Source organism: Dyadobacter sp. (assembly GCF_039919315.1).
Taxonomy (GTDB): domain Bacteria; phylum Bacteroidota; class Bacteroidia; order Cytophagales; family Spirosomataceae; genus Dyadobacter.
Window position 1 is genome coordinate 1 of the sequence record NZ_JBDSFX010000101.1, and the last position, 115,343, is coordinate 115,343.

At 45.5% G+C, this 115,343-nt stretch carries 89 protein-coding genes (1 of these 89 running past the window's edge); 22 read left to right on the top strand and 67 right to left on the bottom strand.

What is annotated here, in order from left to right; all coding sequences use genetic code 11:
* Window positions 1–165: 165 nt before the first annotated feature.
* The 4 genes from ABIO93_RS29095 to ABIO93_RS29110 form a co-directional block, all read right to left on the bottom strand.
* A complete protein-coding gene (locus tag ABIO93_RS29095; RefSeq protein WP_348073536.1) occupies window positions 166–849 on the bottom strand; it encodes a porin family protein in 684 nt (227 codons plus the stop codon).
* Between the two features lie 27 nt (window positions 850–876).
* Window positions 877–3,312 (bottom strand): TonB-dependent receptor, encoded by a 2,436-nt coding sequence (locus tag ABIO93_RS29100; protein ID WP_348073538.1) that lies wholly within the window; start codon window positions 3,310–3,312, stop codon window positions 877–879.
* Window positions 3,313–3,369: 57 nt separating this feature from the next.
* The gene (locus ABIO93_RS29105; RefSeq protein ID WP_348073539.1) at window positions 3,370–3,576 is read right to left on the bottom strand and encodes a hypothetical protein; all 207 of its coding nucleotides are present in this window, start codon (window positions 3,574–3,576) and stop codon (window positions 3,370–3,372) included.
* Between the two features lie 109 nt (window positions 3,577–3,685).
* On the bottom strand, window positions 3,686–6,925 hold the full coding sequence (locus tag ABIO93_RS29110) for a LuxR C-terminal-related transcriptional regulator (protein WP_348073540.1): 3,240 nt from the start codon (window positions 6,923–6,925) through the stop codon (window positions 3,686–3,688).
* A gap of 644 nt (window positions 6,926–7,569) precedes the next feature.
* On the opposite strand from ABIO93_RS29110, the gene ABIO93_RS29115 reads away from it, so the two are divergent.
* The gene (locus ABIO93_RS29115) at window positions 7,570–10,611 is read left to right on the top strand and encodes a PAS domain S-box protein (RefSeq protein WP_348073541.1); all 3,042 of its coding nucleotides are present in this window, start codon (window positions 7,570–7,572) and stop codon (window positions 10,609–10,611) included.
* Between the two features lie 271 nt (window positions 10,612–10,882).
* Here ABIO93_RS29115 and ABIO93_RS29120 read toward each other — a convergent pair whose 3' ends face one another.
* Window positions 10,883–11,077, bottom strand: coding sequence for a hypothetical protein (locus tag ABIO93_RS29120; protein ID WP_348073542.1), 195 nt, complete (start codon window positions 11,075–11,077; stop codon window positions 10,883–10,885).
* A gap of 834 nt (window positions 11,078–11,911) precedes the next feature.
* Between ABIO93_RS29120 and ABIO93_RS29125 the strand changes: the two genes are divergently transcribed.
* Window positions 11,912–15,604: a T9SS type A sorting domain-containing protein gene (locus ABIO93_RS29125; RefSeq protein WP_348073543.1), complete on the top strand. Its 3,693-nt coding sequence runs from the start codon at window positions 11,912–11,914 to the stop codon at window positions 15,602–15,604.
* Window positions 15,605–16,006: 402 nt separating this feature from the next.
* Here the strand turns inward: ABIO93_RS29125 and ABIO93_RS29130 are convergent, their stop codons facing one another.
* The 34 genes from ABIO93_RS29130 to ABIO93_RS29295 all read right to left on the bottom strand — a co-directional run bounded on the left by ABIO93_RS29130 (window position 16,007) and on the right by ABIO93_RS29295 (window position 67,643).
* Complete coding sequence (locus ABIO93_RS29130) at window positions 16,007–16,567, bottom strand: sigma-70 family RNA polymerase sigma factor (protein ID WP_348073544.1); 561 nt, start codon at window positions 16,565–16,567, stop codon at window positions 16,007–16,009.
* Between the two features lie 149 nt (window positions 16,568–16,716).
* Window positions 16,717–19,689: an amidohydrolase family protein gene (locus tag ABIO93_RS29135; RefSeq protein WP_348073545.1), complete on the bottom strand. Its 2,973-nt coding sequence runs from the start codon at window positions 19,687–19,689 to the stop codon at window positions 16,717–16,719.
* A gap of 17 nt (window positions 19,690–19,706) precedes the next feature.
* A complete protein-coding gene (locus tag ABIO93_RS29140; RefSeq protein WP_348073546.1) occupies window positions 19,707–21,263 on the bottom strand; it encodes a M20/M25/M40 family metallo-hydrolase in 1,557 nt (518 codons plus the stop codon).
* 10 nt (window positions 21,264–21,273) lie between these two features.
* Window positions 21,274–24,324: a DPP IV N-terminal domain-containing protein gene (locus ABIO93_RS29145; protein ID WP_348073547.1), complete on the bottom strand. Its 3,051-nt coding sequence runs from the start codon at window positions 24,322–24,324 to the stop codon at window positions 21,274–21,276.
* 32 nt (window positions 24,325–24,356) lie between these two features.
* The gene (locus ABIO93_RS29150) at window positions 24,357–27,371 is read right to left on the bottom strand and encodes an amidohydrolase family protein (RefSeq protein ID WP_348073548.1); all 3,015 of its coding nucleotides are present in this window, start codon (window positions 27,369–27,371) and stop codon (window positions 24,357–24,359) included.
* 42 nt (window positions 27,372–27,413) lie between these two features.
* Complete coding sequence (locus tag ABIO93_RS29155; protein WP_348073549.1) at window positions 27,414–28,871, bottom strand: SusD/RagB family nutrient-binding outer membrane lipoprotein; 1,458 nt, start codon at window positions 28,869–28,871, stop codon at window positions 27,414–27,416.
* A 34-nt stretch (window positions 28,872–28,905) separates the two neighbouring features.
* Window positions 28,906–32,649 (bottom strand): SusC/RagA family TonB-linked outer membrane protein, encoded by a 3,744-nt coding sequence (locus ABIO93_RS29160; RefSeq protein ID WP_348073550.1) that lies wholly within the window; start codon window positions 32,647–32,649, stop codon window positions 28,906–28,908.
* 88 nt (window positions 32,650–32,737) lie between these two features.
* The gene (locus tag ABIO93_RS29165; RefSeq protein ID WP_348073551.1) at window positions 32,738–33,748 is read right to left on the bottom strand and encodes a FecR family protein; all 1,011 of its coding nucleotides are present in this window, start codon (window positions 33,746–33,748) and stop codon (window positions 32,738–32,740) included.
* 302 nt (window positions 33,749–34,050) lie between these two features.
* Entirely contained in the window at window positions 34,051–34,743 is a 693-nt protein-coding gene (locus ABIO93_RS29170) for a MarR family winged helix-turn-helix transcriptional regulator (RefSeq protein WP_348073553.1), read from the bottom strand.
* A 48-nt stretch (window positions 34,744–34,791) separates the two neighbouring features.
* Window positions 34,792–36,033 carry an FAD-dependent oxidoreductase gene (locus ABIO93_RS29175; RefSeq protein WP_348073554.1) on the bottom strand — a complete coding sequence of 414 codons (1,242 nt, stop codon included), beginning with the start codon at window positions 36,031–36,033 and terminating at the stop codon, window positions 34,792–34,794.
* Between the two features lie 7 nt (window positions 36,034–36,040).
* Window positions 36,041–36,685 carry a flavin reductase gene (locus ABIO93_RS29180; protein WP_348073555.1) on the bottom strand — a complete coding sequence of 215 codons (645 nt, stop codon included), beginning with the start codon at window positions 36,683–36,685 and terminating at the stop codon, window positions 36,041–36,043.
* 1 nt (window position 36,686) lies between these two features.
* A complete protein-coding gene (locus ABIO93_RS29185; RefSeq protein ID WP_348073556.1) occupies window positions 36,687–37,403 on the bottom strand; it encodes an SDR family oxidoreductase in 717 nt (238 codons plus the stop codon).
* Window positions 37,403–38,077: a GTP cyclohydrolase I FolE gene (folE, locus tag ABIO93_RS29190; protein ID WP_348073557.1), complete on the bottom strand. Its 675-nt coding sequence runs from the start codon at window positions 38,075–38,077 to the stop codon at window positions 37,403–37,405. The genes ABIO93_RS29185 and folE overlap by 1 nt, the downstream gene beginning before the upstream one ends.
* An 81-nt stretch (window positions 38,078–38,158) precedes the next feature.
* Window positions 38,159–38,623 (bottom strand): hypothetical protein, encoded by a 465-nt coding sequence (locus ABIO93_RS29195; RefSeq protein WP_348073558.1) that lies wholly within the window; start codon window positions 38,621–38,623, stop codon window positions 38,159–38,161.
* A 251-nt stretch (window positions 38,624–38,874) separates the two neighbouring features.
* Window positions 38,875–39,147 (bottom strand): hypothetical protein, encoded by a 273-nt coding sequence (locus ABIO93_RS29200; RefSeq protein ID WP_348073559.1) that lies wholly within the window; start codon window positions 39,145–39,147, stop codon window positions 38,875–38,877.
* 342 nt (window positions 39,148–39,489) lie between these two features.
* A complete protein-coding gene (locus ABIO93_RS29205; RefSeq protein WP_348073560.1) occupies window positions 39,490–39,894 on the bottom strand; it encodes a GreA/GreB family elongation factor in 405 nt (134 codons plus the stop codon).
* A 417-nt stretch (window positions 39,895–40,311) separates the two neighbouring features.
* The gene (locus tag ABIO93_RS29210) at window positions 40,312–40,680 is read right to left on the bottom strand and encodes a hypothetical protein (protein WP_348073561.1); all 369 of its coding nucleotides are present in this window, start codon (window positions 40,678–40,680) and stop codon (window positions 40,312–40,314) included.
* Window positions 40,681–40,742: 62 nt separating this feature from the next.
* Window positions 40,743–41,714 (bottom strand): hypothetical protein, encoded by a 972-nt coding sequence (locus ABIO93_RS29215; RefSeq protein WP_348073562.1) that lies wholly within the window; start codon window positions 41,712–41,714, stop codon window positions 40,743–40,745.
* 261 nt (window positions 41,715–41,975) lie between these two features.
* Window positions 41,976–42,686, bottom strand: coding sequence for a type II toxin-antitoxin system HicA family toxin (locus tag ABIO93_RS29220; RefSeq protein WP_348073563.1), 711 nt, complete (start codon window positions 42,684–42,686; stop codon window positions 41,976–41,978).
* A 13-nt stretch (window positions 42,687–42,699) separates the two neighbouring features.
* Window positions 42,700–43,659 carry a CHAT domain-containing protein gene (locus ABIO93_RS29225; RefSeq protein WP_348073564.1) on the bottom strand — a complete coding sequence of 320 codons (960 nt, stop codon included), beginning with the start codon at window positions 43,657–43,659 and terminating at the stop codon, window positions 42,700–42,702.
* A gap of 26 nt (window positions 43,660–43,685) precedes the next feature.
* On the bottom strand, window positions 43,686–44,441 hold the full coding sequence (locus ABIO93_RS29230) for a hypothetical protein (RefSeq protein ID WP_348073565.1): 756 nt from the start codon (window positions 44,439–44,441) through the stop codon (window positions 43,686–43,688).
* A gap of 94 nt (window positions 44,442–44,535) precedes the next feature.
* A complete protein-coding gene (locus ABIO93_RS29235) occupies window positions 44,536–48,468 on the bottom strand; it encodes a caspase family protein (RefSeq protein ID WP_348073566.1) in 3,933 nt (1,310 codons plus the stop codon).
* A gap of 132 nt (window positions 48,469–48,600) precedes the next feature.
* Window positions 48,601–51,510, bottom strand: coding sequence for an ATP-binding protein (locus ABIO93_RS29240; protein WP_348073567.1), 2,910 nt, complete (start codon window positions 51,508–51,510; stop codon window positions 48,601–48,603).
* Between the two features lie 6 nt (window positions 51,511–51,516).
* Window positions 51,517–53,352: a CHAT domain-containing protein gene (locus ABIO93_RS29245; RefSeq protein ID WP_348073568.1), complete on the bottom strand. Its 1,836-nt coding sequence runs from the start codon at window positions 53,350–53,352 to the stop codon at window positions 51,517–51,519.
* A 116-nt stretch (window positions 53,353–53,468) separates the two neighbouring features.
* The gene (locus ABIO93_RS29250) at window positions 53,469–54,767 is read right to left on the bottom strand and encodes an MFS transporter (RefSeq protein ID WP_348073569.1); all 1,299 of its coding nucleotides are present in this window, start codon (window positions 54,765–54,767) and stop codon (window positions 53,469–53,471) included.
* A 31-nt stretch (window positions 54,768–54,798) separates the two neighbouring features.
* Window positions 54,799–55,809 (bottom strand): AraD1 family protein, encoded by a 1,011-nt coding sequence (araD1, locus tag ABIO93_RS29255; RefSeq protein ID WP_348073570.1) that lies wholly within the window; start codon window positions 55,807–55,809, stop codon window positions 54,799–54,801.
* Between the two features lie 31 nt (window positions 55,810–55,840).
* Entirely contained in the window at window positions 55,841–56,632 is a 792-nt protein-coding gene (locus ABIO93_RS29260) for an SDR family oxidoreductase (protein WP_348073571.1), read from the bottom strand.
* A 4-nt stretch (window positions 56,633–56,636) separates the two neighbouring features.
* Window positions 56,637–57,806, bottom strand: a complete 1,170-nt coding sequence (locus tag ABIO93_RS29265) for an enolase C-terminal domain-like protein (RefSeq protein ID WP_348073572.1) — start codon at window positions 57,804–57,806, stop codon at window positions 56,637–56,639.
* 51 nt (window positions 57,807–57,857) lie between these two features.
* Window positions 57,858–59,558, bottom strand: a complete 1,701-nt coding sequence (locus ABIO93_RS29270) for a beta-xylosidase (protein WP_348073573.1) — start codon at window positions 59,556–59,558, stop codon at window positions 57,858–57,860.
* Window positions 59,559–59,582: 24 nt separating this feature from the next.
* Window positions 59,583–61,136, bottom strand: a complete 1,554-nt coding sequence (locus ABIO93_RS29275; RefSeq protein WP_348073574.1) for a RagB/SusD family nutrient uptake outer membrane protein — start codon at window positions 61,134–61,136, stop codon at window positions 59,583–59,585.
* A 20-nt stretch (window positions 61,137–61,156) separates the two neighbouring features.
* Window positions 61,157–64,321 carry a TonB-dependent receptor gene (locus ABIO93_RS29280; RefSeq protein WP_348073575.1) on the bottom strand — a complete coding sequence of 1,055 codons (3,165 nt, stop codon included), beginning with the start codon at window positions 64,319–64,321 and terminating at the stop codon, window positions 61,157–61,159.
* A 271-nt stretch (window positions 64,322–64,592) separates the two neighbouring features.
* Window positions 64,593–65,147, bottom strand: coding sequence for an XRE family transcriptional regulator (locus tag ABIO93_RS29285; protein WP_348073576.1), 555 nt, complete (start codon window positions 65,145–65,147; stop codon window positions 64,593–64,595).
* 248 nt (window positions 65,148–65,395) lie between these two features.
* Window positions 65,396–66,676 carry an alginate export family protein gene (locus tag ABIO93_RS29290; protein ID WP_348073577.1) on the bottom strand — a complete coding sequence of 427 codons (1,281 nt, stop codon included), beginning with the start codon at window positions 66,674–66,676 and terminating at the stop codon, window positions 65,396–65,398.
* Between the two features lie 70 nt (window positions 66,677–66,746).
* Window positions 66,747–67,643 (bottom strand): AraC family transcriptional regulator, encoded by an 897-nt coding sequence (locus tag ABIO93_RS29295; RefSeq protein ID WP_348073578.1) that lies wholly within the window; start codon window positions 67,641–67,643, stop codon window positions 66,747–66,749.
* 294 nt (window positions 67,644–67,937) lie between these two features.
* Here ABIO93_RS29295 and ABIO93_RS29300 point away from each other — a divergent pair, with 294 nt between their 5' ends.
* The 6 genes from ABIO93_RS29300 (at window position 67,938) to ABIO93_RS29325 (ending at window position 78,512) form a co-directional block, all read left to right on the top strand.
* The gene (locus ABIO93_RS29300) at window positions 67,938–69,668 is read left to right on the top strand and encodes an alpha-L-fucosidase (RefSeq protein ID WP_348073579.1); all 1,731 of its coding nucleotides are present in this window, start codon (window positions 67,938–67,940) and stop codon (window positions 69,666–69,668) included.
* Between the two features lie 41 nt (window positions 69,669–69,709).
* The gene (locus tag ABIO93_RS29305) at window positions 69,710–71,515 is read left to right on the top strand and encodes a right-handed parallel beta-helix repeat-containing protein (protein WP_348073580.1); all 1,806 of its coding nucleotides are present in this window, start codon (window positions 69,710–69,712) and stop codon (window positions 71,513–71,515) included.
* A 52-nt stretch (window positions 71,516–71,567) separates the two neighbouring features.
* Window positions 71,568–72,155 (top strand): RNA polymerase sigma-70 factor, encoded by a 588-nt coding sequence (locus ABIO93_RS29310; RefSeq protein WP_348073581.1) that lies wholly within the window; start codon window positions 71,568–71,570, stop codon window positions 72,153–72,155.
* 157 nt (window positions 72,156–72,312) lie between these two features.
* A complete protein-coding gene (locus ABIO93_RS29315) occupies window positions 72,313–73,371 on the top strand; it encodes a FecR family protein (protein ID WP_348073582.1) in 1,059 nt (352 codons plus the stop codon).
* A 188-nt stretch (window positions 73,372–73,559) separates the two neighbouring features.
* Window positions 73,560–76,943, top strand: coding sequence for a TonB-dependent receptor (locus ABIO93_RS29320; RefSeq protein ID WP_348073583.1), 3,384 nt, complete (start codon window positions 73,560–73,562; stop codon window positions 76,941–76,943).
* 21 nt (window positions 76,944–76,964) lie between these two features.
* Window positions 76,965–78,512 (top strand): RagB/SusD family nutrient uptake outer membrane protein, encoded by a 1,548-nt coding sequence (locus tag ABIO93_RS29325; RefSeq protein WP_348073585.1) that lies wholly within the window; start codon window positions 76,965–76,967, stop codon window positions 78,510–78,512.
* A 90-nt stretch (window positions 78,513–78,602) separates the two neighbouring features.
* Here the strand turns inward: ABIO93_RS29325 and ABIO93_RS29330 are convergent, their stop codons facing one another.
* Complete coding sequence (locus tag ABIO93_RS29330) at window positions 78,603–79,424, bottom strand: alpha/beta hydrolase (protein ID WP_348073586.1); 822 nt, start codon at window positions 79,422–79,424, stop codon at window positions 78,603–78,605.
* 67 nt (window positions 79,425–79,491) lie between these two features.
* Between ABIO93_RS29330 and ABIO93_RS29335 the strand changes: the two genes are divergently transcribed.
* Window positions 79,492–80,649, top strand: coding sequence for a serine hydrolase domain-containing protein (locus ABIO93_RS29335; RefSeq protein ID WP_348073587.1), 1,158 nt, complete (start codon window positions 79,492–79,494; stop codon window positions 80,647–80,649).
* A gap of 42 nt (window positions 80,650–80,691) precedes the next feature.
* On the opposite strand, the gene ABIO93_RS29340 is transcribed toward ABIO93_RS29335, so the two are convergent.
* From ABIO93_RS29340 to ABIO93_RS29355, 4 genes are all read right to left on the bottom strand, one after another.
* The gene (locus ABIO93_RS29340) at window positions 80,692–81,531 is read right to left on the bottom strand and encodes a ThuA domain-containing protein (protein ID WP_348073588.1); all 840 of its coding nucleotides are present in this window, start codon (window positions 81,529–81,531) and stop codon (window positions 80,692–80,694) included.
* A 99-nt stretch (window positions 81,532–81,630) separates the two neighbouring features.
* Complete coding sequence (locus tag ABIO93_RS29345; protein WP_348073589.1) at window positions 81,631–81,837, bottom strand: hypothetical protein; 207 nt, start codon at window positions 81,835–81,837, stop codon at window positions 81,631–81,633.
* A gap of 10 nt (window positions 81,838–81,847) precedes the next feature.
* Window positions 81,848–82,108: a hypothetical protein gene (locus tag ABIO93_RS29350; protein WP_348073590.1), complete on the bottom strand. Its 261-nt coding sequence runs from the start codon at window positions 82,106–82,108 to the stop codon at window positions 81,848–81,850.
* A 218-nt stretch (window positions 82,109–82,326) separates the two neighbouring features.
* Window positions 82,327–83,148 (bottom strand): hypothetical protein, encoded by an 822-nt coding sequence (locus ABIO93_RS29355; RefSeq protein ID WP_348073592.1) that lies wholly within the window; start codon window positions 83,146–83,148, stop codon window positions 82,327–82,329.
* Here ABIO93_RS29355 and ABIO93_RS29360 point away from each other — a divergent pair.
* A complete protein-coding gene (locus ABIO93_RS29360; protein WP_348073593.1) occupies window positions 83,129–83,665 on the top strand; it encodes a TlpA disulfide reductase family protein in 537 nt (178 codons plus the stop codon). The two genes, ABIO93_RS29355 and ABIO93_RS29360, sit on opposite strands and share 20 nt — an antisense overlap.
* Window positions 83,666–83,706: 41 nt before the next feature.
* Here the strand turns inward: ABIO93_RS29360 and ABIO93_RS29365 are convergent, their stop codons facing one another.
* The 3 genes from ABIO93_RS29365 to ABIO93_RS29375 all read right to left on the bottom strand — a co-directional run bounded on the left by ABIO93_RS29365 (window position 83,707) and on the right by ABIO93_RS29375 (window position 86,346).
* The gene (locus ABIO93_RS29365; RefSeq protein ID WP_348073594.1) at window positions 83,707–84,687 is read right to left on the bottom strand and encodes an Abi family protein; all 981 of its coding nucleotides are present in this window, start codon (window positions 84,685–84,687) and stop codon (window positions 83,707–83,709) included.
* A 138-nt stretch (window positions 84,688–84,825) separates the two neighbouring features.
* Window positions 84,826–85,086, bottom strand: coding sequence for a hypothetical protein (locus ABIO93_RS29370; protein WP_348073595.1), 261 nt, complete (start codon window positions 85,084–85,086; stop codon window positions 84,826–84,828).
* A gap of 267 nt (window positions 85,087–85,353) precedes the next feature.
* Window positions 85,354–86,346 carry a hypothetical protein gene (locus ABIO93_RS29375; protein WP_348073596.1) on the bottom strand — a complete coding sequence of 331 codons (993 nt, stop codon included), beginning with the start codon at window positions 86,344–86,346 and terminating at the stop codon, window positions 85,354–85,356.
* Between the two features lie 131 nt (window positions 86,347–86,477).
* Between ABIO93_RS29375 and ABIO93_RS29380 the strand changes: the two genes are divergently transcribed.
* Window positions 86,478–86,609, top strand: a complete 132-nt coding sequence (locus ABIO93_RS29380; protein WP_348073597.1) for a hypothetical protein — start codon at window positions 86,478–86,480, stop codon at window positions 86,607–86,609.
* 395 nt (window positions 86,610–87,004) lie between these two features.
* Here the strand turns inward: ABIO93_RS29380 and ABIO93_RS29385 are convergent, their stop codons facing one another.
* The 4 genes from ABIO93_RS29385 to ABIO93_RS29400 form a co-directional block, all read right to left on the bottom strand.
* On the bottom strand, window positions 87,005–87,865 hold the full coding sequence (locus ABIO93_RS29385) for a Bro-N domain-containing protein (RefSeq protein ID WP_348073598.1): 861 nt from the start codon (window positions 87,863–87,865) through the stop codon (window positions 87,005–87,007).
* A 253-nt stretch (window positions 87,866–88,118) separates the two neighbouring features.
* Window positions 88,119–88,301: a hypothetical protein gene (locus ABIO93_RS29390; protein ID WP_348073599.1), complete on the bottom strand. Its 183-nt coding sequence runs from the start codon at window positions 88,299–88,301 to the stop codon at window positions 88,119–88,121.
* Between the two features lie 33 nt (window positions 88,302–88,334).
* The gene (locus ABIO93_RS29395; protein ID WP_348073600.1) at window positions 88,335–89,357 is read right to left on the bottom strand and encodes a T9SS type A sorting domain-containing protein; all 1,023 of its coding nucleotides are present in this window, start codon (window positions 89,355–89,357) and stop codon (window positions 88,335–88,337) included.
* Entirely contained in the window at window positions 89,354–90,544 is a 1,191-nt protein-coding gene (locus ABIO93_RS29400; protein ID WP_348073601.1) for a tail fiber domain-containing protein, read from the bottom strand. Before ABIO93_RS29400 ends, ABIO93_RS29395 begins: the two co-directional genes overlap by 4 nt.
* Before the next feature lie 184 nt (window positions 90,545–90,728).
* Between ABIO93_RS29400 and ABIO93_RS29405 the strand changes: the two genes are divergently transcribed.
* Window positions 90,729–91,565 carry a hypothetical protein gene (locus ABIO93_RS29405; RefSeq protein ID WP_348073602.1) on the top strand — a complete coding sequence of 279 codons (837 nt, stop codon included), beginning with the start codon at window positions 90,729–90,731 and terminating at the stop codon, window positions 91,563–91,565.
* Window positions 91,566–91,569: 4 nt separating this feature from the next.
* Here the strand turns inward: ABIO93_RS29405 and ABIO93_RS29410 are convergent, their stop codons facing one another.
* Both ABIO93_RS29410 and ABIO93_RS29415 read right to left on the bottom strand, forming a co-directional pair.
* Window positions 91,570–92,040, bottom strand: a complete 471-nt coding sequence (locus ABIO93_RS29410) for a hypothetical protein (RefSeq protein ID WP_348073603.1) — start codon at window positions 92,038–92,040, stop codon at window positions 91,570–91,572.
* A gap of 60 nt (window positions 92,041–92,100) precedes the next feature.
* Complete coding sequence (locus ABIO93_RS29415; protein WP_348073604.1) at window positions 92,101–92,667, bottom strand: Crp/Fnr family transcriptional regulator; 567 nt, start codon at window positions 92,665–92,667, stop codon at window positions 92,101–92,103.
* Window positions 92,668–92,769: 102 nt separating this feature from the next.
* Here ABIO93_RS29415 and ABIO93_RS29420 point away from each other — a divergent pair, with 102 nt between their 5' ends.
* Together ABIO93_RS29420 and ABIO93_RS29425 are read left to right on the top strand one after the other, a co-directional pair.
* Window positions 92,770–93,573, top strand: a complete 804-nt coding sequence (locus tag ABIO93_RS29420; protein ID WP_348073605.1) for an OmpA family protein — start codon at window positions 92,770–92,772, stop codon at window positions 93,571–93,573.
* Window positions 93,574–93,891: 318 nt separating this feature from the next.
* Window positions 93,892–95,661 (top strand): arylsulfatase, encoded by a 1,770-nt coding sequence (locus tag ABIO93_RS29425; RefSeq protein ID WP_348073606.1) that lies wholly within the window; start codon window positions 93,892–93,894, stop codon window positions 95,659–95,661.
* Between the two features lie 12 nt (window positions 95,662–95,673).
* Here ABIO93_RS29425 and ABIO93_RS29430 read toward each other — a convergent pair whose 3' ends face one another.
* The 8 genes from ABIO93_RS29430 to ABIO93_RS29465 form a co-directional block, all read right to left on the bottom strand.
* Window positions 95,674–96,186: an anthrone oxygenase family protein gene (locus tag ABIO93_RS29430; protein ID WP_348073607.1), complete on the bottom strand. Its 513-nt coding sequence runs from the start codon at window positions 96,184–96,186 to the stop codon at window positions 95,674–95,676.
* Between the two features lie 103 nt (window positions 96,187–96,289).
* Window positions 96,290–97,549 (bottom strand): ATP-binding protein, encoded by a 1,260-nt coding sequence (locus ABIO93_RS29435; protein WP_348073608.1) that lies wholly within the window; start codon window positions 97,547–97,549, stop codon window positions 96,290–96,292.
* An 8-nt stretch (window positions 97,550–97,557) separates the two neighbouring features.
* Window positions 97,558–97,884 (bottom strand): circadian clock KaiB family protein, encoded by a 327-nt coding sequence (locus tag ABIO93_RS29440; protein WP_348073609.1) that lies wholly within the window; start codon window positions 97,882–97,884, stop codon window positions 97,558–97,560.
* On the bottom strand, window positions 97,881–98,180 hold the full coding sequence (locus ABIO93_RS29445; protein ID WP_348073610.1) for a circadian clock KaiB family protein: 300 nt from the start codon (window positions 98,178–98,180) through the stop codon (window positions 97,881–97,883). The genes ABIO93_RS29440 and ABIO93_RS29445 overlap by 4 nt, the downstream gene beginning before the upstream one ends.
* 27 nt (window positions 98,181–98,207) lie before the next feature.
* Window positions 98,208–99,911: a circadian clock protein KaiC gene (gene kaiC, locus ABIO93_RS29450; RefSeq protein ID WP_348073611.1), complete on the bottom strand. Its 1,704-nt coding sequence runs from the start codon at window positions 99,909–99,911 to the stop codon at window positions 98,208–98,210.
* 135 nt (window positions 99,912–100,046) lie between these two features.
* Window positions 100,047–100,445, bottom strand: a complete 399-nt coding sequence (locus tag ABIO93_RS29455; protein ID WP_348073612.1) for a response regulator — start codon at window positions 100,443–100,445, stop codon at window positions 100,047–100,049.
* Window positions 100,446–100,618: 173 nt separating this feature from the next.
* Window positions 100,619–100,927, bottom strand: coding sequence for a hypothetical protein (locus ABIO93_RS29460; protein ID WP_348073613.1), 309 nt, complete (start codon window positions 100,925–100,927; stop codon window positions 100,619–100,621).
* 90 nt (window positions 100,928–101,017) lie between these two features.
* Window positions 101,018–101,827 carry a LuxR C-terminal-related transcriptional regulator gene (locus ABIO93_RS29465; protein ID WP_348073614.1) on the bottom strand — a complete coding sequence of 270 codons (810 nt, stop codon included), beginning with the start codon at window positions 101,825–101,827 and terminating at the stop codon, window positions 101,018–101,020.
* A gap of 98 nt (window positions 101,828–101,925) precedes the next feature.
* Between ABIO93_RS29465 and ABIO93_RS29470 the strand changes: the two genes are divergently transcribed.
* The 3 genes from ABIO93_RS29470 (at window position 101,926) to ABIO93_RS29480 (ending at window position 103,617) form a co-directional block, all read left to right on the top strand.
* On the top strand, window positions 101,926–102,570 hold the full coding sequence (locus ABIO93_RS29470; protein ID WP_348073615.1) for an SDR family NAD(P)-dependent oxidoreductase: 645 nt from the start codon (window positions 101,926–101,928) through the stop codon (window positions 102,568–102,570).
* Window positions 102,571–102,742: 172 nt separating this feature from the next.
* A complete protein-coding gene (locus ABIO93_RS29475; protein WP_348073616.1) occupies window positions 102,743–103,126 on the top strand; it encodes a hypothetical protein in 384 nt (127 codons plus the stop codon).
* A gap of 8 nt (window positions 103,127–103,134) precedes the next feature.
* Window positions 103,135–103,617, top strand: a complete 483-nt coding sequence (locus ABIO93_RS29480; RefSeq protein ID WP_348073617.1) for a nuclear transport factor 2 family protein — start codon at window positions 103,135–103,137, stop codon at window positions 103,615–103,617.
* Between the two features lie 102 nt (window positions 103,618–103,719).
* On the opposite strand, the gene ABIO93_RS29485 is transcribed toward ABIO93_RS29480, so the two are convergent.
* Window positions 103,720–104,133 carry a GNAT family N-acetyltransferase gene (locus tag ABIO93_RS29485; protein ID WP_348073618.1) on the bottom strand — a complete coding sequence of 138 codons (414 nt, stop codon included), beginning with the start codon at window positions 104,131–104,133 and terminating at the stop codon, window positions 103,720–103,722.
* Between the two features lie 104 nt (window positions 104,134–104,237).
* On the opposite strand from ABIO93_RS29485, the gene ABIO93_RS29490 reads away from it, so the two are divergent.
* Genes ABIO93_RS29490 through ABIO93_RS29500 form a run of 3 tightly spaced genes read left to right on the top strand, consistent with a single transcriptional unit; the run spans window position 104,238 to window position 107,377 of the window.
* A complete protein-coding gene (locus ABIO93_RS29490) occupies window positions 104,238–104,867 on the top strand; it encodes a hypothetical protein (RefSeq protein ID WP_348073619.1) in 630 nt (209 codons plus the stop codon).
* 11 nt (window positions 104,868–104,878) lie between these two features.
* Complete coding sequence (locus tag ABIO93_RS29495) at window positions 104,879–106,510, top strand: ankyrin repeat domain-containing protein (protein WP_348073620.1); 1,632 nt, start codon at window positions 104,879–104,881, stop codon at window positions 106,508–106,510.
* A gap of 54 nt (window positions 106,511–106,564) precedes the next feature.
* Window positions 106,565–107,377, top strand: coding sequence for a GNAT family N-acetyltransferase (locus ABIO93_RS29500; protein WP_348073621.1), 813 nt, complete (start codon window positions 106,565–106,567; stop codon window positions 107,375–107,377).
* A 4-nt stretch (window positions 107,378–107,381) separates the two neighbouring features.
* Here ABIO93_RS29500 and ABIO93_RS29505 read toward each other — a convergent pair whose 3' ends face one another.
* The 5 genes from ABIO93_RS29505 to ABIO93_RS29525 all read right to left on the bottom strand — a co-directional run bounded on the left by ABIO93_RS29505 (window position 107,382) and on the right by ABIO93_RS29525 (window position 112,448).
* Window positions 107,382–109,250 carry a gamma-glutamyltransferase gene (locus ABIO93_RS29505; RefSeq protein WP_348073622.1) on the bottom strand — a complete coding sequence of 623 codons (1,869 nt, stop codon included), beginning with the start codon at window positions 109,248–109,250 and terminating at the stop codon, window positions 107,382–107,384.
* Between the two features lie 84 nt (window positions 109,251–109,334).
* The gene (locus ABIO93_RS29510; protein ID WP_348073623.1) at window positions 109,335–109,778 is read right to left on the bottom strand and encodes an ester cyclase; all 444 of its coding nucleotides are present in this window, start codon (window positions 109,776–109,778) and stop codon (window positions 109,335–109,337) included.
* 75 nt (window positions 109,779–109,853) lie between these two features.
* Complete coding sequence (locus ABIO93_RS29515; RefSeq protein ID WP_348073624.1) at window positions 109,854–110,729, bottom strand: AraC family transcriptional regulator; 876 nt, start codon at window positions 110,727–110,729, stop codon at window positions 109,854–109,856.
* A 25-nt stretch (window positions 110,730–110,754) separates the two neighbouring features.
* Entirely contained in the window at window positions 110,755–111,402 is a 648-nt protein-coding gene (locus tag ABIO93_RS29520; protein WP_348073625.1) for a 2'-5' RNA ligase family protein, read from the bottom strand.
* 200 nt (window positions 111,403–111,602) lie between these two features.
* Window positions 111,603–112,448: an AraC family transcriptional regulator gene (locus tag ABIO93_RS29525; protein ID WP_348073626.1), complete on the bottom strand. Its 846-nt coding sequence runs from the start codon at window positions 112,446–112,448 to the stop codon at window positions 111,603–111,605.
* Window positions 112,449–112,608: 160 nt separating this feature from the next.
* On the opposite strand from ABIO93_RS29525, the gene ABIO93_RS29530 reads away from it, so the two are divergent.
* Together ABIO93_RS29530 and ABIO93_RS29535 are read left to right on the top strand one after the other, a co-directional pair.
* Window positions 112,609–113,580 carry a phytanoyl-CoA dioxygenase family protein gene (locus ABIO93_RS29530; protein WP_348073627.1) on the top strand — a complete coding sequence of 324 codons (972 nt, stop codon included), beginning with the start codon at window positions 112,609–112,611 and terminating at the stop codon, window positions 113,578–113,580.
* 369 nt (window positions 113,581–113,949) lie between these two features.
* Window positions 113,950–115,343 carry the 5' portion of a T9SS type A sorting domain-containing protein gene (locus ABIO93_RS29535; protein ID WP_348073628.1) on the top strand. 37 nt of this gene lie beyond the right edge of the window, so the window shows 1,394 of its 1,431 coding nt (coding positions 1–1,394); the start codon lies at window positions 113,950–113,952; the stop codon falls past the right edge of the window.

The window sequence follows — 115,343 nt, forward strand, 5'->3', positions numbered from 1 at the left end:
ATAATGAACATTTTAGGCGCATTAGTTGCTTACTGCTTCTTTCCCAAAAAACCGTCACTTAATATTCAAAAAGTCAAAACAAACCAACTTTTTCTAACCGCCGCTTAACCCGAATTCACGTTATTTATGTAAAGTATTAATGATTGTAAATGATCCTGCGAGATTTTAACCATGCTTACTGAATGGGTTCTTCTTCCAGGGTTTGGAAACGAGCACACTAATGTTCAATACCCTGTTATAGCGTTCAATGCCGCGTGATATATTGAGTAGTCCGTGACCATACCTTACATCCAGAAGGATACTAGCTTTTTTGAACGGAAAAATGTATCCTGCGCCCGCCTGCACGCCGACATCCCAGCGCCTAAACCCATTGGGAGTGTTTTGAAATGAAAGTGACTGTGAGCTTTCGGGCGAAGTTGTGGAGCCCTCGGTTTTTAGCCGACCGGATAAATTGTAGGCAGCGTATGGTCCTAAATTCGTGTATACACGACCAATGTGAATTCGGGCAAGCATTGGCAATTCAAATGTATTCAATCGAAGTTTGGATTTATTGAAAGTAACTGGATTGTCTTCTTTTAGCCAGCCGCCCTTTGTTACAAAATAAAGCTCTGTTAAAACGGAGAAATGTGGAGTAATTCCAGCCTGAAAAGAGGCGCCGAGCTGCAAACCTTTAAAATTCTTTTTATAAGGTTGCAGCGTTCCGTTTGACCTTCCATAGTTAAAATTTGCATTTACATTATTTGCCAACAGGGTGAAACGTGTCGTTTGGCAATAGGATCTGATGGACGTAGACAATGAAATCAACGCGATCGCAATTAGATATTTGATTGAATCAGAGAAGCGTTTCATAATTATATTTTTTAACTGATTGTGAACTTAGAAGTATAAACGGTACATCAGATTGGGGACCAGGCCTCGCTGCGTAGTATGGCCAATCGAGCCAGGCTTGCTGGGATCGTAGTATTCAGTGATCTTTCCTTGTGCATTAGAGACATTGTCAAGGTTTAGGAATAGCTCGTGCGTGGCCCTAGCCTTGTCCCATTTGTAATTGACCGAAAGGACCAGTTTTGAGAGCGCCCCCAAAGAGGTTTCATAAGCCTTTGATGTATCCCAAAATTGGTTGCTGGCCGGGTCAACTGCTAGCTTTCCATTTTCGTCTCTCAAAAGAGGAATGATGTTTTTGGCGCCGCTCAGGAAGAGTTTTGAATTCAATCCCAGCGTTTGATTTTTATTCCGGCCCAGTTTTACGAATTCCTTCCCGAACAACACATTCACCAAATAATGCCCATTGTAAGGCGTATTGCGTTGTTTTTCTTCCAATGTCTTGTAAGTGGAACTATATAGCGACGCATTTATCAGATAATATAAGTTGTTTTTGAAAAACCTTTCCAAAGTCAGCTCCACACCGAAATTCTTGCCGGTCCCTTTGTTTACCAGTGCGACATAGTTGAAATCCGGGCCTTCATTGATCGTGGCAAAAGTGCTGTTCGCCTTATTCTCGACAGGCAAATTGTAGAGGTTCTGATAGTAGGTTTCCACTTTGGCAGTCAGATTTTCTGAAAACCGCTTTTGATAACCGAGCACAAAATGATGGGCTTTCAGCAATCCCAAGTTGTGATTTGGTTCGCTTACCGTTCCGTCTGCTGCTGTCACTTTTGCAAAATAGTTGTGGGCACTTTCCATGGTACTATGCTTTCCGTATCCAGCCTGAAAGGAATTGGTTGCGTCGACTTGCCAGTTCAGCGAAATTCTTGGTTCAATGGTACTCTTCTTATTGTAGAGCACGTTCATGTTTTGCAATCCGGTCACGAGCGTAATCGCTTCATTGAAGCGGTGTTTCCAACTGACATAATTCCGGATGGTGCCCATCATTTTCCGAAAATCCAGTAAGTCTACCCGGCTGGTCAAATCGGCATTTAACTGACTTTGACGGTAATTATAATCGACCAGGGCGTATTGGGTACCAATCTGGATTTTGTTTCGGGAATCTAGCTTATGGTGGTAAGTGAGGGCGCCGCGGTAGGTGGATTTAAACAAATGGCTTTTATAATTGACCGCCGTACTAAGGACAGAATCTTGGAGAACTCCCCCGGCTGCATCATCCTGTTTCAGGATATTGGATTCGAAAACCTGGTCTTTTATTCCTTCCCGGGAATGAGAAATAGAGGTATGGAGATAATTATTTGGGCCAAGCGGAAGCGTATGGTTCATGCCGAGGTTTAATAGGAACGATCCTTTTTCCAAATCTTCCCGGATACCGGAGAGCATTGATCGGTCGCCGGGCGTTTCCGCAACTTCGGGTTTTACCTCTTTTAAAAATGCGTTGCTGGCGCCTCCCAATCCAAAAAAAGAAAAAGAGCCTACTTTTTTAGTTGGCAGCACAATCTTGAAAGCAGCATCCTGAAAATTGGGATTGCCTTTTACTTTCGTTAAACCCAGGTCGGTTAATAAGGAAATCGTAGAATACCGGTAATTGACCAGATAAGAACCTCCGTATCCTTTTTTGAATGGTCCTTCAACAGTAGCTTCGGTACCCAGGATACCAACGCCGACAACAGATTCAAACTTTTCGTTATTACCAGCCCTCAGTTTAACATCATAAACACCCGACAAAACATCCCCGTATTCAGCTGAAAATGCACCGGTGTAAAAGTCGGAGGTAGCCAGAATGTTGTTATTCAATGTACTTAACCCACCGCCGATCGCTCCCTGATCTGCAAAATGGTTTGGGTTAGTGATCTGCGTACCTTCCAACCGCCACTGGACATATTTTGGAGAGTTGCCCCTGACAATAATGTCGTTATTCCCGTTTGGGTTATTGGCCACTCCGGCGAAATTGGACACAATTGTGGAGGGGTCGTTGAACCCTCCGGCGTAGCGGCTCGTTTCTTCCGGTGAAATGGAGCGGGCACTGATCAGCGCCATCTCATTTTGTACCTGGCCCTTCACCTGGTTCGCTGTCACCAATACTTCCGTCAGCTTTATTGCCGATTCCTGCAAGCTCAGGGTCAAAACCGCCTCCTTACCTGAATTTACGACCACATCAGGAATGGCTTTCGGCTCATAACCCAGATAAGACAATTGCAGCGTAATGCGCCCGATTGGAATGTTGGTCAACCTGAATTTACCATCCACATCGGTAAAGGTGGCAATGGCTGGTGTGGATCCCAATACCAGTACCGTCGCCCCAATTAAGGGAGTCTGGCTATCTGCATCGGTCAAAGTTCCTCTTACCGTTTGTGACAGCTGTTGCCCGAAAACCGGGCTGAGATAATAGGAAAGTATGAATACTGTTAAGAAAATGTATTTCATGATCGTGAGGATTTGAATTGAGGAAAAATTTTGGTGTTAGAAATCACTTTTGCATTGCTAACCAGGTTCCCAAAGGTTGACCGAGATCAGTTTCAGATTTAAGTCCCGGATGAGGTTGAGAATGCCATGCAAATGTGCCTGGTCTTTGAGCGTTCCTTGCAGGATGGTATGATTGTCCCGATAACTGATGACCATGCCCTCGAAGCGGTCTTCCCATTGCTGGTCAAGCTGTTGTTGTATTATTATTTCGGCAAAGCCCTTCATTTTCGTTCCTTTTTGACAGGATCAAAAGTAGGGGAGCCCCAAAACGAAAAAACCACCCGGGCGGGTGGTTTTCAGGATGAATTTAAACAGGATGTTTTATTGGGTTTGCTTAGATCAAGCGCATTTCCCTCGCTTTATCGACCGCTTTGCTGCGGTTGTCGACCTCCAACTTTACAAAAAGATTTTTCAACCGGGTCTTCACCGTATTCATGGAAATGAACAGCTTTTCGGCTATTTGCTGATTTGAAAGATTTTCTGCCATTAATTTCAGCGCCTCCAAATCACGCGTAGTAAGGTTGAAATGATTGGAAGGAGCTGTTTTCCTCTTCTCAATCGCAGTTTTAAGTTTATTGATAAATGGATTGGAGATATCTGTTTCTCCTCTTGCCTGATTTTTGAATACTTCCTGTAACAGGGGATTAATCTGATCAAGGTAGTTCAAATGAGACATTAATATGTCTGCCGGGGCAGCAAGATTCAAAGAATCTGTCAGGCTGGAAATCGCTTTTTCTTTTTCTCCGGTAGCCCGAAAAATCACAGTAAGAAGAATTTTAATTTCAATCATGCGCTCAATGCGGCTTTGAGTGCTGGCCATTTCATATAATTGATTAACCAGCAGAAATGCCTCATCCATTTTCTTTTCCGCAATCAGCAGGATCGCAAACGCAAAATAGCGGTACTCTTCGACGTAGGATACTGTTTTACCAGACTCTACACCATGCGCTTCTAAAAAAGCACGCGCTTTTTCAAGCTCGTTTTGAAAAACTAGAAAAATAGCTTTCCAACCCACATACATGGATTCCTGAAATGGGTTAACCTTGTTTTTCTGCATGATTACCTCCAATTCCTTCATCTTGATTTCTGCGCCAATCAGATCTCTCTGCCCATGTAATACTACTGAGTAAACCACCAGCGCTAGCACTTTGGAAGTGATATCCGCTTCCTTAATGCATAGATTATAAGCGATTTTGATGTTTTCAGCAGCTCCTTCCAGATCGGTCCAAAAGTATTGGATGGCGGCCATATTGGCATACAAAACAGCAAAAGTCCAGTCTGTTTTAACTAAATTACCATAACCACTCTCTTTCAAAAACTGTAAAAGATCGGCGCTCCTCTTGTAGGAAGTTTTATAATGGCCCAACCGGCCCTCATTGAAACCGAGGTTGATCGCAATGCTGGTCATGAGATAAATGTTGCCAGATTTTTTTCCAAATATCAATGCCTTTTTGAAAGCCTCAGTGCTTTCAAAAAGGTGTGAATTAGCCAATTCCGCCTTTCCGACCACATACCAGCCCCAGCTGAACCATAAAGGATCGTTCTCAGATAAGTTTTCCATCGCAATCCTGCAATATTCCAGAATGACTTTTGGTTTTCCCAAAAATGAATTCTGGTAAGCGATTGCAACTGCTATTTTGCCTAATAATTTCTGATGGTAATGTAGTATCTCAGCATTCGTTTCATTTTCGGCAATGCGCTGTCTGGTTATTGTTTCAGCACAGGTCAAGATTGGTCCCGCCTTCTGAATTTGCCCTGCCGTTACCAATACCCAGGCGTAGAATAAGGAAAATTCAGGATAGAGTTTGACAATATCCTCCGGCAAAAGATCCCCATATTTTATGATGGAAGAATGCTGGCCATTCTCCCACATCTGCTCTGTTGATTCTGTCAATAGCCTAATAGCCTTGTCATAATTCTGAGTTTTAAGGACATGTTCGATCGCCAGCGGGAGTATTTTATTCTGTTCAAACCATTCGCCAGCTTTGTTGTGAATCGTCTGGATGACGGACTTTTCCTTCAAAAACAGGCGTTGCTTGAGCAGGTCTGAAAAAAGGTGATGATACCTGTACCATTTTCTGTCCGAATCCAGGGAAACAATAAACATGTTATTGTTTTCAAGCATTTCCAGCACCGATTGACTGTCCGGCCGATCCAGAATAGCGTTGCAAAGCGAACCCGACAATTGCTCCAAAAGGGATGTCTGAATTAAAAATTCCCTGATTTCCGGCGTTTGTATTTTCAGGACTTCCTCCATCAGATAATCCATGATATACCGGTTATCACCTTTAAATTCCTGAATAAAAGTGGTTACATCTTCCCGGTCGCGAAGGGAAATAGCAATGAGTTGCAAACCGGCAATCCAGCCTTCCGTTTTATAAACGAGTGATTCTACATCCGCAGCACTTAATTTTAATTTTAGCTTCTTGTTAAATAGAAATTGGATTTCGTCAGTGGAAAAACTGAGGTCAGCCGACCTTAACTCTACCAGCTGGTGCCTGCTTCTCAGTTTGGCAAGAGGCAAATTCGGGTCGGCGCGGGTGAGGATGGCGACGTGAACGTTAGTGGATATATGTTCAATAAAATAGGTAAACAATTCTAATACTTCCCGATTGTTTATCAAATGAAAATCATCCAAAGCCAATAAAAAATGCTTCGGAAGCGAAATCATTTCATTGATGACAAGCCGGACAATCGATTCGTGATTCCCCTGTTTGGAGGAACGGAGCAGTTTCATCGTATTTTCACCGAATTCAGGGTAAATTCCCTGAATGGCGGTGATGATATAGCCCCAAAATTCAGAAACATCATTGTCACCGCTGTCAATGGAATACCATGCCGACGGGATTCTTTGCTGGATAATCCAATCACTTACAAGTGTTGTTTTACCAAATCCAGCCGGGGCGGAAATGAGCATTAATTTAGCTTGAAGGCCTTTGTCCAGCTTTTCAAAAAGTTCTGAACGATGAACGGTTTGAGGACTAGGCGGCGAAATATGAAGTTTTGTTAACAGTACATTACTAGGTGTTTTCTGTTTTCCGATCAATTGCGCCGACTCGGGGACTGCGATACCGACATTTGTAATCGCAAATACTTCAACAGGAAGGCTTATGTTTTTAAGTTCGAAGTGGCCAAGAGAAGTGGTGGAAATCGATTTGTGATTTTTGAGCTCATCGTTCAAGGATTTCGATAAAAGGATCGCCCCTGCCACCGACAAGCTTTCGATGCGCGAGGCATAATTGACACCGTCGCCATACACCTCGGTTTTATCAAAAACGATATCACCCATGTGCAAACCAATTCTTAAAGGTACTGGATCTGTTTCCTGTAACGCTAACTGAATTTCGATAGCGCATTTGGCTGCGAGGATCGCACTTTTAAAGACGCTAAGTGTGCCGTCGCCGTAATACTGTAAGATTTTGCCTTGATGTAATTCGTGTTGTTGCTGGAAGATCTGCCGGTGACGGCCTCTGACATTTACTGCTTTTTCTTCATCCCCTTGCATTAAGGCAGTATATCCAACAATGTCGGTAAACATGATAGCCGCCAGTTGCCTTACTTTTTCATCTTCCATGTTATGAATGTTTGGCAAATGTATGCATTTAACCTTTCTCTAATTCTCACCTATGCAATAACTGTCTGATTTTCAGATATGCTATTCTTAAGTTGAAGGTGTCGATACTAGCATTCATATGCTGGTATCCCTTAGGGTTAACTTCGAGAGACGAATCAGGATCGAAAAACTTATGATGACCCAACCAACGGAGAAATAGTAGTAAAAGATGAGTTATGAAATTTTTGCGTAACCCAAACATGATAAGGCCCATATAATGGCCCCAAAAGGTAGGGATACCTTAACCACGACGAAGCCCAGCTAAAAAAACCTGTTCAAACAGTTCTCTTTCCCTGACGGAATTCGGGTCACGTTGCTTCTACAACACCAGGTTCTATTCATGAAGGAGGTGGTATGATCGACAAAAACCTACGCAGGGAAAAGCTTGCGGCGAAACTCGCGGAACTGAAATGTTTGAAATAGGTACGAAAAGTTAAACTTTTAAATAACTTTCGTTAAATCGCTAGTCGATGAGTTGTGAAACGGCCACGACCGTGTATGTAACTGCACTATGCTTACCAAAAGCGAAAAAATTAGGTCAATATCTTCTGATTGGATTTTCTGATGTGATTATTGCAGGTAGTTTACTCTATTTTTTTTAAAGCATGGCCAAAGAACCCGATGATCATTTTACGGCCCTATCCGACATTAACCGCCTGGGCTTACGTGTTGCCGACCATATACAGGCAATGCTTGCCTACTGGGACGCCGATCAGGTTTGCCGGTTTGCCAACAATGCCTATTTGGAATGGTTTGGAAAAGGGCGCGATGAAATGGTTAATAAAATAACGCTGAAAGAATTGCTCGGTCCTCTTTATGAAAAAAACCTACCTTACATAAGTGCTGTTCTAAAAGGAGAAATACAACAATTTGAAAGGGACATCACGGTCCCTGGCGGCGAAACGCGAAGTTCTATCGCCAACTACTACCCGGATATTATAAACGGCGTGGTAAAGGGCTTTTTTGTCCATGTTTCCGATGTCACGCAAATCAAAAAACTCGAAAAGGAACTTGCATTTTCTGAAAAAAAATTCAGGGACCTGCTGGAAAGTGCGTCGGATGCCACTGTGATCATTAAACAAACAGGGGAAATAGAGATTGTGAATTTACAAACAGAACGGCTTTTTGGTTATCAAAGGAATGATCTGTTTGGAAAAAAGATTGAAATGATCCTGCCTGAACGGTTTTGGAATATCGGGCCTGACGAACGTTCAGGTTTTTTTCAAAACCCTGAGGGATTTCCAGAGAAAGAGGACCAGGAACTATTCGGCTTGAAGAAAAATGGGGAAGAATTTCCGGTCGAGATAAGTATCAGCTCAATACAATTGCAAGATGGCTTGTACGTGTCGGCCGCAATCAGGGACGTTACCAGACGAAAGCAACAAGAAAAAGAAATTAATGAGCAGGCGATGATTATCTCGTCAGCAACGGATGCCATTTTAAGTAATACGGTGGAAGGTACAATTCTGACCTGGAACAAAGGCGCTGAACAAATGTTTGGATACACGCTCGAGGAAATAAAAGGAAGGCATATTTCTTTGCTATTTCCGCCTGAGCTGTTGGAAGAAGAAACTTTGCTGATTTCAAAAATCTTGAATGGCCAGTCAATTCAGCAATATGAAACAATAAGGTTAAAAAAGGACGGCAGCGAGGTAAATGCTTCGTTAACCATGTCACCAATCCTGGATAAAAATGGCAGCATCATCAAAATTTCGAAAATAATTCGCGACATAACCTCTCAAAAGAAGGCGGAGCGTGAATTAATGCAAAGCAACGAGCGTAGTAAAATATTTATTGACCAAGCCCCGCACGCCATTGCGATGTTTGACAGCAAGATGTGTTATCTGGCCGCCTCGAAACGCTGGGTCAGTGATTACAATTTGGAAGGAATGGCTATTATCGGGCGCTCCCACTATGACATTTTTCCGGAAATTGGAGATGACTGGAAAAAAATTCACCAGGAATGCCTTCATGGCGAAATTAACCAATGTGACGAGGCCCGTTTCGAACGGGCCGATGGGTCTGTTCAATGGCTTACCTGGGATATTAGACCATGGTATTTATCAGAAGGCTATATAGGTGGCATTTTGATGTATACCGCGGATGTTACCGCCTCCAAAGAAAGGGATGAAGAAAAGAAAAAAATTGAAGCAATTCTCGATAAGACCAATGAAGTCGCGCGTATAGGCACCTGGGAGGTGGACACTAAGAATAGCAGGGTAACATGGAGCAGGATTACCCGTGAAATTCACGAAGTACCGATAGGATATGAGCCCAAACTGGGAGAGGCCATCCTTTTTTTTAAAGAAGGCAGCAGCCGGACCAGGATTGAGAATGTGTTCGAAGAAGCGATAAGTACTGGCACGACCTACGATATTGAAGTAGAACTGATTACTGCCAAAGGGAAGGAAATTTGGGTGAGGGTAATCGGGCAGACCGAGTTCTCAGGAGGGATATGCACCCGTCTTTATGGCGTGTTTCAGGATATTGATGAAGTAAAACGGTCCAGGGACGCATTATACCGCCTTAATAATGATTTAACGTCAATTCTAAATTCCAGCCATGTTTCAATTATTAGCACTGATCTTGATGGCACTATTACGCATTTCAATAGGGGGGCTGAACTACTATTGCAATACGACGCAAATGAGGTAGTTGGTAAATGTAACCCCTCAGTTTTCCATGTTGAGGAGGATCTGATTAGTCGTGGAATTGAATTATCTGCCCTTTATGGGCAGCCGATAAACCACTTTGATGTGTTTGTCGAAGTGGCTAAACGCGAACGTTTTGAATCAAGGGAATGGACTTATGTTCGGAAAGATGGATCGAAATTTCCGGTACAGCTTGTGGTAACTGCTATCCGTGACATGGAAGGAGTAATCACCGGCTATTTAGGGATAGCCACCGATATCAGTGAAATAAAAAATGCGGCGCAGGAGAAGCAATCATTGCTTGAGATAGCCACGGATCAAAATGAAAGATTGAAAAACTTTGCCTATATAGTTTCCCATAACCTACGGTCACATATGGGTAACATCGATATGACCGTGAGCCTATTTGTTGACGAGAATCAGCAAATGGCAGACAATGAAATGATCTTACTACTTCAAATGGCTATAACTAATTTGAAAGATACCATAGCTAATTTGAACGAAGTGGTCTTGATGAATACATCTTTTAATGAAAAGCTAATACCGATCGATCTTGCTTTGGCTATCAATACGGCCATTCAGACGGTTTTTCAGCTAGCCAGGGATGCCTCGGTCAGTATCATTAACAATGTAGCCGGCGACATTAGAATTTTGGGATTTCCGGCTTACATAGAAAGTGTTTTACTGAATTTCATTACGAATGGCATCAAATACCATTCGCCTGAACGGAAAGGCGAGGTTAGGTTTAGTGCTATTCGTGCAGGGAAATATATCGTCTTGAAAATACAGGATAATGGGTTGGGCATAAATTTAAAGCAGCACGGCAGTAAGCTTTTTGGTATGTATAAAACTTTCCACGGAAATAAAGATGCCAGAGGTATCGGCCTGTTTATCACAAAAAATCAAATTGAAACCATGGGTGGGAGGATTGAAGTTGAAAGTGAAGTAAATGAAGGAACAACATTTACACTATATCTGAAAAATGAAAAAAGTTGAAATAGCTTTTATTATAGATGATGACCCCATCTATGTACATTGACTAAGAAAATTATGCAGCTCGCTGATTTCTGTGAAAGTTTCCTGGTCTTTCATAGCGGAAAGGAAGCCTTGGTGTATTAGACTGAGACAGAGGAGGGAGGGAGCCATAGAATTTCTTGTTTCGTAATTGTCAAAATGATAGTTTTACCCTTAGTTGCAGCCAAAAAAATCTCCGCTATTTCCGTTTGCAGGGCATCGCATGCGTACAGCCTTTTTTAATATCTAGTGTTCAAGTTTTACCTCCCGAAGCTACCTTTCCAATTGCCGGATCCGTTTTTTGCTCCTCCGTCAAACCTTCAACTTTTTCTCGAAAATCAGGTTTATTAAAACTTGCGCCCCATTTACTGATAGGCCCTGCATCAAGCCCGAGCTCAGCCGCTGCCGCACTCACCGAGCCCTTAGCTTCTGACAGTTCTACTGCCATCCGTTTGAAAGATTCGTCAAACACCCGCGGTCTGCCGCACGGTCGTTTTCTCCTAGTCAAGTTTAGTTGAAAAATTAAATCTGCCTATTTCTGCCTCCAAACAAATGTAGCAACGTCACGCCAGCCATTTTAACGGAAGCCAACAATAAACATAGCGACTACACAGATTCATATAGCAAGCCTAATAAGGTGACATATGTTCGGCTTAGAATTGCATAACAAGCGAATGTTCAAGGGCAAGATGGCTGACAACAGTCACCATCTTTTCTTGTCCAGATACAGCAGAGAGGATAATTAACATTTTAGTCCATAAGTCAATGAATGCACTTGATTTACTCGTAGGCCAGGCGCTGCAAGTAGCAGCGATAGGAGGAATAAGATTTTCAAATCGAGGTAAGCGTAATCGGGTGACGTATAAACAGCTGGGTGATAGGACTATTTCAAACTGAATGATATAGCATTTCATAGGGGACAAGGTATTGGTAACAAATACCACGGGTATTAGCGTTGGCAGCCACTGTAAATACTGATGGGATGAAAGCAACTGAAATTAGTCACCAGTACCAGGTATTATTTTGAAAATAACATGCTTCTATAAATATATTCTTTTTCTCTGGTAGTCAGTTGGTTACCGCTTTTTCTTAAAGAGAAAACGGTAAATAACTATGTCAAGACATTTTAAAAATCATAGTTTTAATAGAACTATTTAATTATTTTTTATTGATATTTAGCTATAAAATTCTATTATACGTAGAATAAATTCGATATAATTGAAAAGTTTTACCCGCTCCTCCTAAACTTTTATTAATTCTCACACATTTAATCCGATTTACAATGAAACACTATTTACCATTTTCCAACATCAATCAATTTTGTAATTATTGTGATGTTAGTCGCCACCTTGGTAATCTTACAAAAGAGGCGGGGTTAGGTTTGGCCAGTACCTCATTTTACACACTTCGCATCACAAGGAGCCTGCTCGTTTTGCTGGTGTGTTTTACTTTTTTTACGGCAAATGCTCAGAACCCGGCCTGCGTGAGTGGCAATCCGGGGTTTGTGGATTCGGACGGGGACGGTGTCGGTAACATCTGTGACCTAGACGACGACAATGACGGGATACTTGATGTAAATGAAGGTTGCTCTACTTTGGTCAATGGTGAAAATGCGGGAACGTTTGGAGAGTCGCCGAGTACAGCAGCTTTTTATAGGGATTTACAAAACCCTCCCGGTGGTGGATATTCCTATGGCCCTGGTACTAATGGTAATAATGCAGCAGGAAAATATACCGTTGCCAACTTACAAGGGGCCATAAATAATCACGCAGCCGCCATTTGGGAATACCCGGGACATACAACAGGTTCAGCTACTGATAATTATCTATTAGTCAATGGTACTACCTCAGTAGGTACATTCTTTACCGAGGATATCGTCCTGACTGCCGGGGAAACCTACAGTTATAGTATGTGGCATAAAGGGGCGTGGGTCCAGGGAGCAGCCGGAGCTTACAATTTACGGATCGCAATCAGAAGGGTGTCTGATAATCTCTTGATATCAAGTAGTGATACCGGGCCCATCGGGGATGTTTTGTGGCGTACGGAAGCCCTCGGTTTTACCGCGCCTACCACAGGGGCATACAGGTTTACACTGGTCAACACTTCTGTGCAAGTGGCGGGCAATGATTTTTCTGTGGATGACATTTCTCTGGTCAGCACCTCATGCAGCCGGGATACAGACGGGGACGGCATAGCAGATAACCTGGACCTGGACAGCGATAATGATGGCTGCAATGATGTCCTGGAAGCTGGTGGAACCGATGCTAATGGCGACGGAATTTTGGGCGGTAGCCCTGTTACCGTAGACGCCGATGGGCTGGTAGTTGGTCAGGGTGGGTACACCGGCCAGCATTTAAATGCGACTATCGCCACAAACGTGACCATTAATACACCACCTGGCAATCAATCGGTGGCAACAGGCGGCACAGCCAGCTTTACGGTTGGAGCCTCAGCTGCAAGCACAAGCACATTTGCAGCAGGTACTCCTAATTATACGGTACCACCGGCAACAGACGTGTCAGCCGCATTGGTCTATCAATGGCAGGAAGACACTGGGTCGGGTTTTGCCAATATCACCAACGGTGGTATTTATAGCGGTGCCACCACTGCTACATTAACACTTACTGCGGTACCAATCTCTTTGAATGGGGCTAATTACAGGGTTTTAATAACACACCCCGATAACTCATGTATTGCCCAGGAGTCAACCGCCGCTTTGACAATCCTACCTGACGCCGATAATGATGGGGTGGCTGATTTGAATGACCTGGATGATGATAATGATGGTATACTGGATACCGATGAATGTCCTAATCCGACCCCAACGCAAATTTCATCTGCGAATGTTGTTTATGGCCCTGAGCAAATTACCAATGGTAATTTCGGAGCAGGTAATACTGGATTTACCTCTGATCTTGTTTATACAGTTGCTACTTGTATTAATATAGTAGGGCCCAATCCTCCCGCAAATTCCTATTCTGTTATGAATTTCAATACTGATAATTGTGGTGGTTTTAGTCCGCCTGATCATACAGTTGCAGGAAATGGAATGTTTTTTGTTTCAGGTGATATTAACAGTGCAGTAGCGGCTGATGTTGTTTTATGGGGACAAACTGTTAATAATCAGAATGTTGGTCAATTGCAACAGTTTGAATTTTATGTTGAGACTGCAACAACAACTACGGAAACAGCGGCAAAAAGACTCAAACTTTTAGTCAATGGCGTGCTGGTACCGCTTACTTTCGCCCCTAATAATGGTGCAACAATTGGGTGGATGCGAGTTTCAGGATTGTTTACCGTTCCCAGTGCAACAATGAATATTTCACTGGTTGTAGCATCTGGAAGCACCGACGCTTTTTTTGATGTATGGTTGGATGATATTAGTCTCCGTAGTGTTGCCGTGGATACCGATAAAGATGGTATTTCGGATTGTCTGGACACAGACAGCGATAACGACGGCTGCCCTGATGCAACCGAAGGTGCAAACCATATTGTGACTACCGGAACATTAGCAGGTGGAAGTACATTGCCAGGTAGCTCAGGTAATTTAGGTACTACGGTAAACGCAAATGGTATTCCTACTCCTCCGGGAACTGTTGGCGGCAGCACCGGGCAGGCAACTACTGCCAATGTATTAACGGCCACACAAGTTTTAGTAGCTACCCCACCATCCAATCAATCGATAGCATCGGGTGGTGTAGCCACATTTACGGTTGGTGTTTCTGCGGCGAGCACAGGGACTTTTGCAGCAGGTGTGCCTAATTACACGGTACCACCCGCAACAAACGTGTCAGGCACATTGATATATCAATGGCAGGAAGACACTGGGTCGGGTTTTGCCGACGTAGTCGATGGCGGTATTTACGCGGGCGCTACTACTGCAACATTAACGCTTACCGGTGTATCCGCGGCTATGACTGGGAATACTTATCAGGTGACCATTACCCATCCGGACAACGCTTGCATCAGTGAAACCCGCACTGCCGCTTTAACGGTGACCGGATGTTTGATTGACCTTGGCGGCGAAGTTTACGACGATGCGACCGGCTTGTCCAATGGTATTGACGGTCAACTGGTAAACGGCCCTGCGCTAGGATTGTACGTGACTTTGTTGGCAGGGGAAACCGGCAGCACGCAGCTAGATGTAAAACCGGTGGACGCAACAGGTAAGTACTTGTTTCCCAGTATTCCTGTGGGGACTTACAGGCTGGTACTGGGCACCACGGCCGGCGGCTCGGACGTGAAACAATTGCCGGAAGGTTACTTTACAATCGGCGAAGGCGGGGCAATCGTATCCGGGGAATCCTCTGGTGACGGAGTGAATAACGGCCTTACCAAGATTATCATTAGTTGTGAGGAGATCATTTATGGCAGTGCGGGACGTGCAATGGCCGATGTGAGTTATCTCGACAATGACTTCGGTATCTCCACAATAGACCCGCTCCCCGTAAACCTGGTAGCCTTTACAGCTTCAAAATCTGAGCAAAATGTGCTGCTATCCTGGTCTACCAGCGAGGAAACAAACAGCTCCCGCTTTGAAGTGCAGCGCAGCCACAATGGAAAGGACTGGCTTGTGTTGGGTAATGTAAGCGCCAAAGGAGAAAGCAAAGTAGCCCAGAACTATTCTTACCTGGATGACCAATCAAAATCGGGGGAAAACCTTTACCGGTTGAGAATGATCGATATGGACGAAACGTTTTCATTCAGCAGGATCAGGAGCGTGGAAATGGGTCCTGATATTGAAAACTTTGTCTACCCCAACCCTGTTGATGAAGTTTTGAATTTGAGAATGCCTGATTGGAAAAGGATCAAAAGTACCAGCATTACCAATTTGGCAGGCAAGGAAATCTATAAATCAGGCCCCGTAAAATCCGCTAGCATCAATATAAAACATCTCCAGTCGGGAACGTATTTATTGATCATTACCAAAACGGATGGTTCGGTAAGTACCTATAAATTTATTCACGCTAATTAAAAAAACAGATTCCAGTAACTTTTTGGTTGCTGGAATCTGTTTTACCATTCCAAAAATCTAAAACTTAGTTTCATGATGTTGCGGAGTGGAACGCTGAGCACACAGTCAGCGCGACCTTAAAGTGGGTCGGTCGGCCTGCTGAACATTGCTTGAAGGTAGATATTTCTCATCGCAGGGGAGTGGTTTTGCGGGAATTCCCGACGGAATTGCAACAAAGCGGACAAGATATTAAACCGCTATTTTTTGTTTGTTTAAGAGCTCCTCAAACTCATTTGGTGACACGTATCCCAAGGCTGAGTGCAGCCTTCACCAGGGCCTGTATTAAAAATATCCATCGCACATCGGTGCCGGAAAAACCCGGTCGCTTTCAGGATAGCGCCTGGCACGCCGTAAACGATCACTTCATCTCAGGTAAACGACCAGTTCCTGACGCAGAAAGGCCATCGCGCGGGAAATCTGCGCCTCCACTGTCTTGACGGAAACACCCAATTCCTCTGCTATTTTGCTGTAAGTCAAACCTTTTTCGCGATTTAAGTAATACACTTCCTGCGTACGGGAAGACAATTTGGAAAGGGCCGACTGGTAGGCGTGAAGCAATTCTTTTTGTTCCTGATATTCCAGCAAATTGTTGTCGGCGATCTCGATTTCTTCCATTTGCTGATGAAGGACCAGATCCGGTTTGTTTTTCTTTTGGAGGTGTCTGATGGCGTGATTCCGTGCGCTGACAATGAAATATGCCTTGAAATTTAGGATTGTTTCAAACTGGGCTGTTTTTCTGCTCTCCCACAATTTGCCATAAATTTCCTGAACCCAATCCTTAATCTGCTCCGGATCATTGGAGTACCGCATTAAAGCACGTACCAGAACATGATAGTATTTGTCGAATATGATTTTAAATGCGTCCGTATCGTCCTCAGCAATTAGCTTCAACAGCTCCTCGTCAGAAATAGATGTTAAATTCATATTTTAAAAGATCTAATAAACATACAATCAAAATAATATTCTGCATCTGTGATATATATAAATATAATAGATCGATAAAAATATGCAACGCAATAGTTTATTTTAATTTTTAGTATTTATAAAAAATATTAGATATGTACAATTGTGGTTTATTTTCCTGTTTTTAACATTTGTTGGTTCATGTATTCACCATTCTTGACTACTCCGGTAACCTTCAAAACAGCTGTGATATCCAGAAGCGGGTCGCCGTCGACAATCACGAGGTCTGCAAGCTTTCCTACCTCAATAGAACCCAGGTTTTTTCCTGCACCCACTTCTTCCGCCGACCACAATGTTGCTGCCCTTAAAGTTTCAAATGGGGATAAACCGGCTTTAACCCAACTCTGCAATTCCGCATGGTAGCTTAACCCGGAAGGAATAATGGGGGAGTCCGTACCGGGTGTTACCCGCGCTCCTTTTTTGACCAGGCTCACGAGCGACTCTTCTATAAAACGATAAGAATCGCTGCCCGCTGATACGCGTGCCGTTGCGCTTTTCAAATCGGCCATCATCTTTTTGGGATAAAAAGCATCAAATTGCCAGTGACTAAAAAACGAGGTATCCGTTTTCACAAGTGCAGACATTCCTCCATGCAATGATACGGTTGGTGTGATGTACATGCCGGATTTTACAATGAGCTCTATTACATCCTGATACGTTCTGTTCAATGCTGTGAGCTTGGGCGAATATCCCCTGCGGCTTGTGGCGCCAATATGTTCGACGCCATCGACCCCATAACCGGCGGCCGGATAAATTTCGTGGGATGAAACCGGGATCCCGTTGGCATGAGCGAATTCCGTAACGCGTTTTTGCAGCACATCCGGCAATCCAACGTACGTTTTGATCATGTCGTAACCCAGTTTTACAGCTCTGTTCAATTCCAGTTCGAGCTGTGTACCGCCAATATTGCTCGTGTTGCGGTTATAATAGATCCGGTTTCCTTCCATGTGGCCGCCCGTAAAAAATGTCCGCGGCCCCAAACGCTTACCACTCGCCCACGACTCTTTTCTCTCAAGCGCGTCGTAGGGATCGGTTCCGGGTTCGCGGATGGAAGTAATGCCATAGGCCAGCCAAAGCCTTCCTCCTTTTTCACCCAATTGTGCATTCTGATGGGTATGCATTTCAAAAAGACCTGGAATGACAGTTTGACCGGATGCATCAATGAGATTCCCTTTCCTCCCGGCCTGATGAGGCAGAATCTGTTTGATCCGGTTCTTTTCAATGATGATATCGACATTCTGTAAGTATTTCTCAGATTTCCCGTCGAACACTTTTCCTGCATGTATGACAAGCTGGCCTTCGGGCTGTTTGGTAACCCAATTAAAATCCATTTGAATGGTCTCCAGCTTTCGATCCGCGACCGAGATCTTTTTCAAAACATCCGTTGCGAGAAAAACAATGCTTTTCGAATCTGCCGACCAGCTTGGGTCTTCCGCAAGGTCAGTGGTAAGGTGGGCAGGTGCGCCTAGGATATTCAGGGTGGAATCCACGGGAACCATCCACAAAGTATTGTCCAGAATGTAGGCGATCATTTTCCCGTCAGGCGAAACAACGGGGCCATTTTTGCCTCGGGTTGCCAATGATCTTCCGGGAACGGGCGATACAAAACGGGATTCAGATTTGTCAACCGGAATGATCAGGAACTTGCTCAATCCCTCCCGGAAACGGGTTGAAAATGCATCCAGTGCGGATATTACGATGAACTTCCCGCCGGGCGACCAGCTTGGCTGCGATCCTTCGAAAAGTGAGCCATAAATGGTCGTTACTGCTGACGATTTTATGTCAATAATGTTCAGCACATTACGGCTGTATGCATTAGGGTCAGCCTGGTAAAAAGCAATCTTAGACCCGTCCGGCGACCAGCTTGGATATTTCAGATTGTCAGCCGCGTCGAGCAAGCAATATTCTTTGCCTGATGCAAGGTCTTTGATCCAGATGTCCATATTGCCGTTCCGCTCGCTGGTGTAAGCAATGGATTTCCCATCCGGCGACCAAACCGGATCAATGTCAATAAAAACATCATTTGTAACCTGAACGGGAGCAGCTTTTCCTTTTTCATGCATCCAAATGTCCCCAAGTGCAGAAAATATAATGCGGTCACCATCCGGAGAAACGATCGGGCTTCTTATTCCCTGAACGGGCTGTGGTTTTACAGAATCAAAATCACGGACTTTTACAGCGTATTTGGCGCGATTCAGCGTCACTTCCGCCTGAAAAGGAATGGATACAACACTTTTTTCACCAAGCTTCCTGCGTTTGATCTGGCCGTCGGAAGTGTATAAATAGTCTGTTTCTGAAAGCCAGCTTACTTTAAATGGAAATACATCTTCGGTCGAATCGGAAAGCGTCTGCCAATCACCGCCTCCTGTTTTTACAAACTCCAATTGGCTCGAACCCGGAAGCAGGCTGTTGAAAACAATGTGGTTTCCATTGGGATGCCAGGCAGGTGAAAACAGCTTTTCCTTACTGTGTACAAACAACTTATGTTCGCCATTTGCTTCCCGGATGTAAATCCCGGCCGCAGCCGCACGCTCAGAAACATAGGCCAGCCTGGAACCATCCAGAGAGTAGGAGGGGAAGTAGTCATTGCCGGGATTGTCCGTCAGCCGGGTCAGGCTATCATTTTTCAGCCCGATTTCCCAGATATCATAATTTCCGCTCCGGTCGGAGGAAAATGCAATCGCTTTCCCGTCGGGCGACCAGTGCGGCTCCCGGTCGTGGTAAATGCCCTTGGTAAGTTGCGTCAGGCCAGAGCCATCTTTATTGACTTTCCAGATGTGAAAGTTACCGTCGCGATACGATTGAAAAGCAATCTGATTTCCGTCCGGTGACCACGTTGGCTGGCGGCAGTCGCCAAGTGCATCCGTAACCGCCTTTGCTTTTCCGCCATTCACGGGCATCACCCAAATCGTGCCTTGGACATCCATAGCAATGGTTTTCTTGTCAGCAGAAAGCGCTATTGCCATATTGGTACCTTCCCGGAATGTTACCTTCAACGAATCCGCGACAAGTGCCTGAGATTGATGAACTGTTATTAATGACAGCAACAACAGGCAAGAAAACATCTTACAATTAAAGGACATAGCGCTGGATTTTTGATTTATTCAACCGGCGATGTGAGAATGGTGAGGCAAGTTTTGATGCCCATTCTCAGATTTCCGATCCGTAGATTTTCGTTGGGGCTGTGCTGGTTATTATCCATATTGACCAAAGGAACGATCACCGCCGGAACGTCGAGGGTTTGAATAAAAGGCACAACCGGAACGGAGCCGCCCATAATCCTGATCACAACCGGCTCTTGTTTGAATGCTTCGGTCACGGATTTTCTCAGCCACTTCCCGATAGGCGAATCAACTTCCGTCCGGAAAGCCGGTGAACCTGCGCCGCCGCCGCTGAAAAAAACCATTTTCTTGTTGGCTAACCTTTCCTGTTTGTTTGGAACATGGTCCAGCACCTTATAACCTTGTTTTTCAATGTGTTTTTTGACAAGGTCCGTCATTCTTTTCCCATCCGTTTCAGGTACCAACCGTATCCCGAACTCTGCAATGGCTTCTTCCGGAATAATGGAACCGCCGCCTTTTCCGACTACGGCAGCCTTTAATCCACGCACATTCAGGGATGGGTACTGCATCGATTCCTGATAATTTTTCCCTACTTTCTCTTCTTCCGCAATTTGAAGACGGTCATTGATTTCACTGGTTTTATCGGGAACGGCGGCCATGATTTTTACAGCCTGCTCGTCAAATTTAATTCCATCGTAAAAGCCATCGATCAGCACCCGGCCATCGTCATCTTTCATCGTCGCAATGATTTTGGATAAAATAAAAGTCGGGTCCGGGGAATAATTGCCGAAATGTCCGCTATGCTGCTGGGTGATAGCGCCGTAAGTGGTCAATGAAAAGCCGGTTCCGCCACGGCACCCGAATGTGAGCGTGGGAATGTTGGAAGAATGCATGGGGCCGTCCATAACGATCAGGTAATCAGCCATTAAAGTACTTTTATATTGTGCCAATGATGCTTTCAGGCCCGGCGATCCTTTTTCTTCTTCACAGTCCAGCACCACTTTCACGTTAAAAGGCGGTTTCTGATTTTGGGACTGAAGAATATCCATAGCATGCAGGAGCATTACGATCGGTCCTTTGTCATCCGATGTAGAGCGGGCGAACAAACGCCATTCGTCTTTGATCTTCCCACTTTTCAGCGAGGCCCAATCTATTTCCTTGAAAGCCCCCGTAGCATCTTTTTCCTTTAAAACCGTTTCATAAGGGTCTTTTTGAAACCACTCATTTGGCCGTACAGCCTGCCCGTCCAGGTGAAAATAAAACAGGACCGTTTTGGTGTTGCCCGGATACGTTTTTTCAGCCGAGAACAAAGGAAGCTTTTCGGTTTTGAGAATTGCCGTTTTAAAACCTCGCTGTGCAAAAGCTTTCTCCGACCAGACCAGATTTTTCTGAATATCCTCCGCGATCAAAGCATCATTTGGGATCGATACATAATCCTTAATTTCTTCAATGGCAGGCAAGAGTTGCTTGGCGATCAATGCATCCGTTTTATCGGCTGCAATTTTCTGCCCGATAGCGGAAGTCGTAATCAGAAAGGCGGCAATGGCAACTGCCAGGAAGAATTTCAATGGGCTTGATTTAATTTTAAGTATCATTGGATGTGGGTTACTTCACTGGCTTTTCCAACAGCTCATCAATCGAAAACAAAATCCCGTTTTTCATAACGGACTTCACATTCCATGCATCTTTGATGTTGGTTAGCGGGTCACCATCGACGATCACAAGATCTGCGAGCTTTCCCTTTTCCAGGCTTCCCAGGTCTTTGCTTACACCAACAGCTTCTGCCGACCACAATGTAGCCGAGCGCAGCGTTTCGAATGGGGAAATGCCACCGTCGACCCAGGATTGTAGTTCGGAGTGAAGGCTCATGGCGTAAGGAATGAACGGACTGTCGGTACCCGCTGTCATTTTTGCACCTGATCCCATCAGCGACTTTGCCGTCTTTTGGATGTTTCCAAAGTTGCTCAGATAGCCCGGGAACATCTTTTCGATCATCGTCATTCCTCCTTTTGATTCCGCTATAAATTCGGGCGAGAAGAATACTTTTAACTGTTTGTTGTCATAAAATGCAGGATCCTTTGCTGCCATGGCATAGAAGCCGCCTTGCAGGGAAACCGTCGGCGTGATGTTCATCTGGGACTTCACAAGAAGCTCTTTTACATCCTGATAGCTATGGTTCATGGCTGTAATCTTGGGCGAATATCCGCGACGGCTTGTTCCTCCAATGTGTTCCACCGCATCAACGCCGTAGCGCATGGCTGGAAAAATTTCATGAGAAGAGACGGGTATGCCGTGTGCATGGGCGAAAATGGTGATGCGCTGCTGCAAAATATCAGGCATTCTCACATACGTTTTGATCAGATCATAACCAAGCCGGTGCGCCCTTTCCAGTTCCATATCCAATTGTGCCGTAGACTTAACACTGTTTGCCAGACCATAATAGATCCGGGTGCCGTCGGTAAGTCCGCCGGTGAAAAATTCGCGCGGGCCAGTGAGGTTTCCGCTGTCCCAGGATTCTTTTCTTTCCAATGCATCGTAAGGGTCGGAGCCGGTTTCCCTCAATGAAGTAATGCCATAGGAAAGCCATAATCTTCCCAGTTTTTCGCCTGTCATGGCGTGCTGATGGGTATGCATTTCAAACAGGCCTGGGATAACCGTTTTATCAGAAGCGTCGATCAGCTTACCGGTCCGACCGGCTTTATGAGGAACAATTTCCTGGATCCTATTGCCGGATATGACGATATCAACATTGGTCAGGTAAGCGGCATTTTTGCCGTCAAACACTTTTCCGGCGTGGACGACAATTGTTTCCTTGGGTTGCTTGAATTCCCAATTGAAGTTGAGCGGAATGCTTTCGATTTTGCCGTCAGCCAAATTAATATGCTTAATGGCATCCGTTGCCATAAAAGCAATGGATTTTGAATCTGCCGTCCAGCTGGGCACTTCTGAAAGTTCAGCGGTTAATTTTTTCGGTGATCCGGTCAGGTTTCCTGCGGGATCGACGCCGACTAACCAAAGCAGCCCATCCTGAACATAAGCTATGTTTTTGCCATCCGGAGACCAGGCCGGGCCATTTTTAGCGCGCATACCCAATGAACGGTCCGGCTCTGGAGATACAAAACGGTCGGGCTGTTTGTCCAAAGAAATAAGCAGAAACTTGTTGATCCCTTCACGGTAGCGCGAGGAATTGACTTGCAAACCGGAAACGGCAATGGTCTTCGCATCGGGCGACCAGCTCGGCTGGCTTGGTACGAACAACGATTCGTGGATTTTCTCGACTTTCCCGCTTTTTACTTCGACTGTTTGCAAAGTACCCCGTCCCCAGGTATTTTTTGAATCTGCCTGATAGAAGGCGATTTTACTTCCGTCCGGTGACCAGGCTGGATAATTCAGGTCATAGTCCAGTTTAACCAAAACCGATTGTTTCCCTGTTTTTACGTCATGGACCCACAAGTTCATTGTGCCCGAGCGGTCGGAAAGAAAGGCGATCTGGCTGCCATCCGGCGACCAGGTTGGGTCGGCATCCAGGAACAGGTCTTTGGTAATCGCTTTCGGGGCCGGGTTTCCTTTTTCCAATAACCAAATGTCCCCCAGTGCGGAGAAAACGAACTTTTTGCCGTCCGGAGAAACATTCAATCCCTTGATCCCCTTCACCTGCTTGGGTTTTCCAGCATTGAAATCGTAGGTCTTGCGCTTGTAATTGGGCGTTACCACCGTCACCACGGCCTTGAATGGAACAATACGTTCTTCTTCCTCCTGACCGATTTCAGCGATTTTGATTTTTCCGTCAGCAGTGTACAAATATTCGGTATCGGATAGCCAGCTCACCCGGAAAGGGAAAACGTCCGATTGTTTGGGGCCGGTTGTAAGGGTTATGGTTTTGGATGTTCCTGCTGAGATATCAATTTCCACAAGGCTGCTGGATGCGCCGCTGAATGCATTGAAATAAATGTGTGTACCAGCAGGATTCCAGGATGGCGCAGCCAGTTTGACAGCATTTTTGATGGCTAGCTTTTGTCCGTCAGCGCTCCAGATGTAAATCCCGGGTGCAGCGGTCCGTTCTGAAACGAATGCGATTTTACTGCCGTCGGCTGAGAAAGAGGGATAGTAATCATTCGCAGGGTCGGTGGTGAGTTGCGCCAGTTCCTTGGAAGCAAGATCCATTTTCCATATGTCGTAATTTCCCGCGCGGTCGGAGGAGAAAATGATCGATTTGCCGTCGGGGGACCATTCCGGTTCGCGTTCGTCGAAAACGCCGGTGGTCATTTGCTGCAAGCCGGAGCCATCCTTGTTTACCGCCCAGATATGGTAGTAACCGTCACGAAAAGATTGAAATGCAACCTTATTTCCATCCGGCGACCAGCTCGGCTGCCGATCGTCGCCCATGCCGTCGGTCAGCGCTTTGGCATCTCCACCAGAGATGGGAATGCTCCATATCGTTCCCTGAATATCGGCCGCAATCGTTTTTTTGTCCGGTGAAAGGTCAACCGCCATGTTGGTGCCTTCCGTGAGGGTTACCTTGACGGAATCCGCTGTTGAAGCTTTCAAAATGTCAGCATTGAAAAGCAGGACAGCGACGACCGCTAATGCTGAACGACAGAACTTATTGAGGCTAATTGAACTAATAATCCCCGATAACGAAAATGGTCTTATCATTATAGAATTTACTTTAAGTAAGCGAAAACGGTTTAGTTATTCTTTTTCAAAAGCTCATCAATGGTAAAGACTTCCCCATTCCTGATCACGGTATTGACATTCATAACATCCTTGATATTTTTCAACGGATCGCCGTCAATAATTACCAGATCAGCGAGTTTGCCGCTTTCCAATGTGCCCAGGTCCTTGCTGATCCCCAGTGCTTCTGCCGAAAATAAGGTCGCGGCGCGGAGTGTCTGATAAGGCGTAATTCCGCCGTCCACCCAGGATTGGAGTTCAGCATGATAGCTCAGCCCGGGTTGGATAATGGGTGAATCAGTTCCCGGTGTGACATGCCCGCCCGCTTCGATCAGCGATTTGACGGTGCGCTGGATATTGCCGAATGAAGTAAGGAATGCCGGATTGTTTTTCGTACGCAGCGCCGTTTGGGCTTTCATTTGTTCAATTACTTCTGCATTGTAAAAGGCTTTGAACTGTTTGTTGTCAAAAAAAGCAGGGTCCTTCGCGACGAGCATCGGCAAGCCGCCCTGCAAAGATGCAGTAGGCGTGATGTTCATGCCCGATTTTGCCAGCAATTCGGTCACGTCCTGATAGGAGTTGTTCAGCAAAGACAATTTGGGGGAGTAGCCACGCCGACTCGTCGCGCCCATATGCTCCACGGCGTCCACCCCGTAGCGCATGGCCGGGTAAATTTCGTGTGAAGATACGGGTATGCCCAGGGTGTGGGCGAAAGCAGTTACGCGTTTCTGCATGGCATCCGGCATCCGAACGTAGGTTTTAATCATATCATAACCCAGTCTTTTTGCTTTTTCCAGTTCGAGTTCGAGCTGTGCCCCGCCCGGTACATTTCCCACATTCATGCCGTAATAAATTCTGCTTCCGTCCAGAATTCCGCCGGTATAAAAGTTTCGTGGCCCCATTCTGCGTCCGCTTGCCCAGGATTCTTTTCTTTCGATTACATCATAGGGATCACCTCCCGGCTCGCGGATCGTGGTAATGCCATAACCGAGCCATAACCTGCCTAATTGCTCCCCGGCAGCTGCGGTCTGGTGGGTATGCATTTCAATAAGCCCGGGAATCACGGTTTGTTTGGATGCGTCGATCAGGTTTCCTTTTCGCCCTGCTTTATGCGGTTCGATCTTTTGAATGCGGTTGCCTTCGATGATGATATCAACGTTGGTCTGGTATTCGGGAGAAGTTGCTGTGAATAATTTTCCGGCATGGACGATCGTCAGACCGGTTGGCTGCTTGATTTTGTACGTCAGTTGCAGGGGTATGGTTTCGCTTTGGCCGTCAGCAAGGGATATTTTTTTCAAAATATCCGTCGCCATATACACAATGCTTTTGGAATCGCCGGTCCAGCTGGGGTTTTCTGCCAACTCGTTGGTCAGCCTTCTTGGCGCGCCCAATAATTCCCCTTTTTTATCGACTGCGACTGTCCACAAAACGCCATCCATTGAAAAAGCGAATTTGGTGCCGTCAGGCGACCAGTAGGGCCCGTTTTTGCCGCGAGTTGAAAGTGTTCTTTCATTAATCGGAGTAATAAATCTGCTGCTCAGATCTTCGGTTGAAATAACCAGAAACTTGCTGACACCTTCCCTATATCTGCTGGAATAGGGCACAAGCGCAGAAATAACAACAAATTTCCCGTCCGGCGACCAGCTGGGTTGAGAGCCGTCAAACAACGGCTGGTATAAAGTGGTCTCCTTTGCAGAAGACACTTCAATCATTTTTAAAGCCGCCCGGCCAAATGCAGCCGGATCTTTCTGATAATACGCAATTTTTGAACCATCCGCCGACCAGGTCGGGAAGGTAATGTTATCCGGCGCATTCAGGAGCAGCGTTTCTTTTCCCGACACCATATCCCTGATGTACAGGTCCATATTTCCTTTCCGGTCGCAGACGTAAGCCAGTTTTTTCCCGTCGGCCGACCATGCGGGATCTATTTCAATGAAGGCATCATTGGTAAGTGCTTCTGGTTTCGTGCTTCCTTTTTTGAGGATATACAAATCTCCCAATGCTGTGAATGCGATAGTATTTCCATCCGGCGATACAACCGGGCCTCGGATCCCTTTTACGGGATTATTTGCAATGGAATTGAAATCATAGACTTTCAGCTTGTATTTGTCTCTTGCCAAAGACATATTCACCTGGAAAGGAATGGTGCTGCTTTGTTTCTCCCCCAATTTTTTCCTTTTGATCTTGCCGTCAGCCGTATACAGATATTCTGTTTCTGATAACCATGCGATCTTGAAGGGAAAAACATCTTCGGCGGGATCGGATAACGTTACCCAATCCCCGCCGCCCAGTTGAGCTACATCCAGCAAGCTTTTGCCCTCGGCGAAATTGCTGAATATGATCTTTGGCTGAACAGGATGCCACACCGGGCATGCTAGTTTCCCAATTGAGGTAAGGAAAAGTTTTTCTTCCCCTGCCGAAAGATTTTTGATATAAATCCCCGGCGCAGAAGTCCGCTCCGAAACATAAGCCACCTGAGAGCCGTCAGCTGACAATGCAGGAAAGTAGTCATTGGCTTGATCAGTTGTGATCTGTTTGAGGCCGCCATTTGCCAGTTCCAGCTGCCAAACGTCGTAATTGCCGCTTCTGTCCGAAGAAAATAAAAGGCTTTTCCCATCCGGCGACCAGCAAGGTTCGCGATCATCGAATGTTCCCGAGGTGAGCTGAACCGGCGTTCCGCCCTCTTTTGTGACGGTATAAATGTGAAAGTTGCCATCCCAAAATGCCTGAAATGCAATTTTAGACCCATCGGGTGACCAAACCGGCTGCCGGCAGTCGCCCATTTCATCGGTCAGCGGCTTTGCAGTTCCTCCTTTGGCAGGAATGATGAAAATGGTCCCCTGCAAGTCCATCGCAATCGTTTGCTTGTCGGGCGACAAGGCAATTGCAATGTTGGTACCCTCGGTTAATGTAACTTTTACAGAATCCGCCTTTGTCTGCTCGGCCGAAGAAAATGCTTCATGATTTGATATTGAAACAGATAAGAAACAAAAAAATCGAAACAGGTGCTTGCTGGGAATAAGGTTCATCGGTTAGGTCAAGTGGGTGATTGAATTTTGAGTCCGGAAGGATCAGTTAGCATTGACGGGCGTGGGCACGAAAACACCAGGAACCGGATTGGGCGCACTGGTATTGGAGTTGATCTCAGCTTCACTGTAAATCATTCTTTCAGGAAGTGTGGCGCCGGCGCTTGGTGCCAGTTGCACGCTGACAGCCTCTTTGCGGGTACGTCGCAAGTCATTGAAACCAATGATCTGTCCATTGAAAGTAATGTAACGTTCCATGAGTATTTCGCGGAGCAAAGCCTGGTCTGCCGTGCTTCCAGCCTTGTTCAGCATGCCACCAGGTGCTAGGTCGGCCGCCGTGTAAGGCTCATATAAGTATTTATAAGTCCCCGTTTTATAAGTCGGGTCAAGGTCGCCGCCGGTATTCAGGAATGCGCGGTAAAGATTCAGTTTTTCAAGCCCGGCAGCTAATCCTTCCGCACGGAGCCCTGCTTCTGCCAATGTTAACATGTTTTCGGCATAAGTAACCAATGGATAAGATGTTGATTGTCCAAACAGTCCCCTTGAAGTCAAAGAGCTGTTAGTGTTTGGAGAAACCGGAATAACCGTTCCGGTGGAATTTACCGTGATAAAATGATAATTGTACCGCGCCGTTTCGTCGGTTTTTGCATTGCCGCGGTAGGTAGGGCTGGCGGGGTTCAAAAGCTTTGGAGCAAGCGACAGAGAAGCATTGATATCACCCACGCGACTTCTTGCAATGAAGGCATACATCAGGTTTTCGTTCACGTTTAACGTTGTGCCGTGTGGAACCAACAATGACCTGCTGGCAGCCGAAATTCCTTTTTCAGCGGCTGCATAGGCCAATGCGTATTCCTTTGTTTCCATATAAAATCTGGACTTCAAGGTATATGCTGCATCTTTCCATTTGGAAGCATCACCGTTAAAGTGAATATCAGCAGCGCCGGGAGAAGTTCCTATTCCGGATTCCAGGTCGGCAATGGCCTCATCCAGCAAGAGCTGTAATTTGGCATAAACCTCTATCTGAGACTCAAAAGCAGGGTTAGGGAACTGGGCGATATCCGAAGCTTCTGTAAAAGGGATATCTCCCCATACCGCCGTGGCGGTACCCAATGCATTGGCTTTCACGATCTTTGCTATCCCCTGAACCAGACGGTTATTGGTGGCCTCTGATTTTTCTATAACCAGCCTGCTCTGTTCGGCAACGCCCTGATATACAAACTGCCAGACATCATTGAACGATGCACCGGTCACATTATAGCTGTAAATGTCCTTATACTGCCGGTCGGTTCCCGTAAAGTATCCCGACCACATGGCAGCAACCCTGGCTACGTGGCCTTCCTGAACTGATACATTACCTAATTGCGCTCCGGTGAGCACCAATGAAGCCGAAGCGTCAGTGGGGTTATTCAGGTCGGTGTTCAAATCGTCGACCAGAGATTCACAGGAGATCAGCCCAACCATGAGGACCAATGCTGCTATTGCTGTTAGTTTCGCTGTTTTCATTTTAATGCTGTTTTTATAATGAATTTGTTGACGATCAGTAATTTACTTTCAATGTGAACAGGTACGAACGCGTGCCTGGCGAATTGAAGTAGTCCATGTTGCGACCTGCTGGGCCGCCCGAAAGGTTGGTATCCGGATCGATACCCACTACTTTGGTCCAGACAATGAGGTTACGGCCCGTTACCGAGAATTCCACAGACTGAAGTTTGGTAGCCTTTCTGAATTTTTCAGTGTCCAAACGGTAAGCCAGTGAAAGCTGACGCAAACGCGTCCAGCTGCCGTCTTCCACAAATTGCTGTTTCAAGGAACCGAATCCGCTTCCCAATGTAGTATACCAGCTTTCGTCAAGCAAAACCGGCCCGGCGCCGAAGTCATTCAGATTTCCGCGAACGGTAGTTCCGGCGGCTATCGTTTTTCCTGCATAGTTCTTGGTGTCTGCTGCAAGTGTCACTTCATTTCCAGTGTCGGCGTGCGTCCCGAAGTTATACATAATACCTCTTGTTCCGCTAAAATAATCGCCTCCCTGTGAAGTTTCGAATAATGCGTCCAGGGAGAATTTTTTATAGGAAATAGTAGTTCCAAATCCGCCAATCCAGTCCGGATTAGGATCGCCTACAACACCCGTTACCGGATCCGCGATCGGAAAACCATTTGCATCCAGCTTTCTGGTCCCGTCGTCGTTCATTGCATATCGGCTGCTCCAGAATACGCCGGTCGGATATCCAACTACGGCTCTGGCATCCAGGAAGTTTTCAATGCCGCCCACCAGATACAATGATTGCGTTCCGGCGAGGTCAATTACTTTGCTGCGGTTACGTGTGAAATTCCCACGCAAAGCCCACAGGAAATCCCCTTTCTTGATCACATCAAAGCTCAGGTCCATTTCAAATCCTTTGTTCTGAAGGACAGCAGCATTGGTATACTTTGTAGCAAATCCGGTACTGGGGGCCAATGTAACCGGAACCAGCACATCTTTCACTTTATTGTTATAGTAAGTAAGCCCGAGTTTGAACCGGTTTTCAAACCAGCGCATGTCAATTCCGACTTCGTATTCGGTTTTGCGTTCCGGTTTTAGAAAGTCATCGCCCAACGAACTTCCCTGGCTGTAAGCACCGTTGCCAAACTGGGAACCAACGAGGTTATCACCCCAGGGATTGGCAGAAAAAGAAGTGGAAGAAAAAATCGTGTTCGAACGGTAGGGCAACGGCTGAACGCCCACAACGCCGTAAGAAGCCCTTAACTTACCAAAATTCAGGACTGGTATATTTTGCATAAAACCAAGTTTGGTAAAGTTCCAGGCAATGTCGGCAGAGGGGTAATAGAAGGTTTTCTCGGATAAAGCACCAAAAGAAGAAGCCGATTCTGCCGCCGCCGAGAGGTTCAAAAACAAGGCGTCGTAAGCAGCAAAACTGGCAGTAGCGTACGAACGGATGGTGCGGACCTCAGTTCGCCTGTTTATCGGTGTCCGATTCAGAGCGGTTGCATTGGCGAAATTGGCAGGTGCATCGGCAACCAGGAAGTTATTGATGGTTACCCCCATATTGTAATATTTCCTATTGTTCAGGTTCATGCCCAGAATGAAGGTGGATGTGAAATTGGGGCCGAAATCCTTGGTTGCTCTGGCTAGCAAATCCGCATTCACTTGCGTTTCTTTGGTGATCTGGTCCTGGTACTGGCCCGTTCCCGCACCGGTGATGTCATTAATTGGGAAGTAGTTGATCTGTTCGTCTGAATAAGTGTCAATTCCGGCCCTTGCAATGATGTCCAGCCAGGAAACCGGCTTGATGCCCAGCTCGGCACTGTTCATAAAGCGGTCTACATCAGTCGAATTCTGCTGTTCGTAGAGCGCCCAGAGTGCATTGTTATTGGCAGGGTTGATCACACTTCCCAGATAGCTGCGGTAGCCTCTTTGTCTGTTCAGGATCGGGGAAGCAGTAGGGCTTGTATAGTAGCTTCCCTTGTAATCGGAGATGTCAAAATCCGCCGGATTACGCAAAAGTCCTACCGTTGCACCGGCCAGGTTGTTACCACGCTGTATCCTGTCGGAGAAACTTTTGGTATAAGCAGAGCTTACAGACATGCGGACAACATCATTGAATTTTCTTTCCACATTCAGTCTCAAAGTGGTGCGGTTGTAGGTGCTGTTTCCTTTTTGAACTCCTTTCTGACGAATGTCGCCAATGCTGAAAAAGTAGGTTGTCTTAGCGTCACCACCGCTCAGGCTCAGTGCGTTATCCGTAAAGCTTCCGTTTCTGAAAACATGGTCATAATTGGAGTCGTTGTAAGTTTCCTTGGAATTCTTTTTGATGATAGGGTAATATTTTGTTCCATCCAGCGCTTCGAAATAGGCTCCCGTGGTATTCACTTCGTCGGGACCACCAGATCTTGCGTCAATTTTGTCGCCCCAGGCATTGGCACCATTTGGATTATAAAGTCCGGCAGAACCCTGGCCGAACTTGGACTGGAATGGGTGAAAGCTGTTCACCTTATCCACTGAATAAGTTGAGCTGAACGAAATGTTCATTTTGTTACTGTCGGCCCCTCTTTTGGTTGTGATCAAAATTACGCCGTTTGCAGCCCGTGAGCCCCATAATGCGGCTGCCGAGGCACCTTTTAATATCTGCATCGATGCAATGTCGTTCGGGTTGATGTCATTCAGACGGGATTGTGGTACCACGCCGCCGGAACTTCCCCCTTCGGTCGTATTACTGATTGGAATTCCATCCACAACAATTAATGGCTGGGTATTTCCCGTCAATGTGTTCTGTCCGCGGATCTGAATAAATGCAGCTGCCCCAGGGTCGGCCGCTGCGCGTGATATCTGGACCCCGGCGGCTTTACCGGCCAAAGCATTGATCACACTCGTTTCTCCTGACCTGGAAATGGCTTCTCCGGTCACCTTACTGCTGGTAGAACCCAGCCGGTCGGCTGCTTCTTTGAAACCAAGCGCGGTAACGACCACCTCGGATAATGCCTGTACATCTTCTCCCAGCACCACATTGATCACCGACTGGTTAGCAATGGGAACTTCCTGAGTCACATAACCAATATAGGAAAATACCAGCGTGCCCTCCGTGGAAGGAACATCGATTTTGAAGCTTCCATCCGTATCCGTTGTCGTTCCGATGTTTGCGCCTTTCAATAGCACATTTACGCCGGGAACCCCATTCCCATTTGCTTTGTCGGTAACTTTTCCGGAAATCCCAAAAGCCTTGTTGGCATATCCGGATTCCAAATCAGCTCTGAGCATGCTGGCTGACGAGTCATTTTTTGTTTTGCTTTGCTGCTTTGGGGCCTGGCTCTCTTCTTTGTATAAAATGTAAAAACCTTCCCGGTGCTTACGATATTGTAGCTTGGCATCTTTCAAAATCACATCCAGGCTTCCTTCCAGTGATGGGTTTTTGCCAAGCGAATTGATCAGGCGTGTATTTACCTGTACGTTTTCCAGTAATTCCGTTTCGTAGGCAATGGACACATTGTATTTGCCTTCCAGCTTCGATAGACAATCCTTTAATGCGATAAACTGTGGCTGACCATCCGGCTTATCCTTACTGATCTGCTTGCTTTTGGTGACGGACGCAACCATTTGCGCTTGCACTCCGACCTGGCAAAGTACAACCCATGCAAACGGATAAAGAAAAATCTTAAAAGTCGTCTTCATAATGAATAATTGGAGTGAAAGTTTGTAACGGAATAGTGTATACGAAATGCGTTTGCGAGGCACTTGTAAAAGCGCTGCACTTACTGCATCAGAAACCTTGCGGCTGTTTCTGATCATAAAATATATTGAATGCTTTTTAAGGAGATTTGCTCAAAGACCTTCCCTGGTGCGGCTTGGGATGAGGTCTTTCCTCCGGGAATATGGCTTAATTAGCCAGAATAATTTTATTGTCTTTTCTTACTACTTGTAACTGAAATAAATGCGCAATGTCCTCCACCAGCGCACCGGCGTTATTTTGACTTAGCGGGAGTGATCCGGAAACACGTTTTTCCAGTAATGCTTCACTCTCCACTGTGGCTTCAATCCCGTATTTTTCCTCTAATTCTAGCAATATTTCTTTGAGTGAAGTCCCATCCAGCTTCCATCGCCCGTGTGTCCAGGCAGAATAGGTTTCGGGGTCCACAACGGTTTTGTGAACAGAAGTGGATTTCGCGTTTTTTGCTTTCATTTCAACCAGATCGCCCGGCTTTAAATAAATGTCATCGGCTTCTCGTGATAAGCTCAGTTTTATGCTGCCCGATTTTAGCACGACACAACTTCTTTTTTCCCTGTCGATTACATTGAACTCAGTTCCTAACACCTCAATTGTTTTTCCTTCTGACAAATGGACTTTGAAATCAGCATGGTTTTTAAGGTGTTTGACACTAAAAAATGCCTCTCCTTGCAGCCATATTTCGCGCGGCTTGCCTTCCCATGAACAGCGATATGATATCTTACTATTTCCGTTCAAAGTCACTTTGGAACTATCAGGCAAAATCACATTTTGGATCTGCCCATAAGTGGTTGACAGCTGAATCATTCGGATATTATGATACCAATAAAAGGCAAACATTACAAGTCCGCTCACCGTTGCTGCCACGTAGAGCCATTGCGCATTGTATATTTTTGGTGATCTTACAAATGCGTTCTTTTGGTTTTCTTGGCTGCTGGCATTTCCGAAATTTTTCACTGTGTGGTCCCAAATTTCACTTTTGGTCAACAGCATTTCTAAAAATAGATTTTCATTTTTTTCTTCACCTTCCAACTCATTCATCCATTGCATCGCAATATTTGAATTATCCGGATCAGCGGCCAGCCATTTTTCTACCAAGCTGTCTTCTGCAAGCGTGCTTTTGCCTTTGAAATACAGAATGACCAGCTTTTTAGAGACTTCCATAACATCATTTTATGGTAATAGGCTGCCAGATAGAACAGTTTGGCACGTCTAAATGTATAGAGTCAAATATGGGGATGACACCCTATCGTCGGGGGAGAAAAAAAGATAAACATTTGATCCGGGCGTTTTTTAGCGTTTATGCCCCCAATTGTTTTAAGTGATAGTCGATGTATATCGTGAGTAGTCTTAACAGATTTACGAGTTAACAAACCTCATCCGGCAAAAACGTATTTGTGACGGATGGCGCAAGCATGAGCTCTTCGGCCTGCCAGAACCCATCGCTTACTAATATAGCCATTTGTTTAAAGAGATCTGCCAGTAAGCTGCTCCGCAACCGTTTTTAGATCTTCTTTACTGGCGATGGTTTTGTTTTCATGGTGTACCTGATGGAAGTTTTCCAATTTCTGAAGCAGGTATTGAAGCGTCAACTTTTCGGAAAGGGTCAGTTCGCCCGTTATCATTTTGCCAACATGGTTCATATCCCCGAATATCTGGTATATTAAATTTTTTCCCGCGTCGGTAATGGCAATTTGCTTGCTTCTTTTATCCTTGAGGTCATCCCACTGCCTTACTAATCCGGCGGTAATTAATCTTCTGATCACCTCGGTGCCAGACGTTTTCTCTTGTAAATTATGGCTGATCAATTCACTTTTGGACAACTGATCGTGGGTAAGCAGAATTGCAAGGCATGTAAAATCCTCGGCTGCCAATAATGGCGTGCCTTCAAGTGCTTTCTTGATGTAGGACTTCGCGTACCGGCTCATGTACACAAACAGCCTGCCAATGTTGTTGTCAAGCTGGTAGGCGATTTGATGTGCGGGGCCTTCATTTTCCCCAAATCTTATATCTGCATTGACTGAATTATTTGCTTGAGTACCGACCTCACTGATCAGGAATCCGGCAAATTCATGCAATGTTACCTCGCGACCCGGGTTTTGTTGCTCAAGTTTTTCTACGAGTGCGATCAGTTCATGGATAAGCTGGTATGATTTCATTGTAGGTCAAATTGGCGCGTATTTGTTATTACATTCAATTTCTGCTGATCAGTTTGCTAATATAGCCTCTGCGGCCCTTCTTCCACTTTTCATTGCCGCGTTGATCGATCCATTCATCAAATGGTCCCCGCAAATAAAGCAATGCGAACCTAATTTCGTCAGTGTAAGATCGACCTCATTGGTAACCTCGTCATCATTTGGCAGCGCATATAAGATATGATACGTTTTCAGATGTGTCCATTGGATGGCATCCGGGAACCAGTTTTGCATTTCGAGCAAAGCCTCAGCCTGAAGCTGTTCGCTGTCTAAGCCGGAGTGGTCCCCGATCAGCGATAGTGAAATTAAAGACTGGCCATTTTTGGCATAACCGGGCGAAATCCGGTCCAGCACCGCAATGTTATTGACCAGCTTTTGTGGTAATGCATTCAAAGCAATCAGCGGCGCGATAAAAGGTGGACTGGGAGCGGTAAAATACATATTGGTAACCGAGTGGCAGGATGCCGCCGGGCGCCGAAAGGGAGCGGGCACTTCAAATTCTCCGGTGGCGATCAGAATGCTATCGGCGTGGTAGTGTGACCCGGCAGCAGTTATTACTTTGTTTGCCTCTACGACAACCACTTTTTCATTAAAAACGATTTCGTCGGCAGAAAGGCCCCTGGCTAGTTGCAAAGGGATCATTCCCATTCCTTTTGCAGGAATAGCCGCATCGCCCTGGCTAAACATTTTGAATACAAACTCAAACATCCTGCTGGAAGTGCTGAGTTTATCTTCCAGAAAAATGCCTGTCATGAAAGGTTTGAAAAACTGGCTGATGATGCGCTGGCTAAACCCAGATTGTTCCAGGTATGCAAGGGTGGTCGCCTGGCTACCGGAGAAAATATCGTCGATGCTTTTATTGGTCAGCTCTAATTTTAAAGCCAGCATCCGGAATTTGTCCGCGAATGTCGCTGCCGGCGAGCGTAATGTGCTGATCAGGGAACTGGGTTGCCTGATGGGGTCGCCAATTTTAGTAATACCGTCCTGGTTTAAAATCAATGCGCCCGGGTCAAATTTGCACAGGTCGAGGGCATCATAGTCCAGAAACTTTTGGGTTTCGGGATAAGCAGTCAGTAAAACCTGGAATCCTCTGTCCAGCAGGAAGCCATCTACCTCCTCCGTTCTCACTCTGCCTCCTATCTGGTCAGAAGCTTCCAGTATCTTAATGGATTTGCCTGCTGTTTTTAAAACCCTGGCAGCTGTCAAACCCGCTAATCCTGAACCTATAATGATTACATCCGTGTGTTGCTCCAAGGTAAATTCAGTTTGGCAGGGTTACTTCCTTTGGCTCCGTTCCTGGTTTGGCATAAGCAAGCCTGCCCACCAGATGGGGGACAAAATAGGTGTCCAGCCCCGCCACGGTCATCGTTTCGGCCTTTACGTGATCAATGGTGCCGTCCTTGCCGATAACCGAATCGTCAGCGAGTATTTCCACTATTTCTCCAATCACAATCGTAGTGCCGTTCAATTCCACCGGGACCATCTCACGCAGCTTTAATCCGATCCTGACCGTAGATTGCTCCACGAAAGGCGCCAGGAAACCGGGTACGTATTGCTCAGTAAATCCACAGCAATCAAACTCGGATACGCCGGAAGGGTAGCTGGCGCTGGTTTGATGGGCTTGTTTATACCAATCCGGCAATACGTTGTTCAGGGTGTATTGCCCGGTTGTTCTGATGTTCCGAAGCGTGTCGTTATGTTCGCGCTCAGGCCGCATCACCATTCCCACAAGCGGTGGGTTTGCCCCCAGGTGAAATGCCGAACTTACAATACACAGGTTCGTCGCACCCCCCTCACTGACCGTACCCAACAGATTTAAGGATTTGTAGCCTACCAAGCTGTTGATCAGGCCGATCCGGTACTGTTTTTCCAATGCGGCGATCTGGCCACTTTTAATATTTGCCATCTTAAACGGTTTTTAGTTTACCCAATCCCCCATCAATGCCGATGACCTGTCCGGTGATCCAGCTGCTGTGGTCCGAAAGCAGAAATGCAATGGCCTGGCTGATATCTTCTGGTTGCCCAATTCTGGCAAGAGGATGTCTTTTTGCGGATGCCTCCCGTTTTTCGGGCGAGCTAAGCAGGTTGCGCGCCATCGGGGTGTCCGTCAGTGACGGGGATACCACGTTCACCCGTATCTGTTGGCCTGCCAATTCGGAGGCAAGCGAAATAGCCAATCCCTCAATAGCACCTTTTGCTGCGGAAATACTGGCGTGGTATGGCAGTCCGGTTTGGGCGGCTACTGAACTGATCAGGATCACGGATGACCCGGCCGAATTTTTTAAAGATTTCAGCGCATGCTGGATAATCAGGGCCGCACCCAGCACATTGAGCCGGTAATCCTGTAAAAAGTCATCTGCTGTGAGCCGGTTAAATGGTTTAAGGTTAATGCTGCCAACAGAATAAACCAGACCATGCAATTGTTCGGGCAGAAATCCGGCGACCGACTCCAATCCGCCCGTAACGTCCGTTTGCAGATGTTTAACGCCTTCCGGAAGGTCAGCAGATTTGGTACGCGAAATCACGTATACCGACGCATTGGCTTCTTGTAACAATTTGACCAGAGCTAAGCCAATTCCGGAACTTCCGCCCACTACGAGGATATTTTTTCCACTGAAATTCATCAACTTATGTATTTTAGAAATTCATTTTTGGTTTCGGTATTCAAAAATTTCCCGGAATACTGAGCAGTTAACGTACTACTGCCAGCATCCCTGATGCCGCGGCTGGAAACACAATGGTGGTGCGCGTCGACGATTACTGCCACGTCCTGGGTTCCTATCGCTTCCTTGATCAGATCTGCAATCTGGACAGTCAGCCTTTCCTGTACCTGGGGCCGTTGCGAACAATACTGTACCATGCGGTTTAGTTTGGACAAGCCTATCACCTTCCCGCTGCTGATGTAGGCCACATGTGCCTTTCCTACAATGGGAAGGAAATGGTGCTCACAATGGCTGAAAACAGCGATATTTCGCTCGATGAGCATCTGGTTATATTGATAGGAGTTATTAAAAAGGGTGGGTTTGGGTTTATTGACAGGGTTTAGCCCGCTAAAAATTTCTTTGACATACATTTTGGCCACGCGTTTAGGAGTATCTCTGAGGCTGTCGTCTTCCAGGTCCAGGCCCAGTACCTGCATGATGCTGGCAAAATGACCGGCGATCAGTTCCATCTTCATAGCCTCGTCAAGCTTGGGTGCATCCTCGATAACAGATGTGGTGGTTGAATAATTTTGTTGTTCCTCAATGCGGATTGTATTGTCCTCTTCTTGATGAAGCACTGGGTCGATTCTTAACATTGTTCTTAGTTTGGGTTGATAAAATAGATATTTTTTGGATTGGCATTTATGTTCGGTGTATCATCACTTTAAGTCCAAGCATCATCTCTGATCGGCCTTGCTGATTGACAACATTTTTTCAACCATTACTTTCAGCTCGGGGTCTTTGATCTGAGGTAAACTTGCCGTTAGAAATAGTTTATCCGCTTCAAGTTCAGCATTGTATCCCAAAAAACGCGGCGTGTGGTATTGAATGGTAAAGCGTAAGAGACGGGCTTCGATATTGAGGGTATCCCTGCTCACAGAGCGGGTAATCATCGCTTTTCCATCGAGGAACTTTTTGTATTTTTTTACGGGATTGCTACTGTATTTTGCTATCAACATGTGAGCTACCCCCTTGTAGCAGACAATGGTTGCCGGTGCATCGGACCCTGCTCCGGCCAGCTGGTGTACTAAATTTTCTGCGGCTTGTTTTTGGGTTGAAGCTTTTTGATAAAGCGAGCGCAGCTGTTTTAAAGAGGGGAGTGGACCCTGAAAATAACTTGTTGTGACGATCAGACCGGTCAAAAAAAGCATCATCATGTGTTCAGGTTATAGCTTCACGATAATCTGGCGTGGTTCGTAAATGTAATACGAAACAATACTAAATGGCAAATTATTAGAACAAAATTGTACTAATATTTAAATAGAGAAGATAACTTTCAGTTCGTCGGGAAAGGTAAATTATGCCTGTTAGTAATTGAGAAGAGTGAGTCTGGGCGGCAATGATGCAACGGCGCCAGCTTGCACGAGATAAGGGCTGAAGAATTTTGTAGCGTCTAAATATTGTCAGCTGTTAATTGGGCGATCTGCTCATTAAAAGTTAACGGCCATAGTCGCAATTGCCTGGTACAGACTACCAATGCTTTTTCATCGACAAGGAACTTCGGATGATGGTTTGGGGCAGCGTTGGCAGGATCCTCACCATCGGGCGTTACACATAGAAAAATATACAGACCCGGGACTTCTTTGGCAAAGTAAGAAAAATCCTCCGAGGCGCCCTGCAACGATCCGGGTACCACGCCTGCTTCGGCAGGCTGGAAGAACATCACCGAACCCGCAACTCATCTTTCAGGCTCGCAAGCACATCGGCCGCGGCCATTAGCAGAGCAGTATGTGTGTCATTGCCCCATAGTTCTGTATGATCTGTCCAAGATGTTTATCCAGATTTACAAACAAATCGAGGAATTGATTAAAAATTTCCAATGTAATTATGTTTTGTTAAAAACTGAAAGCCAAAAAGCAAATAGATATATAAATGATCGTGATTGTAAAGGCGCACGCCATCACATAGCAAGTTTCAGCTACTGATCTAAACCCTTCATTTTTCATAATGATTTATGATTAAATTATTTAATTGAAAAAACAGAGCCAACAGGGCCCTGTCGCTGTTATTACATTTCAACAGGTACCTGTATTACATCTAACACTTTGAATTTCTTCATCCCTGCGGGCATTTTCCATTCCACGGTCTCACCTTTGCAGAGGCCTATCAAAGCAGCACCCATAGGTGTTAGAACAGATATTTTCCTTTGTTTAAAATCTGCAAAAGCAGGCATTACAATTGAGAACTCCATTTCTTTATTACTGGTCAATTCCCTTACTTTTACATGAGAGTTTAAGCGAATACTGTCGGTAGGTAGTTCACCGTTTTCAACGATGATCGCCCGGTTTAATTCGTAAGAAAGAGACATCTCATTTGCGCTGGCGCTGCGTGGAAAATTTTCGGCAAACTGTTTTAACATGCGAAAATCGTCCTGGCTAAGTATGACGTGGTTTTTTTGATTATTCATTTTCATTTTCAGTTAAGTTGTACGATAAATGCCTGCCCGATTCGTTCAGGCAGACAATGCAATGCTTTTGAACCTGAAAATCCGGTTCAGTATATGATAGGTCGAAGAAATAAGTTTTTATTGTCACTATGATGCACTAGGGCCTGGTGTTTAGGCCAGCCCTGAGTCCAGTGTTTTTAATGCGAGATTAGGGTAGAGAAATTAAAGTCTTCAAAATTGCAACAGAACAGAACCCGGGAACTCATTTTATAGGCATCTGTGCCATATATCGTTTTAGGATACGGAAATCGCATTTTCTAGTATGACGGGAGTGGTGCCGTACATATCTGTTTTAATATAGTAATAGCTTGTTGACAGCTCACGCCCTGCGTTGCCAGGTTTGGTGAATTTCCTGGATTTTTGGCCAGTGTTTACTCCTGGAAATCAAGTATTATGACCGAAATTGAGATTTTTCTGTAACGCTGACCAGAACCTGTGCACAAAAACCCGCTCCTGGCGTGATATTCCTTCGTGTGCCTTTATCACACGGCTTAGAATAGACAAAAATCTTTTTTTTGCCGTCTCGTTGATTATGATATTGGCAGATGGCTGAATATCACTCCCAGAATTTGCATGCCCCAGAATAGTTGTATTTTCCTGGATAAAATTGGCATATACTACAAAATCGGAATGCGGTCTGACTGGGAACATCCTTTGTTTATCTGAGCCCGCTTTTAATTTGAAAATATCTTCCATTTCTCCCAACACCATCGCTACCGAAGCAGCGCCCAGTTGTAAATAACGTGAATGCATATACATCAATTAATTGGAACCAAGTTTCGCCTGTATTTTCTGCGAGTTTTGCATTTATAATACTAGGCAAAAGAGCTCGCTGCAAGTTGATGAAAGACTTTTTCATCAAGCTTAAAGCGGTCATTTAATGTAAGACTGCTGCGGGCATTAAAAAGTGCATAGTTAACAGCATTATACATCAGCCAATATGAGGAGTCCGTCGCTAAAAGACGTTTTTCAAATCTGAGCCTTTCATGGGCCTGTTTTGCGAGTTGGACTGGGATAGGCAACGTTTTAAGCATGGTCTCATCTGCCCTGTTTACGAAACCTCCTTGAAAATGTTCATAGATTGTAGCCGTTAATGTTGCATTTTGTTGACTTTGCCCAACCAGCAGCTCATATAATTGTTGCTGAAAAAGTTCTGGGTTCAGTCGGCTGTGATGGACTTTTTTTATGCCCGGGTCTTTTCTGGATGAATTTTTCATAACAGGGGCGCGCTGCAGTGGTTTGGTCTTTTCTTTCGAACTCCCTTTTAGCCATTTCTTATAATTGGGTAATTCAATAAACGAGTCAGCCCATCCCATCAGTCCGTTCTCGCATATTGCTCTGTACATGCTGCTGCCTGGCAAGCTATTGTTGTCCAACATAGTAGTCATCGTTTGCCCCTGTATACTGAAAGGTGTCTTTCCGTTATAACTATTGGTCAATATCATACTGCGCTGTAATTGTTCCCCTCCAATAGACGTTTGATGGGGAAGAATGATGTTGATACTAAATTCACCCGTGATTGTGTATTTGATCTGTAAAGTGTAGTTATCAAACAATTTGTCTACCACTTCCCTGATCAAAACATTCGGTATAATCGCATAATCCGCACTCTGTATGCCGAAAATTGTCTTCTTGCCTCCTGGCGCCTGCCCAACGATGAGTTGCTGCCTGTCGGTAGCCATAATTTCATAATCCGGCAAGATATCTGCCAGCCATACCGGATTTACAGGATAGCATATGTCATCCCATGAATTGGTCAGGTAAGGTTGTGCGCTGATATAGGTCATAATTTGCTTTTGTATTTTTACAGTTGTAAATTTACAACCATAATTTAAATAAACAAAATATTAGACGAAATGACTGAAACTATTTTAGTTCCCCCAAAATTAGGACCGTGGTTTTATTTAAAGGTTTTGACTGGTTTGACGATTGTATACGCCTGTTTTCTTAGCAGCAGCAATCGTGGAACAAGCAAAGTCCCATTTAATGAAGATAGGTGGTTAGGTGTTTAACCCTGCCAGCGTGATGCAATAAATCAAATCGGCATCCTACAAATCCACCCAGATTTCCAGCTGCCCCCGCGGTACCTTCTTAGATATACCCGGATTACTCACAATTAAATTTTGCTTTTCCAGCGGCACGTTGCTTTGTTTCATAATTTCCAGCAGCGTGGCCTGGATCGTAATCGCGATTTTTTTGTCGTCGGGATGGAAGTATCGGATTGAATTTTGGAAATGGAGTGAAGAACCAATGTGCTCGATTCTTGGCACTGTAAAGCCTTGTTTTTCAAGTGCTTTCTTAAAAATAGATGACAGCTTACTTGTTTTCCTGTCCTGGATATAGATGATATAACCGGAAAAATTATTGTAATCGTTTTCAGCCGAATACGATTCGGGCAAGGCCGATTGGTTATTTTGATAGCTGTCGTCCCTTCGCAACGATTTTACATTCTCAAGATTTATTAATGAGCCACTGAGCGAAATATTTTTATCATTTGAATTGATAAGGGAGCTCCTCCATTTTTCTGAATAAAATGCCAGACTATCTTTGGCTCTTTTGAGCGCACGCGTACTATCTTCGAGATCCAACTTGACTTTTTCCAGCGATCTATTGCTTTTTTTTAGCTGAATGTTCAGAAATACGGCCGCGATGATTAAGACGAGAACAATCAAAAGTGACCAAATGGTCTGCTTTTTGAGACTTGTTATCTTCTCCTCTAATTGCTCCCTGATATCTGGGTAGTCTGTTGAATTACTCATTAGCTACGAATGATTATTTAGTCATAAAACTCAGCTTACTTATTAAATTGCCATCCACCACATCGGAATTCACCTGCAATGTCTTGTAACGTTGCAGATTTTTGAATCCAAAAAATGAACATAACGCGGGTGCCAGACCGAACAAAGCGAAAAGCAGATCCTTTTCTATGAATGTGTAATACGTGATGATCGCGAGGCCTAAAACCAGAAACAGTATGACAATCCAGCGGACCAAACTATCCTGAATTGAATTGCCCGATAGGATTTCCTTTGACGTGGGCTTAATTAACCCTATTCGCCACCAGTTGAGATTGTTGATTTCATCTAAGTAACTTTCCTTCACGTAAAGCTCCCAACGGTCCAGATCGTCTTCGGCGCCCGTGCTTATCCCGCGCCAGATAATAGGCTCCGTAGAGGTGTTTTCCAGATCTAAGTACCGGGTTTTTAGTTTGTTTAAGGAATGCTCGAATGCTTGTTTGATCGTGTATTGAGTTGTGGACAGCGCCTGATAGAATGTGGAAGAAAATTCTTTTGCGACGCCGTCCTTAATTTTTCCTTTTGTAGCGATAACGATCTTAATGTTCTTAGCAAACAGCAAGTTAACCTGATCATGCGTAGCGCAACCATTCAAAAACACCAATTTTAGGTTTTGTGCTTCACCCAAAAGACCGGCCAGGCCGTTAGCATTGGCAGAGCCATCTTTAAAGAATATTTGCTTGCATCCGGCATGTCCGCTAAAATGGAATACTACTATTCGATTTTTATAGTTTCTGATATCTTCCGCCACTTTTTCGCCATCAGCATTTCCCCGCGCAGGAAATTCTACTTCGAAATACCTGTTGGACTCTGTTTGGATCTGGTGTTGCTCCCAAGCCTCGGCAATAGAATCGTACTCCTTTTGAAGAAAGTCGAGGTATTCGTTTTCCTGATCACTGTTTTGCGAAAAATAGGATAATACTACCGGTGTATTCATGCCGCTTTCGGTAATTTAAAAATTCTTCAGATCTCCACTTCTGCAATAAATTCCGTCACCTTGCCACCCAGCTTTTGCACCACCGAGTCCCGTATTTTTTCATAAATACCTTCGTTCAAAGTCCCTGTTCTTGAACAGTAATCCAGACTCGTTTTATCTTTGGTAGATTTGAAGAACAAGATTCGCTTGATCTCGTTGGTTGAGGTAATGAGAAACGTCCCGATTTGTAATGAAACAACATCATTTTCCTCTTTCGCCAGCCCGATCTGGAAGGCGCCTTTTGAAAGTGAATGTGTATTTTTTTCGAAAACAGTTATTTTTCCGTTGGTGTCGGCAAGACCTTTGATGGCGGTCAGAGTTTTGGTAATGATTTCCACGAAAGTACCTCCGAACGCTGTCATCAGGATGTCAATTATGACGCTTTCTACTTCGAACAGATTATCTTTAGATTCAAAATGAGTGAATTCGGCTCCCTGAATATCCCAGCCAATGTTGTTCAACACTTTCACGAATTCCTTGTACCATTCCAGACTTTGGTCGTCACCTGGAAACAGTTTGTTTGCCGCCAGCTGAGCAAGTAACACCGAATTGAGTACGTCATCGCGTCTTTGTCCATTGATTTCAGAAACAAATGACACGATACTCTTGGCATTCATGAAGGATTGCTCTACTCCCTCGGCTGTCGGCAGGTCTTTTGCTTCAAGGTCTTTCGATGCTGGAAAAGCGTCTTCCAAACCTTCAATTTCGAGTTCTCTAAGGTACTTTAAGTGATCGATGGACATATTGCTATATTGGTTTGATTGAATACACGCTCTTTACTTTTGACTGATCACTACATTCCCAAATGCATGCTTCGGCTATTTTAATGCAGTACATTTAAATGGTTACCAGGTTTTCAATTCTGTTTATTTCCGCGATAAACTTGGCGGCCACCAGTTCGAAACCTTCATTAACCGGGTGGATCTCGTCAAACCATTTATCACGCTCTACCAACTTCCGCGTATCGATAAATGACACATTATTCTTGAACTCGGGTTTGTCGACCAAAGCCTGCAGTCTTAGCGCAAATTGATCCAGAATGTAGACGATCAGATTTTCTCTTTCCAGCTGTGGTGCGATGTTTTTTTGAATCATATATTTGCCACTCCAGCTGGATTTTTTCTTGCTTTCGGGCAATGTGGTGTCCACGGGCAAAACGTAGTCGTAGCAATGAACCAGAATTTGCAGCTTTGGATATTTGGCTAGCAACTCCGCAAACATTTCAGTATACAGGCTATCCAGCGTATCCAGCTGTTTGAAAAAGTTCTCATTAAGGTATCGCTTTGGTGTAGAGTCGGTTGTGTCCGGACTTTCCCTCAAAAAGTTTTGAAATTCATCACCCAATACATCATTCCCTCCGCCGCTTACGAGGAAGTATTTGGCTTCTTCTTCGCCAATCGCATTCAGATATTGTTTTTTCTTGAGATAATTCGAGAGCGTGTCGCCTGCTTCTGCAAAACTCTTGATTGCATACCTTTTATAGAGCTGATCAAGGGTATCCTGTAACAGAATCGGGTACTGGAACCAGGAATCGCCTTCCGCTACAATACGCAGGCGGTTCCTATCCTTTTTCAGGTTGCGGTAACGCCAATTGCGCTGTGTCGTTTCGACCTTATTTCCCAGAAACAGCTTTACATCATCGAGAATGCCCCTTTCGTCTTCTGGTACCACAATTCCCTTTTTCAATTTCCATATCGTAGGCTGGCCAAATTCGTCTGTTTCGATATCGCAATAAAGCCCCGAAGCGAAGAATGCTGTTTCTTCCCATTCCAGTAAGGTTTTCAAAACATGAAGAGGAATTTCGTTGTGAACCGGATTGATGAACACCAGATTCAGGTTTTGCGTAATCCAGCCAGAAAACTGCACTGGTTTCTTCGTCACAATCCCCCTGGTTGCAAAGCTTTTTTGCTTATTAGATGTCAAAGGCGCCGGTAGCTCCTCGAGCGTCAGCGCTTCTGCGACAAATTCTGTGGTACTGACAATAAATTTGATAGCCTCCAGTGTCTTCTCCCAATTGTATTCCCGCTCTACATCTCCCAGTTCGAGATCCATTTGATCTGTTCCATTTGGACTCAAAAATATGGAAGCGCCGGGTTCTAGTAAGTGTACTCTTTGTGGAAGAAATTCCAGAAAGCAATTGAATGCCTTGCCTAGGTAGGCCGCGCACACATATAGATTCTGTTCCGTCCTGTTTGTGATGGACAGCTGAATTTTGCCCTGCCAGCTGTTGCCGATTTTTTCATAGTTCAAGGTAGCGGTGCCGCTTGAAATGTCGATCGTCGTGGCTGTTCCATTCAATGCAATTTGGGTCAATTCAATTTTAAGAGGGTTGGCAGGGAAGCCTTGTGGTATCTTTTCATTTTGCAGGTTCTTTATAAAATGCCAGCGCGAAATGTGTTGGATGGAATCGGTGATCTCCTTAACGCTGTCCTCGCCTACAAATGGAATCGGCTGTATCAGAGGGCGGAACGGATCATTTGGTAAAGTAATGTAAGCTTGTCCACTATTCAGGTGCATCGTGTAATCTGCCATTTCCGACAATTTGCTGTCCTCTTTTTCTTTTCCGGCCGATTCTCCGCCGAACGAAAAGCCGCCGCTTGCATTCTTCTGTAATTGGTCAATCAGCGCCGCTGCTTCTTCCGGCGTCGCGTCGCGATTTTCAAGTTCAAGTTTTAGTTCTTGCGTTAACAGCCCCGCTACCTCCGCTTTGTAAATCGTATGCGTGTCCAGGTCCTCCGCCTCAATTTGTGTGTAATCTATAAAAACACCGTTCTCTTTGACTTTGGCAGTGATTCCAGTTGCAGGTTGCTTAGGATCACTCAGTTTGATTTTGGAATCATTTGTCACACCATGGAGAGCGCCTACATTCAATTGCCAACCGTTGGCGTCATTGAAAGTCGCTTCGCAAATCGTTTTTTGCGGGTCAATAGGGCGGTTGAGAAAACCGCTCCCTAGTAGCTTTTCTGCGTTGAACGGCGCATAAACGCGGGGCGTCTGTTCGTAGCTCGCCCGCATATACTGGCGTACCCGGCTTCTGAGATTGTTATAGGAAATGTTGCTTCCGCAATCCGTCAGCGTTTTGAGTAATGTTTTGGTAAAAACACCCGCCCCGGCTACTTCCAATGCGGTCTGGTTAGATTCACAGGCGGCCATTTGAATATGTGTTCCCTGAGGAAGAAATTCTGCGATTTTCTTTCCGTTGATATCCGATTCCTTTATCGTATCGCTGAATAGGAATTCATTCCATTCTCTTTTGGCGAAAAACCGGGTGCCTCTTTCCAGGTCTTTAATACGTCTTTCGTGAGTCTCGGAGGCCGCATTGCCTGCCATCATCAGTGCCGCGTTTCTGGTGTTATCACCAGAGTGACAGCAGTCGAAAATAGTGACGATGTGGGCTTTTGTTTTTTGATATAACCCATTGATCAGAAAACGTAATTCCTTATCTGTCAATAGAAATTGGGAATATTTTGTGGTACCTCCATCATAGCAAACCATGCATTCGAGTCCGCCGTCTGTTTCGCCCCAGATAGCATCTGCTTCTTCCTGTGTACCATGCCCGGAATAATAGAAAAAAACTGTATCGCCTTCTCGTGCATTGCTAAGGTGATTCTTGAAAGCCTCCTCGACGCCTTTTCGCGTCGCAGCCGAATCTGTTAACCGCTCAATGTTCACATTGAAATCAGTTCCTGTCCGAAGGTAATTCTCAACAGCATTCACATCATTAACACACCCGCTAAGCTTTCTGACACGCGCATAATCGTTGATTCCGACCAGCAAAGCGAAGAGCTGGGGTTTTTCGGCAGCCATGTCGTCGGTCAATGATTTTTCCTCGAAGTCATTAGGGTTATATCCTTCATTATCGCTCGTTTCTTCTTCTATTGGATCCAGCAAGTCTCTGTTCTGCGGATAAAGCGCGTCAACTTCTTCTACGCTTTCGATAACGCTTTCCAGGTCTCGTGTAGAGGGTGCCATAGACACATACGTGGGAGCAGTCACTCCTGCGATCACTGTTTTCCAGTCAAAAGCCGGGCCCACATCCCATTTTCCGCTTGACCGGTAGTTGATATGCGACACAATTCCTTTGAAGTTGACCAGTTCGTTGAATGTCGTGTACCGTTTGTCTTCCGGTAAAAATGCCCGCGGAACATTGTATTTGGCTGTGAGGAACCGGAGAAGAACAATCAAACTGTCCATCTGTTCGGCGGTATAGGATGGATAAAAGGATTGCTCGCGAAACGGTTGCTCGATTTTGGTATAAGCTTGTTTGTTATCGAGCGAACAGTACGGATCAGGAGCGCTAACTTTACCCGTGTTCGGATCCTTGATCCGGGAATAAATCGTTTCCAGATTTCCGTCTTTCGGTACCAGAAAGCCATAGTTAGAGAGTTCAATGCCGATGGTAGCCTTATCCTGCGGATTGCCGGTGCCTTTTTTGTTACCGACGCCTTCGCCCAAATGCCCGGACCAGAATTTGGACGGAAACAATTGGTAAATCGTCCCGTCACGGGCGATCACAAATGGCACAGAGATGTGTCGGCTTTGTTGGGTGAGGCTCTGCATGTCGGAACGTAGATTTCCGGCAGTAAAGTGCAGGACGATTCGCTGCTTTGAATGCTCGGTTCCGTAAAAGTAATCTGTCGTTTTCGGTGTATATGCTGTTCCGTTTAATGTTAAGTTCTCGTTTGGAACCTGTACGGAAAAGGCTTTTAGTGCAGCAGCATTGTCGGCGCGAAAGCGTGCCTCTATATCGGAAAGCGTATCGAATCTCATCTCACATTCGGTTAAAGAGGAACACTAAGTCAAACAAATTATCAATCTTCAATTTATACAAAAAGATATAAGAAGATTTCACATTTTATTTAACGGTTCAATTAGGAGAAATTTCCTCGAAATGGTGCCACATCATTCATCTGAATAGGGGAGTTCAATGGCATTAAGCATGCTGAGGATCGAAGCTACATCATTCTTTAAGGTGTCGGGTATGATCCTCTTCTCTGTGAATGTTTGAAGATCATCAATCATTGCATCGCGATTATAGGCACTGGCTTCGATATAGGAGCAATTTTTGTCGTCGGAATTTTTGGTGATGGCATATTTCTGATAATAGCGTCTGGCCTCAGTAATATTACCTGATAGCAGGTAGGCGTGCGCCAGGTTCACGTACATATAGTCGAGGCTGGCCTTGGGTGTAATCGGCACAGTTGTGCCCTTTTTTGCATAACCAACGGCCTTTTTAAAATTTCGGTCGAATAGGCGGTACCAGGACGCATTGTTGTATACGATCGACAGGTAGTGGTTAAGGCACAGATCATTCGGAAGCTTCTCATGCATGTGTTCGAGGAACAGAATGTGGTCTTCACTTGCATAGCGCTTTGATTGCATACGGACAAAGTAAAAAAGCGCATTCCGCTCATCACCGCTCAGCTTCTGAATTTTATTTTCGAGGTTAAGACGGGCGGCCAGATACACTTTGTTCAAGCCCCTATTGCCGTTCGCGCTTATTTTTCTGGATAGCTTCGTCCAGAGAGCATAATTTTCCCTTCCCTCCACCTGTCTCACCAAAGCGGCAAGTATGTTTTTAAGATTCACGAGCGACTCAGAATTTCCCGACAGAAAGAAATAGACCGATAGCCTGTCGATCGATGTCAGGTACTCGTTTTCCAGGTATGCCCACAGATCCTCTTTGGAACTGGCACTCGAATTTCTTTTCAAATGTTCAAGATCTTCCGCATCCAGTGGCAGTAGGAAGCGCACTTTTGTCTCGGGAAGCAGGCGCGAACTCAGCTCGATCTTTGTATTGCCTGTCCAAAACAATCGGCTTATGCCCATGGTATCGTCCGAAATGGCTATCATCGAGTCATGCGGGAACCGCCTTAATGAATTGTAATTGTACTCGTTGTCAATGTCATACAGCGATTGTGTACTGTCACTCAGGACGCCGTCAGAGGTTATTTTAAACTGCTCCCCGCTGTTTTTGATGTCCTTTACCCTTTTCATGAGCAGTATCTTTCCGTTATCGTACGACACCCTGACCCCGGTCGTATCGTGGCTGTTGATGACCACTTTGATCCCATGGTTGAAACGTTCCCGGTTCCAGCTCCGTTTGGTGAGGTTATACCTATTTTCAAGTATCCCGCTCCGCTCATTGTACAGGCTTACTGTATTGGGTCCTGCAATGATGATCAGCTTTTTTTCACCGCCCACGTGTGCAATGACCATATCTGTGATCGGTTCAACATTGAATATGGATGCGAAATACAGATTTTCGTGTTCGGGATACTTTTTAATTTCATCAAACATACCATCCCCAAAAAGCCCGGATAACACACTGTTTTCCTCAAATTGCTTATAGAGAATGTATTGCTGCGTTTTTGACTTTGCAATGTTGATCAGCAGGCGGTAGCGGGTACTTGTTTCCGAACCCCATATGGTCAGAAAAGTCAATATGATTAAGATAAAAGCGGCTCCTGCACCATAGGCTAGGCCATTTAATGTTGCCAGTCGCCGTTTGCTGGCAGCCACGAATTTCCATTCTTCTTTCGTAGGCTGCTTGCTCAGTGCTACATTCTCCTTCACATCTTTGGTCGAACGCTTGATATCCCTCAATTCATTCCGGTCGAGGAAGGATCGCAGAAACCATATCTTATTCGACTGCTCGTATTTTACATAAGCGTCTTTAATGGTCTTGATCGTTCTGGCAATGTGCGAGTTTTCCAGATTGAACTTGTCGTAAATCACTTTGGCCAGGCTGTCATGCGCGATTTCGTAAACACTATCCGTCTCATTTTCGCCAAATTTGTCCAGCCTGAGAATGTTTTTACCGGCCAGCGATTTGACGATAGCAGTGGCAATGTCCAGCGGTGCAGCTTTCGAAATTACATCTTCAATTTTTTGCGGACGCTTCGTTCCCTCGTCGCTGACAAAGCAATAAAGTACATCTCTGACAGTATTGTAATTGACCGTTCCGTGCAGAGCGGAAACTTCCGTGGTCGTATTTTCTATTCTTTCTTCCAGAAATTGTTTGAGCACGTTCTGGATGTTTCCTACATCCGCCAACAACCCGCTTTTGAAACTTTTACGGGTTCCGGGCGCCTTATGCCAAAGCCGGTCGAGGTAAATCTGAAGATGTGGTAGCTCAATCAGGTTCTCGTCGATCTTCAGGTTGCGAACGATTGCATTTACCGTGGGCTCGTCAGTTTCTATTTCGAAGTGCTCGCACGACTTCCTGATCACATTTTTAATGTCTTTGTCCGTCATCCGTTCGATCAGCACACGCTTGTCGAAGATTTCAGGAACGATGCACTCGTACTTTTGGAGTTGCGCAATGTAACGTTCGCGCATGATGAAAATCACTTTGCAGGGAATGTCTTTCGCGTCGAGTAACCTCCTCAACTCATTGAAAAACGTCTCTTGCTCGTCCGTGTTTCCAAAAATGAATATTTCCTCAAACTGGTCAAAGATCAGGTAGATAGGTTTGAAAAAGTCGAGGTATAGTGATCTGAGGCAGTCCAGAATGTCGGAATCGAGGGGGAAATCCTTTTTGTTTTTCAGATTGATTTCCTTTCGCAATGAAATATTGATATCGTCATAACGTCGGACGAATATGTCGAGCCAATCTGTTTTCTCGAAACAGTTGGCCAACCCACATTTAATGATACTGGATTTCCCTGTACCCAACGGACCATTCACCAGCACAATGTTGGATTCATGGATGTAGTTGTATATAGTCCTGATTTCATCCTCTCTTTCAAAAAATAAACTGCGTTCATTTTTCTCGAAAGAATCCAGCAATTTGAATGGTGAATTTGCCATGATCTGTCAAGATTTGAAATAGGAGATGAAAACTTCGACACTTTCAAGAATTTCCGGCCCGATCGTTTCCAGTTCTTCCTGAGATATTTTTAAATCAGGCTTTATTTTCAGGAAATTGGGTAAGTCGGGGATTTTTAATCGGTCTTTCTTTTCATTGATATTTTTGATGAAATTATAGGTACATATAGTGGTCGCAGCATTTTTGTCATAGTTATAATAGAAATATATTTTAGAAAGCTTTTCGCCGATCAGTGCATTCATATCAATCACAAACGGGTACAAATTGAATGCAAAAAGCTTTTTGTTTTCTATTTTATAAATAACCACTGAGTTTGAATCTGTGAAATTCTCGAAATCCTCCATTTTGTCGGTAAATCCCACCAGCACATAATCTAGCTTCACCATTTTGTGCTGGAAAATAGCGGGTTGGTTCTTCTTTTTATTGATGTAAATATTTTTGATAGTCGCAAATTTGTACCTCGCGCAGAATCCCATCTCCTTAAATATGACACAAAGGCTGGCTTCTGCCTTCTGGCAATCCTGCTGGCTTTGCCGGTCGTCGATATCCTCCATGGCACTGAGGTCGCTGTAATTGTTCTTGATGCTCGTTATACTCAGGTACGCCGCGAAAAACTCACCGTCCTTCTCATCCATGAGGTCGGCCAGATGCGACATTTCGTTGACGAACAGGGGCACGTCATGCGCTTTCAGCGTATCGTGGATAACCCTTACGAGCGGAATGACATCACACGCCTGCCTGTCATGGTGATCAAGCATGAAGAAAGCGCTGATCCGGTCTTTCAGATGATCTTCTAAAGCCAGTACTTTCCCCTGCACCAGTGCCTCCCAAAGTTGGGAAAACATGATAAACAGCAGGAGATCGGCCATAACAGTGTAAGTGTTGATCAGGAACCTCAGGCGTTCGCTGCTGGTCAGTGGCTCGTCTTCGGTGACGAGCAATTTCCGTACCTGCTCGGCAATGGGGGAGGGCAGACTGTTGAGAATCGCGTTTTTTACTTCCCTGACATCAAATTTCTTGGGATCCCATTGTTCTCCATATTTCTTTTCGAGGTCTTCAAACATGGTAAGCTCATCGCTGAATGTCATCAGGACATTGTAAAGGGCGGCAAGAATGGCGTCTTCGGATGTATTGAACTTAGAGTCGATCTGGCTTTTGATATGCAGCTCGTAAAAGCTTTTGTCCGACAATCTGTAATTGCCAGCATCCTGATGATTTTGGTGAAGGTAAAGGCCCCACACCGGACCGGAATTAGGGGGTTTAATGGAACGCACAATACCACGACCAGGATTATCGGTGGTACTGAGCAATTCGTTATTTTTCGCAGTCACCAGCTCGGTCGCCAGCTTGAAGGCTTCATCAATGGAATATCCACTGGCGAGTTTCTTGTAAAAATCTTCGGCAAAGCGCGTAGCAGTGTCGTCGCCAATCTCTATACTCGTGGCAATTACTGCCCTTACGCCCGCGTCGAGAAGCTGGTCCACCTGTTCCTTGGTGGAACAGCCATTCAGGAAAACGAGTTGTAAATTCTTTTGCAACCGGACCGATTCGAGTAGGCCCGCTCCATACACGGTCGCATCTTCCATCAGCAGCTGGCTGGCATTGGCGTGTCCGGCGTAGTGAATGATTTCAACTTTGGGTTGATACAGTAGCAACCGGTCACGCAGTTTCTTGATAGTACTGGCGTCGGTGTCCAGCAAAAGATGACCTTTCCCCTGTCTTTCACGTAGCGCATCTGAGATGGCTTCTTTTTCCTTTTCAAGTTGTGACAGGTAAGCGTCACCGGAGTTCGAAAATGCGCAAAGTATAACGGGAGGCCGCATTGTCAGGGATTATTGGGTTTGGGAGTGCATTGGGCGATAATATATTAATAATATAAGAAGGAATATGAACTTTTAAATTAAATGTTATTTAACGGTTATTTTAAACCGGTAAGCAGTCAGGAATGCTCTCCTGTTTGGGCGTACCTGTGCAGCGCCTGGTTAGGCACCAGCGGCCCCATAAAAAACAGCATAATGAACAAGCCGATCAATGCAATGATACCAAAACCGGCAAATAGAATGCTGTACGCATTGTGATAGCCGAGATCGGCCGCATAATTTGTCAGGACAATTCCTGAGACAGATTGGAACACCGCTCCACCCAGGCCCGTTCCCACGCATGCCATTCCCCAAACCGACGCCGCGGAATCCTTCGGAACCACATCTGCCGGGAAAGCCAGCGAATTGGCGGTATAGGCTGTGTATCCAAATCCCGCAAGACCAAAAACAAGGAGTGCTGACATGGGCGATGAAATAACAAACGGTCCGGCAAGAAGCGGCAGGCTCATGATGAGACCCGCAACTGTAACCGCAATTTTCCGCGCTCTCGGAATAGGTACCCCTCTTTTGATAATGTATTGGGTGAAATAACCACCAGCCAGGTTACCTACATCGGCGATCAGAAAAGGGATCACCGCCAGCCATCCGATTTGTTTTAATTCCAAATGATGCACATCGACCAGATATCTTCCGATCCAGAATGTTACGAAATACCATACCGGATCCATGAAGGTTTTCGATAATGTGAACATGATCACAAACCTGGTTTTCAGGAGTTTGATTGCCGGTATCTTGAAGGTTTTTACCGGGGCTTCGGTTTCTTTTGGAGTATAATAAAGAAACCAGAAAACGACCAGCCAGAGATATCCGCACAGCGCAAGAATTATAAACGTGGATTGCCAGCCGTACTGAACACCCAGATAGGCAACCAGCGGTGGCACAATTACCGCACCCAATGCTGAGCCGCTATTGAAAATACCGGAAGCAGTTGATCTTTCATAAGGTGGAAACCATTCGGTCGTTAACCTGATCGCAGCAGGCCAGTTACCCGCCTCTCCGATTCCGAGCATGAAGCGGCAGAAACCAAATTGTAGCGGCGTGACGGCAAATGCATGAACCAAGCCAGCCGTTGTCCAAAAAGCCATGCAAAGCGAATAACCCAGCCGGGTGCCCAGCCTGTCGATTAAGAACCCTGAAAATGCATTTGAAATCATGTAGGCCACAAAAAATGCGGTGCCTATATAGCCAAATGCGTCGTCGGGGATCATTTTTCTGAGCTCACCTTCGGCACTGAGATAGTTAAAGGAGAGTCTGTGAACATAGTTTAAAACCGTGGCGAAAAAAGCCATTCCAACCATGACCCATCGCATCCTGGAAAGCTTTATCGCCGGAGGCGCCGGTATTTCATTCGCTACCATTGAGATAAGGTTAAGGCAATGTTGTATTGATTTAAAGCTCAGAAACAGGCAAGAGAGATTCTGTTTCCGAAGAAATTGAAATTCTGTTCTGCAGCGGACGTCCCATTCCCTCCCAATGCACCGTCATCAGATCATCATGCTGTAAAATCACATTTTGTCCAAAACTAAATGCATCGGCACCGAAAAAGTGGACGTGCGCCTGCATGGGCAGGCGATGTCCGGCATATTTGAAATGATGATATTCCAAATTTTCGAGACTATGCGCCATATTTTTTTCACCTGTTTTGATGGCAGAATTCCACTTAACAGTGTCTCCGGCAGAGACGCTGACCGTGCCGCTGATATCCGTAAAATCTCCGCCGATAACTAGTTCAGGCCCAATGGAGCATTGTCTTAATTTGGACGGAGCCAGATAGAGATAGTTCTTTTTTTCCATCACATGATCCGAGAATTCGTTTCCCGTAGCAAAGCCAATCCGGTGCGGTTTGCCTTGCTGATCCACAATATAGATCCCTGCGATCTCAGGTTCTTCCCCACCGTCGTTGGCATAATCGGGCACTTCAAGCAGCTCACCATGCGCCCTGAGTACGGAGCCGTTGCCTTTGTAAAACCATTCAGGCTGAACACCGATTTTACCACTTTCCGGAAAACCATTTTTTACGCCCCATTCATACATGACCATACTGTCCGTCGGTTTTTCAGATGCTACTGCATGCATCATCTGCCGATTCAAAGCACTGTTCTGATGTGTCAGCCCTGTTCCTGCGACCAGACAGCCGAACGGATTTTCGGGACTGTCAAAAGCAGGTAAAAGCTTCCACGACGATTCTCCTCCATAAATGTTATCATAATCCAGGCTGGTGTCAGACAAGTTTTGAAGAATCAAGTCTGCAAGCTTACTACCAACCCGAATCGCTTCTAACACGGCGTCATATACGGACGTGAAACCTTTGACCAGGATCAGAGACGGCTCCTGCACAACCGCAAGCGCCCGCCCTTGGTCTTGATCAAAAATCTGGACAACCCTTATTCTATTTTTCATATACTGAATATTTGTATGCTGAAACGGAAGTTTATTGGGTAACCCATCCGCCGTCAATCGAAAAACATCCACCCGTCGTATAGCTGGATGCCCGGCTGGCAAGGTATAAAGCAATGCCGCCTATCTCGTGTAACTCTCCCCAGCGGCCCATCGGAATTTTGGAAATAAAGGCTTTGTATTTTTCCGGATCATTGGTCAATGGGAGGTTCAGGTCGGTTGCGAATGGGCCTGGCAAAATAGCATTAACTGTTATTCCGTCCAGGGCAACTTCCATAGCCAGTGAGCGTGTAAGTTGTAATATCGCGCCCTTACTGGTTGCATAAGGGGTACGTTCGGGGATAGCAGTGAGTGCGAGCATAGAGCCAATGTTGATGATGCGACCGTAACCGTTTTCCTTCATCACCGGGACCACTTCACGGCACGCCAGCCAGGTACCGGTAACATTGACGGCCTGCACTTTGTTGAAATCATCCAGAGATAATGATTCGATCGGTCCGCGAATATTTATTCCTGCTGAATTAATAAGGATATCAATCTTTCCGAATGTACTCACGGCTTCACTTACCGCCGATTTCATACTTTGTTCGGAAGTTACATCACAGGTGACGCTGATGCAGTCGGTGTCATATCCGTCTTTGAGAATCTGCTCTGATTCGCGGTTAACCGCCTGATCGCGGGCTGCGATTACAATGTTGGCCCCGGCTTCGGCAAGCGCTTTGGCCATGGAAAGGCCCAAACCACGGTTTCCGCCAATGACAAGCGCTGTTTGCCCGTTGAGTTTAAAGAGATCAAGAATGCTATGTTGTACTGTGAGTGTTTCCATTTTTTTACTCCTTAATGATGAAATGTTCAAGATCTTCCGTTTTAAGCGTCAGACCAACGCCCGGTAAGGTGTCGTCCAGTTGTAGCCTCCCGTTTTCGGCAATAGCTTCGCCGTCAAAAATATACCAGAACATTTCGTTGCCCACTTCTATTTCTGTTTGCGGGAAATACTCCGCCATTGGACTTGCAAAAGAGCTCATGACCACATGCAGGTTATGCATCTGCCCGCCATGCGGGATCACCTCTACACCGTGTGACAGGGCCATGTTGCAAATTTTCTGAGCCTCAGTAAAGCCACCCACACGGTTGGTATCAAACTGAAAAATATCCAGGGCACCTGTTTGTAAAAGGTCGTGAAAACCGTATCGGGTATATTCATGTTCACCGCCTGATAATGGAATGTCAGTATACTGACGAAGCTTTGCGAAATTGTGGATTTCGTCCGGTAGCAACAGCTCTTCCGCCCAACGCAGATTGTACGGTTCCAATGCTTTCAGAAATTGCTTCGCATAAGCCAGATTGAAACCCATGTAGCCTTCCAGCATCACATTAATGTCGTCGCCCACCGCGTCGCGAACCACTTTAACCATTTCAACATTTTTCCTCATTCCGGCCACGCCTTCCGTCAGCGGATAACCGCAGCGCAGCTTCATGCCGGAGAAACCTTGTTCTTTGTAGTGCAATGCTTCTGCATGCAGACTTTCCAGGTCCCGGGTATAAAGACGGCTGTAATAAGTTTCAATATTAGGCCTGGTACGTCCGCCCATCAGCATAAAAACGGGCTGATTCATTACCTTGCCCTTGATGTCCCAAAGCGCGATATCAATCGCGCTGATTGCGGCAATGACGGTACCTTTTCTGCCAAATGCGACTGTGGAGCGGTACATTTTTTCAAACAGATATTCAGTATTCAGCGGATTTTCTCCTTTTAGAAGAGGTGTCAATTTGCTGTCTATCACGGCTTTGGTGATGTCCGGGCTAAGCCCGGCATTGCCGTAGCCAATGTGCCCTTCGTCGGTTTCGACTTCTACAACCAGCCAGCTAAAAAAGCGAAAAGCGGCCTGTGTGTCGCCTTGAAAATGAAGTGGACTGAGCGGTGTCGCAAATACGGTATTGCTCGTCAGTACAGGACCGTTCCACTGATAAAGCTTGGTTCTTACTTTTGTAATTTTCATTGAAATATCGATATTAAATATTGCCAGATCTGAATATTCAAAGTGCGTTGTTTACCATTTAAAATGCAGCAGAGAAACAGCCTGACGCGGCAGCTGCATTTCAATCGTTGCGCTGCCATTTTTAGGATTGATCCACTCCGGTGATGTCAGCAATTCGAGCTGCCCGGCTTTTTCAAGCTGTCGGATCTGTTCAGCCGACGGTTGTTTTGGCGATCCCATACTTTTCCATGCCTCATATGAATTGCTGTTTTCCTTATCAATCCGGTAGTGGTACATCATCATTTTCTGAGCAGGTAGGCCTTTAATGGAAACCTTTACCTTAGCATCGGGAGAGGGTAGGTTGTCGTCATGATAATACCAGACCATTACGGCAGCGGTATTTGCACTTTTGGAAGCAATACCATTGATATCCGCCTCGCCGCGCACACTTTCATCTCTCACTTTTTTGAAATCGTAGGCCAGGTTCTGCTTTACTTCCACACGGTTTCCTTCCATCATACCAAACATCCTGAACACATTCAAAACCGGCTTGTCGACACCGTTGGTGGCCAGATCACGGAATCCGCGAAACCAGGCCTGATCTTCAAACTCAAATGACCAGCTTACTGCGCCTAAAAGATTTACGCCTCTCGCCTGGGCCAGCTCGTATTTTCTGGCAAAAGATGCAGCCGTGTAACTCGAATACATAGTGCCGTTACGATACGCATTCTGCGGGCTCACATCCTCGGAACAGGCCGCACATCCCTCCGGATCAGACTCTCCGATAATGATGGGCAGCTTTTTCAAAGTAGGGTAGGACGCAACGATTTCAAAACCTTTGTCCAGATCGCGAAGCTGCGTACCCATGTTCATCTGCACATGACCGTCTACTACTTTGGGTGCACCTTTGGCATGATAAGTAATGAAATCTATGGGAGTACCTGTTTTTCCGGTAGCGTAATTTTTTCCTTTCGTAACATGATCCAGGAAGGCTTTCATCCACACCTGCGATTTGTCCCAGGAGGGGCCCGTTACTTCCGGGCCACCAACCTTGGCAGTGGGGAGAGCACGTTTTACCGCATCGGCCGTATAGTCGTACAGCTTGATGTATTCGTCCATTGTCCCTTTCCAGTAACTGATATTGGGCTCATTCCAAAGTTCCCAGTACCAGCTTTCCACTTCTTTCTGACCATATCGGGCAACTGAGTGCTTTACCCATTGATACACCAGCTCAGACCATTTGTTGTAGTCTTTTGGAGGATATGCCCAGCCCAGGTAGATATCATTGTAATTATCGCCCGGTTTCCAGTGGTGACGGTAAGGCTCGGGGTGGGTGGAAAGTGCCTGGGGCATAAAGCCGATCTGCGCGATCGGTTTCATGCCTCTTTCTATATAGGTATCAAATATTTTATCTACAATCTTCCAGTCGTAAACAGGATTTCCCTGTGCGTCCTCCGTGTAGGCATTGGTGGATCCCCATTTCAGCGCGGCCTCCCCATCACCGGTTACCAGCAAGCTGTGCGCCCGTACGTAAACGGGTACCTTGCTAAGCTGTGAAATCTCAGTCAATAGCTTTTTGCCATCCTTCATATAGGTGTAATTCGGCTCATCGTATCCGAAAAACGCCCATATCGGCTTCATTGGCTCTTTTACAGTGGCCAGATTTACCTCGATAGTCAACGGCGACTGTGCCGACTGGCTGAAAGCGGGAGCCGATAGGGTCGAGCACCAGGCGGCATGGAACAGGAACGATTTTGTCTTTTTTAACAACATTTGATATAATTTAATCGGTAAGAATTAGTATCCCGGATTTTGGGTAAGCTTATTATTTCTGCTGATCTGCTGGGTTGGTATTGGAAACAGGTTATGCTTTTCCGCCGCTACCGTCACACCATTGGCCTTTGCCTGGATAATCAGGCGGTTATGGCGTATCAGGTCCCAGCGGTAATGGCCTTCGCCAACAAATTCCTGAGCCCGTTCCTTTAAAAGCACATCCCTGAACTGATCTTTTGTAACACCGACGGCAACATCAGGATATATTTTAGAAGCTTGCTCATTTGCTGTACCTACTGCCCGTGCTCTTCTTCTCACTTTATTGAGCGATTCCAGCGCCAGAGCCGCTGGGCCGTCGATTTCGTTGGTAGCTTCCGCATAAGTGAGCAAAATATCGGCGTAACGGATGAGCGGATAATTGACACCTTCTTTCAGAAAACCGGTTGCAAAATCTACCCTGTGAAACTTGGTCAAAAATGGCGCGTACATAGCCACTGTGTCGCGGACAAGCTCTTTGGTGCCATTTTTGTAATAGTAAGGCATTTTGTCGCGAACCGATTGCCACTTGCGATAGGTATCAGCACTTTCGGCAAAAAAGGATTTTTTCGCCTGAAAAATGACCAGGTCCTTCAAAGCATGAAACTGTACATTCACACCTTTGACCGTCTGGGCAGGCGGGCCAAACAGGTAGATCATCCGGGTTTGGTACATTTGCGAAGTACTGTTTGCATTCCCGCCGTGTTGAATAGAGAAGATATGTTCCTTACCATTCTGGAAGTCAGGATTATTGATGTTCTCATAATCTTCGAAAAGACTGAAAGTACCTGAGTCCATCACTTTTTTTGCTTCTTCCGCGGCTTGTTTCCAGTTTCGTTGTTGAAGGTAAACTTTCGAAAGCAATGCGGTTGCCGTGATTGAAGTAGCTTTCCCGGCTGTAAGATCCGCTTTGTTGAAAGGACTAAGCAATTCAACGGACGACTGAAGATCAGCGATGATCTGGGCGTACACTTCTGCATCCGTACTTCTTGGCTTGTCAACCTCGCTCAGGTCGGTAGTAGCGTGAACGTGCAACGGAACCCCTCCAAATACTCTGACGAGATTGAAGTAAAAGAATGCCCGCAGAAATTTGGCTTCACCCAATATTTTATCTTTCCCTTGAAAATCAGCGACTTCCATTTTGTCGATCAAAGTATTGCTCCGGTTGACAACCTGGTAAAAATAATCCCAGGCCGTGACAAGCTCATTGGCATCGGGTGTCCAGGAAAATGTGTTCCATTCGTTCTGGATACCGGACCGGTCACCCGAACCGTTGGCTGAACCCCCGCCAATGAGCGTAAAGGCGGTAACATCACCCAATGTAACCCATTGTCCGTCACGGTAATTGTCGTTCCATAAGTAGTTATAAATTCCGTTCAGCGCGAGTTGTGCCTGCTCCTGGGTTTTGTAAAAATTATCGGTCGGAACCTGGCTGTATACTTTTTCCTGCAATGCATCTTCGCATCCGGTGGTACTGAGCATCATCAGCGAGGCAGTCGCGAGGTATAGCCAGCATTTTGTATTTTTTAATAATGAGATCATATCAAATGCTTTGTTTATCGTTAAAATCCTAACTTCAGTTCTATGCGATAGGTCCTTGATGAAGGATATCCGAACCTGTCCATTCCCTTGGTCGTATTGCTTCCACCATAAGAATTCACTTCCGGCTCATATCCTGAATATTTGGTTAGCAATGCCAGATTATCTATTCCAAAACCGATTTTCGCATTTTTAACAAACTTGATCAGTCCAGGGATTTTGTAGCTCAATGTTACATTCTGCACACGCAGGAACGAGCCGTCTTCGATCAGGTAGGAGCTTACACGCTGTGGATTGGTAGCGCTCGCAGCAGGTAACGGGTTATCCGGTTTTTCAGGAGTCCAGCGATCCAGACGTTTCGCGGAAACCCCGATACCATCAAGGACATACTGCTGTGCTGCCAGATTTAAAACTTTGTTACCATAGTCTCCGTACAAAAACACGTGCAAGCTCAGCGGGCCGAAAGACAGATCATTGGTGAGGCCATAGCTGAATTTAGGAAGCGGGCTGCCAAGGAAAACATCATCCTTTTCAGTGTCATATACGCCGTCACCATTGGTGTCGCGGTACCTGATATCCCCCGGTTTTGCAGCAGGCATGGTGCCAGCTTTGTTAATTTCCTCCTGCGAGCGCCAGATACCGTCAAACACCGAGCCATAAAATTCACCAACTGTATGTCCTGGTTGTAAACGAACCGTGTTTTTAGCATGTGGATTCACATTTGCGCCTCCTACCCAGCCTGCGTACAAATATTCGGCACCTCCCAGGGAAAGGATCTCATTGCGGTTGAAGGAGATATTAAAATTGGTAGTCCAGTTTAATTTGCCAGTCGTGTTGACGCTGTTGATACCAAATTCAAATCCTTTGTTGAGCATTGCACCCGTATTTTTTAGCACACTTCCGAAACCGGTTTGGGACGGGATAGGTACATCAAGCAAGAGATCAGTTGTCTTTTTATGGTAATAATCGACAGAAAAGCTAAGCCTCCCATTGAGAACTCCCGCGTCGAGCCCAACATTAAATTCACCCGTTTTCTCCCAGCTTAGATCCGGATTGGCGATATTGGAAGGGTAGGCGATAGGCACTCTTGATCCGCCATAAATGTAAGAACTGCGCGTGCCGAATGAGGTTCCCAAAAGTGATAATGAACGGTAAACGCCGATGGACTCGTTTCCGGTTTTACCATAACTTGCCCGCAATTTAAGCTGATCAAAGACATTCAGTCTCTGAATAAATTTCTCCTCGCCAAGCTGCCATCCAAATGCAACTGCGGGGAAAATACCAAACTTATTATTGGCACCGAATTTAGAAGAACCGTCAGCTCTGACAGATGCCGTGAAAAGGTATTTGTCTTTTAATGAATAGTTTACGCGTCCAAGGTATGAAATCAAAGTCCATTCGTTCATGTTGCTCCCCGGTGCCTGTGGACTGCTTCCCAAACCCAGATTGTAATACTCAAAAATATCACTTGGAAAACCGAACGAGGAAGCATCCATGGTTTCATTTGTTTCCTTTTGATAGGTGAAACCGCCCAACACTTTGAGCTGATGAATGTTGTTGAAAGTCTTCGAATACGTCAGCGTGTTAGCATTGGTATAATTCAGGTTTCGTACCCCGATCTGCCTCGCTTTTCCGTTGGTACCAGCCGCAGCCTCCGAGCCGATCGGAAAGTACTGATGGAATTTCCAGTCACGGATGTCGGCACCGAAACGGATATTGAGGTCGAGGCCCGGAATGATATTGTAATCCGCATAAATGTTGCCCAGAATCCGAATGGTATTGTTGACTTCACGGTATTTGTCCGTCATCGTTAAAGGGTTTTCGAGACCGCCGCCCATCGGAAAATTCCTTAAATTGTTGATCTGACCAAACTCGTCACGAGCGGGGATTGTCGGTGGAGCTTCGTAAACGGCATCCACAATGTTCGAAATTCCCTCATAACCTTTTGTATCTGTGGGTTTAACATTTTCATCAGTCAATGTAAACAGCAAGCTTTGACCAACACGCAGTTTCTTGCTGATGTCCGCATCAATGTTAATGGTTGTGCCGTAGCGTTTGAAAGACGATCCTGGAATGATCCCGTCCTGAAGCGTTACGTTTTCCGCCAGCATGTAGCGTACGCTGGGGCCGCCGCCGGAGAATGAAAGCTTATAGGTTTGCTTCGGCGCCGATTTGTAAATCTCACGCTGCCAGTCGGTTCCTTTGCCAAATGCCGAAACTTGTGCCGGTCTGTATACCTGCGATTGTCCAAGTAAAGTTGCACGTTCATTGATTTGCGTTGCCCATTGCGTCGCATCCATAAAGTCAAGCTTTTTGCGGATAGTCTGCAGCCCGTAAGAATATTCAAAGTCAGTTCGCTGCTGGCCGGATTTTCCTCTTTTAGTAGTGATCAAAACAACACCATTTGCAGCTCTCGAACCATAAATAGCAGAGGCCGAAGCGTCTTTCAATACCTGAATCGATTCAATGTCAGACGGATCAATGGAGTTCATCGGGTTAGCTGTTCCCCCGAAAGAGCCCGCATCACTACTGGCCCCGGTTTGGAAACCATTGCTGATCGGCATGCCATCGATGACATACAAAGGCGACCCACCGGCCGATAAAGACGCAGTCCCTCTTACCTGAACAGAAATTCCGCCGCCGGGGGCGTGTGAATTGGTATGCACCTGTACACCCGCAATTTTTCCCTGTAATGCTTTGTCCGGCGTATTGATCGCGCCCTGCTCAATGTCCTTTCCTGAAATGATCGCAATGGCACCTGTCAGGTCTTTCTTTTGCGCTGTACCGTAACCGACAACGACTACCTCATTTAACTGCTCGGAATTGGGAAGGAGCTGAATGTCAACGATCTGCTGATTATGGATTTTGACCTCTTGTTGTATGTACCCGATGAATGAGAACACCAGTATTTGACCCTCGTCGATGCTGTTGATCTCGTACCGACCCTCCGCATTGGAAGTGGTTCCGGAGGAAGTTCCTTTTATAACCACATTGACGCCCACCAGCGCCGACCCTTTTTCGTCCGTAATTTTACCCTTCACTGAGTTGATTATGGAACGATCGTTCTGCGAAAATACACCCTTTGTTTTATCAACTGCATAGGCTGAATCCGTCAAAAGGCAGCACGCAATCCAAAAGCAAAGGCACAGTCTTACACCTCTGAAAGGATTTGGTATAGAATTTTTCATAATTAGATAAAGGCTAAGAAATGGGCAGTATCATTCCATGACCTGACTTACCGGAAAAGCAAGGCATGGACGCTCCACCAGTTTAAAAACTGTTTGGAATAAATTGCAATGAGCACAAAACATTACCAGTTACGCTAGTTGGATAGCGGCGCAACGGAACCTAGAAGTCGTGATTAATTAGGCAAAGAAAATCCTTCATTACCGCTTCCCATGCGGAAGCGTAATGCATTCATGTGAGGTTATTTTGAATAAAATGTTTAAACGATTAACACTATACGAATATATCCAGATATTTTACTTCATCAGAAACCGGCATGATACCATGTTTTTGAAGACAATTGAAATACAAACTATCTCCTGCTTTCAGAAGATACTCTACATCCCCAACGGTCATTTTCATTTCTCCTTCAATAACATAAATGAATTCTTCACCTTCGTGAAAAAGCTCATGTTGTTTGACTTCCCCTTTTTTCGCCATGAAAAGCATTGGCTGCATTTTCTTCTGATGGTATTCAGGACCAAACGGATAGATAAAATATCCCTTTTCTGTTTTCGTCAGATTCTCTTCCGCCTTCTGCTTCGTCGTCAAAATCGCATTTAACCATTCTTCTGTTTCCAGCAAACTGGAAATGTTGGTACCGAGCGTCTGCGCTATTTTGATTAACGCCGCTACTGATGGTACCGTTTTGTTATTCTCAATCTTCGAGATCATGCTTTTTGACAGCTCGCTGCCATCTGCTACCTCTTGCAACGTCCTTTTTTGCGTGGTTCTTAATATTCGTATCCGGTCTCCGATATTAAGAGCATTACTTTCACTTGTCGGCATATTTGTCAACCTTGTTTACTAAATTATAATTTGTTTCACTTCATTCAACAAGGTTGAATGCAAATATATACGCAAAAATCCATTTAGCAAGTCTTCGTATAAATATTTTGTGTTTTTATTTTATTATTCAATAAAACCACCTCAAACGTGCCTGATCACAGGGATCGTATTACAAAGATAATGGTACAAGCCGATATAGGGCTTTTTGACATATTCGTTTTTGGCGCCCATTACCATTGAAGCGCAGTTCACTTATTGTCAAACAATTTGGGCGTGTAAGAGATCATCAGGTAGCTCCAAATGGGTGTTTTTTTCGAATCAGGCACTTTTTTAAGCAATTCCATGCGTTTTGTGGCCAATGTGTACGAGAACCCGTAAATGATCTCCATCCTCCTAACGGGTTTGAAATTGAGGGAAATGTCGTTTTCGAAGCCCAGGTATTTGCCGTGCAAGTCCTTACCTGACTCTTGGAGGTCGTATTGTGAATAGAAAAAATGCGCGTCAGCTCGCAGCGACAGCTTTTTGCCGGCCTGATAAATAATAAAAAGGTAGGGGTTAACCAGTCCTTTGTCATTCACGTCGGCAGGGAAGCGCGTGAAGAGGTTCATGTTTCCCATAAATTTCCATGCGACGCCATACAGGGGTACGAAGGAGTTGGTAACATTCTTTGGAATAGTCGCCCTGTTTCCGCTCAGGATTTCGGCGCCTAATCGTAGCAAGGCGTGACCGATATTGGCGCTGATCTCGGGCTGGATATAATAGGCCCGTATCTTCTTAGAACCAGCATTCGTGCCATATTGGTAATATGCATTGACAGTCCCGTAGAGCCCGCCTCGGCTGTATTCAAGCCGTCCGCCATTGGTAATCCGCGCATAATACCGACCATCGATGTTTGTTTTTTCAAATACATCCATCGCGTTAATGGTCGTCAAATCCGTGTGACTGTTGATCTTGTATTTAAGGTGGTGCAGCACTAGGAATTTATATTGGTGGGAAGCCACAGGGGAATATGCTGCGTCAAAAGCCTTTCCGTAGGGTCTCGTAAAGGCAATAGTAAGGTCAGTGGCAACCTTGTTTTTGTAAAACAGCCGGACACCTTCATGCGCGCGGCTTTGCTGGCTCCACGGCGCAGCAGAAAAGAGCCGTCCGTTATCAAGGGACAGGGCCTGTCGGCCTATTCTGACCGAGAAATGCTTGCTGATATAGGGTTCAATGTACAGTTCGAATGCATTAATGCTACCGACATGGGAGAACGTTCCGGACTTTCCCCAGACATGGATCTCCTGCGGTGAAGCATGAAATTTAAGCTTGGGGCCGGTGTATGTGATTGAAATCCGGTTTCGCTGACTTACATAAAACTCCGGCATGAGAGAGTCTGCGGGTGTCAGCATAAAATGATTCCTGAATTCGGCCCGTGGCCTTATTTCAAGGTCTACATTCAGTTGGTGGGTCAGAGTATCGCTGGACTGTGAAAATGAAGCGCGGGTTTCCAGGCCAATGAAAAAAATGAAGAGGGTCAGGTAGCGCACTGAATGTACAGTATAGTTATTCTATAGATATTAGAAATTTAAAGCTGAATTTAAGTAAATAGTTGATCTGCTAAGCTCCAATCTGCTTTTTATCATCCACTTTTGCGATACTTAATGTTCTGTAAACTTTTGGGGAGACCTTGTTGATTTTTTTGAAACAGCGATTGAAATAGGAAATATTGACATAACCGCATTCCAGTGCGATCTGTGTCACGGGGAGGTCGGATTGTTGCAAAAGCTTGCTGGCCAGGCCGATGCGTACCTCATTCAAAAAATCTGAAAATGTGCGATTGGTCAGCGATTTGAAAAACCGACAGAACGAATGGATCTGCAGGCCGGAAACGGAAGCTGCCTGCTGCAATGTAATTTCCTGCTTGAAATTCTGCTGAATGTAATGCATTAGCTTGTGGACACGCCCGGGTGCCTGAGCAGAATAGACCGAAAGGAGGTTTACGTTATTCAGCCACACAAGATCTTTCGGGTCGATCAGATAGTTCATGATCTGCATGAACGAGGCCAGTAAGGCAATGCCTTTTTGACCCGGCATTTGCTGCAAAAGATCGATAACGAGTGTCTTCTTAATCCCGCAAATGCTGATTCCACGCTCTGATTCTTTGAAAAAATGACGAAGGTCCTTGGTATTGGTCAGCCCATCCAGAATTTCAGTGATCGCCTCCGGGTTGATGTAAAGCGCGAGGGAAACGGAGTCGTTGCCGCCGGGGCCTGATACTGATTTGCTGTACCACACATGCGGAACATTGGGGCCGACAAATGTCAGGTCGCCTTCTTCAAACTGCTCGATGGAGTCCCCTATAATTCGCGTTCCCGAGCCTGAAACAATATACACGAGTTGGCACTCGGTGTGAAAGTGAAAATCCGTTGAAAAATAGGGGCTTACTACCTTTTTTACCAGAAAAGGTTTGCGTGTTTGGGCAAAATCCGGCAGTAAAGTATAGGTGGCTTTCATGCGCTGTCATATTGGAAGTTGCTGCAAACATAGTATTATAAAATATCAATCTGAAATCAACTTACTGGATTAAAGGGCAATAAATTTGTATAATATCCGCAATGAGCCGGGGTTTTTAAGGGAGTAGTTACAGGTCATTTATGGTCATTTGTTGTCATTTATGGTTTGATTTTTATTTAAGTCATTAACTTTTAATGTTTTATAGTTTTTGAGTTGAAGTTCGGTTTTAAATATTAGATTCTTTATTCACCGATGTTTTACTAATAGCATATTGATATTTTGACGGTATAGTTTATGAAAAGTTTTATTCTCGCGGTGCTTCTGGTTTGTTTTGGTTTTAATGGTTTTTCTCAAAAGGAAATGCCGCTGGCGCAAAGATTGAAATGGTGGCAGGATTCCAAAATGGGGCTTTTCGTTCACTGGGGGCCTGTTTCGTTGATCGGGAAGGAAATCAGCTGGTCGCGGGAAGGTTATGGTGCTGCAAAATATGACTCGCTTTACAGACGATTCAATCCTAAGCAATTCAATGCAAAGGAATGGGTGGCATTAGCAAAGGCATCGGGCATGAAATACATTGTGCTTACCGCCAAGCATCACGATGGTTTTTGTCTGTTTGAAACCAAAACAACGGATTACAACATCATGAACACGCCTTTCGGGCGTGATGTATGTAAGGAGCTGGCGGACGCCGCGCATGAGGCGAATATGCCGATATGCTGGTACTTCTCAGTCGCCGACTGGAAAGATCCCGACTGCCGCGATCCAAAAATGAATGCTGTCTTTGCGGAGAGGGTTTTGGAGCAGGTGAAAGAATTATTGAGCAATTATGGCAAAATCAGCCTGCTATGGATCGATTTTGAAGGCTGGCCTAGTCCGGTAGCACCCAAAAAAGTGTTTGATCTGGCTAGGAAACTGCAACCTGATATCATCATTAATAACCGGCTTGAACCTTTTACGCCAGACGAGTCGCACGGGTACGTAGGCCAGTATTCAGACTATGCTACACCCGAAGGATTTGTAGCGGGTTACAGCAAAACCGCCTGGGAAACCTGTACGAATATGGGGCATCAATGGGCGTGGAAATTTGGAGATCATCCCCGCAGTCTGAAAGAATCTGTCCATACTTTGCTCCGCTGTGTGGGCGGAAATGGTAATCTGCTGTTTAACATCGGTCCGGACAGTTCCGGCGTTTTTCCCCGGGATTTCGCAGCGAGGTCCCGTGAAATGGGTAGTTGGATCGCGAAAAATGAGCAGGCTATTTATGGTACAAAAGGAGGCATCTACACGCCTGCGCAAAACTATGTGAGCTCGTTCAAAGGGAATAGGGTATACATTCATTTATTGAATGCTGCCCAGGCTGAACTGATGCTGCCGAATATCCCTGCCAAAGTCAAAAATGCGGCGTTGCTGGACGGAACAAAGATTGATTTTACCCAAAGCAACGCAGGACTGAAAATTAGTTTTCCAAAGGACAAAATAGACTCCATTGCGACCATAGCGGTGCTGACGATGGACCGGAATGTTTCGACACTCTCGCCGATTATCCCTTTCTCTGCTACCGGCTCCATCGCTTACGGAAAAACGGCTTCGGCGTCCAGTTCGGTGGGGCAATTTTACCATGATCCTGCTGCGGCATTTGATGATAATCCCAAAACAAGCTGGAAAATCGGGCGGCGAAAAGACGTTGATTTTGATCAGTTGTTTGGTAAAAACATTCATTATCAGTCCGAAGCTGTGTTGCAATTGTATGAACCTTCTGGTTGGCTGGAAGTGGATCTGGGAAAACCACAGCGCATAGGGAAAATCAAGCTAGGCGAGTCTAAATACAGTAATTCTGAGATTAAGAAGTTCAAAGTGGAATATCTGGCGGGGAAAAACTGGGTCAGTTTGGCGGAGGGAGACAAAATGGGTGATTGGAACAAAGAAATTAAACCCGTGACAGCGCAAAAGTTCAGGCTGGTGATTAGTGCTTACCACGGATATTTCGGTGTAAATGAATTTGAATTGTTTCCACCGGCAAAGTGATCCGGTATGGACAATTGAAAGAAAATATGAAGTACAAAAGCATGATCAGATATTTGGCCGGGTTGCTGTTGGGTTTTGCAATCAATGTACAGGCCCAAACCATTGACGTCACGCATTACGGTGCCAAACCGGATAGTTTCGAGGACGCTACTGAAAGCGTTGGAAAGGCCATTGAAGCTAGTAAAACACAGGAGCAGACGGTCATTAGTTTTCCAAAAGGGAGGTATGATTTTTGGCCGGACAAGGCAATTGAAACGCATTACTACATCAGCAACAGTTCGTCGGAAGAAGAATTTCCGGTGAAGAAACAACGGGTTGGGCTAATGCTCAAAGGCTTGAAGAATGTAACCCTGGAAGGCAATGGAGCGGAGTTTGTTTTTCATGGCAAAATGATCACCTGGGTGATCGATAGCAGCGAAAATATCAAGATCAGGAACATTTCCGTGAACTATGAGCGACCGGGTATGTCAGAAATGACCTTGAAAGAGATCTCGCCGACTACGGTAGTTGCGTCGATACACCCCGACTCGAAATTCAGCATTATCAATGGGCGTTTGGAATGGTATGGTGAAAAATGGGTGGCGAGGAATTTTCATGCCGTGCTGGTGCGACCGGAAAAGGGAATATTGCTGTATAGCACCTGGGAGCCTTTTCTCAAAAGTAAAGCCGAGGTTATTGCGCCCCTGACTGTGAAGTTTACCGGCGATTTTTCAAAATTTAAAGCAGAAACCGGCGAAGTATTGACGGTGAGAGACCGATACCGGGATTATGTAGGGGCTTTTATCAATCGTTCAAAAAATATCGGCCTGCATAACCTGCACATGAATTCAATGCATGGACTGGGCATTGTTTCGCAATTTTCTGAAAATCTTGATTATGACAGTATTTTTGTGGAACCTGCAAAGAACAGCGGAAGGGTAATCGCTTCATCGGCAGACGGGATGCATTTTTCCGGTTGTCGCGGGCAGATCACAGTCAATAACTGCCGGTTCAATGGCTTGCACGACGACCCGATCAACGTGCACGGAACACATTTGAAAGTAACTGAAATCAAATCTCCGAATAGCCTGAGAGTTAAATTCATGCACCCGCAGACGTATGGTTTTGAGGCTTTTGCAGCCGGTGACACAGTGGCTTACCTACATGCTGCTTCGCTTCAGATATTCAATCACGGCATTGTGAAAGCTACCAGACTGATTTCGGAACGGGAAATGCTACTCGAAATGCAGACGCCTCTGCCACAAGAGCTGAAAGCTGGGGACGCATTGGAAAACACAACCTGGACGCCATCGGTAACGATCAAAAATTCAAGATTTGAAGGAATCCTTACCCGGGGAAACCTCATTACCACCCGCAGAAAGGTGATCATTGAAAACAATGTGTACTACCGCACAGGAATGCATGCCATTTTAATAGAAAACGATGCCTCAGGCTGGTACGAATCCGGTGCTGTAACCGACGTGATCATTCGCAACAACCAGTTTATTGAATGTGGCTTCAATTCCGCTCCGAACAACTATGTGATCCATATCAATCCGCAGGCGCACGAGCTGGTACCGGGCTACTATGTTCACAGGAACATCAGAGTAGAAAACAATGTCTTCAAAGTTTATGACGAGCCGATCCTGTCAGCGCTCAGTACAGACGGCCTTACATTTACCAACAACACCATAGAAAGGACGCAGTTTTTGCCAGCACTTAAAAGCGCCGATGCGATCAAACTTGTAGCCTGCAAAAAGGTTACGATCAGCAATAACCGCTTTGAAAATGCAGCGAAACCAGTAGTAAGCATTAACAAAATGAACAAAAAGGACCTAAAATCAAACATCCCGATCCGCTCTAACTAACCCAGGCTTTCAAGCCTGGGAAAGAGGGCCGGGACGGAAACCAAAAATCTACATGCCTACTACATACACCAGTGATGCAGAATTGATTGAGGGCCTGAAACTGGGCGATGGGGAAGCATTTGAGCAAATCTACGACCGGTACTGGCATAGGCTTTACAGGATTGCTGAAAACAAAGTCCGGGCCTCCGACGAAGCCAAGGAGATCGTACAGGACATTTTTCTGGATCTGTGGGCTAGGCGCGGAACAGTCGATATCAGCGAGCTGGAACATTATCTTCATGGAGCCGTCAAATTTAAAGTGCTGGATTTCTTCAAAAAGGAGATAGTTCGCAGGAACTACGATCAGTTTGTCTTTATCAATATGTCTGAGGCGGACTGGGATACCGAGGAAGAGCTGGCTTACAATGACTTGAACCAATCCCTCATTGCGTGCATGGATCAACTACCTTCCAAAACCAGGGCCGTGTTTGAACTGAGTAAGATGCAGCATAAACCGCACGGTGAGGTTGCGAAAATCCTTAAAATATCTACCAGATCCGTGGAGTACCACCTCAGCCAGGGACTGAAAACGCTCCGCGTCCAATTACAGGACTACAACATCTACTTATTGCTGCTGATAGCCCACCATTTCTCAAAATAAGCTTCCAAAAATTGCTATAAATATTCTAAGAAGTTTACTATTTATTGGAACGTTTAATATAAATTTTCTAATAAATAATAAACTTTTTTGTGGCACAGGGCCTGCCAGATCTACTTACACATAGGAACAATTCTGTTTTTAACGATCAGGTACAGGCATGGGCAAGAGTTGGAAAGGATTTTATCGGCTGATACATCGCTACCAGCATAACACTATTAATCCGATTAAAAAGCAGGTGATGGATTTTTGGTATGATTCAATCAATCATTCCAAAACAGATGAACTGCAGCAGGAGGATCCGAAACTGAAATCGGATATCTGGAACTCTATCAGACAGCAAATGCATGAGGCGCCTGAAATCGTGGAGCCGCTCATCGGGAAAAGGTGGTGGCAGTCGGTGTATTTCAAATTTGCCGCGACGGCTATTTTTCTGATCAGCGGATTCCTTTTTTACAAGGGAGGTTTCATCGAGCGAAAATCAATTATTGCCAAGGTGCCGGATTCGATGATCAGTGAGCTGGTGCGGAATGAAAACGATAGTAAAAAGCTTAAACTGGTCAAACTTCCTGATGGCAGCGAGGTATCGCTTTATCCGGGCTCCATCCTGTTTTACCCGCAAGCATTCACTGCCCGCGAGCGAAATGTATTTTTAAAGGGAGACGGTTTTTTTGATGTCACACACGATCCCGGCAAGCCTTTTACAGTTTATTCGGACCATATCATTACCAAAGTACTGGGTACCAGTTTTACGATCAAAACCAACAAGCAGGGCAATGTGGAGGTGGCTGTTTTGAGAGGATTGGTCAAAGTAAAGGAAAATGCTGACCGTACCGTGGCATCCGCGGTCGGTAAGGAAGTTACCCTGACGCCCAATAAGAAAGTTACGTTTTCATTTGAAACCAAGGAAATGGTCACAGGACTGGTCGAGGAGCCCGTGCTCGTAGCCCGGCGCGAAAGCGTGACGGACCTTGCCAACACATTTATTTACACCGACACGCCTGTAATTACCATCATTCCACAACTGGAAAAAGCATACGGCGTCGCTATTTTGCTTGACAATAAGAACCTGGCCAACTGCAGTATTACGGCCGATGCATCGAATTTAACCGACCTGTTCGGGTTGTTGGACGTCTTATGCGCCGCTATCGATGCCAGCTACGAGGTAAGAGGGGATCAGATTTTCCTGACCGGGCCGGGGTGCAAAGCCATTCAGTGATTTTTTAACTTTTTAACAACATTGATATGCATACAAACTCTACCTAGTCGCAAAAAAAAGGACCGAATATGCCGGAAGCATACTTCGGTCCCTATTCCCATCCCTCGAAAAGATCTCGGTTGTTTCATTCTGGACAAATGAAATACTGGGAGCATTTAAATCATCCTGTGATCTAAAATTGTAAAAAAATGAAAAAAAGACTAGAAATCATAGACCCCTGGCGGACTATCATGAAAGTGTCATCCTTACAAATGCTCATTGCGCTTATCGCCTGTACTTATTCGTCCGGTGGTGAGACGCACGCTCAGGAACTTCTGCTAAGGAAAGTTTCCATTGAAGCCCAACAAAAAACGATCCGAAGCATACTAGCAGAGCTTGCAGCCGCTGAAAATGTCAAATTCGTATATAGTAAAGAGTTACTGCCGGTTGAGCGAAAAATCACACTTTCTGCTCACAATAAAAATATGTCGGAAGTGCTGGACCAGATATTCAGTCCTGATAATATTTCTTACAAAATCGTTAGAAACAGGATCATTCTGAAACCTGCGGGACGCGAACCGTCCGGCGGGCTTTCCCAGGATGATGGTACTCCAATCGCAGCGGCACAAAATACGATTGAAAAAACGATCAAAGGTGTGGTAACATCCGGAACGAAGGAGACATTGCCCGGCGTGAACATTACCATTAAAGGAACGACCCGAGGCACGTCCACAGATGTAAACGGGGCTTATTCGCTCGATGTGCCCGACGATGGCGGCATTCTGGTGTTCTCTTTCGTGGGCCATGTAAGTCAGGAAATAAAGGTGGCCGATGCATCGGTGATCAATGTGGACCTGGCGGTGGACAATAAGGCGCTGGACGAGGTAGTGGTGGTGGGCTATAATTCACAAGCCAAGAGGAACCTCATCAGCGCGGTGACTACAGTTTCGGGTGATGCTATTATCAAACGCGTGGCGACCAACCCGGTAAGTCTGCTGCAAGGGCATCTTCCCGGATTACAGGTGATACAGAACTCGGGAGAACCAGGTAACGAGGGGCTGCAGTTGCGCGTTAGGGGTACGGGTACATTCAGTGGCGCGGGAAATGACCCTTTGATCATTATCGACGGCTTGCCAGGTAAGCTGGATATTCTTAATCCAAACAATATTGAGTCAATTACGGTATTAAAAGATGCTGCTTCGGCGGCGATTTATGGCGCGAGAGGCGCAAATGGTGTCATTGTTGTCAAAACCAAGAATGGGAACGGCGGCGGTTTTGCTTTTGGCTACGGTTTTAATATTGGTATTTCCAATCCGACCCAAATCCCGAAAACGGTCACCAATTCGGCTGAGTTTATGGAGCTTTCCAATGAGGCCCGGACGAATTCCAATTTGTCGCCGCTGTATACACAGGATCAGATCGATCTGTACAGAAATGCTACGGACCGCGTCAAATTCCCAAATCACAACTGGCTGGATGACCTTTTTCGACCTGCTTATGTGAAAAACCATTTTCTGAATATGTCAGGTGGCAGCATTGATGGTACCACTTTTAATGTTGGTCTCGGAATCACTGATCAGCCGGGTGTAATGATCGGGTTCGATTACAAAAAATATACAATGAACCTGGGCCTGTCATCCAAAGTCCACAAGCGTGTGACCCTGGGTACCAACCTGCAATTCAGATACGGCGACCAGCAGGCGCCGAGCAATGGCAGTACGGATATGTTTTTATCTACAATGGCCCAGTCGCCGCTTTACCCGCCTCAGACTGAGGACGGGAAATGGATCAAAAGAGCATTCCCTAATGAACAGGGTAACAAGAATACGATTGCCACAGTGAAAGAGAAATCCATTCAGTATACCAAAGATTATTACGCGCAGGGAAATATGTCGCTGGACGTGGACGTGCTGGATGGCCTCAGATGGGAAAATAAAGCGGGTTTCAATTTCCAGAATAACAAATCAAGTACTTTCAGGCCGGTGGTGCCCATGTACTATTTCAATGATATGAGCTCGGCCGGACTGCTTGATGTGGGTACTCCGGGCCTGAATGTTCAGCGTAATGATGTGATATACAGCGTTTTTTATAGCCAGCTCAATTATCATAAGACACTTGGCGATCACACGCTTTCCATTTTAGGAGGTTACCAGCAAGAAAAGAACCAGGCGAGCTCGATATCTGCTTCCAGAAGGCAGTACCCGACCAATCTTTTGACCGAACTTGATGCAGGGCCTGCCGACGGCCAAACGAATGGAGGAACCTCAGCACAATGGGCTATCCATTCGCTATATGCCACTGCCAATTACAGTTTGAAGGATAAATACCTCCTGGGTGGAAGCGTTCGCTACGATGGAACGTCGCGTTTGCCATCGGACACGCGCTGGGGATTGTTCTATTCTTTCTCAGGAGGATGGAGAATTTCGAAGGAAGCTTTTTTGCAAAATACCAACTGGCTCAACGATCTGAAACTACGTGCATCATACGGCCAGCTGGGTAACCAGAACATCGGTAACTATCCTTACCAGGCGACATTGACCAACACCAACTATGCTTTCGGCGGGTCGACGTCAACCGGTTTTGCATCACAATCCATTGTAGATCCTAATCTTACATGGGAAACGACACGGTCGGTGAATGTCGGTTTGGACCTGACCGCCTTCAACAACAAGATTACCTTGTCGGCGGACGTGTACAATAAATACACTTTTGATATTCTCCGGGGATCGCAGGTACCGCTATGGCTGGGCCTGAATGCACCTACGATTAACAATGGGGCTGTCCGGAATAAAGGTATTGAGCTGAACCTGGCCTATGTCGGACGTACGAATGGTGGGTTTTCCTACACGGTTGGGGTGAATTTACAGGCCTACAAAAATATCCTGGAAGAATTTGGAAAAACAGAGATCAGCAGTAATACGATCCGTGAAGAAGGGCACGCGCTAGACGAATTTTATGTCTACATCTGGGATGGTATTTTCCAGAGCCAGGCGGAAATTGATGCTGCTCCCAAACAGCCCGTTACGCCCACGCCCGGCGATCTTAAAATCAAGGACGTGAATGGCGACGGTGTGATCAGCGACAAAGACCGTACCTACCAGAAGGGGAAATATCCTGCGATGCAACTCGGATTGAATTTGTCGGCTGACTGGAAAGGGTTTGATATGTCTGCGCAGGTTTTCAGTTCAGTTGGACAGAAAATATATGTCAACGGATGGGGTATCGAGCCATTCAGACAAGGTTCGGTGCCGACGACAGATTGGCGGAACCGGTGGACGCCTACCAATCATACCAATACGATGCCGAAAATATATGTGGCAGACGGATATGCGCCGGTACAGAACTACAATTCGACTTATTTCCTGAAAAACGCCTCATTTGTGCGACTGAGAAATATACAGCTCGGCTACACCATTCCCCGGAGTGTGATCGACAAGATCAAAATGAAGTCTGTCAGATTGTTCGCTTCTGCCGACAATGTATTGACGGCGAGCAAATTTCCTGGTCTGGACCCAGAGCGGGTGAATAGCGGAAACTACCTCGCTTACCCGCAAAACAGGACATTCACATTTGGTATTAATGTTCAATTTTAACAGACCTTAAAATACTGAGATATGAAAAATATAGTAAAATATGCTGTTCTGACGCTGGTAACGCTTACTTTTTCGGTCACTTCCTGTACGGATGACCTCGATGTGGCTCCACCCGACAAGCTGTCTGCAAGCATTTTCTGGAAATCGGAGGCGGATGCAGATCTTGCATTGACCGGCCTGTATAACTTTTTGTACGCTCCAAGTGGTGGTTATGCAACCTCGCAGTATCAGGTGTTTGCCTGGGATAATTTCAGTGATGATTCGTACGGCCAGTACAATTACGGCGGTGGTACCAGCGCACTTTCGTCCGGGATCACACCGCAGTCAGGGGATTTTGTGTACGCCTATTATGCCAATAATTACAAGGCAATAGCGGCGATCAACTCTTTTCTGGCTAATGTTGATAAGGTTTTGAAAGGAGACAAACTGAGCCGGTACCAGGGAGAGGCGTACTTTCTCCGCGCATTCAATTACTTCTGGCTGGCGCAGCTTTATGGCAATGTCATTATCACGACCGACGATCCGTTTGCCGTAGATTTCAAGTCAGCGAGAGCCAAATCCGAGAAAGTGGAAGTGTTAAAATTGATCGAGGACGATCTTGCAAAAGCCATTGCTTCATTGCCTGATAATGCTTACAAAGATGGTCACGCCATGAAAAGCACCGCACAAGGTTACCTGGTGAGAGTGCTGTTGTATCAGAAAAAGTATGCGGAAGCCGCAGCATTGGCCAAGCAGGTCATGGATGCCAGCAAGTATAGTTTGTCTTCCAGCTATGAAGGCAACTTTTTTAAACCTGCACAAAACAGCAGCACCGAAATCATGTTCTCTGTCAAATACCTTCAACCTAACCTGCTGCATCAGGATGTGGCGCTGGGTGTATCCCTGCAGCGCTGGAAAGGCGAGCTGGGAACACAGGACCTGATCAACGAATATGAGGCGATCGACGGCAAGGACATTGCCACTTCGGCGGTGTATGATGCTACTAAACCATTTGAAAAAAGAGATCCGAGAATGCGGCTTACATTCTTTTTTCCGGGTGATACCAAAGCGCAGGGCTGGCCATTTACCGGCGATCTGTCGGTAGCAACACCGGGAAAAGATAGCTGGACCAATGGTTTTTATGCGGTGAAAAAATGGCTCGATCCAAGTCTTGTCAATCCGGATTATGGAGCGATCGATGAAGGAGACTTTGTTTTGCTGCGTTATGCGGATATTCTGTTGATGTACGCGGAAGCTGAAAATGAGGCAAAAGGCCCTGCTAATGCGATTACTGCCGTTAACCTGATTAGAACAAGAGCTGGAATGCCGGCACTGGCCGCAGGTCTTTCCCAAACTGAAGCGCGCGAGAAGATCCGCCATGAGCGACGTGTGGAATTCGCTTTGGAAGGTCAGCGCTATTTTGATTTGAGAAGATGGGGAATTGCCACTAAAAAATTGAATGGGTTCGTTCAAAACCCGCTTGCGCCGACGATTAAGTCCAAGTATGAGGACAAGTACGAGTTCTGGCCCATTCCACAAACGGAAATTGACCGCAATGCCCCGTTATTAACACAAAATCCTGGTTATTGATCAAATTGACGATGTATAAACAGGCTGCTTCGGATTTCGGAGCAGCCTGTTTTAATTTAAGCCATTTTCTAGCTTACGTATTTCTGTTTTCTACGAATTGATAAAAGCCAACAGATCGGCATTGATTGTTGCAGCCTCCGTGGTAGGCATTCCGTGAGGGAAACCAGGGTAGGAGATCAGTTTTCCATTTTTTACAAGTTTTACAGCTTTCACCGCGGTTAATTCAAATGGTACGATCTGATCGTCTTCACCATGTAAAACGAGCACAGGCACGTCCACACTTTTCAGGTCTTCTGTAAAATCCGTTTCTGAAAAAGCTTTGATGCAATCGTAATGAGCCTTGATTCCGCCCATCATTCCCTGTCTCCACCAATTATCCCTGATACCTTGCGATATTTCGGCGCCTTCACGGTTGTATCCATAAAAAGCCATCGTGAAATCCTGAAAAAACTGCTGACGTTTGGTCGCGGTTCCTTCGCGGATTCCGTCAAAAACCGACATTGGGATGCCTTCCGGATTATTTTCAGTTTGTGCCATTAAAGGTGTCACCGCGCTGATCAACACCGCTTTGGCCACGCGTCCCTTGCCATATTTGGCAACATACCGAATCACTTCGCCGCCTCCGGTCGAGTGGCCGACGTGGATCGCGTCTTTTAAATCAAGCGCTGCAGTAAGTTCTGCAACATCTGCTGCGTAGGTATCCATATCATTTCCAACCGCCGTTTGGGTAGATCTTCCGTGTCCCCGGCGATCATGCGCAATAACTCTGAAACCCTGGTTCAGAAAAAACATCATTTGCCCATCCCAATCATCGCCGGATAAAGGCCATCCGTGGTGAAACACAATAGGTTGCCCCGTTCCCCAATCTTTGTAATAAATCTCAGTCCCGTCTTTAACAGTAATTTTGGCCATTTTTGTGGTTTGATAAGGATACGTAAAGTTTTGGGAAGATACTTTTTTTTGATGAAAAATGTACGAAATGAGTCAATCAAGTCGGTTATGTGCTGGTGATACCTCTTATTTTAATCCAAATAAATTTACCTTTTGGAGCGGGGTACTGTGCTGTTTTGTTTCATCGATACTGACGTCCTTAGCCCAACCAGTAGATTCCACAATTCTGGCCGAAATGCGTCGTCTGCATATTCCCGGACTTTCGGCGGCGAAAATCGATGGCGATAAAATTGAATGGAGCAGGCACTATGGCTACCAGGATTTGGAAAAAGCCATTCCGGTCACCAGGAGTACCAAATTTTCAATTGCTTCTCTTTCCAAAACGGTCACTGCTGCTGCCATTATGCAATTGGAAGGTAGTGGATATTTTAAGTTGGATGACGACATTAACCGTTATCTGCCTTTTTCGGTCAAGAATCCAAATTTTCCTGACCTCCCGATCACTTTCAGACAACTATTAAGGCACCGTTCCTCCATTTCGGACAATTTCGACTACCTGCTGCCATTCTGGGATAATAAATACAAAGGCCCCGATATTCCGCTCGATCAATTCTTAAAACAATACCTGGCTGTTGATGGAAAGCATTACGACAAATCGAAGAATTTTAAGGCTGACAAACCCGGGTCAAAGTTTGAATACTCGAATGTAGGTTATGCGCTTTTAGGTTATCTGGTTCAAGCAATCACCAAAACACCTTTTGATCGGTATTGTCAGCAAATGATCTTCAATCCGTTAGGAATGCACAGTGCCAGTTGGTTTTTGAATAAAACGGATTCCACCCTGCTGGCCGTTCCGTACTCCATTGATTCACTGGACAGATATCAGCGTCAAAAACATGGCAACTTCCCCGACTATCCTGCAGGCCAACTTAAATGTAATGTGGAAGATCTGGCCAACTTTCTGATTTGTTGGGTTAATGATGGCCGATTCAACAATAAGTCTGTCATAGACAGCAACGCCGTGCAGTCCCTGACGCCTATGGATATAGGCCTTGGCTTTCATACCTGGTTCATGTACCTATTCAATACGGAGACGATCATGTATAGTCACAGCGGCAGCGACACTGGAGTGGCGACTTATATGCTCTATGATCCTTTTCGGAAAAAAGGGTTGGTTATTTTAATGAATGGAGAGCTGAACGACTATATGGAATGGAGAAAGCTGATTGGTTTGCTTTATAAGTGACGCAGGGCGATAGTTGCCGTAAGGATCGCCTGGAATGTTTCCTTAAAGTTTCCCCGCCCATGCGATACCTCCCATAATGTGTTTTACAGCAATTGAATCAATGAAAGTTTCAGCATTATGCCCCAGCGCGGTGTAGAACATTCTTCCTTTTTTCATCCGGTGCGTCCAGGAGATAGGATGGTCGCCATTCATTTTGTGCCAGAAGGAAGTGTACGATTTCTCGTTAAGGCTCAGAAGAACTTCGAAATTTTCTTTTCCCCGAATGTTCTCGTTGAAATTATACCATTCATCCGTTTTATTCCAACGAGTAGGTAAGCCGCGATTTGCTGGATGATTCACGTTTTCAGTGATAACCTCAGCGTCGGGCAAATGATAGGGAAGAAATGTGTGATCACGGAATAATGTACCAAGTAGTTTGCCATACCACGCCCAACCATGTTCGGTATCCGAAGCAGAATGGATGCCAGCGTATCCTCCGCCATTTTCAATGTAGTTTTCAAATGCCAGCTTTTGGGATCCGGTCAGTATTTCACCGGTAGTTGAAAGAAATACAACAACTTTAAACTGGCGAAGGTAACCTGGATTGATCAGTGCGCCATTTTCCGTTGTGTGCATATCCCAGCCCTTTTTTTCGCCCGCCTTTTTAATGGCCGTAATCCCTGCTTCAATTGACTCGTGACGAAATCCATTTGTTTTACTGAAAATGAGAATGGCGTTGGAATGGACCGGAGAGATGAATTTCGGTATTTCTGTATCAAATAGGGGAGATTGCCAGGGTAGCTGCCTCATGGTGTGCAGCGCGTAGGCCCAAAGCGAAAGACAGAAAACGAAAATGCTGGTAAAAAGAAATAAGAGCCTGCTTTTTAGTAGTTTAGCTATCATTGGGCCAAATTACAAGGGCAGGCTCATTTTCATGGCTGGCTGGTATTAAGGAATTATTAAATGTGTGTGTGGAGAGGGTAATTGGCTAATCAGGAAGGGTCAGAAGTAGTTTTTGATCCAGACATAACCGGCAATGAACATCAGGATGAAGCCGATGGGGCCATAAACAAAGATGCTGGTCATGCTGGCTTCAACGCCACGATCGTGACCATTCGATGAAAGCTTTCCGATCAGAAAGTAGCTCAGGCTGGCCAGAATCACGTAGCCGAGGATGCCGCAGAGGAGTGCAATTCCAAAGTTTTTCATAAGTCGTTTTTTAATGGTCGCTAAAAGAATAAATGATCAGTAGCAGTATTACGCCCAGGATAAACGCAACAACTTTCATCCACGAATATGAAGCAAGATTGAGGCCGATCAGGGAGAGCAAAAATACAAATCCCGTTACTTTAATGATCGTCTCCACACCTGGCATTTCGTGGCTGGGCTTACTGACTTGCAACAGCGCCCAGACCACGTAGTAACCAAAGATAGCGATCAGAATCCAATTGATACCGGTGATAATTTTGATGATTGACATATTATTTTATTTAAGGCTAATAGTAAAAAATAGTGTGATATAATGTTGTGCAAGCTACTGTTAATCAACGTTCAAAGCCCTGTTCCGAAAAGGCAATGCAAACGTACGGCAGTTCAAATGAGCCTGCAATTTTTTAGGGTGTACAAATAGTTTATGGGATGCTTGATGTAGGTGGACAATAGGTATACAGGGTGGTTTTTGGTAGTCTAAGTGCCAGATTACAGGATTAGATAATCAATCTGTTTAAACTTCTTCCAGCTATTATCGGCCTGTTTTTCATACACAAGCGTGGTATATCCGAAAACGTCTCCCCAGCCGTAACTGTTTTTAACGCCGTCGTTCAGGTACATTTCCACAACCATGAAAGCGTACCGGCCGTCGGAGCTAAAAAGTGGAGCCGTTGTACTGACATAAAAGCCTTTGACATCCTGGGCATCAGAGATAGTCTCGTAGTGCCGACCGTGAAGACTAATCCGCTTTGGCTCAAACCGCAATGTTTTTCTTCGAAGCACCTTTCGCTCTGTTGAATCAATAGCATTGATCATCAGTGAATCCCTGAAAAGATATTCAGGATCGTAGCCCTCAGCCCGTGTAGTCATGGTGTCACTTTCGATTTGCTCCGGAGATTCACCGCCCACAACTTTGGTCCAAAAAACAGTATAATCCCAACGGTGTGTCGTGTCCAGGATCACGATGTTTTCCGGACGGGAAAGACCGAATGCGTTCATAACCTTGAAATTCGTCGAGTCGCTGAATGTGAGCCTGTAAATTTCCTCTGTTGGTGTTGTTGAAGAACATTCAAAGAACAAAACGAAAATTGGGATCGTCAAGATGAGTTTGCCAAAGTGAGTCAATGGTTGCGAAACTTGTTGTTTTGGGCTGATATTTAGGATCTTGAAAATAAAAGTTGATGTTGAGCGTGTTGATGAGATGTAACTGTTAAAGTAGGAATTCTTTTGAAGAGACGGTAAAATACCTGCGGGTACTTCTTCTATTTTTTGGAACAAAAATGACATCAACATGCTATCGATTCTGCTCATTTCCAGTTTGCTAGCGACCGGATTAGGTAGCAACTTAATCATCACCCAAATCGTATCACCTACCACACTGAACGAAACCGCAGACAGTACTGCTGTCCAACTCGTTGACCCGGCCGGTGCTAAGCTGACACTTGATGATATAAAGAAGCGGCATGCTGGTAAAATACTGGTAGTGGATTTTTGGGCAAGCTGGTGCGGGCCCTGCAGGGAAACGATGCCCGGCGCAAAGAAACTGATCGAAGCCATGAAAGGCAAAGACATTGCGTTTGTATACCTGTCTATCGACAAAGACGCCAGCCGTTGGAAGAAAGCAAGCGACGAAGAAAGGCTCGGTACCTACGCAGAAAACTATCTCATCACCAATCAGGAATCAGCCCGGTTTCTGAAAGAGCAAAACCTCACTTTTATTCCCAGAGCCATGATTTTCGATAAGTCGGGCAAGTTGATCGTACCTAGCGGTTATTTGGGTGATATGGATCAATTGGAGCAATTTACTAAGCTGGCGGAAGGGCGGTAGTCTGTAAGTCATCCAGGAACTTCGAAATATTTAGGTTGGATTTACGCCCAAAAATTTTCATTTTTCCAGTTATTCAGAAAACCCATTTTATATATCGGTATACCCGGATTAGCGGCAAACAAGTCCAGGAGCTTTTGCTTGATCTGATGGTGAGGTGATACGTGATTACACAAATATACCAATGCTGAAATGACCAGATACGGCTTTTTGATCTGTACGGGCAACAAAGTATGGGTGAGCCATATGCCGGAAGCGTTGGTGATCTGCATAGGCGTCCGCACCATGTTCCTGTTCCACAAGCGGGAATGATGTGCGATGATATTACGAACAACTGTGATCGCTTCCAGCCAACTCGATAATTCACTATGCAGGTTCAAGCCCATTTCCTTGCAGATCTTCGATTTTTCCGGCAATTGATGACCAATATTTTTATAGATTTTAGAAAGCGTTCCCAACGAAGCCACTTCCAGGATCAGCCAGGCATCGGGCTCTTGATGTGCATTTCTCGCGCGGTGGTCTTTGGCGAAGATCTCCTGACTTCTCGCAAATTCTTCTTTCAGGTCGCTCACCAGTTTGGTGTGAATAGACTTGTCATGAGCAATGTTTGCATCCAGATACCACAAACCTCCGTAAGCCTGGGACAGGTGATAGATCATCTTGGTCCGCAATCCAATTTCGATCCGCTCAATGGCGTCGAACAGGATCAGTCTCAAATGCCGGTCGAAAGTGTAGCGATCAAGGACATCTTCGAAGTAAGAATTTCTGTTGAAAGTATGGCTCCGGTTGTCTGTCTGCATATCCCACCAGTATCCTTTGAGGCGGTAATAACTGATGTTGGAGAGGAAATGGCTAGCCTGATTTTCCTGACGGAAGAGCATTCCACGACTTTTGAGAAGGGCGATCTGTTCGGTGACCGAAAGCGAATCTTTATTTGCCACCCCTATAAAAAAGAATGACCCGCTTGCAGATCTTACGGTATGCAGAGCGGGTACTGTTGCTACAAAGGTAAATTTTTTGGTCATTTTATCAAACTTACGAAGGGTTAAAAAAATGGTCGACCATCGGATCTCTTGTTATGCTGAGTGGGCTCTGTGGAAAGGTAATAAAAAAGGAACGGGAGTTAAAATTTCGTCCTCAGCAAGCTAAATGCGACTATGAATTCAATGCTTGTTTCTCCAACTGCGCCCGTTGAAAGAAAAACACCAAATCACGAAATGTGCAGAAAAGGTCGGCGGCCTGCGGATTGTAACCCAGTTCCTTCTGGGCGAGCCTACGCGGCCCGTCATAAAACCGGTGTAAATCGTCCAAAGATCATCGATCCAGACGGACGCATCATTCATGCTAAGCAGTTCCTTGACCTGTTCACCGTAGCCCATACACGTCGAGTCCGTGGACTCGGGGGAGTTTGGTTTGTTGTTCATAAAACTACTTTTTTGGATGGATAAAAAATGCCCTGCCTAAGGTGTCCAAGCGAAGTAATATACGCTCGATGGACTTTCGCCGACCTCACACCATCGCAGGGCAAAACTTTCAAGATTTTTCATAAATATTACTTTTTTGGAGGACGCATATTCGGGAGAAATTTGGTGGGATGCAAATCGGGGTAGGGGGATTTTTTTAACGGTTAGAGTTCCGAATCACTAATAGAACTTTCATTATCACCTTCCAACTTTTAACTGATGAATGTCTTACTGAGACCTAAAAATCATTTTTAGATAATATTCATCTAGCATCTTCTGATTTCCCAAAAAAATGTCGACGACTTCCTTATTCTCAATCAGTTTACGAAATATCCTTCGAAGAATCTCATCTATTTCGATGCTAAGTATGCTCAGATCTTTTATCGCTGACTTTATGCTTTGTCCGTGTACAAACTTTGATCTCACATCATAAAGTTTTTTGGTCTTTTTAAATAATTCAATTCGCTCTTCGGGACTATTCCCAATAAAATAAGATACCCTTTCAGAAACTTTATGGTTTACTTCTGACTTATCATCGCTTGAAAACAAACACTCTAATGCAATGACATAAAATGCAAGTTTTATTGGGATGTATTGGCTTAATCTTGCCTGAGTCACTAACAAGTATGCTCGGCTTAGCTTATTAAACGTATAATACTTGTCTCGTACGGGGATATAAGTCAAAATTCCAATTTGTGGCCTTGGTTCCATATCTCTATCCTCTGGCTTGTCCCAATTCGAAAATATTGAATAATCGTGTTCTGCCTGGCTTATCATCTGGGAAGTTAGAGGTTTTGTCAAGAATAGTCCGTCTGCTGTGGTTATTATACCGCGAGGTTGATTGTACGCAAATTGCCCAGAGGAAGAATCTGCATATACACTCTTCACCATAAAACTATTGTCAAATTGAAACCAGAAACAGTTTATGTAGCCAAAAAGGAAATCCGATAACATTGACGGGACATGACTAATATCTTCTAAATTAAGTGCTCTTAATACGTTTTTTTCTATATCGGTTTTTTTGATGAATGTCTCTTCCAAAAGGTGGTTATTAACCATACTTCCAATTCTATCAATTATATCAGCGTTGTATCTGGGGTCCTCTTTCACTCTTGTGTAAGGTGGACAAATGTTTAGAAGACCTCTTATCTTCGGTACTATGCCAATCACTTTACAATTAGCAACGCTGCTAAACACAGTTAATATGTTTTGTTCCTGCATACAATTGATGGCTAAATTTTTGGCTAGGTTGCCAGCTTTTTAAACTTATAGGATACATTTCCGTTTTTTTAACGCAAATCCACTATATTCGAAAATACGCCAAACTGCGTCAAAAATCCTACGTTACCTCAATGATCACCGAATCAGTAAGCGGCAACATGGCATTGGAAAATCAGCAGGTGCCCGAGGCGCAGGTCAAGGCAATCATGATCGCACTGTTGCGCGAAGCGGAATTAAAGGGGCGTGAGTTCGTGAATAATTAAGGCCGTCAATGCACTGATATCCCCTTCGTCGGCTTTTCTCAAAGCTTCGATATATTTTGTTCTCGCTTCCCCTTCCCGTTGATACAACTGAATCGGCTCAAATCCTTTGAGAGTAGACGCGGCATTTAAAAGTAATCGAGTCGTATAATCAACGCCGTTGTTGAGCGGATAAATCCAGACAAAAAGACGATTTAAGCTAGTAAGTCAGCAACATCCTGCTTTTCATCCACTCTTTTCAACCTAAAATCGACATCAGATTTTTATTTCAGGTGATCCAGTTTTCAGTTGTCCGAATTTATCGGACAACTGAAAGCATTCAATACCTACGATCGTCAGAGGAGAGCCTTTTGAACTGTCCGATTTTACCGGACAGTTCAAAAGGATTTTTTAAAGTACTATTCACTTGTTTTCCTCAGCTCGATCTTCCTAACCTCAGTAGTCTGGTTCAAATCTTCTTTCGCATTCCCAGCCGTTACCACCTTCTTCCCTGTCTGTGCTTCCAGCTCATTCAAAGCAACCTTGGCCACATTACCACCTTGATGCGCGACTTTTTTGCTTTCTTCGAAAGTTTCAGGATTAACAGCCTGAGAAATGTCCTTCGTAGATGCTTCGGCGAGCATATTCAGGATCAGTTCCGTGTTGGTCATGTTGTCCCTGAGATTTTCTTTTTTCAACCCTTTCAGATTTTTATATTCTTTTGTGGTCTTGCCAGCCCAGGTCTTGGTAATAATATCGGTCAAAACGGCAAACTGCAACCCTTCCCGCACTCCTTTGCTTTTCCATTCGTTGGTTAGTTCTTTCCGGATCTCAATGCTTTTCAGTCGCTGATTGATCCAGCTTTCCGAATAACCCAGTCTGAGATATTGCTCCAACGCTCGGTCAATGGTGAGCTCGGGATCCTGCATTTCGTCTAGCCTTTCGGATGCAATTTGCGCCAGCCAGAGTTTGAATGGCTCTGCTTTGGGCGATGGAATGGACTGGATCAGTCGGAATAGTTGTTCTGTATCAGCAACATCGGTCATTCTCAACTTGCCGTCCTCAGCTTGCATTTTCAACTGTCCGATAAAATCGGACAGTTCACTGCCTTCTTTTTTCAATTTAGTTTTCAGATCATTCCAGTACTTCCTAGGCCTGTCTGTATCGGTCAGGATTTCAACCACGTCGATGACTGAGAAAAACCATTTCTCCTGCTCTTCATCCCAAACGGTCCTTACTTTTTTGTCTTCGAAAATTTGAATGGCGTCTTGCTTTGTCATAGTATGTGCTGGGTTTGATAGTTTATTTTCTTACAATTTGAGAAAAATATACATCAAACAAAATAAGGTCGCCGAGGCACAATGGCCTGACCGGGTAATGTTGACACATTGCCACTAACTTCTATCTCTCAAACCCTCAAACTGCATCCCGCGCACCTTCAAAGGTCTTATCCAGCCCCCGCAACCTCCACAAAAAGAGCACCACCGGAAAATCACTTTCTTCACAAACATTGGAATGTCAAGCATATCAAACTCAGTTCTGTATTTCCACAGCAGGTACGTAGCCGCAGAAAACGATCAGAATTTGTTTACGACGTGGCTGTTTCCAATTGGCGATCAGCGCGGGGAGCATAAGCAATACGGTAATAGGATGTACGGGTATACACAAATTGGCTGATTGAATACCATATTCCCCTTGAAACATGGTGAGATACATTGCAATTCTATCTTTAAAATTGGTAATTCAATGTCAGTACTTCATCATTTTCAGCGAATGTACCTGACCATTGTTGCTCATTATTTTTACAAAATAAAGTCCTGTCGGCAAATGCTTAACCGGTATACCATTGGCTGAAATACCCGTCAATTGCGATGAAATGGATTCATAAACAGGTTTGCCCGCCGCGTTGACGATATAGATGCACTCCACTTTGTTCCAATCCTCCACCGTAATCTGTACCTTCTCCATCGCGGGGTTGGGGAAAAGTGCTATCTCATTCAAACCTTCAAATTGAACACTACGGACTGCGCTATACGCAAAGGTTTCATCAGCATCAATCATTTTCAATCTATATAGATTTTCGCCTTTTGACTGGCCGACGCGGATTGGACTCGGATCTTTGAATGCGTAGTGAAGCATGGATTTACTTTCGCCGCCAGCTGCCACCTGCCCGATTGCGTGCCATTCCTTACCGTTCAAGCTGCGCTGTATTTCAAAAAAAGCACTGTTGGTTTCAAAGGAAGTACTCCATTGCAGCAATGCAGTCTCATTTTCTATTTTGGCTGTAAAACTAACCAGCGTCACAGGAAGCACGCTCCCGGCCTGCATAGCCGATACCCCACGAAGATTGGTACCATTAAATGAATTGAAAATATAGTGCTTACTCTGATCCACCGTGCTTCCGTTAGAAATAACATAACTTGTTCCCGCAGCACTTGAAGTGGCTATTTGCAGGCTCGCTTCGATGTTTCCGTTCAGCTCTGACGGTAAGTAGAAAACACCCAGAGTCCCCGTGAAATTAAATGCTTCATTGAATGTATAAACGCGCCGGATACTATTGGTGGGTGAACCGGGAATGGGTGTGTTCAAAACTTGTAACGTCTTGTTATTCAAAGTAATATCTGCATTAGGGGCGATCGTTAGGCCATCTATGGCTACCACCGCAGTGCCTTTCATAAAGAGACCATTTACGCCGCTGGTAAACTGTGCTTTGCTGAATGATGGCATTGAAAGGACTATAATGGCGAGTCCGAAACTGAAAAGTGGTTTCATAGTTTTCCTTTTTTTGTGCCAGCCAGCCGACGGTTATCATGGCCTGGAATTTCTGCCAGTTGTTTTTTGAGATGATCAATTTCATTGGTCAGTTCGGCTGTGCGTTTTTCCAATGCTTTGAGTAAAATGAATGCAACGCCGTCCACATCGGCCGCATTGAGTGTCGTGTCGTTTCCGATTGTACCCAGCCCGTCATGACCATAAACTGAGAAGAAATCCTGCGCCATAGGGCCGTAGTGGCGCATGGTCTTCGCATCTTGCTTTTTGTAGTTCCAGCTTCCGAGACGAAGCCCGCGCAGTTTTTGTAAAAACTGTTCTCCATCCGCAGACTCGAAATTGGTTTTCCGGGTAGAATCCGATGATGTGATCCAGGCATTACCGCCAGGTCCCAGCGCGACAAAATCAGTCTTATCCGCGCTGGTGTAGAGCAAATACCCATTTGCAAATCGGGCGGTAAATTTGTTTGGGGCTAAGGACTCCACATATCCCTCTCCCTGTGACTTGTCACCGATCACAAAGGCACCTTCTTTTCCGTTGGTATTTGCATGGGAGCCCATAGCGGTGGAGTAGTTCCCTGACGCCTCGGTTTCATATCCGGTTGCCAGTGTGGAAATCCCGCCAGATCTCGTGGAAAAGCCAATAGAGGTGGAATTAATACCCGAAGCTAGCGCAGCATGGCCCATTGCAATAGATCTGGGCCCGCTGGCTGTGGTCAGATAGCCCAGAGCGACCGAGCCGACGCCTTCGGCAGTATTATCCTGGCCAAATGCTGTGGCAGCATAGCCTGAAGTTGAATTTCCTCTTCCCGAAGCAGTCGAAGAATTGCCAAACGTATAGTTGTTATAACCGAAAGCAGAAGAATAGCTTCCTAAGGCCGTGTTATTACCGCCCAGCGCAACGGAATAGTCTCCGATATTTTGTGTATCCCATTGACTTCCATCCACAGAGCCAGCTCGAAATGCTGCTAATTTTGGTATCCACATCAATCTAATCCCGCCGTTAGTTGGAAGATTACTGACATCACCCAAACCGGTAACCGGCGTAGAAATAATGCCGTCGTCGTGGTTCACATCCAACCCGGCGCGTGGGGTAGTGGTACCAATTCCCACGCGGCCAGCCTGACCGTAAGTAGCAAATGCATGGGGCAATGCACATAATAATAGAAATGTAATTTTCTGAAATTTCATAGCTTACCTGTTTAGATGATGCCCAAAGCTAGCCCGATGCGTATTCGGGCGTTGTAACCAATGTGTGGATGGTAGTTTTATTGAGCAGGAAGTAGGAAACAGAATTTGGAAGAATTTATGTAACCTTTTGTATATCGTTTTTAAATTGGTAATTTGTTACGATTCCCTTTTACCAAACCTGGCTATGAAAAAATTACTTTACCTATTGATGATCCTTGCGGTCGCTTCCTGCAACAAGGATAATAATGATCCGTCTCCCAATCCGCAAGTATTGGAAAAGCAACAGGCCCCGTTTGGGAAAACTTCGGCTGACGTTTTCTTGCGAAAAGTATATTATGATGGTCATTTGTCAAGAGAATATTTCTATGACGGCAATGTGCTGACCGGGCAAAAAGGATACGTGTTTTTCAAAGAACCTGTTTTATATTTGACTGGAAATGTAAGGCGGAGTAACGGTATGGTCGATTCAGTCAGTGCGTTGTCGGCTTGGGTTTCCGGCGAGGCACAAACGGTTTCCAAAGATTTCAAGCCATTTTATTCCATGATTTTCGACAAACCTGAAACGGATTCTGTAAGGGTTATATCTAGGAAAAACCACATTTCACCTGAAACTTATTACAGTAAGTATACTTTTGATAGCAAAGGGTTTATCGTTCGGGAGGACCTCAGCAAGCAATATTCTACCATGTATCGATTCGTATATTATTACATCAGAAATGATGAAAATAATGTGTCGAAAAGCTGGTACACGAGCCCGACAGAAACCATAGTGCCCCATACCATCACGTACCAATATGACAATCACCCGAATCCATTTTTTAGCTTAGGAATGGATCGCAGCGACTACATTTCAAGCGCGTCGCTGAGCCCGAACAATATGGTAAGCGAGACGATCACGAGTGAGGGTTCGGCTCCCCGCACGATCACGTACAAGTACGAGTACATGCCTAACGGGTTCCCGGGAAAGGTGACGATCACTAACGAGTTTTCAGAACCTTACACGCTCACATTCGAATACTGACCTGCTAGTGGCGGCCAGGTAATTTGTCACTTTTCACGGCAGATAAATATACCCAAGCAATGAAGAACATTTGCAAAGGTATCCTGAACCATAGATAACCCGGGCCATTACCCTCATGGCTGGCGGTTTGAAGATTGATGTGATTTTGAGCGGCGTAAATATTGGCAGGTAGCAGTAGCACAAAAAACACGATCAGCAACCAGCCGGTCAGGACGCGGAACCTGGGCAAAAAAAGTCCGGCAGCAGCGGCAAATTCCATCACCCCCGTCGCGTAAATGATCAGCTCCTTTTGGCCAATGAAATCCGGCAGCATCATCGCCATACCCTTGGTAAATGCAAAATGTGCAAATCCAGTAACGACCAGCATAGCGGCCATCCCGATCCGTGCGGCCAATGCTACCTCATATCTTCCTCTTGATTTTTTGATGATCAGCAATGAGATCACAAACACGAGCATTAAAATAATTTCTGGCATAACGTTTTCCTTTTTTTTACAAAGGTCAGGCGGTATGCGCTCCCGAAAAATGAACCCGGGTTAATAAATTCGCTTCCGAATGCGACTGAGCGCCTGGGGTGTAATGCCAATGTAAGAAGCCAGATATCGGCCCGGAATCTGCTGAATCAGCCTGGTTTGTTCTTTAAACAAATTCAGATACCGCTCCTCCGCACTCTGTGTCAAAAAGTCCATTTCACGACTGGCTTTGGCTAAAAATAGCTGTTCAGCGGCGTACCTGCCAATGCGGTTCCCGACGCTCGTGGTGGCATAAATCGTTTGCAGATCCTGATAGCTGATCCGCCACAATGTGGTTTTGGTCAATGCCTGCACATTAAAGTTCGCAGGTGATTGCGTAATAAAAGAGCGGTAACCGCTCAGAAATTCACCCGCAAATGCGAAATCGAATGTGAGTTCTTCTTCCTTTTTTGAAACGAAAAAACGGGCCATACCTTCCTCAATGAATGACAGGTAACCCTCCGTTTTACCTTCTTTCAATAGGAACGATTTCTTGGCAAACTCCTGCCGCGACAGTTTCGAGGAAAATGCATTCCATTCCTCGTCGGACAAGGGTGTAATGGCTTCAAAGTATTCGCGGATCGCCTGCATGGTGAAAAAATTTATGGTAAATCTAATGTTATCCTTAATTTTATTTATATTAAAGATTCTTATAGGTGTTAGCATTACCATGGTATTCAAACCGATGATTGGATGAAAAGCTTCGCTGTCCTCGCTCTTTTGTTTTTGACTATAATCGGGAAATCACTGTGCCAAAACCTGATCAATGAGCAGCAGCCGGGTTTGCAGACCGCATGGTCGGTGGCACAGCCGCCAAAACCTCCGACCGTTACCAGGAAAAGGATTGCGGTAAGGGTTTTGGATAAACATACTTTAAAACCCATTAACTCCACACTCATCGTGACGGGCCAGAGACCTGGAAAACAGATTATTCCCACATTCGAAGATGGTGTTTATAATTTCAAGATCCCGGTCAATGATACGAGTATCATTTCCATTTTTGCCGACGGCTATGAGCTGCTGGTCGAACCCATTACGGCCAGTAAAATGAATGCCCGGGAAGTATTTTACCTCACGCCGAAGTCCGGAGCTGCTTCCGCAACCAATGCCATGTTGGTAGCTAATCACGCTTCTGAATCGCCACGCCGCATATTGACGGAGGAAATAACCTCAGTTCTGCATTTCAAAAAGAGTAGCGCGATTTTTGTAAATGCAACAGAGCCTGAACTGGACCGGATGGTGCATCATTTAACCGAATACCCGGAAATAAGGATCATTCTTTCGGGGCATACGGACAGCGAAGGTGATCCCGAAAAGAACATGAACCTCTCCAATGAGCGCGTGAATGTGGTCAAAAAATACCTGGTGGATCGGTCCATTGCTCCGATCCGGATTACCGGCAAAGGCTTTGGCAGCAATGTCCCTGCTGCGCCCAACGATACTGAGCTAAACCGCAGCCGAAACCGCCGCGTTGAAATCATTGTCACCGAGGAATGAAGCGTGGTCATTTGCATTTTGAAAAATCGTTATCAAAGATTTGCTTAACTGTTGGCTATAATCTTGCTTTGTCTATATAATTTATAGATTAGTAGTTTTGTTACCACCAGCACAGCTATACCAAACAGCATCTGATATATCATTAGCGATGAATTTTCATTCAGAACAGGTAACTTATATTGATCCTATGGTGGTTTCTTCTCCGCTTTTTCCGCCATTAAAAGAAAGTTGTTGTTGAGCCAAAACCGGGGCTGACCTCCGGATCGCTGCGGTCCGGAAACTTCGTGTTTTTTTGCAAATTGATAAAATGCAATGGTTATGAAAGTGTACGGCTTTGTACAAGTGTTTTTGATTGGCGCTGTGATGCTCATTTGGAGCGATTCCGTGGCGCAAACGCGACCCAATATCGTTTTTATCCTCACCGACGACCAGGGCTGGGGCGATTTGAGCATTCATGGCAATACCAATGTAAGAACACCTAACATTGATAAGCTGGCCAGAGATGGTGCGCGATTTGCCAGGTTTTATGTCGCGCCCTTGTGTGCGCCTACGCGGGCAGGGCTGCTCACAGGCAGGTACCATTACCGCGGCGGCGTGTATGGTGTTTCCAATTCCAAGGAATACCTGAACACCGACGAAGTAACTTTTGCAGATTTGTTTAAAAAGGCGGGCTATGCGACCGGCTGTTTTGGCAAATGGCACAATGGAAGCCAGTATCCGTATCATCCCAATGGTCGCGGTTTCGACGAGTTCTATGGTTTTCTGAGCGGTCACTATGCCAATTATTTCAATACCATGCTCGACCATAATGGTGAAGCGGTGCGAAGTACGGGCTTCATTACCGACGATTTGACCGACAAGGCGATTGGTTTTATTGAAAAAAATAAGGAAAAACCATTCGTTTGCTATATTCCTTACAATGCGCCGCACTCGCCGTTCCAGGTGCCTGATGAATACTACGACCGCTTGAAAAAGAGAGGCATTAAGCAGCTCAGCCAACATGCGGATGAGGAGGATTTGGAAACAACGATATCTGCATTGGCCATGTGTGAGAATATAGATTGGAACGTGGGCCGCATCCTGAAAAAACTCGACGATCTCGAACTTTCCAAAAATACGATCGTCATTTATGTCACGGATAACGGCCCTAATTCGTGGCGATGGAATGGAGATATGAAAGGCATAAAAGCCATGGCCGACGAGGGTGGCGTGCGCGTTCCGTTCTTCATCCGCTGGCCTGGGACCATTCCGGCAGGTAAGGTTATCCAGGACAATGCGGCCTACATTGACCTGCTTCCCACACTTGCAGAGCTGGCCGGAATATCGAAAAAAGGTACCAAACCATTGGACGGGATCAGCTTGAAACCGGCGATCGTCGGCCATGCCAAATTACCCGAGCGATTCCTGTTTACCTCTATAAATAAAAATAACAGTGTTAGAAAGTGGCCTTATTTGCTTTCAGGGGACGGTTTGTATGATTTATCCAAAGATTCCACCCAGCAGACAAACCTGGCAACTACACAGCCAGAGGTGTTTAAAACGCTGTCGGAAGCATTAAATCAATGGTATGCGGAGGTTACCAAGAACGCTGATTCGGTGAGGTGGTTGCCGATCGGGTTTGCCCAATTTCCCAAAGCTACTTTGCCATCGCAGGACGCACATTTGCACCCTTCCAAAGGTGGCTCACTTTCTTACAGTGCTTCGGCGCCCAATTCTTCCTGGATTACGAATTGGACGGACACGACCTCCTTTGTGACCTGGGATGTTGATGTGCATACCAGCGGTACTTACCAGGTGAATGTGCTGTACACCTGCGCGGATTCTGAAATCGGAAGCAAATTCAGCATTCATTTCGGATCAAAATATTTGCAGGGAAGCTTCGACGAAGCATTCAATCCGCCGCTTATTCCAAGCCCTGACCGGGTCAAAAGAAAGGGCGAATCTTATGAAAAAGAATTCAAAAGAAAACAGCTTGCGCATTGGACATTGGAAAAAGGAAAGGGGCAAATCAGGCTGAATGCAGATGAACTGAAAGCATCCCGGTTTGCGGACATCAAAGCGATTGAACTGGAATTACTGAAACAATAGGCCGCCGCATCGTCAGTCCATTGATTTGGCCGGTGCAACGGTTTGCAGGCAGCCGATTAGTACTAGAACAAGAGACAGTACGGAGGCTACTGTTCTGACAAAATGCAGGTTGTTCCAGGGTTTTTCAAACTGTAAGCGTTGTGCGGCTAATTCCTGCGCAGAAGCTCCGGCAATGTTGAATTTTTCCAGGGCATCATTCAGTGGCACATTGCCCATCATGGTTACCCCAAATGCTCCGACAACGTAAATGATCGTAGCGGCCAGTAAAAAGTAAAACCGGGAAGAATGCGCACTGCCGTAATGCATGTACGTGCTTACGGGCAGCAAAAACAATGTCCCCATGAAGCTGAGGAAAAAGATAGGGTTAATGATCGCCTTGTTGATCGCCTGCATGGCCGACAAATAATGTATATCGGACAACTGGCCCAGTCCGGGATTAACGGAGCAGGAATAACTGTAAAACAACCCGGCGATAAGTGCGCTGGTGAGCCCGGTGATAAGCAATACAATGTTTAATGCGTTCATATCTTATAAAATATCCTTGGTGGAACATTTTGTAAAATACGGAAATGAAAATAAACGATAATTGTACATTTCCGTCATTGCGCAGCAGGGCAAACCGGTACGACTAGGCTTGTCTCGCTGGTAGGCTGATGATGAAGCTGGACCCCTTTCCTTCTTCGCTACGGGCGGAAATGCTGCCGTTGTGTTTGTCGATAATTTTTTTCGTGATCGCCAGGCCGATCCCCGAGCCCTCGTATTTGTCCTTGGTATTCAGCCGCTCAAAAAGTGAGAAGATCCGGTCGGTATAGGACGTGTCGAAGCCGATACCATTGTCCAGAACGGTTATCAGGTAAGCGTCAGTTTCACCGTCTGCAACGGGTACGAACTCACTGGAAATCTTTATTTCGGGTGCTTTGTCTTTCTTTGCAAATTTGATGGAATTGCTGATCAGGTTTTGGAAAACCTGCTTGATCTGCCCCCGGTTTACCTCGATCTGCGGTAGTTCACCAATGATAATGTTCGCCTTTTTTTCCTGGATCAGGATTTCATAATCTTCTAATACTTCACCTACTACCTCCGAAAGGTTAGTCAATGTGTAATTGTTGATGTGTGTAGAAAGCCGCGAGTAAGTCAAAATATCCGATGTCATCGTCCGCATTCTCTTCGAGGAGCCGATGATCTTATCCAGATGGGAGAGACCTTCAACGGAAAAATCGCTTAAATGATGGTTTCTGAGCATGGTAGCGAAGATCAGGATCTTCCGCAACGGTTCTTGCAAATCATGTGAGGCGATAGAGGCAAATTGCTGCAGATCGTGGTTGCTGATTTCCAGCTCCGAATTAATTTCTTCCAGCCTTTCATTATTGAGTTTCAAAAGCTGCTGAACCTCCTTTTGAAACGTAAGATCTGTCAGAATGAGGCTCAGTGAGGTACCCTCATCGAGCTGTAATGTGGTGACAGAAAGCTGACAGGGAACCAAGCGGTCGCCGCTGACAATGCTCAGTTCAGTTTTGCCATCTTCAACCCAGCCATTTTCAAAGAGATCAACATAAATCTCTTTGAAAATATCAGGTATAAAATAATCGAAACGCTGGCCTACCACTTTGGACAATGGCATATTGACCATCGATGCAAACATGGAATTGCAATACAGGATCACGCCATCCTCATTGAGCGTAACGGCGCCTTCATTCATTTTTTCAATGAACACGCGGTAAGTCTGATCCGCCGTTTTGAGTGTGTAAAGCTGATTTCTTCCGCCCGGCGCACGTACGACGATGGCATCGACCTGACCGGTACGGATTGCATGAATGGTCTCAGTAGCCTCTTCGAGTTGCTCCTGAAGACTTTCATTTTCCTTTAACAGCTGGTCGTATGTTTTCATGGCAGTCATTAAGCAGTAATTGTAATTCCAAGACCTTTGAGTACCTTCTCGGTGTCAGACATGTCGCCTATCAAACGCTTTTCAGGCAACGGCAGGCATTTGATCAGCATCGGCAGCGCAATGAGCTGCTCCCTTTCTGCTATCGCTTGCTGCTGATACACATCTATGATTTCCAGCGAATAGTTGTTCTCCAGATATTTTTCACAAATGTCCCTCAGGTTGCTTACGGCACGCCCCGAATTGATGGACGCACCAGTAATGAAAAGGCGCAAAACAAAATCGTTTTGTTTTGCCGGATTCTCACCAAATGGATCTATTTCACTGGTTTTGCTCATTTTGCAATGGTTGCAGGACGAATGTTCAGGCCGACCAGCACCTTTTCCTCATTTGAAAGATCTCCTATTATTTTCCGGATCGGTTCAGGTACTTTTTTAACCAGCGTAGGAATGGCCAGGATCTGGTCGCCTTCTGCCAACTGTGGTTGAACGAGCAAATCAATTACTTCGATGATATACTTATCTTTTAAATGTTCTTCGCAATATCTTTTCAGATTGGTCAGGGCAGCTACGGACTTAATAGTCTTTCCGGCTACATATAATCGGAGTTCCCATATTTCTTCGGTGTCAATCATTATTTCCAGGTTTTTGAAGGGATAATACTATTGCTTTCCGTCACGGTTTCTTGAAATTTCCTGACGGTTTTTCTCAGCGACTTCTTTTCTTAATTCCTCTTCTATATAAGTTTTGTTCAGCTCTTCCTGTACCGATTCGAACTCATCGTTCAGGCTGTTAATTTTAGATTGAAGAACCATTCGTTTTCTTTCAATCTCCCGGTCTTTTCTCGAAACGGCGTGATCACGGAGTACCATCCCGGTTTCCTCCTTCAATTGTTGTGCCTTTCGCGCCGAGCCGGTCAGTACACCGTCTGGACCCAGGAATACGTCTATCAAATCCAGCCCATTGTCGGAAATGACAAACTCACGAACCTGGTTGGAATGCTTCATACCGCGCGACTTCATGACATACATTCCACGATTGCGCTCACCATTCGACTCAATGTCCCGAACCAGGAACCAGGCGTCTACCAGTGAGGAAATGCTTTCATCGGTTTGTTCATTGACATATCCATTGAAAGCCAAGGCTGTGAACATCACTGTCACACCGGATTCCTGTAAAAAATCAATCAACCTGATCAGCATATTTCTGACCTCACTTGCTGATCCCACCATGCCGAGGTTGGTAATGGGGTCGAGAATGATAACGGACGGTTTGAACTCATTGACAAGTCTGACGACCGAGAGCAGGTGCATTTCAAGACCTGTCAAAGTGGGACGCGAAGCATTGAATTTCAACAAACCCTGATCCACATGCTTCCTGAGGTCAATACCGATGGACAACATATTACGCATGATCTGGGTTGGCGACTCCTCAAATGAAAAGTAAACACACCGATCACCGTTTGCGCAGGTCTGGTTCGCAAAGTATCCCGCGATACTGGTTTTGCCAGTACCCGCGGTACCCGAAACCAGCACGCTGCTCCCTTTAAAAATCCCTTTACCACCTAGCATTTGATCCAAACCAGGAATACCCGTTGAGATTCGATTGCTGGATACCTCATGCGACAAAGTCAGCGATGTGACAGGCAATACGGAAATACCTTTTTGATCAATCAGGAATGGATACTCATTGGTACCGTGAAATGAGCCACGGTATTTAATAATGCGCAGCAGACGCGTCGATATCTTGTTGTTAACCCGGTGGTCGAGCAGGATCACACAGTCTGAAACATATTCTTCCAATCCGTGTCTGGTCAGCGTACCATCCCCTTTTTCTCCGGTGATAATGGTGGTAACCTTCTTCTCCTTTAGCCAATCAAATAGTCGGCGGAGTTCCGCCCGGATAGTCCCCTCATTGCTGAGGCCGGAAAAAAGGTTTTCAATCGTGTCCAATACCACACGTTTCGCACCCAGGGTGTCGATCGTATGCCCCAGCCGAATAAAGAGCCCTTCCAGGTCATATTCGCCTGTTTCCTCTATTTCGCTGCGTTCAATGTGGACATGGTCCAGTTTGAGCAGTTTGTCTTTCTGGAGTTGATTCAGGTCGAAACCCAGGGAGGCGACATTGATCGCCAACTCTTCAGCTTTTTCTTCAAAAGCCATAAATATGCCGGGTTCATTATAACTAAGCGCTCCGTGGACCAGGAATTCCATGGAAAACAATGTTTTCCCGGAGCCTGCGGCACCGCAAACAAGGGTAGGGCGTCCCTGGGGAAGGCCTCCGTTTGTAATTTCGTCCAATCCTTTGATGCCGGTACATGATTTTAGCAAGGACGGAAGTTCTGATTTCGGGGGATTGCTGCTCATGGATGCAGTACTAGGTTTACGCGTTTAAAATGTCAAAAAACACATTAAACTCAAAAACCATACCATCAATAATCCATTTAATTCTGGCAGAGGATTTCAATCATTGTGAAGAATTTGTGGACAGATTTGAAAAAATCAGTCCAAAAAATTCACAACAATCTCCCTGGCGAGCAGATTAAACTCTTCAAAAGTGCTTGGTTTGGTCAAAAAACCGCTTACCCCTGCTTTGTAGGCGGTAGCGATCAGTGTAGCATTGGAGGAAGTGGATATCATGATTACCGGAATAGCCGAGAGTGCCGGATAGGAGCGGATGGCAGAAACTGTTTCCAAACCATTCATTTTGGGCATATTCATATCCAGAAGAATGAGGGACGCTATCGGAGCTTCCTGTTTTTGAATTAAATCCAAAAGATCCAGACCGTTCTCCACCTCCACGATTTGTAGACTGATGTCTGCACCCTGGATCGCTTCCTTAATAAAAAACCTATCATCCTGATCGTCGTCTACCAGGTAAATAGTTTTAATAGGACCCATTCAGCAAGATAATTTTTAAAATTAGTAACATAATTCATCCACATCCTGGCAAATTGAAAGTACGAAAACCTTCAATCAAACCAGGTGCTGAGTAAAGGTAGACTGGAAATTGGTGAAGACAAAATCTTCACCAAAAGTTACCGTCCACTATACGATTTTGCCTAAAATTAAAATTAGCCCTGTGAAAATTGTATAACCCACATCCAATTCATGGGCCATTGCGTGTGAATACCATCGTGGCTCAGAAGGATGTTGTTGATCAGTTCATAACCAGTTACGCGTCCGCCTTTCTTTTCCAGATCGGCCTTGGCTTTGTTGAAAAGTTCTATCCAGGCTTCCGAGGAAATGATGTCCTGAGCACCTTCCAGCCATTCCTTTCCGGCTGGTGCCTCCTGAGTGCCTGCGTAACGTTCTATAAGGTAGTGTTTGAAACTTTCATCGCTTAGAGAGATGACCGAATGCTTTGCATTTTCTATTTTCATAATCTTGAGGTTCGATTTATTGAAAAATATCAGAATAATGTCACCATCAACCTATTAAAAAAATGTACCAAAGCATATACAATATACCGTTCAGGCAATGATTCCCAGTCTTTTAGCACTGTACAGTGCTTCAATGGAGTTATTGACTTCCAGCTTTTCAAGTATCCGCTGCCGGTGCGTGTTGACAGTATGGATACTTATCTCTAACTGGGAAGAAATTTCCTTACTTAGTTTCCCCTTACCGATCATTTCCAGTATTTCTTTTTCCCTGAATGTCAGATGGATAGACTCGGAAGGATTGCTTTTTTGTAACTGTACGAGCTCGCCCGTGTGAAAGTTCGTGATCTGAAATTTCACCTGCGTAAAGTCCGACTGATTGGGAGACACATCGATTATGCCCAGCGAGAGCCAGATATTTCCTGATGCATCCTGCTCCAAAACCTGGTGCTGCTCAGTAACCTGAATGTACCCCTGCTGTCCGGCAAAGATCCTGTACTCAGTTACCATTTTAAATTGCCTCCGCAAGCGGCTTGGAAGCGTCATCATAAACTGCATGGCCTCGTAGCCGTTACGAGCAAGCTGCTCCCGATCAGTAGGATGGATCCTGCAATCGAACACCTCATTAGCCACATCCGTGATGCTATCCCCCAGTTCATAACCATATATCTGATAAAAGTTACGGGAGGCATACACGTGCACCCCTTTTTGCAGGTCATACACGGTTACCCCACTGCTGCTGAGCTGCGCCATTGCGCGGATCAGGTCCAGCTGTTTGTCCAGACAGTCTGGTTCGATGCCGTCAAAATCGAAGTGATCGTTGAGCAATTCAATGTAATCGCGGGTAGCTCCCAGGTGCCTGTATGCACCATTACCTAGTGATAAATCAGTATTTCTTCTCATAACTATTGCGCTTTCCTTTGCAGATCATTGAAACGACAACTCAACACTGGTTTCACCTAAATTAACCAGGGATTATTTTACGGAAATCGCAATCAAATATGAATTTCTCAGTCATCAGAAGCGCAGATACCATCTGGGGCCACACATTCGCCATGCAGCTTGCCAGGCAAAAACGACATTTGCTGCTACTCGGCAAAGATCTTTCAATACTCGAATCCCGGAGAACGGAATTACTCCGCAGTAGTAAGGTGCAAATCCATTGTATTGAAGCCGACGATACTGATACTCGCAGCATTATTGCAGTTTCGGAACATATTAATAGGTACTTCGAAGTCGATATGCTGGTCAATTACGCCGAAACAGGTTTTGACCGGAAACTGGTAGATTATGATGTGTTCAGTTTGGAAAGAAAGCTCAGCACAAACTACGCTGCGGGCACATTGTATGCGCATCAGCTATTGCCCAATTTGCTGGTACATGGCCAGGCGCATATTCTGGACCTATGGTGTTCTCAATGTCCTGTTACTGCCTGGGAAGAAGCGCTGGTCGTTTTCAATATGCGTTTTTCGGACTATCTCAACTCCGAATTACAGGAATCCGGTGTCCGCGTCAACAGTTTTGGGTTGTCGAAAGTGGTTGACAATGAAGGGATAATACGCTCCGAATCCCAACTTGCAGCGGAAGCGGCAGATATACTTCATCGTCTGTTTGATATTGTCCCGCATGTCTGTACCGAAAAGTAGAGCGGGCTATGTCCGTTTTGTGAAATTCAGTTGAAGTCGCAAGCAAAAAATTTGCGAAGTGATCCCAATTCATTTTGTCATGAAATGGTAACCCTTTGGCGTCTGCTGGTAAGCCAGGCGCCCGGGGGTGAAATACCTTTGTATCACTCAATTCAACTAAACAATTTACAAAATGAGAACGCTAAAAAATGTAATGCTTATCAATGCAATCAGTTCAGGTGCAACTGGTTTAGGGCTTGTGATCTTCTCGGATTTTATCGCCTGGTTATTCGAAACCAGGGCAACGATGCCCTTTATCGAAGTTGGATTATTTCTGCTGGTTTTCGCTACACTCGTATTCTCAGTAAGCCGCAGAAACCCGCTTAATGCAAATCTTGTCAGACTGGTGATCGTGCTGGATGTGCTGTGGGTAGTAGGGAGTTTCGCGATCGTATTGTTCCAGCCATTTGCAATTTCGGTCGTCGGCTATGTGGCGATCGGCGCAGTTGCGCTTTGGGTAGCAGCAATGGCCTATTTGCAGTCCGCCGGATTGAAACAACTCTCCGCCATCAAATAATCAACATCATGAAAACCATACTAACCATTATCGCCACGATTATGACTCTTTCAATGAATGCGCAGAATACTCAGAATGCCGCTAGAAGCAATGATATGCCGCTCAAAGTGGTAACAGAATTTCTGAGCGCCTACATGGCGCACGACCACGAGAAATTTGCTTCCAAGCTGCACCCGGACCTGGTATGGGTGCAGCCGGGCAACAACAGAGTTTCCGGGGAGAAAAAATCGAAAAATGAATTACTGCAAATGGGCGGCAAAATGGCCCAGCTGTCGGAGGGTACATTGAAACTGGAAAGTGTTAAATACTTTGATGCCAATGGTAACAAGGTCGCCTGCATCCTGCACTGGAAAGCTGCTCAGCCCAACGGAGCGGTTTTGGATGTCGAAAATGTAGATGTGTATACCATTGAAAATGGCCTGATCGTGCATGCCGTTGTTTATTCAGCCAACATTGCCGCAGAAAATGACTTTTGGGGACCCGTGCCCTGACGGGCTGTTGAGTGAGTGAAAGGGAAATGCCTTCACATGGATCCATGATCCGGTGGGGCATTTTTTGATGAATGTAAGTGGAAATATTGCCTCAAAGCCTTTTTAAAACACTTTTTCGATTTTGTAATACTCGATATACTCTTTGAAAAACGGTTCCGAGAACTTGGTAAAGCCAAAAGGTTCATAAAATCCGAGCGCGTCGGTGCGGGCGTCGCACCACATTCTTTGGAACTGATTTTGTCGGCCAAAGTCAATAGAATGTTCCAGTAATTGTGAGCCCAGTCCCTTTCCCTGAAATTCGGGAAGCGTTGCAAACTTCCTGAACCGCATGCTGTGACCATCGGCAAACAGGGAAATGACGGACACCAGCTGAGCATTTGCATACAGACCAAAATGAAAACCAGCCTCATCTTCGGGCACTTTTACGAACTCTGCGGATTTGCCGGGCCATAGCACCAAGTGTCTGATAGCGAGTGTTTTGTCTGCGTCTATTTTTTGAATTTCGATGGAATCCATTCCTTTTATTTAAATGAAAAAATAAGTAACTAGGCCTTTGTTTAACATTTGTGCAAAGGTAATCCCAACGGTTTTATTTTCTCATGATTTAAAACTTTACGGCAATGGCAGGAATTGGTTTCGCCAAGGCTTCGGAAACAAAGCTTCCCGGACAGGCAAGGATACAATCCATCGATATTTTACGCGGACTAATCATGGTTTTAATGGTGATCGACCACGTTCGGGTATATTCGGGGCTTCCGCCGGGAGGTCCTTCGCCGGGGATCTTTTTCACCCGATGGATTACCCACTATTGCGCTCCCGGGTTCGTCCATACGGAAAAACTGCCGTTTATTTTTCAGCTTTTAAATCAAAGAAAATATCCCGCTTCTCAGCTGTACTTGCTGATGACGCTAGGGCCATTGATCGCCCTGGTGCCATGGGCGGAAAAGGCTGGTGGGAGGGTGTCGGGCTTCTTCAAAGTGATCGGGCAGGTGCCTATGTTCTTTTATCTGCTGCATATCCCGCTCATTCACTTGACCGCGTTTGTGGTTAATGTCATTCTTTACGGATCTATTCATCAGGAATGGTACCAAAGTGCTCCTTTTACGAAAATGCCTGAGGAATTCAGGTGGAGCTTGCCGCTGCTATATCTGGTGTTTGTCTTCGATGTGGCGATTCTTCTTATTGCATGCCGATGGTATGCGGGTTACAAACGAAGCCATCCTGAGCAGAAATGGTTGAAATATATCTGATCAAGAAACCAATGAAACAACCCGAAGGATTGAGTAAAAACAAGCCACTGATATGGTCGCCCGGCACAGGTACCGAAGTATGGGAAATGTTCGTAGCTTCCAAACAAGGTGATTTGGAGACCATTAAAAAGCTTGTCGAAAAAGACAAGGGCCTGATACGGGGCACCTTCGATTACCGGAACCCTATCTCATTTGCCGTCCAGGCAAATCAGCTGGAAACCGTGGCCTATTTGCTGGAAAAAGGTGCGAATCCCATCGAATCGGGAACCAATGATACATTGCTGCAGATCGCCCGGGACAGGGGATACGTTGATATGCAGGTACTTTTGGAAAAAGTATTGAACAAGCATCATGCTTCCCCGGCGGGAGAGGAAATGGGCGCGGCGATCAGGAGTCGTGATATCGCCGCAGTGCGGAAGCTGCTGGAATCCGCTACGGAAAACGTAAATGCTGTGGATGACAGAGGAAATCAGCCCATACATTGGGCTGTAATGACCCGGAATCCCGAAATGATCGATCTGGTATTATCATTCGGAGCTGATATCGATGCAAAACGCCCAGACGGTGCCCGCCCGATCCAGCTGACTAATGGAGATTACCATTACCGGGGCTGGCGGGACGTACCTGCGGAAGTTACTTGGAAGCCCAACGACATTTATCTGCATCTGAAAACAAAGGGTGCCTATGTCAACATGTGTATGGCCTGTTTGAAAGGGGATGAGGCCAGGGTAAGGGAGTTGTTACATGAAGATCCGGCAAGTGCAAACCGTCTTTCCGGGTATGGCGGCTACTATCCCGGTGCAGGTGCGCCATTAAAGAATGCGGCGATGGCTGGGCATATTAATCTCGTGAAATTGCTCCTGGAACACGGTGCTGATCCGAATTTGCCAGAAGAAGGGATTGCGCCAATGGGTCACGCCTTACATTCCGCGGTGGTGTATGGGCAGACGGAGATCGTGAAATTGCTGCTCAGGCACGGTGCGCATCCCAATGTCCCCGTGGAAAGTTCGGCGGACACTTTAACCGCGGCTATGAGCAGAAATGATCAAGCGATGGTGGATCTCCTTTGCACCCACGGCGCTGCGAGATCCGTTGAAGTAATGGCTTACTATGGTGATTTACAGACCGCTGCGGCAGTATTCAATGCTAATCCTGAAATGGCGAATGATGTGACTGCGCTGGAAAATGCAGCGGGAGAAGGTCAGGATAATTTCGTCAGGTTAATGCTGCGATACCATCCTGATTTACCGAAAAGAGCGGCGGTAGGCGTCGCTAGTCAGGGCAATGCCGATCCAATCAAAAGTATGGAGACCGCTGAGTTGCTTTTTGAGCATGGTATGGACCCCAACTTTTCAAATTGGCTGAGAATAAGACCGCTACATCGCTTTGCGGAGCGGAATGATCTTGTAAGCGCCAAACTCTTCATTAAAAAAGGGGCTGAACTGGACGTCGTTGATGACCAGATTTGTTCAACACCATTAGGCTGGGCAGCGAAGTCCGGCCGGATTGATCTCGTGAGGTTTTTACTGGAAAAAGGAGCAGATCCGGCGATTCCAGCTGATATGCCATGGACTTTGCCTATTTCGTGGGCCAGAAGTCGCGGTTATTCGGAAATTGCAGCCTTGTTGGAAGGTTGGAAGTAATAAGACTTGGTAAGTTTTGCAAACTTGCCAAGTCTAGTTTAAAATAATTAACAAATGATCGAACCCGTTTTCTCGCACGCCGAGCCCATGTTGCAGGTAAGCAATGTGACTGAAACCGTTAAGTACTGGCAGGATGTGTTGGGTTTTCCAAATCAATGGACTTGGGGCGATCCTCCTAGCCATGGCGGTGTTTCGTGGCACGGCGCTTTCATTCAGTTTTCTCATAATCCGGAACTAGCGGAAAAAGCACGCGGCCAGTCCATTTGGATCAGAGTGACACACATTGAAATTCTTTACACGATGCACCACAAAAATGGTGCGGATATCGTCGTGCCGCTAGCCAAACAACCCTATGGATTCGACGAATATGTGGTTCGGGATCTTAATGGCAATTACATTGCTTTCGCCGAGCCTGCTTCGGGCGATACAAAAAAATCTGAAAACCTACCCGGGTCAGTGAAAATAGTGGCTCGCCCCCCGACTCCCAAGGAATACCGCAACCTGATGCAGGCAGTTGGTTGGTCAACCTCTTGTCCAGCGGAAATGCTCCAAAAGCAGCTTGATCAGATGCAGTATGCCGCCATCGCGGAGCATGTGGAGAATCAAGAGGTAATTGGCTGTGCGCTATTAATGGGCGATGGTTTTAGTTTTTACTATGTCAAAGACGTGATGGTGCATCCCGACTGGCAAGGTAAGCGGGTTGGAACTGCTATCATGCAGGAAATTTCGCGCTGGATCGATGAAAATGCGTCCGAAAAAGCGATGGTAGGGCTTTTTGCAAGAGAAACACTCAAACCATTTTATCAGCAATTCCATTTCGCTCCTACATTTGGAATGATCCGAATCATTGATAAAAAAGAAAAATGAGGGTTTACCAGCCGAAGCCGTAATCTTCGCCATGGTTACTTGACCCGCCCCAGAAGCTTCCGTGCTGCCAGTCAAAATAAATAGCATTGATCGGGCCGCTCGTTCTGGGTTGATAGCTCAGCTTGTATCCCATTTGAGCAAGTTCTTTTCTGGACCAATCTGGCATTGCCTGGTTCAAGATCAACCCGCCGGGAATTTTTTCATGAATTCCAAAGCTGCCGTACATCTGTAAAGTTTTGAAACTGGGCGCTTCCGTGGATTCCTGAACGGTCATTCCAAATTCCACAATATTCAAAAAGAATTGCAGGAGTAACTGGTCTTGCTCGTCACCTGCCTGTTTGGCAAAAGAGAGGAATGGCTTTCCATCTTTCATCGCGAGACTAGGCGTGAGCGTTACCCGCGGGCGCTTGCCCGGCTCGACGACGTTAAAAGGATTTTCCTTCGCGTCCAGCACAAACGACTGCATGCGCTGGCTCAGCCCTACGCCCGTATTCCCGGCTATGCAGGCAGGTACCCAGCCACCGCTCGGCGTGATACTTACTACCCAACCTTCTTCGTCGGCGGCTTCAACAGAGGTAGTGCCGGCAGTAAATTCCTTCATAAATTCATCGCTGAGGCCATTGTCATTTCGATTAGTGGCCGCGTGAAAGTTTCCCCAGGTTTTGATCTGGTCGGTGTACGGGTTCTTTTTACCTTCGAAAGGGTAGGGGTCACCCGGTATGATCTTGGCGTCATTCTTTTCCCAATTGATCTGTTTGATCCTTTCCTTCGCATATTCCTTGGAAAGTAGACCTTTCATCGGTTCTTCCGGTGCGAAAGCCGGGTCACCGTAATAGAAATCTCGGTCGGCAAAAGCCAGGTTCATGATCTGGTACAAGGTATGCACATAACGGGAAGAGTTATACCCCATACCTTTCAGATCGAAATTTTCAAGCATGTTCAGGGCCTGCAGCATCACCGGGCCCTGTGTCCATTGCTGCATTTTATATACATCGATGCCTTTGTAGGTAGTCATCAACGGCTCCTCGATTTTTACTTTCCAGTTTGCGAGATCTTGCTCTGTGATGAGCCCGCCTTGTTCCTGCGTTCCTCTTGCAATTTCTTTGGCGATGTCGCCTTTATAAAACCGGTCGTATGCCGCATAAATGGCTTCTTTTCTGGTTTTTCCTTTTTTCAGTGTCAGCTGCTCGGTATCTACGAGTTTCTGCAGAGTAGCCAGCAGGTCTTTTTGAACGAATATCTCACCGGCGTCGGGAGCTTCTCTTGGTTTACCCAAATGCGGCAGAAAAACCTTCGTGGAATAAGGCCACTTTTTAATTTCCGCTTTTTCCCGCTCAATCATATTGGCAGTTTGTCCCTCGATCGGGTAGCCTTCCGCCATTTGCATGGCCGGGGCGAGTACCTCTTTCAGGCTCATGGTGCCGTATTCGGCGAGCATGGTCATCAGGCCGCCGGCAGTTCCCGGTGTGGTGGCCGCCAATGGGCCATATTCCGGCGGGTATTTCATGCCTTTGCTTTTATAGAAATCCGCCGTAGCTCCCGTTGGTGCCACCCCCATTGCATTGATCGCGATCACCTTCTTTGTTTTCGGATTGTAGATCAAAGCCTGCGTTTCTCCTCCCCAGCTCAGCACATCCCACATCGTACAAGTCGCTGCCAACATAGCGCAGGAGGCATCTATCGCATTGCCGCCTTTACTGAAAATCATAGCCCCTGCCGTAGCGGCCAACGGTTTGCCGGTAATGCCCATCCAATGCTTACCATGAAGCGGCGGTTTTTGGGTAGTGACCGGGAAGTTGTTGAATGACTGACTTTTTACGGTCAAATGTGCGGTGGCAAAAACTAAGGACGTAAGTAGGAGTTTTATTTTCATAAATCAACAGGTTGACCGGTTCAGGAATATTGATAAGCTAAATCTACAAAAGAAATGGCTTTTTTGCCCACAAACCGCTCAAATTCAACCCGCGATTTGCTGCATTACCTCCGCCAGATTGCTCATTCCCCAATGCTCCACATACTTGCCGTCGCGCAGGCGGATGATGTCGATTACTTTAATGACCACTTTTTTGTTGGATGCGGGAATACCCATGAACTCCCCGGTGTGCGTTCCGTGAAATTCTTTTCTCGTGGTGACTTTATCATTTTCCGCAACCTGATCAAGAATATTGACTGTGATATCCGGAAAGCCGACCCTCAGAACATCATGTAAAAAGTAAATCATACTTTCCGGACCCGATGGTGCTCCGGGAGCCGCTGCTCCCAGAGCACCGGCTCCCGGAGCCGCGTGGTTGACCAGCTCGTCTGATACCAGGTCAGTGAAGCATGCGGCATTGCCCTGCTCAATGAACTCTTTGTTGAAACGTATGACTACTGCCTTGTTCCTTTCTAATGTATTTTCCATGAGACCTTTGGTTAAATATGCAATGCAAAATTAACGAGGCCGTTCATGGTCGTGTTAAGGCTATGGGTTCAAAAACTATTGCAAAACAATCAGGTTTTGAGATTGAAAATCCTTCGGTGTAAGTCCAAAAGTTTGTTTAAAGGACTGAGAAAAGCTGGAATGATTTTCATACCCTACCTTATAATATACTTCGCTGGGTTTTTCCTGATAATGCAGAAGCAGGTTTTTAGCCATTTCCATTCGCCGAAGCAGTAACCATTTGCTGGGGCTGGTTCCGTATATTTTTGAAAATCGGCGATTGAATGTGGATGGACTGGTATTGCAAAGAAACGCCAGTTCGTCTACCGTAATGTTGTTCTGTACATTCGTTTCCACCGCATTACGGATTCTGAAATCGTCAAAATCTTTGCTGCGGTCGGTCTGGAAAGACAGGATTTCGGCCGGGTATTTTTGTAGCAAATGCAGCATCAGCTCTTCGAATTTCAGCAATTTCATCTCCTCGGAGATATCTCCGGTATCGTCAAAAAGCAGGTTTAACGAGTTGATATAATTCAGCACGAAAGCATCTTTTTTGAAAGACAGATACGGTGAATGCAGACCATCGTAACTCACCTTTTGAACGAGCGCGGCATATTTGATGTAAAAATCCTGCAAAACACTGTTGTCAAAGAAGATAAGAATGCTCCTAAAATAATTTTGTTCCGACAGGTCCATCGAAGCCAGGCAGTTACCAGCCGAAAGCAAATGGAATTCATCATCCTTGATATGCACACTTTTATCTGCAAAATGCATGGTCTTCTCACCGCTGATCACCATACTGATAGCATTGGTATGCATGATACTTTTCCCTTTAAACGAACCCATGCGAGCAAGATAATTATGAAAAATAATCCGCTTGGGTTTGCCGGTCTGGTCGGGGAAAATGTCCTGAGGAAGATGGTGAATTTGCATAAGGTGATATTGGGTCACAACATTTTTAAAACAAAGAACCTTGCATATAACTGCCTCCGGGAAGTCCCAAGAGCGGGAACACAGCGATTGTTTCGTATCTGGCCCCATTGATGAGTGATCTTCTGAGCAGCTTCACCTCATTCACTTCAAAAGAGGCCAAAAACTCGCGGTATAACCAATCCATTACCGCTCTTTCAGTCTGCAAAGTTGTCATATTTCTGGCGACTGTGAAATGCGGATGATCGCAAAAGTGATATTCGCCCGGCGCCCATTGCCTGACGTGAGCGCCTACTTCCTCTTTCAGTTTTTTTGCGAACCCAAGTACACGATCAGATGCATTCGATTCCAGATCTACATAGAACGTGCCGTGTTCGTATTTATTAAACTGCGTCAGCGCGATGTTGAATGGATCTATATGACGTGCTACTTTTTCAAATCCCTGGATAATCTTGTCCGCTTTGTTTTCATGGATGGTACATTTAAACAGGGTAAGGTGAGGGACGAGATTAGCCGCGGTGGTACAGCCATAATTGTCCTCAAAATACCTTTTCACATTGTGGATCAGAGCCTCGGTGACCTTATCACACGAAAATACCAGCAGGTATTCGTACATGTGATGCCGGATACTGGCCAGCGTATTCCAGTGGTTGTTGTTGATGTGAACGCGTTTCATGGCAATAGTTTTTGATGAAGTGTAATTGACTCTGTAAAAATAATGTTGTTATTTTAAATATCAAATAAATGATCTTAAAAATATCAAAAAATATTTTACATAAACTACTGACCAGGAGTGTACTGTGGAGAGGTTAGCACTCAATATGGCATTCTGAGGCGGCTGGATGGGTTTGGAATGCGGTGAGACTGTGGAGGTAACTACCGTATATAGGTCTTCTTGAATTCGGAGGGATTTTCTCCCACTATTTTTTTGAACAGCTTATTGAAGTAAGATAAACTTTCGAAACCGACCGCAAAGCATGTTTCGGACACGGTTTTATCCTGAAGAAGATAATTTTTGGCTTGATTAATCCGGTATTGGTTGACAAAATCTGTGAATGTCATTCTGGTATTTTTTCTGAAAAACCTGCAAAAGGCAGCTGTGGTGAGGTTGACCTGCTCCGCTATGAAATTGACATCTGGTTTTTGATCAAAATGTGTTTCTACATATTTGTAAATGGAGTCCATGCGATGCTGTTCTTTTTGAAGCGACTTGTTGCCTGCTGGTTCCACATTAAGGATGTGGAACTGGTCGGTCGATGCCAGTAACTTTAATATATTCAGCAAAGAAATCAGTTGCTCGAAATGGTCGAGTCCGGGGAGTTGTTTCAGCTTTTCACCGACGAGTATTTTGGTGTTTCCTGAAAAAGATAACCCGTAATGTGACTTTTCGAAAAGTGCCTTGATCGCGGCGAGTTCGGGAATATCGAGAAAATCACGACCCAGAAAATTCTCTTTCATCTGGATGATCACCTGTTCACATTCTGTCCGAACGCCATAGTCGAAGTTTAAATGTGGAATGTTTGGCCCGATAAAAACCAGGTCGCTTCCCTCATATACGGATGTGTGATCGCCCACGTGGCGCGTACCACTCGTACCTTCCACGTACACGATCTCGTACTCTGGGTGAAAATGCCACAAAAAAGTGTCATTCAGGCCCGGTGTGAGCAGTACTTTGAATGAACTGCCCTGCGTTGGGACGATTTCTTCCCGGATGATTTTCATCGTTTTGGCTCAATAGAATGTCTGAATTTGCTTTAATGTGCTTATAATTTTAAAATAATATCAATAGAGAGCAAATGATGGTAATTGTAAAGGTAGAGAACGGCCTGCTGAATAACCTAACTTTGTTCTATTAATTCACGTTAAAATATTATTTGAAACAATGGAACATCATACCATGACACCTACGATGGCACCGGCCAATGCACATAAAGACATTCCGGGCAATCCTTCAACTGCCAAGTCGAGTAATGTGAAATTGAATGACCGGAGCAACGGAAAGCCGCTTCGTTTGCTGAGTGAGGAGGATTGGAATTTTTGGATCACCAATGGATACATTGTCATTAAAGATGCTGTTCCAAAAGAGCAGGTTAAGAAGCTGGCCGATTTTCTCTGGGAATTTGAAGAAAAAGACCCGAATGATCCTGAAACCTGGTATGCGCCGCCGCGGGCTGAAATGAAGATGAAGGAACTGACCAACACAGGTATGGTGGAAATTTATAACCATCAGTATTTGTGGGACAACCGTCAGTTTCCTAAAGTGCATGAAGCTTTCACGGACATTTGGGGTACTGACAAACTTTGGGTAACGATTGACAGGGCTAACCTGAATCTGCCATTGCGACCAGGATTCGATTATAAGGGTTTTATTCACTGGGATTACGATCCAGAAACCAAGCCACAGAATGTGCAGGGCGTACTGGCTTTGGCGGATCAGGATGACGAAAATATGGGTGGGTTTCAATGTATCCCCGAGCTTTTCAGGACGTACGATACCTGGAAACTGACGCAACCGGAAGACAGAAACCACTTTCAGCCTGATACTACCGGATTTGAACTGGTAAAAGTCAAGATGAATGCGGGCGATCTGCTGATTTTCAACAGTTCACAGCCGCACGGTATCCGGCCGAACAGGAGCAAGGATAAAGTGCGGCTAGCGCAGTACATTGCCATGATGCCTGCTCAGGAAGACAATGACGAACTACGTCAGTGGCGTATCAATTCGTGGAAGGAGCGCCAGGCGCCGGAAGGCTACGCATTTCCCGGCGATCCAAGAAATTGGGAAAAAACAAAATACGAAACTGCTGAGCTGTCGGAACTGGGCAGGAAGCTGCTGGGGCTGGATGGTTGGTGACGGTTGTTCTATGTGTTTAAATTATCAATAATCAGGGATGGGGTTCTTACCTCATCCCTGTTTTGCATTTAATGCTCAATGGAAATGCGAGTTAGTTAAACCCCTGGCCAGAACTTGATGGGAATTTCAATGTGAAAACTTGTAAGGCTAGTTGGTGAGTTGCATAACGATTTATATATGAGTGTGTTATAGAAATTAATGTGGAGTTGCTGCTGGTTCTCTACAGCAAATACCAATCGATAATTTACGTCTGGCGTTAATTCAGCAGTTTGCCTGAAACCGCGGAATAAAAATCACATTTGATTGATCAATCAAGAATGCATTCTGATCCGAATCAAACAAATCATCCATTTTTAAGAGTTAGTGAATATGAAAAAAATTACCTTATTAGTATTAGCAGTTTGGCTTTTCAACATATTGTCGTTGTCCGCTCAAACAATTCCTCCAACCGGTGGAGGAGCCGCATCTGTAAATCCACCGGCATCCTGGGTCGGTGCCACAGCTTCTACTTCGAACAAGACCTTGTATCAGGGTAGCGCCACCAAGCCATGGAAAAATGGTTCAATTCCTGCGGTACCCGGTCAGGCAAATGCCACTTTTTTAAGTTTGTACAGCAATAATAGTGTAATCACAGAGACTAGCACAACGATTACAGGCCTGACTGCTGGATGGACTTATGAATTTAGCTATTACGTTATGACGGGATCTGCCCAGACACCGGCTGGACTTACTGATTTTGCATATGCTGCCGAGATTGCAGTAGATAACGGTCCGTATTTTAAGCAGTACGATCTAAGTTCGGCGAACAATGTTAACTTTTGGATTCCGGGTACCCAGATATTTACGGCTTTGGGCAGCACTGCAAAGCTGAAATTTAGAACTCTTGGACAAACAGCCAAAGGGTCAATTTCAAATCTTAGCGTTACTCCGGGATCATTCAAAGTTGTTTGCGGTATCAACCCTCAGGTTGCATTGAGTAAAGTAACGCTATATAACAAGTGTTTTCAGCCGTATGTAAATTTGAATGACGCATTTGGAGGTTCAGTACCACAAGGTTGGTCTTTGGTTTGGTATAATAATAACACACATTCGGGGTTTATTCCCATAGTGGACCCAACAAAGGTTACCTCACCTGGAGACTACTATGCATTTTTCTATAATGGGAGCGGCTGTTACAATACTGACCTTAGCACTGCAAAAGTTACAGTTAGTGTTTATCCTCCGCTTCCAGGCAATGGTCAGGTTATCTTGAATGCAACTTCGATCGTTAATGAATGCCCGGTCACTGCTACGGTTGATCTTACCACTGCATTCACCAGTCCACTGCCGCAAGGAGCAGTAGTGAAATGGTTTGATAATCCTACGCATTCAGGAGCACCTGTTGCAGATCCGACGCATGCTTCTGTATTAGTGAGCCAGTATTATGCATTCTTCTATGATACAGGTAATAATTGCTACAACACGAACAATTCGACTGCCATAGTAAAAGTAACGAAGCGGCCTTGTTTGCCTGTTCCATTGCCGATATTTGCCAATTCGGAAAAAGTTAATGACGAATTGTCGCCGGCCATTGCAATGTATCCTAATCCTGCGTCAGACGAGATTCAGGTAACGGCTGCTGATTTCAATGCTATTTCACAAATTCAAATGTTTGATCTGAAAGGACTAACGGTTTATCAATCTAAGGGAAAACCGACCAAAACCATCAATGTGCAACATCTGATCCCGGGGATGTACATTGTTAAGGTCGTTCAGAAAAATGG

What these genes read in the sequence shown, in the direction of transcription:
- ABIO93_RS29095 (WP_348073536.1), bottom strand. Translation starts at nt 849, where the DNA reads ATGAAACGCTTCTCTGATTCAATCAAATATCTAATTGCGATCGCGTTG.
- ABIO93_RS29100 (WP_348073538.1), bottom strand. Translation starts at nt 3,312, where the DNA reads ATGAAATACATTTTCTTAACAGTATTCATACTTTCCTATTATCTCAGC.
- ABIO93_RS29105 (WP_348073539.1), bottom strand. Translation starts at nt 3,576, where the DNA reads ATGAAGGGCTTTGCCGAAATAATAATACAACAACAGCTTGACCAGCAA.
- ABIO93_RS29110 (WP_348073540.1), bottom strand. Translation starts at nt 6,925, where the DNA reads ATGGAAGATGAAAAAGTAAGGCAACTGGCGGCTATCATGTTTACCGAC.
- ABIO93_RS29115 (WP_348073541.1), top strand. Translation starts at nt 7,570, where the DNA reads ATGGCCAAAGAACCCGATGATCATTTTACGGCCCTATCCGACATTAAC.
- ABIO93_RS29120 (WP_348073542.1), bottom strand. Translation starts at nt 11,077, where the DNA reads ATGGCAGTAGAACTGTCAGAAGCTAAGGGCTCGGTGAGTGCGGCAGCG.
- ABIO93_RS29125 (WP_348073543.1), top strand. Translation starts at nt 11,912, where the DNA reads ATGAAACACTATTTACCATTTTCCAACATCAATCAATTTTGTAATTAT.
- ABIO93_RS29130 (WP_348073544.1), bottom strand. Translation starts at nt 16,567, where the DNA reads ATGAATTTAACATCTATTTCTGACGAGGAGCTGTTGAAGCTAATTGCT.
- ABIO93_RS29135 (WP_348073545.1), bottom strand. Translation starts at nt 19,689, where the DNA reads ATGTCCTTTAATTGTAAGATGTTTTCTTGCCTGTTGTTGCTGTCATTA.
- ABIO93_RS29140 (WP_348073546.1), bottom strand. Translation starts at nt 21,263, where the DNA reads ATGATACTTAAAATTAAATCAAGCCCATTGAAATTCTTCCTGGCAGTT.
- ABIO93_RS29145 (WP_348073547.1), bottom strand. Translation starts at nt 24,324, where the DNA reads ATGATAAGACCATTTTCGTTATCGGGGATTATTAGTTCAATTAGCCTC.
- ABIO93_RS29150 (WP_348073548.1), bottom strand. Translation starts at nt 27,371, where the DNA reads ATGAACCTTATTCCCAGCAAGCACCTGTTTCGATTTTTTTGTTTCTTA.
- ABIO93_RS29155 (WP_348073549.1), bottom strand. Translation starts at nt 28,871, where the DNA reads ATGAAAACAGCGAAACTAACAGCAATAGCAGCATTGGTCCTCATGGTT.
- ABIO93_RS29160 (WP_348073550.1), bottom strand. Translation starts at nt 32,649, where the DNA reads ATGATCAGAAACAGCCGCAAGGTTTCTGATGCAGTAAGTGCAGCGCTT.
- ABIO93_RS29165 (WP_348073551.1), bottom strand. Translation starts at nt 33,748, where the DNA reads ATGGAAGTCTCTAAAAAGCTGGTCATTCTGTATTTCAAAGGCAAAAGC.
- ABIO93_RS29170 (WP_348073553.1), bottom strand. Translation starts at nt 34,743, where the DNA reads ATGAAATCATACCAGCTTATCCATGAACTGATCGCACTCGTAGAAAAA.
- ABIO93_RS29180 (WP_348073555.1), bottom strand. Translation starts at nt 36,685, where the DNA reads ATGGCAAATATTAAAAGTGGCCAGATCGCCGCATTGGAAAAACAGTAC.
- ABIO93_RS29185 (WP_348073556.1), bottom strand. Translation starts at nt 37,403, where the DNA reads ATGAATTTCAGTGGAAAAAATATCCTCGTAGTGGGCGGAAGTTCCGGA.
- folE (WP_348073557.1), bottom strand. Translation starts at nt 38,077, where the DNA reads ATGTTAAGAATCGACCCAGTGCTTCATCAAGAAGAGGACAATACAATC.
- ABIO93_RS29205 (WP_348073560.1), bottom strand. Translation starts at nt 39,894, where the DNA reads ATGAAAATGAATAATCAAAAAAACCACGTCATACTTAGCCAGGACGAT.
- ABIO93_RS29210 (WP_348073561.1), bottom strand. Translation starts at nt 40,680, where the DNA reads ATGCATTCACGTTATTTACAACTGGGCGCTGCTTCGGTAGCGATGGTG.
- ABIO93_RS29215 (WP_348073562.1), bottom strand. Translation starts at nt 41,714, where the DNA reads ATGACCTATATCAGCGCACAACCTTACCTGACCAATTCATGGGATGAC.
- ABIO93_RS29220 (WP_348073563.1), bottom strand. Translation starts at nt 42,686, where the DNA reads ATGAGTAATTCAACAGACTACCCAGATATCAGGGAGCAATTAGAGGAG.
- ABIO93_RS29225 (WP_348073564.1), bottom strand. Translation starts at nt 43,659, where the DNA reads ATGAATACACCGGTAGTATTATCCTATTTTTCGCAAAACAGTGATCAG.
- ABIO93_RS29230 (WP_348073565.1), bottom strand. Translation starts at nt 44,441, where the DNA reads ATGTCCATCGATCACTTAAAGTACCTTAGAGAACTCGAAATTGAAGGT.
- ABIO93_RS29235 (WP_348073566.1), bottom strand. Translation starts at nt 48,468, where the DNA reads ATGAGATTCGATACGCTTTCCGATATAGAGGCACGCTTTCGCGCCGAC.
- ABIO93_RS29240 (WP_348073567.1), bottom strand. Translation starts at nt 51,510, where the DNA reads ATGGCAAATTCACCATTCAAATTGCTGGATTCTTTCGAGAAAAATGAA.
- ABIO93_RS29245 (WP_348073568.1), bottom strand. Translation starts at nt 53,352, where the DNA reads ATGCGGCCTCCCGTTATACTTTGCGCATTTTCGAACTCCGGTGACGCT.
- ABIO93_RS29250 (WP_348073569.1), bottom strand. Translation starts at nt 54,767, where the DNA reads ATGGTAGCGAATGAAATACCGGCGCCTCCGGCGATAAAGCTTTCCAGG.
- araD1 (WP_348073570.1), bottom strand. Translation starts at nt 55,809, where the DNA reads ATGAAAAATAGAATAAGGGTTGTCCAGATTTTTGATCAAGACCAAGGG.
- ABIO93_RS29260 (WP_348073571.1), bottom strand. Translation starts at nt 56,632, where the DNA reads ATGGAAACACTCACAGTACAACATAGCATTCTTGATCTCTTTAAACTC.
- ABIO93_RS29265 (WP_348073572.1), bottom strand. Translation starts at nt 57,806, where the DNA reads ATGAAAATTACAAAAGTAAGAACCAAGCTTTATCAGTGGAACGGTCCT.
- ABIO93_RS29270 (WP_348073573.1), bottom strand. Translation starts at nt 59,558, where the DNA reads ATGTTGTTAAAAAAGACAAAATCGTTCCTGTTCCATGCCGCCTGGTGC.
- ABIO93_RS29275 (WP_348073574.1), bottom strand. Translation starts at nt 61,136, where the DNA reads ATGATCTCATTATTAAAAAATACAAAATGCTGGCTATACCTCGCGACT.
- ABIO93_RS29280 (WP_348073575.1), bottom strand. Translation starts at nt 64,321, where the DNA reads ATGAAAAATTCTATACCAAATCCTTTCAGAGGTGTAAGACTGTGCCTT.
- ABIO93_RS29285 (WP_348073576.1), bottom strand. Translation starts at nt 65,147, where the DNA reads ATGCCGACAAGTGAAAGTAATGCTCTTAATATCGGAGACCGGATACGA.
- ABIO93_RS29295 (WP_348073578.1), bottom strand. Translation starts at nt 67,643, where the DNA reads ATGAAAGCCACCTATACTTTACTGCCGGATTTTGCCCAAACACGCAAA.
- ABIO93_RS29300 (WP_348073579.1), top strand. Translation starts at nt 67,938, where the DNA reads ATGAAAAGTTTTATTCTCGCGGTGCTTCTGGTTTGTTTTGGTTTTAAT.
- ABIO93_RS29305 (WP_348073580.1), top strand. Translation starts at nt 69,710, where the DNA reads ATGATCAGATATTTGGCCGGGTTGCTGTTGGGTTTTGCAATCAATGTA.
- ABIO93_RS29310 (WP_348073581.1), top strand. Translation starts at nt 71,568, where the DNA reads ATGCCTACTACATACACCAGTGATGCAGAATTGATTGAGGGCCTGAAA.
- ABIO93_RS29315 (WP_348073582.1), top strand. Translation starts at nt 72,313, where the DNA reads ATGGGCAAGAGTTGGAAAGGATTTTATCGGCTGATACATCGCTACCAG.
- ABIO93_RS29320 (WP_348073583.1), top strand. Translation starts at nt 73,560, where the DNA reads ATGAAAAAAAGACTAGAAATCATAGACCCCTGGCGGACTATCATGAAA.
- ABIO93_RS29325 (WP_348073585.1), top strand. Translation starts at nt 76,965, where the DNA reads ATGAAAAATATAGTAAAATATGCTGTTCTGACGCTGGTAACGCTTACT.
- ABIO93_RS29330 (WP_348073586.1), bottom strand. Translation starts at nt 79,424, where the DNA reads ATGGCCAAAATTACTGTTAAAGACGGGACTGAGATTTATTACAAAGAT.
- ABIO93_RS29335 (WP_348073587.1), top strand. Translation starts at nt 79,492, where the DNA reads ATGAGTCAATCAAGTCGGTTATGTGCTGGTGATACCTCTTATTTTAAT.
- ABIO93_RS29340 (WP_348073588.1), bottom strand. Translation starts at nt 81,531, where the DNA reads ATGATAGCTAAACTACTAAAAAGCAGGCTCTTATTTCTTTTTACCAGC.
- ABIO93_RS29345 (WP_348073589.1), bottom strand. Translation starts at nt 81,837, where the DNA reads ATGAAAAACTTTGGAATTGCACTCCTCTGCGGCATCCTCGGCTACGTG.
- ABIO93_RS29350 (WP_348073590.1), bottom strand. Translation starts at nt 82,108, where the DNA reads ATGTCAATCATCAAAATTATCACCGGTATCAATTGGATTCTGATCGCT.
- ABIO93_RS29360 (WP_348073593.1), top strand. Translation starts at nt 83,129, where the DNA reads ATGCTATCGATTCTGCTCATTTCCAGTTTGCTAGCGACCGGATTAGGT.
- ABIO93_RS29355 (WP_348073592.1), bottom strand. Translation starts at nt 83,148, where the DNA reads ATGAGCAGAATCGATAGCATGTTGATGTCATTTTTGTTCCAAAAAATA.
- ABIO93_RS29365 (WP_348073594.1), bottom strand. Translation starts at nt 84,687, where the DNA reads ATGACCAAAAAATTTACCTTTGTAGCAACAGTACCCGCTCTGCATACC.
- ABIO93_RS29370 (WP_348073595.1), bottom strand. Translation starts at nt 85,086, where the DNA reads ATGAACAACAAACCAAACTCCCCCGAGTCCACGGACTCGACGTGTATG.
- ABIO93_RS29375 (WP_348073596.1), bottom strand. Translation starts at nt 86,346, where the DNA reads ATGCAGGAACAAAACATATTAACTGTGTTTAGCAGCGTTGCTAATTGT.
- ABIO93_RS29380 (WP_348073597.1), top strand. Translation starts at nt 86,478, where the DNA reads ATGATCACCGAATCAGTAAGCGGCAACATGGCATTGGAAAATCAGCAG.
- ABIO93_RS29385 (WP_348073598.1), bottom strand. Translation starts at nt 87,865, where the DNA reads ATGACAAAGCAAGACGCCATTCAAATTTTCGAAGACAAAAAAGTAAGG.
- ABIO93_RS29390 (WP_348073599.1), bottom strand. Translation starts at nt 88,301, where the DNA reads ATGTATCTCACCATGTTTCAAGGGGAATATGGTATTCAATCAGCCAAT.
- ABIO93_RS29395 (WP_348073600.1), bottom strand. Translation starts at nt 89,357, where the DNA reads ATGAAACCACTTTTCAGTTTCGGACTCGCCATTATAGTCCTTTCAATG.
- ABIO93_RS29400 (WP_348073601.1), bottom strand. Translation starts at nt 90,544, where the DNA reads ATGAAATTTCAGAAAATTACATTTCTATTATTATGTGCATTGCCCCAT.
- ABIO93_RS29405 (WP_348073602.1), top strand. Translation starts at nt 90,729, where the DNA reads ATGAAAAAATTACTTTACCTATTGATGATCCTTGCGGTCGCTTCCTGC.
- ABIO93_RS29410 (WP_348073603.1), bottom strand. Translation starts at nt 92,040, where the DNA reads ATGCCAGAAATTATTTTAATGCTCGTGTTTGTGATCTCATTGCTGATC.
- ABIO93_RS29415 (WP_348073604.1), bottom strand. Translation starts at nt 92,667, where the DNA reads ATGCAGGCGATCCGCGAATACTTTGAAGCCATTACACCCTTGTCCGAC.
- ABIO93_RS29420 (WP_348073605.1), top strand. Translation starts at nt 92,770, where the DNA reads ATGAAAAGCTTCGCTGTCCTCGCTCTTTTGTTTTTGACTATAATCGGG.
- ABIO93_RS29425 (WP_348073606.1), top strand. Translation starts at nt 93,892, where the DNA reads ATGAAAGTGTACGGCTTTGTACAAGTGTTTTTGATTGGCGCTGTGATG.
- ABIO93_RS29430 (WP_348073607.1), bottom strand. Translation starts at nt 96,186, where the DNA reads ATGAACGCATTAAACATTGTATTGCTTATCACCGGGCTCACCAGCGCA.
- ABIO93_RS29435 (WP_348073608.1), bottom strand. Translation starts at nt 97,549, where the DNA reads ATGAAAACATACGACCAGCTGTTAAAGGAAAATGAAAGTCTTCAGGAG.
- ABIO93_RS29440 (WP_348073609.1), bottom strand. Translation starts at nt 97,884, where the DNA reads ATGAGCAAAACCAGTGAAATAGATCCATTTGGTGAGAATCCGGCAAAA.
- ABIO93_RS29445 (WP_348073610.1), bottom strand. Translation starts at nt 98,180, where the DNA reads ATGATTGACACCGAAGAAATATGGGAACTCCGATTATATGTAGCCGGA.
- kaiC (WP_348073611.1), bottom strand. Translation starts at nt 99,911, where the DNA reads ATGAGCAGCAATCCCCCGAAATCAGAACTTCCGTCCTTGCTAAAATCA.
- ABIO93_RS29455 (WP_348073612.1), bottom strand. Translation starts at nt 100,445, where the DNA reads ATGGGTCCTATTAAAACTATTTACCTGGTAGACGACGATCAGGATGAT.
- ABIO93_RS29460 (WP_348073613.1), bottom strand. Translation starts at nt 100,927, where the DNA reads ATGAAAATAGAAAATGCAAAGCATTCGGTCATCTCTCTAAGCGATGAA.
- ABIO93_RS29465 (WP_348073614.1), bottom strand. Translation starts at nt 101,827, where the DNA reads ATGAGAAGAAATACTGATTTATCACTAGGTAATGGTGCATACAGGCAC.
- ABIO93_RS29470 (WP_348073615.1), top strand. Translation starts at nt 101,926, where the DNA reads ATGAATTTCTCAGTCATCAGAAGCGCAGATACCATCTGGGGCCACACA.
- ABIO93_RS29475 (WP_348073616.1), top strand. Translation starts at nt 102,743, where the DNA reads ATGAGAACGCTAAAAAATGTAATGCTTATCAATGCAATCAGTTCAGGT.
- ABIO93_RS29480 (WP_348073617.1), top strand. Translation starts at nt 103,135, where the DNA reads ATGAAAACCATACTAACCATTATCGCCACGATTATGACTCTTTCAATG.
- ABIO93_RS29485 (WP_348073618.1), bottom strand. Translation starts at nt 104,133, where the DNA reads ATGGATTCCATCGAAATTCAAAAAATAGACGCAGACAAAACACTCGCT.
- ABIO93_RS29490 (WP_348073619.1), top strand. Translation starts at nt 104,238, where the DNA reads ATGGCAGGAATTGGTTTCGCCAAGGCTTCGGAAACAAAGCTTCCCGGA.
- ABIO93_RS29495 (WP_348073620.1), top strand. Translation starts at nt 104,879, where the DNA reads ATGAAACAACCCGAAGGATTGAGTAAAAACAAGCCACTGATATGGTCG.
- ABIO93_RS29500 (WP_348073621.1), top strand. Translation starts at nt 106,565, where the DNA reads ATGATCGAACCCGTTTTCTCGCACGCCGAGCCCATGTTGCAGGTAAGC.
- ABIO93_RS29505 (WP_348073622.1), bottom strand. Translation starts at nt 109,250, where the DNA reads ATGAAAATAAAACTCCTACTTACGTCCTTAGTTTTTGCCACCGCACAT.
- ABIO93_RS29510 (WP_348073623.1), bottom strand. Translation starts at nt 109,778, where the DNA reads ATGGAAAATACATTAGAAAGGAACAAGGCAGTAGTCATACGTTTCAAC.
- ABIO93_RS29515 (WP_348073624.1), bottom strand. Translation starts at nt 110,729, where the DNA reads ATGCAAATTCACCATCTTCCTCAGGACATTTTCCCCGACCAGACCGGC.
- ABIO93_RS29520 (WP_348073625.1), bottom strand. Translation starts at nt 111,402, where the DNA reads ATGAAACGCGTTCACATCAACAACAACCACTGGAATACGCTGGCCAGT.
- ABIO93_RS29525 (WP_348073626.1), bottom strand. Translation starts at nt 112,448, where the DNA reads ATGAAAATCATCCGGGAAGAAATCGTCCCAACGCAGGGCAGTTCATTC.
- ABIO93_RS29530 (WP_348073627.1), top strand. Translation starts at nt 112,609, where the DNA reads ATGGAACATCATACCATGACACCTACGATGGCACCGGCCAATGCACAT.